87 protein-coding genes, 1 tRNA gene and 3 pseudogenes (1 of these 91 cut by a window edge) are annotated in these 90,333 nt (G+C 66.8%); 53 read left to right on the forward strand and 38 right to left on the reverse strand.

The window, feature by feature from the left end; translation table 11 throughout:
- Positions 1-224 carry the 3' portion of an MFS transporter gene (locus MFF07_RS07705; protein WP_147813751.1) on the forward strand. 1,003 nt of this gene lie to the left of the window's left edge, so only the last 224 of its 1,227 coding nucleotides appear in the window; its start codon lies off the left edge, out of view; the stop codon is at positions 222-224.
- Positions 225-354: 130 nt separating this feature from the next.
- On the opposite strand, the gene MFF07_RS07710 is transcribed toward MFF07_RS07705, so the two are convergent.
- The 6 genes from MFF07_RS07710 to tolQ all read right to left on the reverse strand — a co-directional run bounded on the left by MFF07_RS07710 (position 355) and on the right by tolQ (position 4,966).
- Positions 355-645, reverse strand: coding sequence for a type II toxin-antitoxin system RelE/ParE family toxin (locus tag MFF07_RS07710; protein WP_147813753.1), 291 nt, complete (start codon positions 643-645; stop codon positions 355-357).
- Between the two features lie 3 nt (positions 646-648).
- Complete coding sequence (locus MFF07_RS07715; RefSeq protein ID WP_147813755.1) at positions 649-888, reverse strand: type II toxin-antitoxin system ParD family antitoxin; 240 nt, start codon at positions 886-888, stop codon at positions 649-651.
- A 76-nt stretch (positions 889-964) separates the two neighbouring features.
- The gene (gene tolB / locus MFF07_RS07720; protein WP_238231437.1) at positions 965-2,290 is read right to left on the reverse strand and encodes a Tol-Pal system beta propeller repeat protein TolB; all 1,326 of its coding nucleotides are present in this window, start codon (positions 2,288-2,290) and stop codon (positions 965-967) included.
- Between the two features lie 164 nt (positions 2,291-2,454).
- Entirely contained in the window at positions 2,455-3,759 is a 1,305-nt protein-coding gene (gene tolA / locus MFF07_RS07725) for a cell envelope integrity protein TolA (RefSeq protein ID WP_238231439.1), read from the reverse strand.
- A 13-nt stretch (positions 3,760-3,772) separates the two neighbouring features.
- A complete protein-coding gene (locus MFF07_RS07730) occupies positions 3,773-4,225 on the reverse strand; it encodes an ExbD/TolR family protein (RefSeq protein ID WP_147813761.1) in 453 nt (150 codons plus the stop codon).
- A 24-nt stretch (positions 4,226-4,249) separates the two neighbouring features.
- On the reverse strand, positions 4,250-4,966 hold the full coding sequence (tolQ, locus tag MFF07_RS07735) for a protein TolQ (RefSeq protein WP_147813763.1): 717 nt from the start codon (positions 4,964-4,966) through the stop codon (positions 4,250-4,252).
- Between the two features lie 413 nt (positions 4,967-5,379).
- Here tolQ and MFF07_RS07740 point away from each other — a divergent pair, with 413 nt between their 5' ends.
- Positions 5,380-6,117 carry a class I SAM-dependent methyltransferase gene (locus tag MFF07_RS07740; protein WP_238231440.1) on the forward strand — a complete coding sequence of 246 codons (738 nt, stop codon included), beginning with the start codon at positions 5,380-5,382 and terminating at the stop codon, positions 6,115-6,117.
- Here the strand turns inward: MFF07_RS07740 and ybgC are convergent.
- The 7 genes and pseudogenes from ybgC to MFF07_RS07770 form a co-directional block, all read right to left on the reverse strand.
- On the reverse strand, positions 6,114-6,560 hold the full coding sequence (ybgC, locus tag MFF07_RS07745) for a tol-pal system-associated acyl-CoA thioesterase (protein WP_238231442.1): 447 nt from the start codon (positions 6,558-6,560) through the stop codon (positions 6,114-6,116). The two genes, MFF07_RS07740 and ybgC, sit on opposite strands and share 4 nt — an antisense overlap.
- 190 nt (positions 6,561-6,750) lie before the next feature.
- Entirely contained in the window at positions 6,751-7,293 is a 543-nt protein-coding gene (locus MFF07_RS07750) for a sigma-70 family RNA polymerase sigma factor (RefSeq protein WP_238231445.1), read from the reverse strand.
- A gap of 577 nt (positions 7,294-7,870) precedes the next feature.
- Complete coding sequence (locus MFF07_RS22495) at positions 7,871-7,996, reverse strand: hypothetical protein (RefSeq protein ID WP_283206817.1); 126 nt, start codon at positions 7,994-7,996, stop codon at positions 7,871-7,873.
- 313 nt (positions 7,997-8,309) lie between these two features.
- Positions 8,310-8,642 carry a hypothetical protein gene (locus tag MFF07_RS07755; protein WP_238231447.1) on the reverse strand — a complete coding sequence of 111 codons (333 nt, stop codon included), beginning with the start codon at positions 8,640-8,642 and terminating at the stop codon, positions 8,310-8,312.
- 50 nt (positions 8,643-8,692) lie between these two features.
- On the reverse strand, positions 8,693-9,109 hold the full coding sequence (locus MFF07_RS07760; protein ID WP_238231449.1) for a CsbD family protein: 417 nt from the start codon (positions 9,107-9,109) through the stop codon (positions 8,693-8,695).
- A 188-nt stretch (positions 9,110-9,297) separates the two neighbouring features.
- Positions 9,298-9,432, reverse strand: a pseudogene (locus MFF07_RS22775) (DUF5666 domain-containing protein); the annotation flags it as partial.
- A 90-nt stretch (positions 9,433-9,522) separates the two neighbouring features.
- Positions 9,523-10,395 carry a DUF6502 family protein gene (locus MFF07_RS07770; protein ID WP_238231516.1) on the reverse strand — a complete coding sequence of 291 codons (873 nt, stop codon included), beginning with the start codon at positions 10,393-10,395 and terminating at the stop codon, positions 9,523-9,525.
- Positions 10,396-10,730: 335 nt separating this feature from the next.
- Here MFF07_RS07770 and MFF07_RS07775 point away from each other — a divergent pair, with 335 nt between their 5' ends.
- Complete coding sequence (locus MFF07_RS07775) at positions 10,731-11,171, forward strand: phospholipase A2 family protein (RefSeq protein ID WP_238231451.1); 441 nt, start codon at positions 10,731-10,733, stop codon at positions 11,169-11,171.
- Positions 11,172-11,246: 75 nt separating this feature from the next.
- Here the strand turns inward: MFF07_RS07775 and MFF07_RS07780 are convergent, their stop codons facing one another.
- Both MFF07_RS07780 and MFF07_RS07785 read right to left on the reverse strand, forming a co-directional pair.
- Positions 11,247-11,993, reverse strand: a complete 747-nt coding sequence (locus MFF07_RS07780; RefSeq protein ID WP_238231452.1) for a glycerophosphodiester phosphodiesterase family protein — start codon at positions 11,991-11,993, stop codon at positions 11,247-11,249.
- Between the two features lie 2 nt (positions 11,994-11,995).
- Entirely contained in the window at positions 11,996-12,469 is a 474-nt protein-coding gene (locus tag MFF07_RS07785) for a RidA family protein (RefSeq protein ID WP_147813777.1), read from the reverse strand.
- Positions 12,470-12,684: 215 nt separating this feature from the next.
- Here MFF07_RS07785 and MFF07_RS07790 point away from each other — a divergent pair, with 215 nt between their 5' ends.
- From MFF07_RS07790 to MFF07_RS07800, 3 genes are all read left to right on the forward strand, one after another.
- Positions 12,685-13,887: an aspartate aminotransferase family protein gene (locus MFF07_RS07790; protein ID WP_238231454.1), complete on the forward strand. Its 1,203-nt coding sequence runs from the start codon at positions 12,685-12,687 to the stop codon at positions 13,885-13,887.
- 41 nt (positions 13,888-13,928) lie between these two features.
- Positions 13,929-14,885: an ornithine carbamoyltransferase gene (gene argF, locus MFF07_RS07795; protein WP_147813781.1), complete on the forward strand. Its 957-nt coding sequence runs from the start codon at positions 13,929-13,931 to the stop codon at positions 14,883-14,885.
- Between the two features lie 196 nt (positions 14,886-15,081).
- On the forward strand, positions 15,082-15,507 hold the full coding sequence (locus MFF07_RS07800; protein WP_238231517.1) for a CAP domain-containing protein: 426 nt from the start codon (positions 15,082-15,084) through the stop codon (positions 15,505-15,507).
- A gap of 12 nt (positions 15,508-15,519) precedes the next feature.
- On the opposite strand, the gene MFF07_RS07805 is transcribed toward MFF07_RS07800, so the two are convergent.
- Complete coding sequence (locus MFF07_RS07805) at positions 15,520-16,353, reverse strand: OmpA/MotB family protein (RefSeq protein ID WP_147813783.1); 834 nt, start codon at positions 16,351-16,353, stop codon at positions 15,520-15,522.
- Between the two features lie 19 nt (positions 16,354-16,372).
- Positions 16,373-17,146: a motility protein A gene (locus MFF07_RS07810; protein ID WP_238231456.1), complete on the reverse strand. Its 774-nt coding sequence runs from the start codon at positions 17,144-17,146 to the stop codon at positions 16,373-16,375.
- Positions 17,147-17,403: 257 nt separating this feature from the next.
- Between MFF07_RS07810 and MFF07_RS07815 the strand changes: the two genes are divergently transcribed.
- The gene (locus MFF07_RS07815; protein WP_147813787.1) at positions 17,404-19,191 is read left to right on the forward strand and encodes a glucan ABC transporter ATP-binding protein/ permease; all 1,788 of its coding nucleotides are present in this window, start codon (positions 17,404-17,406) and stop codon (positions 19,189-19,191) included.
- A 391-nt stretch (positions 19,192-19,582) separates the two neighbouring features.
- Here the strand turns inward: MFF07_RS07815 and MFF07_RS07820 are convergent, their stop codons facing one another.
- The 3 genes from MFF07_RS07820 to MFF07_RS07830 form a co-directional block, all read right to left on the reverse strand.
- Positions 19,583-19,813 carry a hypothetical protein gene (locus MFF07_RS07820; protein ID WP_238231458.1) on the reverse strand — a complete coding sequence of 77 codons (231 nt, stop codon included), beginning with the start codon at positions 19,811-19,813 and terminating at the stop codon, positions 19,583-19,585.
- Between the two features lie 225 nt (positions 19,814-20,038).
- Positions 20,039-21,616, reverse strand: a complete 1,578-nt coding sequence (locus MFF07_RS07825; protein WP_238231460.1) for a glycosyltransferase family 61 protein — start codon at positions 21,614-21,616, stop codon at positions 20,039-20,041.
- Positions 21,613-22,512 (reverse strand): YihY/virulence factor BrkB family protein, encoded by a 900-nt coding sequence (locus MFF07_RS07830; protein ID WP_238231462.1) that lies wholly within the window; start codon positions 22,510-22,512, stop codon positions 21,613-21,615. Before MFF07_RS07830 ends, MFF07_RS07825 begins: the two co-directional genes overlap by 4 nt.
- Positions 22,513-22,716: 204 nt before the next feature.
- Between MFF07_RS07830 and MFF07_RS07835 the strand changes: the two genes are divergently transcribed.
- Both MFF07_RS07835 and MFF07_RS07840 read left to right on the forward strand, forming a co-directional pair.
- Positions 22,717-23,598: a DMT family transporter gene (locus MFF07_RS07835; protein ID WP_238231464.1), complete on the forward strand. Its 882-nt coding sequence runs from the start codon at positions 22,717-22,719 to the stop codon at positions 23,596-23,598.
- A 113-nt stretch (positions 23,599-23,711) separates the two neighbouring features.
- The gene (locus MFF07_RS07840) at positions 23,712-25,403 is read left to right on the forward strand and encodes an acyl-CoA dehydrogenase family protein (RefSeq protein WP_238231466.1); all 1,692 of its coding nucleotides are present in this window, start codon (positions 23,712-23,714) and stop codon (positions 25,401-25,403) included.
- Between the two features lie 88 nt (positions 25,404-25,491).
- Here MFF07_RS07840 and MFF07_RS07845 read toward each other — a convergent pair whose 3' ends face one another.
- Together MFF07_RS07845 and MFF07_RS07850 are read right to left on the reverse strand one after the other, a co-directional pair.
- The gene (locus MFF07_RS07845) at positions 25,492-25,689 is read right to left on the reverse strand and encodes a hypothetical protein (protein ID WP_238231468.1); all 198 of its coding nucleotides are present in this window, start codon (positions 25,687-25,689) and stop codon (positions 25,492-25,494) included.
- A gap of 54 nt (positions 25,690-25,743) precedes the next feature.
- Positions 25,744-27,042 (reverse strand): glycosyltransferase family 4 protein, encoded by a 1,299-nt coding sequence (locus tag MFF07_RS07850; RefSeq protein ID WP_238231469.1) that lies wholly within the window; start codon positions 27,040-27,042, stop codon positions 25,744-25,746.
- A 116-nt stretch (positions 27,043-27,158) separates the two neighbouring features.
- On the opposite strand from MFF07_RS07850, the gene MFF07_RS07855 reads away from it, so the two are divergent.
- From MFF07_RS07855 to MFF07_RS07875, 4 genes are all read left to right on the forward strand, one after another.
- Positions 27,159-28,427 carry a glycosyltransferase gene (locus MFF07_RS07855; protein ID WP_238231471.1) on the forward strand — a complete coding sequence of 423 codons (1,269 nt, stop codon included), beginning with the start codon at positions 27,159-27,161 and terminating at the stop codon, positions 28,425-28,427.
- A 265-nt stretch (positions 28,428-28,692) separates the two neighbouring features.
- Positions 28,693-29,046 carry a phasin gene (locus MFF07_RS07860; protein ID WP_147813806.1) on the forward strand — a complete coding sequence of 118 codons (354 nt, stop codon included), beginning with the start codon at positions 28,693-28,695 and terminating at the stop codon, positions 29,044-29,046.
- Positions 29,047-29,203: 157 nt separating this feature from the next.
- Positions 29,204-30,112 (forward strand): phasin family protein, encoded by a 909-nt coding sequence (locus MFF07_RS22500; RefSeq protein WP_147813808.1) that lies wholly within the window; start codon positions 29,204-29,206, stop codon positions 30,110-30,112.
- Between the two features lie 84 nt (positions 30,113-30,196).
- Positions 30,197-31,645, forward strand: coding sequence for a Do family serine endopeptidase (locus MFF07_RS07875; RefSeq protein WP_238231473.1), 1,449 nt, complete (start codon positions 30,197-30,199; stop codon positions 31,643-31,645).
- A gap of 3 nt (positions 31,646-31,648) precedes the next feature.
- Here the strand turns inward: MFF07_RS07875 and htpX are convergent, their stop codons facing one another.
- Positions 31,649-32,569, reverse strand: a complete 921-nt coding sequence (gene htpX, locus MFF07_RS07880) for a zinc metalloprotease HtpX (RefSeq protein ID WP_147813814.1) — start codon at positions 32,567-32,569, stop codon at positions 31,649-31,651.
- A gap of 166 nt (positions 32,570-32,735) precedes the next feature.
- Here htpX and MFF07_RS07885 point away from each other — a divergent pair, with 166 nt between their 5' ends.
- Positions 32,736-34,046, forward strand: a complete 1,311-nt coding sequence (locus tag MFF07_RS07885; protein WP_147813816.1) for a replication-associated recombination protein A — start codon at positions 32,736-32,738, stop codon at positions 34,044-34,046.
- A gap of 58 nt (positions 34,047-34,104) precedes the next feature.
- Here the strand turns inward: MFF07_RS07885 and MFF07_RS07890 are convergent, their stop codons facing one another.
- Together MFF07_RS07890 and MFF07_RS07895 are read right to left on the reverse strand one after the other, a co-directional pair.
- The gene (locus MFF07_RS07890; protein WP_147813818.1) at positions 34,105-34,677 is read right to left on the reverse strand and encodes a TetR/AcrR family transcriptional regulator; all 573 of its coding nucleotides are present in this window, start codon (positions 34,675-34,677) and stop codon (positions 34,105-34,107) included.
- Between the two features lie 7 nt (positions 34,678-34,684).
- Positions 34,685-35,158 carry a nuclear transport factor 2 family protein gene (locus MFF07_RS07895; RefSeq protein ID WP_147813820.1) on the reverse strand — a complete coding sequence of 158 codons (474 nt, stop codon included), beginning with the start codon at positions 35,156-35,158 and terminating at the stop codon, positions 34,685-34,687.
- A 153-nt stretch (positions 35,159-35,311) separates the two neighbouring features.
- On the opposite strand from MFF07_RS07895, the gene MFF07_RS07900 reads away from it, so the two are divergent.
- From MFF07_RS07900 to MFF07_RS07935, 8 genes are all read left to right on the forward strand, one after another.
- Positions 35,312-36,817, forward strand: coding sequence for a carboxypeptidase M32 (locus tag MFF07_RS07900; protein ID WP_147813822.1), 1,506 nt, complete (start codon positions 35,312-35,314; stop codon positions 36,815-36,817).
- A gap of 90 nt (positions 36,818-36,907) precedes the next feature.
- Positions 36,908-38,188: an Hsp70 family protein gene (locus MFF07_RS07905; RefSeq protein WP_147813824.1), complete on the forward strand. Its 1,281-nt coding sequence runs from the start codon at positions 36,908-36,910 to the stop codon at positions 38,186-38,188.
- A gap of 273 nt (positions 38,189-38,461) precedes the next feature.
- Positions 38,462-39,922: an RluA family pseudouridine synthase gene (locus tag MFF07_RS07910; protein ID WP_147813826.1), complete on the forward strand. Its 1,461-nt coding sequence runs from the start codon at positions 38,462-38,464 to the stop codon at positions 39,920-39,922.
- Between the two features lie 365 nt (positions 39,923-40,287).
- Positions 40,288-40,563 carry a hypothetical protein gene (locus tag MFF07_RS22620; RefSeq protein ID WP_306424632.1) on the forward strand — a complete coding sequence of 92 codons (276 nt, stop codon included), beginning with the start codon at positions 40,288-40,290 and terminating at the stop codon, positions 40,561-40,563.
- A gap of 19 nt (positions 40,564-40,582) precedes the next feature.
- Positions 40,583-41,281, forward strand: a complete 699-nt coding sequence (locus MFF07_RS07920) for an HAD-IA family hydrolase (protein WP_147813828.1) — start codon at positions 40,583-40,585, stop codon at positions 41,279-41,281.
- Positions 41,282-41,424: 143 nt separating this feature from the next.
- Positions 41,425-42,246, forward strand: a complete 822-nt coding sequence (locus MFF07_RS07925) for an ATP12 family chaperone protein (RefSeq protein ID WP_147813830.1) — start codon at positions 41,425-41,427, stop codon at positions 42,244-42,246.
- Between the two features lie 301 nt (positions 42,247-42,547).
- Positions 42,548-42,748 carry a hypothetical protein gene (locus MFF07_RS07930; RefSeq protein WP_147813832.1) on the forward strand — a complete coding sequence of 67 codons (201 nt, stop codon included), beginning with the start codon at positions 42,548-42,550 and terminating at the stop codon, positions 42,746-42,748.
- A gap of 174 nt (positions 42,749-42,922) precedes the next feature.
- Positions 42,923-43,567 (forward strand): DedA family protein, encoded by a 645-nt coding sequence (locus MFF07_RS07935; RefSeq protein WP_238231475.1) that lies wholly within the window; start codon positions 42,923-42,925, stop codon positions 43,565-43,567.
- 92 nt (positions 43,568-43,659) lie between these two features.
- Here the strand turns inward: MFF07_RS07935 and MFF07_RS07940 are convergent, their stop codons facing one another.
- The 3 genes from MFF07_RS07940 to MFF07_RS07950 all read right to left on the reverse strand — a co-directional run bounded on the left by MFF07_RS07940 (position 43,660) and on the right by MFF07_RS07950 (position 44,727).
- A complete protein-coding gene (locus tag MFF07_RS07940; RefSeq protein ID WP_147813836.1) occupies positions 43,660-44,163 on the reverse strand; it encodes a CAP domain-containing protein in 504 nt (167 codons plus the stop codon).
- A 123-nt stretch (positions 44,164-44,286) separates the two neighbouring features.
- Positions 44,287-44,502 carry a hypothetical protein gene (locus MFF07_RS07945; protein WP_147813838.1) on the reverse strand — a complete coding sequence of 72 codons (216 nt, stop codon included), beginning with the start codon at positions 44,500-44,502 and terminating at the stop codon, positions 44,287-44,289.
- Positions 44,503-44,650: 148 nt separating this feature from the next.
- Positions 44,651-44,727: transfer RNA gene (locus tag MFF07_RS07950), tRNA-Asp, on the reverse strand.
- Positions 44,728-45,095: 368 nt separating this feature from the next.
- Between MFF07_RS07950 and MFF07_RS07955 the strand changes: the two genes are divergently transcribed.
- From MFF07_RS07955 to dnaE, 25 genes are all read left to right on the forward strand, one after another.
- Complete coding sequence (locus MFF07_RS07955; protein WP_147080431.1) at positions 45,096-45,461, forward strand: NADH-quinone oxidoreductase subunit A; 366 nt, start codon at positions 45,096-45,098, stop codon at positions 45,459-45,461.
- Between the two features lie 37 nt (positions 45,462-45,498).
- Positions 45,499-46,086 (forward strand): NuoB/complex I 20 kDa subunit family protein, encoded by a 588-nt coding sequence (locus MFF07_RS07960; protein WP_147813840.1) that lies wholly within the window; start codon positions 45,499-45,501, stop codon positions 46,084-46,086.
- 5 nt (positions 46,087-46,091) lie between these two features.
- Entirely contained in the window at positions 46,092-46,754 is a 663-nt protein-coding gene (locus MFF07_RS07965) for an NADH-quinone oxidoreductase subunit C (RefSeq protein WP_147814013.1), read from the forward strand.
- 9 nt (positions 46,755-46,763) lie between these two features.
- On the forward strand, positions 46,764-47,192 hold the full coding sequence (locus MFF07_RS07970) for a GFA family protein (RefSeq protein WP_147813841.1): 429 nt from the start codon (positions 46,764-46,766) through the stop codon (positions 47,190-47,192).
- Between the two features lie 4 nt (positions 47,193-47,196).
- On the forward strand, positions 47,197-48,387 hold the full coding sequence (locus tag MFF07_RS07975; protein WP_147813843.1) for an NADH-quinone oxidoreductase subunit D: 1,191 nt from the start codon (positions 47,197-47,199) through the stop codon (positions 48,385-48,387).
- A gap of 18 nt (positions 48,388-48,405) precedes the next feature.
- Positions 48,406-49,713: an NADH-quinone oxidoreductase subunit NuoE gene (gene nuoE, locus MFF07_RS07980; RefSeq protein WP_147813846.1), complete on the forward strand. Its 1,308-nt coding sequence runs from the start codon at positions 48,406-48,408 to the stop codon at positions 49,711-49,713.
- Positions 49,714-49,721: 8 nt separating this feature from the next.
- Positions 49,722-51,023 carry an NADH-quinone oxidoreductase subunit NuoF gene (nuoF, locus tag MFF07_RS07985; RefSeq protein ID WP_147813848.1) on the forward strand — a complete coding sequence of 434 codons (1,302 nt, stop codon included), beginning with the start codon at positions 49,722-49,724 and terminating at the stop codon, positions 51,021-51,023.
- Between the two features lie 35 nt (positions 51,024-51,058).
- Positions 51,059-53,140 carry an NADH-quinone oxidoreductase subunit NuoG gene (gene nuoG, locus MFF07_RS07990; protein WP_147813850.1) on the forward strand — a complete coding sequence of 694 codons (2,082 nt, stop codon included), beginning with the start codon at positions 51,059-51,061 and terminating at the stop codon, positions 53,138-53,140.
- Positions 53,141-53,147: 7 nt separating this feature from the next.
- Complete coding sequence (gene nuoH / locus MFF07_RS07995) at positions 53,148-54,170, forward strand: NADH-quinone oxidoreductase subunit NuoH (RefSeq protein ID WP_147813852.1); 1,023 nt, start codon at positions 53,148-53,150, stop codon at positions 54,168-54,170.
- A gap of 13 nt (positions 54,171-54,183) precedes the next feature.
- Entirely contained in the window at positions 54,184-54,672 is a 489-nt protein-coding gene (nuoI, locus tag MFF07_RS08000) for an NADH-quinone oxidoreductase subunit NuoI (protein WP_147813854.1), read from the forward strand.
- 120 nt (positions 54,673-54,792) lie between these two features.
- The gene (locus tag MFF07_RS08005) at positions 54,793-55,413 is read left to right on the forward strand and encodes an NADH-quinone oxidoreductase subunit J (RefSeq protein WP_147813856.1); all 621 of its coding nucleotides are present in this window, start codon (positions 54,793-54,795) and stop codon (positions 55,411-55,413) included.
- Between the two features lie 5 nt (positions 55,414-55,418).
- Positions 55,419-55,724 (forward strand): NADH-quinone oxidoreductase subunit NuoK, encoded by a 306-nt coding sequence (nuoK, locus tag MFF07_RS08010; RefSeq protein WP_147080454.1) that lies wholly within the window; start codon positions 55,419-55,421, stop codon positions 55,722-55,724.
- A 49-nt stretch (positions 55,725-55,773) separates the two neighbouring features.
- The gene (nuoL, locus tag MFF07_RS08015) at positions 55,774-57,879 is read left to right on the forward strand and encodes an NADH-quinone oxidoreductase subunit L (RefSeq protein ID WP_147813858.1); all 2,106 of its coding nucleotides are present in this window, start codon (positions 55,774-55,776) and stop codon (positions 57,877-57,879) included.
- Positions 57,879-59,414 carry an NADH-quinone oxidoreductase subunit M gene (locus tag MFF07_RS08020; RefSeq protein WP_147813860.1) on the forward strand — a complete coding sequence of 512 codons (1,536 nt, stop codon included), beginning with the start codon at positions 57,879-57,881 and terminating at the stop codon, positions 59,412-59,414. The genes nuoL and MFF07_RS08020 overlap by 1 nt, the downstream gene beginning before the upstream one ends.
- Positions 59,411-60,856, forward strand: coding sequence for an NADH-quinone oxidoreductase subunit NuoN (nuoN, locus tag MFF07_RS08025; protein WP_187272400.1), 1,446 nt, complete (start codon positions 59,411-59,413; stop codon positions 60,854-60,856). Before MFF07_RS08020 ends, nuoN begins: the two co-directional genes overlap by 4 nt.
- A 3-nt stretch (positions 60,857-60,859) precedes the next feature.
- Complete coding sequence (locus tag MFF07_RS08030) at positions 60,860-61,771, forward strand: biotin--[acetyl-CoA-carboxylase] ligase (protein WP_238231479.1); 912 nt, start codon at positions 60,860-60,862, stop codon at positions 61,769-61,771.
- 19 nt (positions 61,772-61,790) lie between these two features.
- A complete protein-coding gene (locus tag MFF07_RS08035; RefSeq protein ID WP_147813864.1) occupies positions 61,791-63,464 on the forward strand; it encodes a ribonuclease J in 1,674 nt (557 codons plus the stop codon).
- Positions 63,465-63,638: 174 nt separating this feature from the next.
- A complete protein-coding gene (gene mce, locus MFF07_RS08040; protein ID WP_147813866.1) occupies positions 63,639-64,043 on the forward strand; it encodes a methylmalonyl-CoA epimerase in 405 nt (134 codons plus the stop codon).
- Positions 64,044-64,048: 5 nt separating this feature from the next.
- Positions 64,049-64,384: a DUF1467 family protein gene (locus MFF07_RS08045; RefSeq protein ID WP_147813868.1), complete on the forward strand. Its 336-nt coding sequence runs from the start codon at positions 64,049-64,051 to the stop codon at positions 64,382-64,384.
- A 95-nt stretch (positions 64,385-64,479) separates the two neighbouring features.
- The gene (locus MFF07_RS08050; RefSeq protein ID WP_147813870.1) at positions 64,480-65,163 is read left to right on the forward strand and encodes an acyltransferase; all 684 of its coding nucleotides are present in this window, start codon (positions 64,480-64,482) and stop codon (positions 65,161-65,163) included.
- Positions 65,164-65,277: 114 nt separating this feature from the next.
- Positions 65,278-66,609 carry a sugar MFS transporter gene (locus MFF07_RS08055; protein WP_147813872.1) on the forward strand — a complete coding sequence of 444 codons (1,332 nt, stop codon included), beginning with the start codon at positions 65,278-65,280 and terminating at the stop codon, positions 66,607-66,609.
- 427 nt (positions 66,610-67,036) lie between these two features.
- Entirely contained in the window at positions 67,037-68,362 is a 1,326-nt protein-coding gene (gene proS, locus MFF07_RS08060) for a proline--tRNA ligase (RefSeq protein ID WP_238231481.1), read from the forward strand.
- A 292-nt stretch (positions 68,363-68,654) separates the two neighbouring features.
- Positions 68,655-69,959 carry a lipoprotein-releasing ABC transporter permease subunit gene (locus MFF07_RS08065; protein WP_147814017.1) on the forward strand — a complete coding sequence of 435 codons (1,305 nt, stop codon included), beginning with the start codon at positions 68,655-68,657 and terminating at the stop codon, positions 69,957-69,959.
- A 16-nt stretch (positions 69,960-69,975) separates the two neighbouring features.
- A complete protein-coding gene (locus tag MFF07_RS08070; protein WP_147813876.1) occupies positions 69,976-70,686 on the forward strand; it encodes an ABC transporter ATP-binding protein in 711 nt (236 codons plus the stop codon).
- 502 nt (positions 70,687-71,188) lie between these two features.
- A complete protein-coding gene (gene dnaE / locus MFF07_RS08075) occupies positions 71,189-74,710 on the forward strand; it encodes a DNA polymerase III subunit alpha (protein WP_147813878.1) in 3,522 nt (1,173 codons plus the stop codon).
- Between the two features lie 9 nt (positions 74,711-74,719).
- Here dnaE and MFF07_RS08080 read toward each other — a convergent pair whose 3' ends face one another.
- The 5 genes from MFF07_RS08080 to gltX all read right to left on the reverse strand — a co-directional run bounded on the left by MFF07_RS08080 (position 74,720) and on the right by gltX (position 80,999).
- Positions 74,720-76,327, reverse strand: coding sequence for a P-loop ATPase, Sll1717 family (locus tag MFF07_RS08080; protein WP_238231482.1), 1,608 nt, complete (start codon positions 76,325-76,327; stop codon positions 74,720-74,722).
- 409 nt (positions 76,328-76,736) lie between these two features.
- Positions 76,737-77,141: a VOC family protein gene (locus MFF07_RS08085; protein ID WP_147813880.1), complete on the reverse strand. Its 405-nt coding sequence runs from the start codon at positions 77,139-77,141 to the stop codon at positions 76,737-76,739.
- Between the two features lie 209 nt (positions 77,142-77,350).
- Entirely contained in the window at positions 77,351-77,710 is a 360-nt protein-coding gene (locus MFF07_RS08090) for a hypothetical protein (protein ID WP_147813882.1), read from the reverse strand.
- 400 nt (positions 77,711-78,110) lie between these two features.
- Positions 78,111-79,400: a citrate synthase gene (locus tag MFF07_RS08095; RefSeq protein WP_147813884.1), complete on the reverse strand. Its 1,290-nt coding sequence runs from the start codon at positions 79,398-79,400 to the stop codon at positions 78,111-78,113.
- Positions 79,401-79,601: 201 nt separating this feature from the next.
- Positions 79,602-80,999 (reverse strand): glutamate--tRNA ligase, encoded by a 1,398-nt coding sequence (gltX, locus tag MFF07_RS08100; RefSeq protein WP_147813886.1) that lies wholly within the window; start codon positions 80,997-80,999, stop codon positions 79,602-79,604.
- Positions 81,000-81,167: 168 nt separating this feature from the next.
- On the opposite strand from gltX, the pseudogene MFF07_RS08105 reads away from it, so the two are divergent.
- From MFF07_RS08105 to MFF07_RS08120, 3 genes and pseudogenes are all read left to right on the forward strand, one after another.
- Positions 81,168-82,052: pseudogene (locus MFF07_RS08105) on the forward strand (DUF4131 domain-containing protein); the annotation flags it as partial.
- A 488-nt stretch (positions 82,053-82,540) separates the two neighbouring features.
- Entirely contained in the window at positions 82,541-82,738 is a 198-nt protein-coding gene (locus MFF07_RS08115; protein ID WP_238231484.1) for a polyhydroxyalkanoate synthesis regulator DNA-binding domain-containing protein, read from the forward strand.
- Between the two features lie 316 nt (positions 82,739-83,054).
- Positions 83,055-83,267 carry a hypothetical protein gene (locus MFF07_RS08120; protein ID WP_238231485.1) on the forward strand — a complete coding sequence of 71 codons (213 nt, stop codon included), beginning with the start codon at positions 83,055-83,057 and terminating at the stop codon, positions 83,265-83,267.
- Between the two features lie 23 nt (positions 83,268-83,290).
- On the opposite strand, the gene MFF07_RS08125 is transcribed toward MFF07_RS08120, so the two are convergent.
- From MFF07_RS08125 to MFF07_RS08145, 5 genes are all read right to left on the reverse strand, one after another.
- Positions 83,291-83,986, reverse strand: coding sequence for a VIT1/CCC1 transporter family protein (locus tag MFF07_RS08125; RefSeq protein WP_238231486.1), 696 nt, complete (start codon positions 83,984-83,986; stop codon positions 83,291-83,293).
- 5 nt (positions 83,987-83,991) lie between these two features.
- Positions 83,992-84,546: a cytochrome b gene (locus MFF07_RS08130; RefSeq protein WP_238231487.1), complete on the reverse strand. Its 555-nt coding sequence runs from the start codon at positions 84,544-84,546 to the stop codon at positions 83,992-83,994.
- A 63-nt stretch (positions 84,547-84,609) separates the two neighbouring features.
- On the reverse strand, positions 84,610-85,413 hold the full coding sequence (locus tag MFF07_RS08135) for a Dps family protein (RefSeq protein ID WP_238231488.1): 804 nt from the start codon (positions 85,411-85,413) through the stop codon (positions 84,610-84,612).
- 613 nt (positions 85,414-86,026) lie between these two features.
- Positions 86,027-87,415: a sensor histidine kinase gene (locus MFF07_RS08140; RefSeq protein WP_238231490.1), complete on the reverse strand. Its 1,389-nt coding sequence runs from the start codon at positions 87,413-87,415 to the stop codon at positions 86,027-86,029.
- Complete coding sequence (locus tag MFF07_RS08145) at positions 87,408-88,085, reverse strand: response regulator transcription factor (RefSeq protein WP_238231492.1); 678 nt, start codon at positions 88,083-88,085, stop codon at positions 87,408-87,410. Before MFF07_RS08145 ends, MFF07_RS08140 begins: the two co-directional genes overlap by 8 nt.
- A 177-nt stretch (positions 88,086-88,262) precedes the next feature.
- On the opposite strand from MFF07_RS08145, the gene MFF07_RS22800 reads away from it, so the two are divergent.
- From MFF07_RS22800 to MFF07_RS08160, 3 genes and pseudogenes are all read left to right on the forward strand, one after another.
- The gene (locus MFF07_RS22800; protein WP_306424633.1) at positions 88,263-88,958 is read left to right on the forward strand and encodes an efflux RND transporter periplasmic adaptor subunit; all 696 of its coding nucleotides are present in this window, start codon (positions 88,263-88,265) and stop codon (positions 88,956-88,958) included.
- A pseudogene (locus MFF07_RS08155) lies at positions 88,931-89,230 on the forward strand (ATP-binding domain-containing protein); the annotation flags it as partial. The gene MFF07_RS22800 and the pseudogene MFF07_RS08155, both read left to right, overlap by 28 nt.
- A gap of 90 nt (positions 89,231-89,320) precedes the next feature.
- Positions 89,321-89,548 carry a hypothetical protein gene (locus MFF07_RS08160; protein ID WP_238231494.1) on the forward strand — a complete coding sequence of 76 codons (228 nt, stop codon included), beginning with the start codon at positions 89,321-89,323 and terminating at the stop codon, positions 89,546-89,548.
- The last annotated feature ends 785 nt before the right edge of the window (positions 89,549-90,333 follow it).

Genomic DNA, 90,333 nt, shown 5'->3' on the forward strand with positions numbered 1-90,333 from the left:
TTCAGGGCGAGACGCCGGATGCCATGCGAGGCCGGGTCTCGGCCGTGGAATCGGTGTTCATCGGCGCCTCGAACCAGCTCGGCGAATTCGAATCCGGCACGCTCGCAGCCCTCGTCGGCGCCGCGCCGGCCGTCGTTGCAGGTGGACTGGCTACGCTGCTCGTCGCGATGGTGTGGGGGCGGCTGTTTCCGGCGCTGAAGGCGCGGGATCGATTGATGGTGTAGCGGGGGACGGTTCGCCTGCTCTCGGCAATTGCTGCAGAAGCGATTATCCCTCCTTGGACTTCCGTTTCTTGCGGAAGGGATAATGGTATTTAGCTCAAGGCTTTAACCGCCCCGCGTAGTCGCGCGAGCGCTACAGATGCCGCGCGACGTCCATTCGCTGGTGCAGCACGCGGATCACGACGACGTCGCCTGCCGCGGCGTGGCGATAGAAGACGACGTGCGAACCGACCGGCACCTTAAAGTAGCCCTTTCGGATGTCGTTCGCGGCGCGGCCCGGAATTGATCCGTCAGCGATATTGCCGAAAGCCTCGGCCAATTGGCGAATGTAGCGGTCGGCCTGATCCGCGTTCCAGTGCTCGGCCGTGTAGTCCCAGATGCCGTCGAGATCAGCCCGCGCCCTGGGCGAGAGCGTGAAGCCCATGGCCTATCTCAGTGCGCGCTTGGCGAGAAGGAAGGCTTCTGTCTCGAAGGGCTCCGGCGTGCCGCTGGCCTCACCCTCGATCAGCGCGGCCCGGAGAGTTTCGAGCCGCGCCTCCTGCTCCTCCAACAGGCGCAAGCCGGCCCGTACGACGTCGCTCGCCGAACCGTAGCGCCCACCATCGATCTGCCTGTCGATGAAATGTGCGAAATGATCGCCGAGCGAGATGGACGTGTTGCGCGCCATGAAGGCTTCTCCTCACGACAGAATGTACCAAAAAATGGTACATTCAACCTTGTCGGTGCGTCGATAGAGGCTTGGTCTACCGCCCCGCCAGCAACGGCGACCACGTCGGATCCGACGCGAAGGACGGCGTCGGCACCGGGTTCTCCACCTTGCCGGTGATGTCGACCATGTAGAGCTTGCCGCCACCCTGGCCGCCCGGATCACGGAAGAACATCACGTATTGGCCGTTCGGCGCGAAGGTCGGGCCCTCGTTGTGGAAGCCTTCGGTCAGCACGCGCTCGCCGGAGCCGTCGGGCTTCATCACGCAGATGGCGAAGCCGCCCTTGCGCTGGCGGGTGAAGGCGATGAGCTCGCCCTTGGGCGACCAGGCCGGCTGCGAGGCCGAGCCTTCGCCGAACGAGATGCGATGCGGGTTTCCGCCGTCGGCGCCCATCACGTAGATCTGCTGCGAGCCGCCTCGGTCGGATTCGAACACGATCTGGCCTCCGTCCGGCGAGTAGGTCGGCGACGTGTCGATGGCGAGCCCTTGCGTCACCGGGTGCTGGGCCTTCGAGGCGATGTCCACGGTGACGATGTCGGCGTTGCCGCCCTGCTGCACGCTCATCACGAGGCGGCGGCCGTCCGGCGAGAAGCGCGGGCTCGTGCTCATCGAATCGAAGCTGCCCACCGTCTGGCGGGTGCCGCTCTCGAGGTCGATCATCTGCACCTTCGGCTGCTGGCCGGAGGCCTGCGTCATGAAGGCGATGTCCTGGCCGGCCGGGGAATAGCGCGGGGCCACCACCGAGACGTCGCCGGAGGTCAGCGCGCGGACGTTGGCGCCGTCCTGGTCCATCACCATCAGGCGCTTGCGGCGGCGCTCCTTCGGCCCGGACTCGTCGACGAAGGCGACTCGGCTGTCGAAGTAGCCGCCGATGCCGGTGATCTTGGTGTAGACCACGTCGGAGATCAGGTGGCCGGCGCGGCGGGCATTGCCCGGATCCGTGCCGTATTGCTGGCCGGTGACCTGCTGACCCGAGGTCACGTCCCAGAGCCGGAACTCGACCTTGAGCTTGCCGCCGGCGTCACGGCCGACGCGACCGGTGACGAGCGCCTGGATGCCGGTGCCGCGCCACTTTTCGAAGTTCGGCGCCGCGTCGAAGCTCGGAGCTTCGGGGAAGCGGGCCTTCTCCAACGGCGAAAAATAGCCGGAGCGGCGCAGATTGTTCGTCACCACGCTCGACATCAGCGTGCCGAGGCTCGGGTCGCCCGCGAAATCGACGACCGCGATCGGCAGCGGTTGGAACGCGCCGCCGCCGATGCGCAGCTGGAGCTGGGCCTGCGCGGGTGCCGCGGCGGCCAGGCTCAGCGCGAGCGCGGTGAAGGCGGCGGCGAGGCTGCGCCGGGTGAGGAAGTGCTGCGTCATGATCGCTTCCGGATAGGGAGAGGGTCCGGGTGTGGCTCCCCCCTCCCACTTGTGGGGAGGGGTAGGGGTGGGAGTGGTTCAGAAGGCACCGTGGCGGCTCATCCGACGCCACCCCCACATCCAACTCCTCCCCACAAGGGGGAGGAGCGCGCGTCGCGCTTGGCCTACACCCGCGAGAACTCGAACTCGGCGTTGATGGCTTTCCAGTCGTTGTAATACGGCGCGTATTGCGACGGAATCTTGTAGGGCGCGCAGCGGCGCACGGCCCGGAGCGCGGCCTGCGCGATCGACTGGTCGACCGCGTTCTGACCCGAGCGCAAGATCCGCGGCTCGGAGGTCAGCGATCCGTCCGCGTTCAGCTTGATGTCGAGCATCGGCAGGATCACGCCCTGCGCCGCGCCGGGCGGAGCCGAGTAGCAGCGCTCGATCTGCTGCTGAAGCATGCCGACGAGGGCGTCGCGCAAGGACGGCGACAGCTTCTGGGCGTTGCCCGTCGTGGTGCCGAGGGAGGCCGTCCGCTGGACCTCGCGGCCGGTCGAGCCGGTGGATTGCGACGGCGCCTTATTGGCGAGCAGTTCCTTAATGTCGCCGGCGTTGAACTTTTCGGCCATCTCGGCCTGCTTGCGGGCCTTGGCTTCGGCATCCGCCTTGGCCTTCGCCTCGGCCATGGCTTTCACCTTGGCCTTTGCCGCCGCCTCGGCCCGCGCCTTGGCGACCGCATCGGCCTTCGCCTTCGCGTCGGACTCAGCCTTGGCCTTGGCTTCTGCGAGCTTCTGTTGGGCCTCGGCCTTCGCTTCCGCCTCGGCTTCCGCCTTCGCCTCGGCCTTGGCTTTCGCGTCTGCCTTCGCTTTGGCCTCGGCTTTTGCCTTGGCTGCAGATTCCTTCGCTGCGGCTTCCTTGGCGACCGCCTCGGCCTCCTCGTGCTCGACGAGTTTCTGCAGTTCGTCGCGCTTGGCAGCCTCGGCCTTCTCGGCCTTCGCGGCGGCTTCCGCAGCCTTCGCGGCTTTCACTTCGGCAGCCTTCTCCGCCTTGGCGGCGGCGGCGCGCTCGGCTTCCGCCTTGGCTTCGGCGGCCTTGGCAGCTGCGGCCGCGGCCTCTTCCTTGACGGTCTCGGAGGGCTCGGCGCGCAGCGGGATTTCGTCGACCGAGGCGACCTTCATGTCGGCGGGACGGGTCGGGGGCGCCGGCTTGTCGACCTTGGCGTTCTCGGGCTCGCGATCTTCGACCTTCTCGGATACGCGGTCGGCCTTGTTCGGCTTCTCCTGCGGCTTCTCGGCGTTGCGCTCGCCGCGGGTCAATTCCGAAAACTGCTGTTCGGTCAGCACCTCGACCGGCACGCCTTCGTCGGCATTCGGCAAAGCGGGCGCCGCCACCGCGAACAGGGCCAGCGCTAGCAACGCGACATGCGTGCCGGCGGAGACCCAGACGCCGGGCTCGCTGCGATCGAAGGAAGGTAAGGGGAAGCGCACCTGCCGGCGTCCCTCAGTTCTGTTCCGGTTCGGTGACGAGCGCCACCTTCTTGAAGCCGCCGCCGGTGACGATCGCCATCACCTGCGCGATGCGGCCGTACTCGACGCGCTTGTCGCCGCGCACGAAGACGCGCTCCTCGGTGCCGGTGCCGGCCTTCGACGTCTCCATGAGCTGGGGCACGATGTCGTCGTCCTTCAGCTCGGTCTCACCGAGGAAAATCTGGCCCGACTGGCGCACCGAGAGCGTGATCGGCTTGACGTCGGAGTTGAGCGGGCTCGCCTTCGATTGCGGCAGGTCGAGCGGCACGCCCACGGTCATCATCGGTGCGGCGACCATGAACACGATCAGCAGCACTAGGACGACGTCGATGAACGGCGTCATGTTGATCTCGTTGATCGGGCCGGGACCGCGCTTGCCCCGCCGGCGGCGCTTGCCGCCACCACCCGCACCGTGGCTCATGCCCATCAGGCTGTTCCTACGTTTCTGGGATCAAGCGGCGAGCGAGAGGCGCTCGTCGATCTGGCGGGAGAGGATGGCCGAGAACTCGTCGGCGAAACCTTCGAGCCGCGACTGCGACTTCGCCACCGAGGCCTGGAGCTTGTTGTAGGCGAGCACCGCGGGGATCGCCGCGAACAGGCCGATGGCGGTAGCGAACAGCGCTTCGGCGATGCCCGGCGCCACGACGGCGAGCGAGGTGTTCTTCGAGGCCGCGATCGAGGTGAAGGCGGTCATGATGCCCCAGACCGTGCCGAACAGGCCGATATATGGGCCGGCCGAGCCGATCGAGGCGAGGAAGAGCAGGCGCGATTCGAGCTTCTCGACCTCGCGCTGGATGGTGACGTCGAGCTGCTTCTCGATGCGCTGGCTGAGCGACTGGACCTGACGGCCCGAACCCTCGAACGACCGCTTCCACTCGCGCATGGCGGCGACGAAGACTGCGGCGAGACCGGTGGCCGGGCGGTCGTTGTAGGAGCGGTAGAGCTCTTCCAGCGAGCGGCCGGACCAGAACGCCTCCTCGAAGGCGTCCATCTCGGCATCGGTGCGGCGGAAGAGAAGCGTCTTGTCGACGATGATCGACCAGCACCAGACCGAGGCGACGAGCAGCCCCACCATCACGAGCTTGACGACGAAGTGGGCCTGCCAGAACAGGCCGAACAGGCTCATGTCGATGGCAGGTGCGGCCTGCATGGCATCGGCTGGATTCATCGGTCGTGATCCCAAGAGTCCCCAAGGCGCGACGACGGGTGCGGCGTCCCTGCCGGGCCCCGCGCTCTCGCCGGATCCTTGAGCGATATCAAAGGAGATCGCTCGGGAATCTGTCGAAAGTAAGGGTCGAGCTTGTCCGGCCGCCGCATGGTCGTCGCGACCTTTTCGCGATCCAGTTTAGGCGCGCGTCAAGGTTAAGGAATGGTTGTCGATCCGGGCTATCTTACGGCCGCACGGTGTTCGTACGGCCGATCCGGTGAGCCGTGCGACCTTCGGCGCGGACCCGGTGGGGGCGGCCTGAAGCCCCACGGCCACGGTTTTAACCGCGTCGTCAACTTCCGGCCGCGCCCGGCTCGATTGCGCGTGCACTTCCGTCCGAAACGATGTTCAGTCGTCGGCAACAGGAGTGCATGATGTCGTCCGACGCAATCTGGCAACGCTACGGCGAGAGCGACCCGTATTACGGCGTCCTCACCCTCGACGCCTACCGGAAGGACAACATCGCCGCGAACAAGGGCGCCTTCTTCGCCTCGGGCGAGCGCTCGGTGGAGCGGGTCCTGGCGCAGGTCGAGGCCGCCGTCGGCCCGGTACGGCGCGACCATGCGGTGGATTTCGGCGCCGGCGTCGGACGCCTCAGCCTGCCTCTCGGCCGCCGCTTCGCGGACGTGACATCGATCGACGTCTCGCCCGGCATGCTGCGGGAACTCCGGAGCAATGCGACGGCTCAGGGCGTGCCCAACCTCACGCTCTGCAACCGCGTCGACGAGGTTTCGAAGCCGATCGATTTCGCGATGAGCCTGATCGTGCTCCAGCATATCGATCCGCAGCGCGGCCGCGACGTGATCCTCGGCATCGCGGACCGGCTCGCGCCGGGCGGCGTGCTCGCCCTCGACGTTCCGATCATGAGCCGCCGCTCGCGCGGCTGGCATCTCGTCCGCAGGTTGCGCGACCGGGTGCCCTTCGCGCAGACCGCCTGGAATCTGCTTCGCGGGCGCCCGCTGCACGACGGCGGCATGCAGATGAACCTCTATCCCGTGGCGGAGATCACCGAAGCGCTGTTCGCTCGCGGCATGGCGTCGGTGACGCTGCTGCCCACCGAGCCCGACCCGTATTTCGCCGGAGCGCTGATCGTCTGCCGGAAAGCCGGTTAGCCGACGACGGGGATCGAGGGGGTGAGCGAGCGCCTGAGCGAATCGGGCAGCCGGATCGCGCGGCCGTCGCGCACGCAGGCGACGACCACGTCGGCACGGGTCAGCGTCTCGCCGTTGCGACGGACCTCCTGCGACAGGTGCATCGAGGCGCCGCGCAATTCGCTCGACCAGGTCAGCACGTCGAGCAGGTCGTCCATCCTCGCGGGCCTCAGGAAGTCGAGGGTCATCTTCCGCACCACGAAGACGAGCCCGCGCGCGTCCCGGTGCAGGTCCGACTGATCTCCGGCGAGCGAACGCAGCAACTCCGTCCGCCCGCGCTCCATGAAGCGCAGGTAGCTCGCATGGTAGACGAAGCCGGAAAAGTCGGTGTCCTCGTAATAGACCCGCAGCGTCAGCCGGTGGACGCCGTCGCCGAGGGCTCCGCCGATAGGGGGTGTCGTCACACGGCCTCCGCGTTTGCGACCATTCGTGGCTGCGCGGCACCATCCCGGACGATCCGCTGCGCAGCCGAGGGCCGGGCTAACATCCGGCGGCGGCAGGCGCAAAACGCTCGGATACCTATCGTGGGAAACGGCAAGGCCGTACAAACCCGCGGCTGCGCCAGATACTCCGGCTTGCTCCGTCCGCGGAGCCTCAGGCTGCGACCGCAGCCGGCACCATTCCGATTTCGTCGTCGAGCGCCCTGCGACAGAGCGCCGTGGCGTCGCGGATCATGAAGTTCACCAGCGTCGGCGAGACGCCGTTCTCGGCGGCGATGGTCTTCTGCGGCACGTCGTCGAGGCGATGGGCGAGGATCGCCCGGCGGGTGCGGGCGGGTGCCAGGTCGAGCGCCGCGAAGACGGCCTTGAGGGCCTGGCAGGCCTCCATCCGCTCCTGCGGGCAGGCACACGGGCTGGCGGTGCCTTCGGCATGGGCGATCGGCGCGAGCAGCCGGCATTCGAAGCCGACCTGCCGTACGGCGTCGATGGCGAGGTTGCGGATCATGCGGCGCACGTAGCCCTTGGGGCTGTGCAACTCGGTCCCGGAGCCGCTCTGCCAGATCCGCAGGGCCGCCTCCTGCACGACGTCTTCCGCTCGGGCGCGACATTTGAGGACGCGTTGCGCCACCTCGACGAACCGTTTGCGGTCCGCGAGCAGGATATCGATGAGGTCCTGCCTCGCAACGGCGTCCTGCATGGTCTGTACTGGTTCGCCCGTCGGCGAGCGCCTCTACGATCGGAGCCCGGCATGCCCGAACAGGCATCGTCCGGGCCGACATGCCGGGAGCAAACCCGTATCCGGAAGCTTGGTTGCCGGACTTGGTCGATCGGCTCGGTCTAGCAGCGGAAAAATCCGTACTCAATACGATAATATCACGGGAAAAGAGCAGACTTCTTGCTGAAAGATCGAAGTTTTTATTTATTCTAACTTCGATGTGAGCGCTGGATAATCCTATCTGCTCGCCGTCGGCGCTGCCGGCTCGGGGCGTTGATCTTGCCGATTCGGCTTTTCGGTCCGTCATGCCCCATGCCGATCCGTGACGCCGAAGCGTCGCTCGACGTCAGTCCGATAGAGTGGACTCTCCTGGCAGTTCCGTAGCTCGGAGACCCGGTCCGCTGCGTGCTTGACTCCGGCAGTCGTGGGTCGACCCGGCAGGGCGTGGCACGCTCTCTCAGCCACGTTGCACGCAGATCGCCTTGGTCCCGCGACCGCCCTTCGCTCCGCGGAGCGATTCCGGGCCGATCGACTCTTGTCGCGATCCAGTCGCAAAATCTCAGAATTTATATCTGTGACCAAACACCTTTATCCCGGCAAAGGTGATGGCTGCCAAGATAATACCCGCCGAAAAGCCCAGACAGGCCGCTTCAAGACCAGGAGATATTGCATAAAAAAATGTCATCGAGCTGCAATCCTTCGATGTTTGGCCGCATTAAGGGTACGTGGTGATTTTTATTACCGATATTATAACAGAATTTGTAAATACTTCAATTTGGCGGCGATCGAAATTGTCGTGATATGAAGCTGCTGAGAAAAGCGAGCGCAAAAATCGCCGCGCTGGTCAGTGCCGGGATCAAAGCCGAGGTGAGCATGCCGTCGTCCTGCTTCCTCCGGCAGCGCTGCGGAGCGCACGCTGTTTCGCCGGGGGCACTGTCTTGTGACATCGCGCCTCCTCGCAGGGCTGACTCGACCTGTCAGGGAATTGTCAGGAGGCTTTAAACTGCCCGACTGCCGATGCGCGGCATTGTGAGCCGGGTGTGCGCCTTCCGCCTGAGGCCGGCGTCTCTGATCGGATCGGATCGGATCGGATCGGATCGGATCGGATCGGCGCGTCGTTGCCGTCGTATGACGGTTTGCCGCCGTTCAATGGCAGCGTTTCCCGACCTCACGATCGAGTGCGCGAGGATGTCCGCATCGCCGGCGACGACCGGGCGATCCTGCGCCAGGAATTTCAGAAAACGATCGATGTTCGGAATACGGGCCCAGCGGCACTGTCGCCCGCTCGCCGTTCGAGCCCGGTGCCGCGGATAGCGCAGCGCGGACTTCATGACCGTGAACCCCGCCGCCGCTTTCGGCCGGCGGGGTCTTCCGTTGGCGGCTAGCGGCGATTGCCGCTGTTCAGGAGGAGCGCGAGGCCATAGCCGACGGCGCCGGCGATGAGGAGCGCCACCATCGGGTTCTCCTCGACGCGCGCGGTCACGGCGCGGTGGCCGTCCCGGACATAGGAGCCGCCGCGGTCGTAAGCGTCGCGGGCGTAGTCGCTGCCGCGGTCATAGGCCTCCCGTGCATAGTCGCTGCCGCGCTCGTAGGCGTCGCCGACGTAATCGCCGACATTGTCCGCCACGTCGCGGGCCTTGTCCTTGGCTTGGCCGTAGGCCTCCTGGGCCTTGCCCTCCGCCTCGCGGTAGCGGCCCTCGACTGAGTCGCGCGACGTGCCGAGGGCGTCGCCAACCGCGCCCTGGACCTTGCCGCCAAGGTCCTTGGCACCGCCGATGACCCGATCCGTGTCCACCATGTCCGTACTCCTCGAAACCATGCTCCATCCGCCCGGCGCCAGGTCCCGCGCGGCGGGTGGATCGATCACAGAACGCCCGAACGCCGAATGTGTCCCGCGCTGCCGCGAATTTCTCGGACGGAGAGTGAACGGTAGGAGGGCGAGCGCAAAGCGGCGCGCTCAGCGTCCGCCGCCTCCATCGCAGACGCAGCCGCCCGGGCCGGCGCGCCGTCGATCCGCACCGCGACGTCATGCGGGTAGCCGATGCGCAGGTCGTTGACGGCGATGGAGCCGAAACGGCGGATCGTGCCGATCACGCCCGTTCCGCCGATGCCGCGGTCGCTCGGATCTGCCTGCTGCGCATGCGGCAGGCGCACCGAGGCGAGTAGGCGGCGGCGTCGCGATAGAAAAAGCGTCGCTCTCGGCGCGTCTCCTCAAGCGGTCGCGACGGGGGCCGGGGGAGTGATCGCAGGCGGGGTCTCCTCGCGAAACACGTAGATGCCGAAATTCCAGCGATGCGTCCCGCCGGGATCGTCGATGCAGGCCGCGTGCGCCTCGGCGTTGGCCTGTCTCAGGGCGTCCATGGCGATCTCGCAAGCCCGCGCCTCGAGTTGCTCCGCGAGCGTCTGCGAGAGGCCGTCGTAATGCACGGCCCGCTCAAGGAAGCGCGGCGCCTCGCCCATGATGTTCTCGACGGCCGCCGCGACGTGGTCGTGCAGGTTGCGGCTGAAACAAGAGAACTGCGGCTCGCCTCCGCCGCGTGGCAGGTAGGCGCCTTCGAGCAGCACGACGCGGCCCTGGTCGTCGAGCACGGCGAGGCCACGGTCGAGCCATTCGTCGAGGACCGCACGGGGGCGCACGTCACGCGTCACGCCGGCGACCAGCGCCTCGAAGGATGGACCGGCCTCCTCGGCGAGGCGCGGAAGCGGCAGCGGCCGACCCTGGCCGTCGGTGAATTCCGGGGCGGCAATCCAGCGGGCGATGATCCGGCTGGTGCGCGAGACCACGCCCGGCACCTCGCTCACCGGCGCCCCCGCCCCGCGCAGGCGCCGGACCTCTTTGCGGTGGATTCCCGTCAGCAGGCTCACGCGGCTGTCCGTCTGCTCCTTGCACGCCAGCGCGAAATCGTACTCGGCCACGTTCACGTAGAGCTCGCGCAGCAGGTTGGTGAGGGCCGGGAAGGTGATGCCGCGCGCCACGAACAGCCGCACCAGCGGCCGAAGCAGGCGAGCCACGGGCGCATGAAGGCTCGCTGCCTGGGGGGATGCGGCGTCGGTCGGCTCGGGCCTGTCGGTCGGGTCGGACATGGCCGCGAGCTTAGTCCGCTTCATGTGGGATACAATCCCACGACGTGTGTTTCGGCACCTTCTCTGTTGCGATCTCGGATTAAGTGGAGAAAATACCCACATACAGTGTGGGTGTCGCCACTCAATGGCTCCTGCGTCGGAAACGCCCGCGCGGGTCGGAACGATCGGTTCTGGCCGCGATCTCCCGACAGGACGGAGCGCCCGCCGCGGGGAACCCCGACGGGAACGCCACCGTTCTGATCCATCGAGACCGGACACCTTGCGCCTGTCTGCCGGCGTCTACGACGATGGGAGCTTCTCGCAAGGGGTTTATGATCGATCGAGGAGAACTGAACGTGGTCTTCTTCCCCCTCCGTAGCGCGGGCCGGCGTCTCGCCCTGGCGCTCGCCCTTTCGTCGGCCTTCGCCGGCACGGCGGCCCTCCCGGCCTTTGCCCAAAATCTGCCCGGGATCGAAATCCCGAACATCGAGACGCCCGACGTCGACGGTTCGGACGGCGATCAACCCGATACCAAGGGCGATCTCGTCTTCCACGGCAATTATTGCGGCCCCGGCAGCCGCGGCGTCGGCCGTCCGCCGGTGGATGCCCTCGACGAAGCCTGCATGCATCACGATGCCTGTTCTCCTTCGGTCGGCACGGGCTTGCCCTCTTGCGGCTGTAACGCCCGCCTCGCCCGGGAGGCCGCTCGCGTCGCCCACAGCCCCCGTGCCGATGCGGAGCAGCGCGTCGCCGCAGAGTTCGTCGCCGAAGGTGCCAAGGTCCTGGCCTGCCGCTGATTTCTCTTCGGGGGTGGCCGGCCGGCTTCGCTTGGCCGGACTGCGAGAATTGAAGCCGATCGTCTCGGCTTCACCTCACGGACGAAACCCCTCGAACACCATCTGGTCCGCATGGGCGGCGGCGGTCTTGCGCTGGTCGTCGGTGCGAACCGTCCAGGTCATGACCGGCATCCGGCCGAGCTGGCGGCAGAGATACGGCACCCCGCCCGGCAGGTCGTCCACGCGCCAGGACACGAAGTCCGGCCTGCTCTGGTGCAGATGCAGCATGTTGGCGAGGCCGAAGCGCTGGGTGCGCGTCAGCCGGGCGTAGGACGGATCCTCCTGGCTCTTCTCGGCGACGATCCCGCGCGGCACGCCCTTCGCCAGCTCGCCCAGCGCCGCGACGATGCGTGGATCGAATGACTTCAGCGCCACCGGCCCGGTATAGCCGGCGATGACCTCGGCGACGCGATGGGAGAGACGCGGATCCTCGTTGAACTGCGTCTTCACCTCGATGATCAGCGGCGTGCGGCCGGCGATCATGCCCAGGAATTCCGGTAGCGTCGGGATACGCTGCTGCGTGCCCGCGACGGCGAGCTTCGACAAGTCGGCGGCGTTGCGCGACGCCGTCGGCTCGCTCGACGTCGTCAATCGTCCGAGGCCTTCGTCGTGAAACACCATGGCCTCGCCGTCGAGGCTCGGCTGCACGTCGCACTCGATGGCGTAGCCTCCGGCGATCGCGGCCTCGGCCGCCGCGATCGTGTTTTCCGGAATGCCGGCGGCACGGTCGTGCAGCCCGCGATGGGCGATCGGCCGCGCGGTCAGCCAGTCGGGTGCGGCCACCCTCAGCGGACTTCGAACATGGCTTCGACCTCGACGGCCGCGTCGAGAGGCAATTCTGCGACGCCGACGGTGGAGCGTGCATGGCGCCCGCTGTCGCCGAGGATCTGGACCATCAGGTCCGAGGCGCCGTTCATGATCGGGGCGAGGCCGGCAAAGCTCGGCACGGCGTTGATGAAGCCGCCGAGCCGCACGCATTGCACGACGCCGTGGTCGAGATCGCCCACCGCCGCCTGGACCTGTGCCAGCACGTTGAGTGCACAGAGCCGTGCCGCCGCGATGCCCGCCTCGTTCGAGACCTCCGCGCCGAGCTTGCCCTTGTGTTCGTCGGCGAGCTTGCCGTCGGCGCCGAAACAGATCTGTCCGGAGATCACCACGAGGTTGCCGACGCGCACGAACGGCACGTAGTTCGCAACCGGCGCCGCCGCCTTCGGCAGGGTGATGCCGAGCTTTTCCAGGCGTTCCTTGACCGAACTCATGCGCGTCCCTCCGAACCGAATGGCTGATTGCCAGCGCTCTGAGCACGGGCCGAGGCCGGCGCGCAAGGCGTTGCGGTGATCCGAATCCCGTTGGCAACGCTGTCACAATTGACACGTAGAGCCCATGTCATAGTAATCGCCCGCGTGCCGCCCGTCCTCGAGGCGGCACTTTCATTTGGAACGGCCGCCCGTGCGGCCCCGTCACGGAGAGCCCCTTGGCATCCGCTTCCACCTCCGCCCTCGTGCCGACTTATGCCCGCGCGCCGATCGCCTTCGAGCGTGGCGAGGGCGCTTGGCTCGTGGCCGACAACGGTGAGCGATACCTGGATTTCGGCGCCGGCATCGCCGTGAACGCCCTCGGCCACGCGCATCCGCATCTCGTCGAGGCGCTGACCACGCAGGCCCAGAAGATCTGGCACACTTCCAACCTGTTCCAGATCCCGGACGGCGAGCGGCTCGGCCGGCGGCTGGTCGACGCCACCTTCGCCGACGTCGCCTTCTTCGCTAATTCGGGCGCCGAGGCGAACGAGGCGGCCATCAAGATGGCGCGCAAGTACCATGCGGTCGGCGGCCACCCCGAGCGCTACCGGATCGTCACCTTCGAGGGTGCCTTCCACGGCCGCACGTTGGCGACGATCGCGGCCGGCGGGCAGGCCAAGTACATCGAGGGCTTCGGACCGAAGGTCGACGGGTTCGACCAGGTGCCGGCCGGCGATTTCGAGGCGCTGGACGCCGTGATCGGCCCCGAGACCGCTGCGCTGATGATCGAGCCGATTCAGGGCGAGGGCGGCGTGCGCGCCATCGACAACGATGTGCTGCGCCGCCTGCGCGCGATCTGCGACGAACGCGGCTTGCTGCTGATCTTCGACGAGATCCAGACCGGCGTCGGCCGTACCGGAAAATTCTTCGCGCATGAATGGACCGGTGTCGCGCCCGACATCATGACCGTGGCCAAGGGCATCGGCGGCGGGTTTCCCCTCGGTGTCTGCCTCGCCACCACGGAGGCCGCGCGCGGCCTGACTGCTGGCACGCACGGCACGACGTTCGGCGGCAATCCGCTGGCGATGGCTGTCGGCAACGCCGTGATCGACGTGATCCTCGCCGACGGATTCCTGGAGCAGGTCCAGCGGACCGGGCTGCTGCTGAAGCAGCGGCTCGCGGCGCTCGTCGACCGTCACCCGCGGGTCTTCACCGAGATCCGGGGGCAGGGGCTGATGCTCGGCCTCAAGCTCAACGTACTCAATACCGATTTCGCCGCCGCCGCCCGCGCGCAGAAACTGCTCGTGATCCCGGCCGGCGACAACGTGGTGCGTCTGCTGCCTCCGCTGATCATCACGGAGGACGACGTGGCCCAGGCCGTCGAGCGCCTGGATGCCGCGGCGAGCACCCTCGAGGCGCAGGTCCGCGGAGCGGCCTGACCGACACGTACGAACACGAACGACAAGCGAAGCACGAGATTATGGCCGCGATTGCAAACGGTGCGAGACGGGACGTCCGCCACTTCCTCGACCTCAAGGATTTTTCCGGAGCCGACCTGCGCCGCATCATCGATGCGAGCGCCGCCATCAAGAGCATCCGCCGCAAGGGCCGGCCCGCCGACGAGCAGCCTCTGGCCGGGCGCCAACTCGCGATGATCTTCGACCGGCCCTCGACCCGCACCCGCGTCTCCTTCGACGTGGCCATGCGCGAGCTCGGCGGCGAGACCTTGATGCTGACCGGCAAGGAAATGCAGCTCGGCCGCGGCGAGACCGTCGCCGACACGGCGCGCGTGCTCTCGCGCTACGTCGACGCGATCATGATCCGCATCCTCGATCACGGCCTGATGGTCGAGCTGGCGCAGAACGCCGAGGTGCCCGTCATCAACGCGCTCACGAAGGTCTCGCACCCGTGCCAGATCATGGCCGACGTGCTGACCTTCGAGGAGCATCGCGGATCGATCCAGGGCCGCACCGTGGCTTGGTCGGGTGATGCCAACAACGTGCTGGCGAGCTGGGTCCACGCCGCCGCGCGCTTCGACTTCACCCTCAACGTCGCCGCGCCGCCCGAACTCGCGATGCCGCCCGCGCTCGCGGACTGGGCCAAGCGCGAGGGCGCCCGCGTCAACGCCACCACGGATGCTTATGCGGCGGTGGAGGGGGCCGACGCGGTCGTGACAGATTGCTGGGTCTCGATGGGCGACGACGACGAGCACTATCGTCACAACCTGCTCTCGCCCTACCGGGTGGACGCCAAGCTGATGAAGGCCGCACGCAAGGACGCGCTCTTCATGCATTGCCTGCCGGCCCATCGCGGCGAGGAGGTCACGGCCGAGGTGATCGACGGTCCGCAATCGGTGGTGTTCGACGAGGCCGAGAATCGCCTGCACGCGCAGAAGGGTATTCTGGCGTGGTGCCTGGAGGCGCCGGGACTGGCCTGAGCTGGCAGCGCCCTCGAGAACGACCGTCCACGGCCAAGTGCGACTCGCCACTTGAGACGGCCACGCTGGAGTCCCATTTCAGGGGCTCATCCTGTGGAGTCGAGAACCCGTGACCGAGCGCCGTCTTCTGCGCCGCCTCAGTGCCGCGTCCGGCCTCGGCCTCGCCGCCGGCATCCTCACGGGCTGTGCCGGCGACATGCAGCCGAGCACTGGGCTGCCGAGCCTCTATCTCCCGCTGACCACGTCGAACGCGCATGTCGACACTACGGCGGCGCGCGACATGATCTCGGCCTATCGCAAGGGTCGCGGCGAGCCCCCGCTCGTGGTCGATCCGGAGCTCCAGAAGCTCGCCGAGACCGAGGCCGCCGCCATGGCGGTCGCCGACAAGCCGAGCCATAGCCGCACCGTCAGCGCGGCGATCGGCCGTCTCGGCTACGCATCCCCCGGCGCCAACCTTTCGGCCGGCTACCACACCCTCGCCGAAGCCTTTTCGGGGTGGCGCGACAGTCCTCCGCACAACGCGGTGATGCTGAGCGCCGAGGCCGGGCGCATGGGCATCGCCACCGCCTACGCGCCGGGCTCGAAGTACAAGGTGTATTGGGCGCTGCTCGTCGCGAAGTAGACCGACGGATCGCTACGGCAGACCCTTGCCGGCGGGCGTCGGCGGCGCCTCCGACAGCAGCGTCACCGTCACTCGGCGGTTGGCCGCGAGGTACGGGTTGTCCGGAAACATCGGTTCGGTGTCGGCCTTGCCGGTGACGGAGGCGAAGCGGTCGTCGGGTACGCCGGACTGCGCGAGGATGTCGCGCACGCTGATGGCGCGGCCGGCCGAGAGCTCCCAGGGCGGGGCAGCGGGCCTGCGGCCGGGCTTCTCGCTGGCGGTGTAGCCGGTGACGGTGATGCGGTTCGGCATCTTGGCGAGGGCCGGGGCGAGCTTTTCCAGCAGCCGGCGCGTGAGTTCGTTCGGCCGGTTCGAGCCCTCCGGGAACATCGAGCGCCCGTCCTGATCGACGATCGATACGTCGAGGCCCTTGTTCGTCGGCGAGACGATGACGTTCTTCGACAGCTCGGAGATTTCCGGCATATCCTGCAGCGCCTGACGCAGCGAGGCGGCTGCGAGGCCGAAGCCCTCCGGGTAACCGTTCAGCGGGATGCCTTCGTCGATGCCGAGATCCACCGTCGGCGGCGCGGTGTGATCCGAGGCCTGCTCCGGCGGGATGTCGCGCTTGTTCTTGACCTTGTCGGCGATGGGCAGCCCGTTGACCTCGATGATGCCGGCGAAGCGCGAATCCTTGTTCACGCCGAAGGCGTCGCGCATCGAGCCCGCGACGAGCTGCATCTTCTTCTGGTCCTGGGTCGAGTACGCCGCGATCATCACGAAGAAGCTCATCAGGAGCGCCATGAGGTCGGCGAAGGTCACGAACCAGCCGTGACCGCCATGCGCCCCGCCGCGTTTCTTCCTGGCCACGACTCACGATCCTCCCCGCTCAGGCCACGGCCTCGGACATGTCCTCGCGGGTGTTGTGCGGCAGGTAGGCGATGAGCATCTCGCGCACGAGGGTCGCGCTCTTCTGGTCGCGGATCAGCAGGATGCCGTCGATGATGAGCGAGCGCGAGACGTCCTCCTCCTCCAGCTTGAGGTGGAGCTTATCGGCGAGCGGCAGCGCGATCATGTTCGCGATCAGCGCCCCGTACAGCGTCGCGAGTAGCGCTGTCGCCATGGCGGGGCCGAGCTTCGAGGGGTCCGACATGTGGGCGAACATCGTCACCATACCGAGGATGGTGCCGATCATGCCCCAGGCCGGGGCGCAGTCGCCGAACGCGCGGTAGATCTTCGAGCCCTCGTCGAGATGCATCAGGAAGTTGTCGCGGTCGCGCTCCATCGTGTCGCGGATGAACTCGCGATCGTAGCCGTCGGCGATGTAGCGGGCGCCCTGCGCCAGGAACGGATCGGAAATTTCCATGCTCTCCAGCGCGATCGGGCCGGACTTGCGCACGACCTCGGCGATCTTGGTGATCTCCTCGATGAGTTCGCGCGGCTTCACGGCGCGCATGGTGAAGGCGAAGCGCAGGCCCATCGGCAATCCGTGCAGGATCGTCGAGAACGGAAACCGCATCATCGTCGCCATGGTGGCGCCGCCGAAGATCACGATCATGGCGTGCTTGTCGTAATAGGCGCTGAAATCGCCGCCATCGATCATGATCAGCGTGAAGACGACGCCGAAACCGCCGAGCAAACCGACACCGGTTGCGAGATCCATGACGCGACGCTCGACCCTAGGCCCTGCGCAGATGGCGGAGCGGTGTCACAGATCTAAAAAATTACACTGAACGAACCGTAAAAGCGGACCCGGAAATGATTCCGCGGGTCATGCAGCGTTCAGCCTGGATTTGCGATAAGCCCTTCGTCACGATGCGATAAGGGCCGCCAGAGCCGTGTTCGCGATCGGACGAAGAATCGGTGCCGCGGCCTCTGCCCGGACCGTTTCTCCGGGGCGGGTTGGGAGCTGTGTCCACCATGTCGATGATTCGTCTCTATGCGCGGGTCATGGGTCTCCTCGGCGCCGACAAGCGCCTTGCGATCGGCCTCGTCTGCGCGAACGTCCTGCTCGCGGTGGCGGCCTTCGCCGAGCCGCTGATCATGGGCCGCATCATCGACGGTCTCACGCACCTCACGCGCGGCCACAACGCCTTCGCGACACTCGTGCCGTGGATTGCCGCCTGGGTCGGCTTCGGCATCTTCACCATCGGTGCCGGCGTCACCATCGCCCTGCATTCCGATCGGCTCGCCCACCGCAACCGCCTCTCGACCATGGCCGGCTATTTCGAGCACGTGCTCGACCTGCCGCTCGCCTTCCACTCGGCCAACCATTCCGGCCGCGTCCTCAAGGCGATGCTCGAGGGCACCAACGGCATGTCCTGGCTCTGGCTCGGCTTCTTCCGCGACCATTTCGTCGGGCTGGTCTCGCTCGGCGTGCTGCTGCCGATGACGCTGTTCATCAACTGGCAGCTCGGTTCGATCCTGGTCGTCCTGGTCGTCGTGTTCACGGCGCTGACCTCCTTCGTCATGCGCCGCACCGAGCAGCTGCAGGGCAAGGTCGAGCAGTTCCATTCGGGCCTCGCCGCGCACGCCTCGGATGCCATCGGCAACGTCGCCGTGATCCAGTCCTTCACCCGCGCCAAGGCAGAGAAGGAGGCCATGCACGGCATCATCTCGAACCTGCTCAAGGCGCAGATTCCGGTCCTGTCGTGGTGGGCGCTCGCCGCCGTCGCCACCAAGGCCTCGGCCACGCTGACCATGACCGCGATCTTCATAACGGGCATCGTCCTGCACCAGAACGGCGCGGCCACCGTCGGCGAGGTCGTGGCCTTCATGAGCCTCGCGACCATGCTGGTCTCGCGCCTCGACCACGTCGTTACCTTCGTCAACGGCCTGTTCCAGCAGGCTCCGAAGATGCGCGAGTTCTTCGAGATCCTCGATACGGTGCCCACCGTGCGCGACCGCCCGCACGCCGTGCAGGTCGCCCGCTTCGAGGGCGAGGTCAGCTTCGACGACGTCGCCTTCTCCTATGACGGCCGCCGCCAAGCCCTCGACGGGGTCTCGTTCAAAGCCGCGCCTGGGCAGACCATCGCGCTGGTCGGCACTACGGGCTCGGGCAAGTCGACCACGCTCGGCCTGCTGCACCGCAGCTTCGACCCGAGTGCCGGCTCGATCCGCATCGACGACACCGACATCCGCGACATCGGCCTGACGAGCCTGCGCCACAACATCGGCGTGGTCTTCCAGGAGCCGATGCTGTTCGCCCGCTCGATCCGCGAGAACCTCCAGGTCGGCCGCCCGAATGCGACCGACGAGGAGATGCTCGACGCCCTCGATCGCGCCCAGGCCAGCGAGTTCATGGCCCGCCAGATGGACGGCCTCGATACAATCATCGGCGAACGCGGCCGCTCGCTCTCCGGCGGCGAACGCCAGCGCCTCTCGATTGCCCGCGCTCTCCTGAAGAACCCGCCGGTGCTGATCCTCGACGAGGCCACGAGCGCACTCGACGCCTCCACCGAGCGCAAGCTCCAGGGCGCCCTGGAGGAGGTCATGAAGGACCGCACCACTTTCGTGATCGCGCACCGCCTCGCGACGATCCGCAACGCCGACCGCATCCTGGTCTTCCACGAAGGCCGGATCGTCGAGAGCGGTACCTTCGACGAGCTGGTGGCCGAGGGCGGCCGCTTCACGGACCTCGCCCGGGCGCAGTTTATGGCGGCCGAGGCCGACGTGATGCCCGAAGATCGGGTCGCCATCGCCGCCTGACCGCCGGGCAGAGACACGTAAGGCCGAAGCGGACCGCTTCGGCCTTTTTCGTACCTGCACCTCGGTCGCCCCTCGCATCGCGCGACACGTTCGCGAGTGACGCGACGTCCGTCGCGATCATCCGACGGTCCGGAGAGTATCGGCAAAAAAAGACCTGCCGTCCGGGAGGACTGCAGGCCGATCAGGCGAGGGATGTCACAGAGAGCGCAGGGTCAAAGCGCCGCAGAGGGTCGAAGTTCCGTCACCGACCCGACGGATCGGCTGGGTATCCCGAAATTCTTCGCGAAACGGACATCGTCAGAGAACACGTTCAGTGACGGACAGGCAAAAGCCCACCTCCGGCTGCGAAGCCGGAGATGAGCGTCGGAAGTCGATTTGGAAGGGGAAGGCGTTACTTGCCGGAAGCGCCCTTCTGCTTCTCCTTGTCGGCCGAAGCAGCGTTCTCCTGCATGTTCTTGTCGGCCGAACCACCACCCTTGCTGGACGGTTCCGCGGTGCTGCCTGCTGCAGAACCGGAGGTCTTGCCGTCGGAGGCCTTCTCCTCGGCAAATGCGCCGGAGGTCGCCAGCAGCGCGAGTGCGAGAACCGCACCGAGGCCGGCGCGCGAGATCATCTTCGTCATTGAGCGTTTCCCTTCGCTTTCAGCAAGCCGATCGGTGCGCCTTCAGGCGCACTCGTCTGCTGCTGCACAATCAACGACGCCGATCCGCATAAAGTTCACGACTGTCTTGCTCGAAGATCCCGTAAGTTCATCAATTATATGTTTTTATACAATCTGATGGTTCTCGCCGGTATCGTGGTCATGCCAGAACCACAGCCAAAAGAACTGTGTGATATCTGACGGACCTTATCCTGTCGGGCGTCGTGATCGCAGGGAGCCGATCCAGGCACGTGCTCGCGAAAGCACGCCGACGGGGCCGGCTGGGGAGATATTGCTCGAACGGCGGTCGAGGACAGCGTGCATCAGTGCGTCGGGGAGCCCGACCTCCGGCTCCAATCGCTCGCCGAACACGGCGATCTCGCCGATGTCCAGATCCGAACCCGGCATCACCTCGATCCGAACGAAGTGGCTCGGGAGGGGGTAGCCGGACCGAAACGTAAATACGGTGGCATGGGGGCCGTCCGGCCTCGCTTCGATGGCGTCCGGCCCCGAAACGGTGTTCCAGGTAACGGCGTCGCCCGAGACCTGCACCGAGAGCGCCGCTTTCCGGGCCGAGCCGGCGCGGTCCCGGACCGTGATGGCGTTGACCGAGCGCACCGCCTTCCAGCCGATCTGCCAACGGGTGATCCGGCCGTTCCGGCGCTGGGCCTTCACCGCGCCTTGCCCGGCCATATCCGCGCCGAACGGGGCGGGACCCGATGGAATCGTCCAGAGCCGTCGCGGTACGCGCGCAGACGCTTGCGGCGAGATACGTCCGTCGCGGAAGGCGTCGGCGATCCGGGCGAGTTCGGCCGCCATCCAGGCCGGATCCGCGATGACCATCGAGACGGTGAAGCCCGGCACCGTGCTCTCTTCTTCGCGCAGACCGTCGATCGCGTGCAGGAACAGGCTCCGGTTGCCGCAGACGCGATCGATCAGGGCCTGGTTGCTCGACGCGGCAAGGTTGTTCGACAGCGTGCAGAGCTGCCGCCCGCCTCGGAACGCCGTCGTGTGGAAGGCCGAACTCGAGAAACCCATGGCGAGGCGGGTGCGCGACCAGAGCCGAAGCTGGTCGGCGAAGCCGAGGCGCTCGGGATGCACGGTGGCGATGCCGTGGCGCGCGAGCGCCTCGGTCAGCTTGGCCTCGTTGACGATGGTGCGGTTGCCCGACGTGATCAGCGCCTTCGACAGCCAGAGGTCCGCCGGGGGGCCGGTCTCGGCGGCGGCCTCGCCGAGGATGCGGTCGCCGATGTCGCGCATCATCCGGCCGTAGACGGGCGAGGCGGAGAAGTTCTCGACGAAGGACGGCTCGGCGATGGTCAGCGACGGGAAGCGCATCGGCCCCTCGACCCGCACCAGCTGCTCCTGCCGGACGCCCAGGGCCTCCAGGCAGAGCCGGACGTGATCGTGTCGAAACAGCGCGTCCGGCTCGGCGGTGCCGACGTAGGCGATGCGGGTGGCGGTGTCCGCGTGCTGCGCCAGCGCCCAGAGCCGCGCCAGCGTGCCGACCAGGAAATGGCCGAAATGGACTTGGAACAGCCCGAGCCAGAACACCTCGCCCTCGGGCATGCAGGGCGGGGCGGCCGGCGGTTCGATCCGGGGCGGGCCGCCGACGCTGGCGTGGTCCGGGAAGGCGCGAAAGAAGCCGCTGTCCTCGATCATGCGGCCGGAGCGGTCGTAGATCGACCAATGGTGCAGAAACACGTCCCGGTGGCGCACCACGCGCAGCGCCTCCTCGACGACGTTGCACCGGCCCCACAGGATCGGGCACTTCGCGAGCATCATGGCGGAACGGTCCGCGCGCCGGCCGCCTCGACCTGCTTCGCCTTCATCCGGGCCTGAAGCCGCTGGCGGCGGGCGGCGATGACCGTGCCGTTGATCTCGCCGCCGAACAGGAACATCGCGGCGAGCCAGTACAGGAACACGAGGAAGACCATCGCCGTGGCGAGGCCGCCATAGGTCGAGACGTAGGCGTTCGAGAATCGGTCGAGATAGAAGCCGAATCCTAGGCCCGCGAGGAACCACAGCAGCAACGTCACGGCAATTCCCGGCAGCACCGCGATCAGCGGCCGACGCCCGGCCGCGACGAACTTATGGGCAATCACCAGCACCACCGCGATCAGCAGGGCCGTGATGCCGATGCGGGCGATGGTGACGGTGAGGCCGAGGGATTCGAGACCCGGGGCCACGAACACCGCCTGCCGCCACAACAACGGCCCCAGCACCACCAGCAGTGCGAAGGCGAGCATCGCGAACGCGCCGCAGATCACGTAGCCGATCGATTCGAGCCGGGTCAGCCACCAAGAGCGCATCTCGCGCCGGCCATAGGCGCGGTTCAGCCCGACGCGCAAGGATTCCACGCCGGAGGAGGAGAAGTAGAGGGCCAGCACCGCGCCGAGCGTCAGCACGCCGCCGCGCTGCTCGGTGAGCACCCGGTGGACTTCGCCGACGATGGGGTTTGCCACCTCGCGCGGCAGCGCGTCGAAGAGCAGCGTGCCGGCCTCGTCCGCCAGCGACTTCGAGCCGAACAGGCCGGCCAGCGCCGCGAGCAGGATCAGGAACGGAAACAGCGAGGTCAGCAGCGACAGCGCGATGTGGCTTGCGATGGCCCAGCCGTCATGGGCGACGAAGCGCTGCGCGGCGATTCCGGCGACGTCGAGGCTCTTGCGGGTGCGGTTCACGGGTACGGCGGCTTCGGTTCGGTCCGGGTGCCCGCAGGCGGGCTTGGGCCGACTTACGCGGAACCGGCGCGGGTCCGTCAACGTGGCGGCGGGCGTCGCGCCGTTTCGCGGCCGGCGGTGGCGTGCCGGTCACAGCCGGCGCATGGCAGCCCGCCGACGCCGGAGGTTGCATCGCCGCCCGTCGCATGGTGCAGGCCGCGCATCATGCCGAGGACCTCCGCCGGGCTGCAGGCCGCCCTGATCCCGAGCCTGTTCGTGGTGATCTGGGCGACCGGTTTCGTCACGGCGCGCCTCGTCGCCCCGCATGCGGAGCCGCTGGCCTTCGTCGCGGTGCGCGTCATCGCCACAACCGTGGTGCTTTTCGCGATCGCCTGCGTCCGGCACGTGCGCTGGCCATCGGGGCGCGCGGGGCGGGACGCGCTGATCGCCGGCGTGCTGATGCAGGGCGTTTACATCGCCGGCGTGTTCTGGGCCGTGCATCGCGGCCTGCCCGCCGGCATCGCCGCCCTCGTCGGCAGCCTGCAACCGCTCCTGACGGCTGCCATCGCCGGGCCGATGCTTGGCGAGCATGTCGCCGGCCGGCGCTGGGCCGGTATCGGTACGGGATTTCTCGGCGCGGCGTTGGTGCTGATGCCGAAGCTCGGCGCAGTCGACGCCTCCGGCATTCCGCCCATGGCGCTTGCCGTATGCATCGGCGCGATGGTGTCTATGACCTTTGGCACGCTGTGGCAGAAGCGCACGGGCGGCGGCGTGGATCTGCTCGCCAACGCCACCATCCAGTTCGCCGGAGCGTCGCTGCTGATGGTGCCGCTGGCAGCGTTCCTCAGTGATTGGCGTTTCGATGTCGGCTGGCCGCTGGGCCTCGGCTTCGTATGGTCGGTGCTCGGAAATTCGGTTGCCGGCATTCTCCTGCTGATGGCGCTGATCCGGCGCGGAGCGGTCGCGGGGGTCGCGTCGCTGTTCTTCCTGGTCCCGCCGGTCTCCGCCGTGATGGCCTTCGTGATGTTCGACGAGGCCCTGAGCCCGATGCAGATCGCCGGCATGGCCGTCGCTGCGGCAGGTGTCGCCTTGGCCAGCCGGGGCTGACTGCATTTTGCATTCAGCCGGGATCGCAGCGGGGTGGGGCAACAAACCTCTACTGCAGGGCCGATCCACCCTATAATGACCCTCAAGGACTTCATATCACGAGAGAGTGAGACATGGCCGCTTCCCCCGCCATCAGCCCCGCCAACGACACCCAGGACCTCGTCGGCCTGACCCGCGATGCGGCAGTATCCGCCAAGAAGCTCGTCGCCGAGGCGACTGCCCGCGTCCGCAAGCTGGTCCTGACGCCCGAGGGCAAGGTCGACGCCGCCAAGCTCGAAGCCGAGCAGCATGCCGCCCACGGCCTCGCCTGGCTCGCGACTTACGGTGAGGCGGTGCGCGAACTCGCCGGCTACGCCGAGCGCCTGCAGTCCGAGGGCAAGCTCGGCGAGACCGAGACGCTGCTCGTGAAGATCGGCGCGGGCGAATATCTCGACCAGATGTTCGGCGGCATCCCGATGAGCCAGGGCGAGATGGTCCGCCCGACCTCGTCGCTGGGCTTCCAGCAGAGCGAGCTCGCGCAGTACCGCACCGAGGCCGTCGAGGCGGCGATCGCCGACGGCAATACGGCGGCCAACCGCAAGGCCCTCGTCGTCAAGATCCGCGAAGGCGTCGGCGCCGGCTCTGCGACGATCGGCGATTCCGGCCTCGACGAGGACATGGAATCCATCCGCTCCGAGATGCGCCGCTTCGGCAAGGCCGAGGTCGTCGATCAGGCGCACGAGTGGCACCTGAAGAACGACTACATCCCGATGGAGATCGTGGAGAAGATGGCCGAGCTCGGTGTCTTCGGCCTGACGATCCCCGAGGAATACGGCGGCATGGGCCTGCCGAAGATCTCGATGTGCGTCGTCTCGGAAGAGCTGTCGCGCGCCTATATCGGCGTCGGCTCGCTCGGCACCCGCACGGAGATCGCGGCCGAGCTGATCCTCGGCGGCGGCACCGAGGAGCAGAAGCAGCGCTTCCTGCCGAAGCTCGCCTCGGGCGAGATCCTGCCCACCGCCGTCTTCACCGAGCCGAACACCGGCTCCGACCTCGCCTCGCTGCGCACCCGCGGCACGAAGGAGGGCGACGTCTGGAAGATCAACGGCAATAAGACCTGGATCACGCACCCCGTGCGCGCCGACATCATGACGGTGCTGGTGCGCACCAAGCCCGAGGAGAAGGGCCATCGCGGCCTCTCCATGCTCATCGCCGAGAAGGCCCGCGGCACCGACGCGGAGCCCTTCCCGGTCGAGGGCCTGTCGGGCGGCGAGATCCACGTGCTCGGCTATCGCGGCATGAAGGAATACGAGCTGTCCTTCGAGGACTTCTCGGTCCCCGGCAACAACCTGCTCGGCGACGTCGAGGGCAAGGGCTTCGCCCAGCTCATGCAGACCTTCGAGTCGGCCCGCATCCAGACCGCCGCCCGTGCCATCGGCGTCGCCCAGTCGGCCCTCGATGTCGGCCTGCGCTACGCTGAGGAACGGGTGCAATTCGGCAAGCCGCTGGTTGAGTTCCCCCGCGTCGCCGACAAGATCGCGATGATGGCGGTGGAGATCAACATCGCCCGCCAGCTCACCTACTTCTCGGCCCGCGAGAAGGACGAGGGCAAGCGCTGCGACCTCGAGGCCGGGATGGCCAAGCTGCTCGGTGCCCGCGTCGCCTGGGCGGCCGCCGACAACGCCCTGCAGATCCATGGCGGCAACGGCTTCGCCCTCGAATACCAGGTGAGCCGCCTGCTCTGCGACGCCCGCATCCTCTCGATCTTCGAGGGCGCGGCCGAGATCCAGGCGCAGGTGATCGCTCGCCGGCTGCTGGAGCAGTAGACCGCTCCGGTCGAAGATGCCGCGACGACAAATGAAAAACGCCGGGGCATCCACCCCGGCGTTTTTTCGTTTCGTGGCAGCTTCTCGACTACTTCGTGATCTTCACCGAGACCGGGTCGCTCGACGGAAACGTTTCTTCGAGGGCTTCGTCGAGGCGGTCTTCCATCTTGCCCTGCGTGTTGGCGGGGTTGGACGTGTCGCCGGTCGGTTTGTCGCTCGGACGCTTGCCGTGCTCGTCGGCCTTGGCGTCGCCGCCGGCCGGATTTTTGGCTGTCGTCTCGGACATGTCGGGTCACTCGCTACTTCGGGTCGGCATCCGCATCGCGGTGCGCGTGCCCGGTCAACGCAGCGCGCGCGGCGGTGTTTCCGTGCCGATCGGCGGTGGGCGACGGGTGGCCCCGGCGGCGATGCGGTGGCGCTGCCCCGCCGCCTCGCGGGCCACGCGCTCGTAGACCTGCTCGAGCCGGTCGAGATGGGCGTCGACGCTGAGCGGGCCGGACCAGTAGCGCTCGTGCGCCTGCCGGCTCAGCCTGTCGGCGAGTACGTCGTCCGTGAGCCGCGAGAGATGCGCGGCGAGCGCGGCCGGATCGCCGGAGCGGAACCAGAAGCCGTTCTCGCCGTCCTCGATCGCCTCACGTCCGGCACAGGCATCGCTGACGACGACCGGGCAGCCGACGGCCAGAGCCTCGTAGACCGTGAGCGGCTGGCCCTCGTACCAGATGCTCGGGAACACCAGCGCCCGTGCCTCGCGCATCAGCGCCTGGACCTCTCCCGCCTGCTTCCAGCCGAGCATGACGCTCTCGGGGTAGTGCGCCTTGAGCTCTGCCGCGCTCGGCCCGTCGCCGACGAAGACCGGCCGTACCCCCGCCCTGCGCGCGGCTTCCGCGAAGATCGGCGCACCTTTCTCGGTCGAGATGCGGCCGACGAACAGGAAGTCGCCGGGCGGGCCGGAGCGGGGCGGGGCCTTGGCCACCGAGATCGGGTTGTCGACGCGGTGAAACACCGTGGTTTCGGGCAGCAACGGCGCGATCACACGCTCCTGCAATGCGCTGATCGTGACAACATGGCGGAACAGGTCGGGCAGACGGGCGACGTGATCCAGGCCGACATGGCGCACGACCCGCAGGAGTTTTCGCGGGTAAGAGCGCGCATCGCAATTTGTGCCGAGGCAGGAGAGCGACATCGGCGTGCGGTGGCAGATGGCTTTCGCCGGGTAGTCGTAGAAGCCGCCGTTCGGGCAGACCAGGAAGAACTCGTGCATCGTGTAGAGGCACGGCAGGCCCGATGCCCGGATCGCCGGGCCGATTGAGGGTGAGAGCGACTTGGCGAAGGCGTGGACATGCACCAGCGTGTCGGCGGGATCGTAGTGCCGGAGTTCCCTGGCGAGTGCGGCGGCGGCCTTGCGGTTCCAGATTGCCTGGGTCGCGAAGGCGAGTTTGTTCGTCGTGGAAGCGATGTCGTCCTGCCCGAGGCAGACGACGCGGATGCCGGCGGCTCCAAGTCGCGGATCGACCGGGCCGACGGCGGCGAAGACCGTGACGGCGTGTCCCCGCGATCGCAGCCCCAACGCCGAGTCGAGCGCGACTTTCGCCTGCCCTCCATTAATGTGGGCGTGATCGAGAACCAGGACGACACGCACGACGGCAGCCGATCATTCCGGGGAAAGTCGATCATCTTTACCGGTCGGCAGTTGATCGTGCGTAAACCCGAAGACGATCCGGGCCGCGAGACGCCCGGCGACCGGGGCGTCCTGCCATGCATGTCGTGATCCTCGCCGAATTCGCCGTCGCAAGCGGCGGCGCGGAGAAGGTCGCCGTGGAATCCGCCCGCGGCCTCGCTGAGGCCGGCGTCGCCGTCAGTTTCATTCAGGCGGTCGACGGGCCGGCGGACGCGCTGCTCGACCATCCGCGCATCCGGCATATCAGTCTCGGCCTCGCCGACGTCTGGTCGCTGCCGGCCTGGAAGGGGGCGGTCACCGGGATCTGGCACGGCGAGGCCGCCCGCAGGCTCGGCGCCGCCCTCGATGCGCTGCCTGTTCGGGCCGATTGCATCCACCTGCATCAATGGACCCGCGCGCTCTCGCCGTCAGTGCTGCCCGTTCTGCTCGCCCGCGGCGTACCGGTGGCAGTGACCTTGCACGACTACTTTCTAGCCTGCCCGAACGGTCTCTATTACCGCTTCGATAGAGCCGAGCCCTGCACGCTGAAGCCGCTCTCTGCCTCCTGCATCGCGGCCTCCTGTGATCCGAAGAGCCGGCTGCACAAGCTGGTGCGCGTCGCCCGATCGGCCGCGATGCGGACAGCGATCGGCGCCGGCCATCTCGACGTCGTCCATGTCTGCGATGCCAGCGTCGGACGGGCCGACGCCCTGCTCGCCGGCTTCGACCTGCGGCATCACCGCCTCGACAATCCCGTGCGCACGCCGAAGGGGCCGGCAGCCGAGCCGGCCAGGGGCGACGCCATCGCCTATGTCGGCCGGCTGACGCCGGAGAAGGGTGCAGACCTCGTCGCCGACGCGGCGCGGCAGGCCGGGATCCCGGCTTTGTTCATCGGGGCGGGTCCGCTCGAAGAGCGGCTGCGGGCAACGCCCGGCGTCGAAGTGCTCGGCTGGCGCAGCCCAGTGGAGGTCGAGGCGGTTCTGCGCAACCGCGCGCGCGCCGTCTGCGCACCGTCGCGCTGGTACGAGACAGGGCCGCTCACCGTCTACGAAGCACTCGCTGCCGGTATCCCGGCGGTCGCCTCGACCCGCGCGGGCGCCTCCGAAAAGGTCGAGGACGGTGTGACCGGGTTCACCGTCGAGCCGGATGTTGGGGCACTCGCTGCGGTCTTCGCGAAGCTCGCCGACAGCCGGCTTGTGCAGCGCACAGGGCGAGCCGCCTATGAGCGCTATTGGGCCGCTCCGATGACGCTCGCGGTGCATGCCGCCGGCCTGATCCGGATCTACGAATCGGCGATGCGTGGCACTGCACGCAAGCTCAACGATATCAATCCGGATTCTGCATTTAGTCTCGCCATGAATCGTTAGCCAGCAGCGCGGCCTCGAGCTCTTGGCTTACAGGTTCCGCCAATTGTCACGTCTTCGGCTGGTACGTTTGACCACGGCCCATCCGGGCTGCTAGCCTCTGTTTAGCCGATTTCAGTTTTAGATCAATTACATGCCGTACAAATGTGGCGCACGGAGCGTCCTCGAAAGCCGTCTTGACTTCAATGTTGCACTGCAACATATCTCCGACGGGCTGGACGCGACGAGTCGCCGCGGCCGGACGAAAATGTCCACAGGAGAGATTGCTTTGGCTACGCAAGGTTTCGAGATCCCGACCGAATTCCGCGATTTCGCGGACAAGAGCGTCGACCAGGCCCGCAATGCTTTCGGCAGCTTCCTGAGCGGCGCCGTGAAGACCTCCGAGCAGCTGCAGAGCACCGGCGTCAACGTCCAGTCGACCGTGCATGCCGCCGTCCTCAAGGGCATCGACCACGCCCAGACGAACGCGAACGCCACCTTCGACTTCACGCAGAAGCTCGTTCGCGCCCGCGACCTCCGCGAGGCCTTCGAGATCCAGTCCGAATACGTGAAGTCCCAGTTCGCCGCCCTCCAGGCGCAGGCGAAGGACTACGGTTCGCTGGCCCAGAAAGCCGCGCACTAAAGCGTTTCGCGCCTGACGCGACGAAGCATCTCCCGGAGAACCCGCGACCGGTCCGGTCGCGGGTTCGACCCCACGGAGAGGAGGCAGCCCGGAATTCCTCGTGTGGGATCCCGGCGCAACGCCTCGCACCGATACGAAACGACGAGGAGGCGGCCTGATGGCAACGCACACTGATCCGACGCGGAAATCCGATGCGGCCGCGAAGAACGCGCCAGCCGAGGATGCGAAGCCAGTGACGAAGCCGGCCGCCGAGGCGATCGCAAAGGCCGCGCAGAAGCCGCCGGCCGCTAAGCCTGCCCCGGCTCCGGTACCGAAGGCTGCCGCGGACAAAGCCGCGAGCATCACCTCCCCACCGGCCAAGACCCAGCACAAGACCGAGCCGGCGCAGACCTTCAGGCCTCCGGCACCGAAAACCGAGACCGCTGGATTGAAGCCCGTAGCCTCCGAGAAGGCCGCTCCGGCGACGGCGAATGCGTCCGTCCCGAAGGCGGAACCTGCAAAGCCTGTTCCGGTCGAGAGCAAGGTGGCCGCGGAGGCCAAGCCTGCGTCGAAGGCGGCCGACACGGCTGCCGCCGCCAATTCCAACGCGAAAACCGCTCCGCCCACCGCCAAAGTCGAGCCCAAGGCCGAGCCGGCCCCGAAGCCCGCGCCGGACACGGTGGAGGCCCAGCCGGCCCCTGCACCGAAGCCCGTTGCCGCAAAGCCGCCGGCTCCCGAGGCCAAATCACCGGAGTTCGAAGCTCCGGCCCCGAAGGCACCGGCTGTCGAGACTGTCGTTGCGGCGGCTGCCAAGCCTGCCGCGATTGCCGCCAAGGCGTCCGCAACCTTCGGTGTTGGTGCATCCTCGGCTCAGTTCACCGAGATCAACGAGACCGTGCTCACCTTCGTCCGCAAGGAAGGCGAGGCTGCGCTCGCCCACATGCAGGCGCTCACCAGGGTGAAGTCGCCGGCCGAGTTGATCCGTCTCCAGGTCGGCGAGTTCCAGCGGGCGGCCGATTCATCTCTCAGTTGCATCAGCACCATCGTGCGCAGCGCGAGCCGGATGGGCGGCGTGCGTCTCCCCTGACGCAACGGGGCGTGTGAAGCCACGCGCACGCCCGATTCGGCGTGATAGACACCCCGAAAGCCTCATCGCCTTCGGGAGACCACCATGCCTCGTTCGCCGCTCATGCCGGCCCTCGCCGTCGCCCTGACCGCCGCGGCCTGCCTCGCGCCGCCGCCCGTCATCGCTCAGATGGCGGCGACGCCCGAGAAGGTGCCCCCGCTCTCGAAGGGTGAGATCCAGCTCTCCTTCGCGCCGATCGTGAAGCGGGCCGCGCCGTCGGTCGTCAACGTCTACGCCACGCATGTCGAGAAGCGGAACGCCCGCTCCAACGCTATGGCTGAGTTCATGCGCCGCTTCTTCGGTGAAGACGCGCCGGGCCGCGGCCCCGGCGGGACGCCCGGCGAACGGGCGCAGCGCTCGCTGGGCTCCGGTGTGATCGTCGACGCCTCGGGCCTCGTCATCACCAACAACCACGTCATCGACAACATGAACGAGGTGAAGGTCTCGCTTGCCGACCGCCGCGAGTTCGAGGCCACCATCGTGCTGCGCGATCCGCGCACCGACCTCGCCGTGCTCAAGATCAAGTCGCCGGCCGACGTCGCCCCAATGCCGATCGGCGATTCCGATCATCTCGAGGTCGGCGATTTCGTGATGGCGATCGGCAACCCCTTCGGCGTCGGCCAGACGGTGACGCAGGGCATCATTTCGGCGCTCGCGCGCACCCAGGTCGGCTCGTCCGACTACCAGTTCTTCATCCAGACGGACGCCGCGATCAATCCGGGCAATTCGGGCGGCGCACTGGTGGACCTCAAGGGCCACCTCGTCGGCGTCAACACCGCGATCTATTCGCAATCCGGCGGCAGCCACGGCATCGGCTTCGCCATTCCCGCCAGCATGATCCGCGCCGTCGTCGATACCGCCAAGGGCGGCGGTTCGACCGTGCGGCGGCCCTGGCTCGGCGCACGCCTGCAGACCGTGACGCCGGATATCGCCGAGAGCGTAGGCCTCGACCGCCCCACCGGCGTCCTGGTGGCCAGCATGCAGCCCAAGAGCCCGGCCGAGGATTCCGGTCTGAAGCGCGGCGACGTCGTTCTGGCCATCGACGGCCAGCAGGTCGACGACCCGGAGGCCTTCGGGTATCGCTTCGCCTTGAAGGGGACGACGGGCAAGACGACCCTCAGCATCCAGCGCGGCGCGAAGAAGCAGACGGTCGAGGTGAAGCTCGGCTCCGCACCGGAAACCCGGCCCCGCGACATGCTGAAGGTGAAGAGCCGCTCGCCCTTCGTCGGCGCGACGCTCGTCAACACGTCGCCGGCGGTCGCCGAGGAAATCCAGGTCGACCTGCCGGCGGACGGCGTGGCCGTCGCCGAAGTCGAGGAAGGCTCGATCGCCGGCCGCTCTGGCTTCAAGAAGGGCGACGTCATCGTCGCGATCAACGGCAGCATCGTCTCTTCGACCAAGGACCTCGAACGCATGACCCGCGACAGCCTCGGCGTCTGGGAGGTCTCGATCAACCGCGGCGGCGAGGTGATGACGACGGTGTTCCGGGGGTAGCCGTCAGCTCCAGGGTCCGCGCCGAGATGGATCCGGCGATCCGGCCCAGGGCGCGTCTCTGAATCCGCCGCCACCCACTCCCGCCGGCATCCCGCCGACGAGTTGCCGCAACGCCGCGACTCGCTCGCGCGTGGGCGGATGCGTCGAAAAGAGCGCGTCGATGCCCCCGCCCGTGAGCGGGTTGATGATGAACATCGGCGCGGTGGCCGGGTGGCTCTCGGCCGACGGGCTCGTCACCTGCCTCACGCCGGCCTCGATCCGCTCGAGCGCCGAGGCTAGCCAGAGCGGGTTGCCGCAGATGGCGGCACCCTCGCGGTCGGCCTCGTACTCGCGGGCGCGGCTGATGGCGAACTGCACGATCATCGCGGCGAACGGTGCCGCGATGGCGGCGGCGATCGAGACCAGCGGGTTCGGCCGGGCATCGCCGCGCCCGCCGAACAGGAAGCCGAACTGCGCCAGCGTCGCGATTGCTCCGGCGAGGGTTGCTGAGACCGTCATGATCAGCGTGTCGCGATTCTTGATGTGCGCCAACTCGTGCGCCATCACCGCCGCGACCTCTTCGCGGCTCAGCGTATTCAGCAGGCCGGTCGTCGCGGCGACCGCCGCGTTCTGCGGGTTGCGGCCGGTGGCGAAGGCGTTGGGCTGCGGATCGTCGACGAGATAGACCCGCGGCATCGGCAGGCCGGCCCGGCCGGCCAGATCGCGCACCATCGCAACGAGATCCGGCGCACTGTACGCATCGACTTCGCGGGCGCCGTGGGCGTTCAGCGCGAGGCTGTCGGAGCGCCAGTAGGCGTAGAGGTTCGTCAGCGCGGCCATGCCGAGCGCCAGCACCATTCCCTTGGCGCCCCCTAGCGCCAGCCCGACTGCACCGAAGAGGGCGGTAAGGCCGGCGAGCAGCACGGCGGTCTTGAGGGAGTTCATCGGTTCGCCGCCTCGCCTGTCGTCACCGGCTCGATAATGGGCGCTCGGCCGGCGCCGTTGAAGACATGGAGGTGTGACGGCAGGCACCGCGCGGTTTCGGTTCGGTCTTGTGGGCGCGGTACGGGACGGGCTTGCCGAGCCGTCCGCCTGAGGTGTTGATGCGCCGATGTCCGACCTCTTCGCCTCCGCCGGCCTCGATAATTCCGCGCCGCGCCCGCTGGCCGACCGCCTGCGCCCGCAGACGCTCGCCGAGGTGGTCGGCCAGGAGCATCTGACCGGGCCGGACGGCTCGCTGTCGCGGCTGCTGAATTCGAAAGCGCTCGGCTCGCTGATCTTCTGGGGGCCGCCCGGCACCGGCAAGACCACGGTGGCGCGGCTGCTCGCCCACGAGGTCGACCTGCATTTCGAGCAGATCTCGGCGATCTTTTCCGGTGTCGCCGACCTGCGAAAGGTGTTCGAGGCGGCGCGCGGGCGGCGCTCCACCGGTCGCGGCACGCTGCTCTTCGTCGACGAGATCCACCGCTTCAACCGGGCCCAGCTCGATGCCTTCCTGCCGGTGATGGAGGATGGCACCGTCACCCTCGTCGGCGCCACCACCGAGAACCCGTCCTTCGAGCTGAACGCGGCGCTGCTCTCCCGCGCCCGCGTCCTGCTGTTCCGGGCGCTCGACGCGGCGGCGATCGCAAAGCTGCTCGCCCGCGCAGAGGACCTGACGGGTCAGCCGCTGCCGCTCGACGAGGAGGCCCGCGCCGTCCTCGTGCGCATGGCCGACGGCGACGGCCGCGCCTCGCTGACGCTCGCGGAAGAGGTCTGGCGCTCGGCCAGGCCCGGCGAGACGCTCGATGCGAAGACGCTCCAGGATCTCGTCCAGCGCCGCGCGCCGATCTACGACAAGGCGCAGGAGGGACACTACAACCTGATCAGCGCACTCCATAAGACCGTGCGCGGCTCGGACCCGGATGCGGCGCTGTACTACCTCTGCCGGATGCTCGACGGCGGCGAGGACCGGCTGTTCATCGCGCGGCGGCTCGTGCGCATGGCGGTGGAGGATATCGGGCTGGCCGATCCGCAGGCGCTGGTGATCGCCAACGCGGCCAAGGACGCCTTCGACTTCCTCGGCTCGCCGGAGGGCGAACTCGCGCTCGCCCAGGCCACGGTCTATCTGGCCTGCGCGCCTAAATCGAACGCCGTCTACAACGCCTACAAAGCCGCGACGCGGGTCGCGAAGGATCACGGCTCGCTGCCGCCGCCCCGCGTCATCCTGAACGCGCCGACGAAGCTCATGAAGACCATCGGCTACGGCGACAGCTACCGCTACGACCACGACGAGCCGGACGCGTTTTCGGGTCAGGATTACTGGCCGGAAAAACTCGACCGCCAGCATTTCTATGTGCCGACCGACCGTGGGATGGAGACGCGCTACGGCGAGCGGCTGGCCTATTGGGAGAGATTGCGGCGGGAGCGGCGCGAGAAGTAGCCGACCCCGATGGCCGCCGTCTGCGGTCCGCGATGACGGCGTTGGATCGGTTCAGCTTTCACCGGGGATTGCTCCCGGCCAGCAGCCGCCCCTCCAGCCGATTCAGCATCCGCCCGAACAGTTCGGAGTCCTGCAAGGCCCGCGATGCGACGAGCGCGCCCTGGATCATCGCGACGGCCTCTTCGGCGAGACTCGCCGCCATTTCCTGGGCGACGCCGGTTCGAACCAGCGCCGAAGCGAGCGCATCCCGCCACGCCAGAAAATACGAATGGATGCGCTCGGCGAAGCGGTCGCGCACGTCGCCGAGCGCCAGCACGCCGACGAGGCAGACGCGCCGGCCGGAGCGGAAATAGGCGTCCGTGTCACGCAGACTCGCCCGAATCGCGGCGGCCGCATCCGGCTCCTCGCGCAGCGGCCGAAAGATCCGGGTCTCGAACCAGCCGTCGATCTCGTCGAGCACGGCGTTGGCCATCTCCTCCTTCCCGCCCGGGAAGAAGTGATAGAGGCTGCCCTTGCCGAGGCCCGTGCGCTGGCCGATCAGAGCAAGGCTCGCGCCCTCGTAGCCGTGCTCGCGAAACACCTCCGCGAGCGCCGGCAGGATATCCGCGCGCTCGGCGACGATACGCGGCATCGGCGGGTCAAAGCCCGAGTTCGGTCAGCCCCGGATGATCGGCCGGACGCGGGCCCGAGCGGTCCCAGTGGAACAGCCGCTCGCCCTCCTGGATCGGCAGATCGTTGATGCTGGCATGGCGGACCTGCATCAGGCCGTTGGCATCGAACTCCCAATTCTCGTTGCCGTAGGCGCGGAACCACTGTCCGGCTGCATCCTGGTACTCGTAGGCGAAGCGAACCGCGATGCGGTTGTCGTCCTGCGCCCAAATCTCCTTGATCAGGCGGTACTCGTGCTCACGCTGCCACTTGGCGGTGAGGAATGCGACGATCGCCTCCCGGCCCCGAAAGATGTCCGAGCGGTTCCGCCAGCGGCTGTCGGCCGTGTAGGCGAGCGAGATCTTTTCAGGGTTGCGTCCGTTCCAGCCGTCCTCTGCGGCGCGAACCTTCTTGATCGCTGTCTCCTGGGTGAAGGGCGGCAATGGCGGGCGGGTCTCGGTCATGGGGCGTCCTCCTCGGTCGTTCTTGTACCGAACGGTACAGATTGTTCCGATTGGTTAAGAGGGGCGGCCTCCGTTGTCAACGGCGCGTCGCCAGCACGGCACGGGGCATGTTAGGCCGCTCACACCTCCTCCTGCCAAGGACACCCGACATCGATGCAGGCCTACCGCTCGCTCGCGACCACCTTCTCCCGGCTCGGCGCGCTGGATGACGCCGCCGGCATTCTCGGCTGGGACACGCAGACCCTGATGCCGGACGGCGCCTCGGACACGCGGGGTGAGCAACTTGCGACGCTGAGCGTGCTCTCGCACGAATTGCTGACGGCCCCAGCGATGGGGGACCGCCTCGCGGAGGCCGAAGCGGATGCCGCCGCGCTCGGCGAATGGGAGCGGGCGAACCTGCGCGAGATGCGGCGTGTCCACACCCATGCCTCCGCCGTTCCGGGCGATCTCGTCGAGGCCAGCTCCAAGGCGTCCACCAAGTCGGAAATGGTCTGGCGCGAGGCGCGCCGGAACGCCGATTTTGCGAGTCTGAAGCCGCATCTCGCCGAAGTTCTGCGGCTGCAGCGCCTCGTCGGCGAGGCGAAGGGCGCGGTCCTCGGCCTTTCGCCCTACGATGCGCTGCTCGACGGCTACGATCCGGGCATGCGCCGCGCCCGCATCGATCCGCTGTTTTCCGAGTTGCGTTCCACCTTGCCGGGCCTCGTCCAGCAGGCGCAGGCGCGGCAGGCCTCGCAGCCCCCGGTCAGGCCGTTGCCCGGTCCGTTCCCGGTGGAGAGCCAGAAGACCCTGGGGCTCGCGCTGATGAGCGCCGCCGGCTTCGATTTTTCGCGGGGGCGGCTCGATGTCAGCCTGCACCCGTTCTGCGGCGGCGCCACCGACGACGTCCGCATCACCACCCGCTACGACGAAGCCGACGCCACCCGCGCTCTGATGGGCGTGATGCACGAGACCGGGCACGCCCTCTACGAGCAGGGCCGCCCGGCCGCCTGGCGTCACCAGCCTGTGGGGCAGGCGCGCGGCATGAGCTTGCACGAGAGCCAGTCGCTGCTGATCGAGATGCAGGCCTGCCGCACGCGCGAGTTCTCGGAGTTTTTGGCCCCGCGCCTCCGCGAAGCCTTCCGGGGGGAGGGGGCCGAGTGGAACGCCGACAACGTTCACCGGCTCTACACGCGGGTGGAGCCCGGCTTCATCCGCGTCGATGCCGACGAGGTGACGTATCCGGCCCACGTCCTGCTCCGCTACGAACTGGAGACGGCGATGATCGCCGGCGACCTCGCCGTCGCCGACCTGCCGGGCGCCTTCAACGACGGGATGAAGCGGCTCCTCGGGCTGGATGTGCCGAACGACCGCCTCGGCTGCCTGCAGGACATCCACTGGCCCGGCGGCAGTTTCGGGTATTTTCCGACTTATACGCTCGGTGCCATGGGTGCGGCTCAGCTTTTTAAAGCGGCTTGCGCGGCTTTGCCGGGCAGCCTGCCGGCGTTGGCGCAGGGCGATTTCTCGGAGTTACGCGGCTGGCTGCGCGACAATGTCCATTCCAAGGGTAGCCTGCTGCAGACCGACGATCTGCTGGTCGCGGCGACCGGCAAACCACTTGGCGCAGAGGATTTTCTGGCGCATCTCGACCGCCGCTATGTCGCCGACGCCGCCGTGTCCTGACGCCGAAAACCGCGTCCCGCGGTAGACCGGCCGGGCCGCATGCCGTAGGCAACCGCCCCTTCCCAGGAAATGGCCGGAGACCCTTCGTACATGGCGGCCTGCGGCCTCGATTTCGGCACCTCGAACACCACGCTTGGCCTTGCCACGGCTGGCCGGCCCTCATTGTCGCCCCTGGAAGGCGCGCATCGGACGATCCCCAGCGCGATCTTCTTTCGTCCGGGGCACGAAGCCGTCATCGGGCGCGCGGCGATCTCGGCCTATGTCGAGGGTGAGCCGGGCCGGCTGATGCGCAGCCTCAAATCTGTGCTGGGATCGAGCCTCATCGAGGAGAGCACCCCGGTCGGCCGTGAACGCCTGCGCTTCCGCGAGGTCATCGCCCGCTATCTCGGCGCGGTGAAGAGCCGGGCGGAGGCCGCCGGCGGCGTCGAACTCGACACGGTGGTGCATGGCCGCCCTGTCCACTTCGTCGACGGCGACGAGGCCGGCGACCGCAAGGCGGAGGACACGCTCCGCGCCATCGCCGGCGAGGTCGGTTTCCGCCATGTCCGTTTCCAGTACGAGCCGATCGCGGCGGCGCTCGACTACGAACAGTCGGTCGCGAGCGAAGAAATCGCGCTGATCGCCGATATCGGCGGCGGCACCTCGGACTTTTCCATCGTCCGGCTCTCCCCCGAGCGGCACCGCCGCGCCGACCGCGCCGAGGACATCCTGGCCAATGACGGCGTGCGAATCGGCGGCACGGATTTCGACCGCCGGCTCAGCCTCGGCACGGTGATGCCGCTGATGGGGCTCGGCAGCCCGATGAAGCGCGCCGACCTCCTCGTTCCGAACGGCTACTTCCACGACCTCGCGACGTGGTCGAGCATCAACCGGCTCTACGACCGCAAGGTGTTTCGCGAGTTGGAGGAGGTCGCGCGCGATGCGGCGCGGCCCGAGCTGATCGATCGCCTTCGGACCGTGGTCGAGGCCGAGCGCGGCCATGCGCTGGCCATGGCGGTGGAGGGCGCGAAGATTGCGGCCTCCGACAGCGACGACGGCCGCATCGACCTCGATTGGGTCGAGGCGGGCTTGGTGGTTGCGGTCGACCGCGCCGGCCTCGCCCGGCAGACCGATACGCTGGCGGAGCGGGTCGCCGAGCGGATCGGGCGCTGTCTGGCTCAGGCGGGGCTGACGGCTGCGGGAATCGATGCGATCTTCCTCACTGGCGGTTCGACCGGCCTGCCGCATGTGCGCGCGGCGCTCTGCGCCAGCGTGCCGGAGGCGCGGGTCGTCGATGGCGACACCTTCGGCTCGGTCGGCGTCGGGCTGGCGATCGAGGCGGCGCGTCAGTTCGGGCCGGTGCGCGTGCTGGCGGGTGCCGATGCAGGCTGATCCTCAACGCCGGCCGGCCTCGTGACATCCTACCAACATCCCTCATCCTGAGGTGCCGCGAAGCGGCCTCGAAGGAGGGCTCCAGGTAACGCGCGATCCCTGGAGCCCTCCTTCGAGGCCTCCGCTTCGCTTCGGCACCTCCGGATGAGGGGGAGGGTGGAACCGGTCTCTTCGCCGTCAGACGCGAATTTGGGCGTGGTCTGCGCACGCATCGTCTCAGCCCCCACGCTTGGATCGCTTTCCGCACCGACGTCGGGGTGCTAGCAGCGTGCGATGACGGGAAGACCTCCACAACGCGGCGGAGCCGGCAAGGGTGCCGGCAGGGGCGCGGGTAATCGCGGCCCGCGCCATGGCGCCTGGCCGGAACGCGCCGGTACCGGCCCACGCACGACGGCCCTCGACGCGGCCCGCCGCGCCGCGAGCAATCGCGGCGGGGACACAGCCGCGCGCTCGCCGTGGGATGCGGCCTCCGAAGGCGCGAAGCCCGTGGCGGCTAAGCCGGCGGATTCGGCGCCGAAGTCCCCATCGGGATTTGGCGCGTCCGCGGCAGGACCATCGAACTCGACACCGGCGAAGCCACGCGCGTTCGCGCCGCGGCCCCCGGCGAAAGCAGGCCCTGGCACCTTCGCCGATCCGAAGCCTCGGAAGTCCGCAGAGGCGCCGCGCCGTCCGGCCACGCCTCCCGTCGAGGGGCCGACGCGCCGCGAGCAGCGGGCTGCCGCCTCCGCGACGCTCGCATCGGGCGTGCAGACCCTCACCGTCGAGGCGGACGAGGACGGGATGCGGATCGACCGCTTCCTGACCACGCGGTTCCCGCAGCTGCCCTTCACGCGCGTCCAGAGCATCGTCCGCAAGGGCGAGCTGCGCGTCGACGGCAAGCGGGTCAAGCCGAACGACCGGCTCGAACCGGGCATGGCCATCCGGATTCCGCCGCTCAAGCTCGACCAGCCGACCGAGCGTCCGCGCAATCCGGCCCGCGAGGCGGACGACGCCGAGTTCCTGCGCTCGCTGATCCTCTACGAGGACGCGGACATGATGATCCTGAACAAGCCGTTCGGGCTCGCGGTCCAGGGCGGCTCGGGCACGGTGCGCCACATCGACGGCATGCTCGAAGCGTTGACGGACAAGCACGGTCAGAAGCCGCGCCTCGTCCACCGCCTCGACAAGGACACCGCCGGCTGCCTGATCGTCGCCAAGACGCGGCTCGCCGCGGCGACGCTCGCCAAGAGTTTTCGGTCACGCGCCGCGCGCAAGATCTATTGGGCTTTGGCCGCCGGAGTGCCGCGGACCCGACAGGGCCGCGTCTCGACGTACCTCGCCAAGGACGAGCCCACCGATGCGGATGCCCGCATGAAGGTGGTCAAGCACGGCGACGACGGCGCGACCCACGCGCTGACCTACTACGCCGTGGTCGACCAGGCGGCCCAGAAGCTCGCTTGGCTTTCACTCAAGCCCGTCACGGGGCGGACGCACCAGTTGCGCGCCCATGCCGCCCATATCGGCCACCCGATCGTCGGCGATCCGAAATATTTCGATGTCGAGAACTGGGAGCTGCCCGGCGGCATCCAGAATCGGCTGCATCTTTTGGCCCGCCGCATCGTCATCCCACATCCCCGCACCAGCGTGCCCATCGACGTCAGCGCTCCGCTGCCGCCGCATATGGCGCAGAGCTGGAACCTGCTCGGCTTCGAGACCGGGCACTACGATCCGATCGTCGAGGCGCCGGAAAGCTGAGGACGGGTCCGTGTGACGCAGCCTGGACCCGGCTTGCGCCTTGGCAAAGGCGACCCGCGGCTTATTCTTGAGCTGAGTACGACCCGTGGCGACGCGGCGGCCCAAGGGCCGCTGTCACGAGCCTACGGCGCCTGTGGTCACCGACACCGGAAGAGCCTGGATCGATGAGGGTCGTGACGTTGATCTGCTTTGCCGTCGCCGGCGTTTTCGGCATGGCAGGATCAGGTGCTGCGGTGCTGGCGCGCGGACAGAGTGCGCCGCCCGCCGCTCCGCCTCAGGCCGCGCCCGTTCAACCGGCACCGGCAACCCCTGCCCAACCCGCGACGGCGGCTCCTGCCCAGCCTGCCGCCGCAGGCCGCAGCACCGTGCCGGCCAGTATCCGGGCTGCCGAGAAGCGCCGTCGCTCCTACGCAAGCTGCAACCGGGAGTCGCACAACCGCAGCCTGCGCGGCGGTGCCCGGCGGCGCTTCCTGATCCGGTGTAAGCTCGGCTACGAGCGCCGCCGGCCCGGCCAGGGTCAGAACGTCCAGCCGCAGCCTCCGCAACAGCCCCCGGCGAAGGCCGCTCCGGCACAGGGCCAGCCCCTGCCCAAGGGCACTTCATCGCAGCCCCAGCCGCAACAGCCGGCCAAGCGGCCATGAGAGCGGGCGCCGCCCCGCCGTGGTGACGCTCGTCGTCTTCGACGTCGACGGGACGCTCGTCGACAGCCAGCACCTCATCGTCGAGGCGCAGTCCCGTGCTTTCAAGGAGCATGGGATGACGGCACCGAACCGCAAGGAGGCGCTGTCGGTGGTCGGCCTGTCCCTGCCCGAGGCGTTTCGCCGGCTGGTGGGCGAGGCGGGCCCCATCGCTGCTTTGTCGGAGAGCTATCGCCGGGCATTCCAGGCGCTGCGGATCGATCCGGCCTACGAGGAGCCGCTGTTTCCCGGCATGGGCAACCTCCTCGCGGCGCTGCATGGCCGTGAGGATCTGCGGCTCGGCATCGCTACGGGCAAATCGCGCCGCGGCGTAGACCACCTCATCGACAAGCACGGCTGGCACGGCTGGTTCACGACGACCCAGACCGCCGACGACGCGCCTTCTAAACCGGACCCGACCATGCTGCGCCTCGCCATGCAGGAGGCCGACATAAGTCCGGCACGCACCGTCATGATCGGCGACACCACCTACGACATGATGATGGCGGTGAGCGCGGGTGCGGCGGCGATTGGCGTCGGCTGGGGCTACCACCCGCCCGGCGCCCTGTTCGGCGCGGGCGCCGTCACCGTGGTCGAGAGCGCCGACACCCTGTCCGACCTGTTCGCGCGGCCGCTCGATGAGTCCGCACGCACCGTCGCCGACCAGATCGGCACGCGCTGAAGGCTTGGTGCCGAGCGTCGAGATCGCCTAGAGCCGTATCCGATCCGACTGCATCGGCTCGGCGTCTCTAAGGTTTTGTTTTGCCGCGCTTTCTTTCGACCAACCGGTATCCACTTGGTCGGAAAGCGCTCTAAGGGCCAGCCATGACCGAGCCGAAGAACGCCGCCGAACCCAAGGCCGACGATGTCACCCGCGACTGGCTCGGCGAGCCGGGCGAGACGCCGCGGCCCGATCCGCGCGCCGCCGCCCGCGGTCACGGCAAGCCCGTCCTGCCGAAGCGCTTCTACGAGCAGGCGGCTTTCGACGAGGCCGAGGGCGGATACCGCCTGACGCTCGACGGACGACCGGCCCGCACCCCGGCGCGGCACTTTCTGGTGCTTCCGACGCGTGCTCTCGCCGAGCGCGTCGCGGAGGAGTGGCAGGCGCAGGTTGGGGTGATCGATCCATCGAAGATGCCGCTCACCCGGCTCGCCAACTCGGCCATCGACGGCGTGGCCGATCGCCGGGAGGCGGTGGCCGACGATCTCGGCGCCTATGCCGGCACGGATCTCGTCGCCTACCGGGCCGGCGATCCGCCGCGGCTGGTTGCAGCACAGGGCGAGACCTGGGATCCGATCATCGCCTGGGCCTACGAGGCGTTCGGCGTGCGCCTGATCCTCTCGGAGGGCGTGATGCACGTCGAGCAGCCGGAGGACACGGTCGCGGCTCTGCGCCGCGAGATCGGTAAGGTCGACAGCCCATTCCGTCTGGCCGCGCTGCACACGATGACCACGCTCACCGGGTCTCTGCTGATCGCCCTCGCCGTCCTCCATGGCCGCCTGACGCCGCAGGAAGGATGGGCCGCCGGCCATGTCGACGAGACCTTCCAGACGAGTGTCTGGGGTGGCGATGCCGAGGCCGCGGCGCGTCTCGTGGCGCGAAAAGCGGAGTTCGAGGCGGCAGCGGAAACCGCTGCCTCGGCCTAACTGCCAAGGATCCAATAGGCCCCGATCGTCAGCAGGCCGCCTAAGATGGCGAGGCCAAGCAGCTTGATGCTGCTTACATCGCCGTCAGTATCGATGGGATGGGCATTGGGAGCCATGTGCGCCTCCTCTGAATTACCGACAACGTTCCGTGCCGGGCTCCGGTTCGATGTCTTCGGCTTCTCAGCATAGCGCAGAAAACCGTGCTCTCACGCACGTCCCGCCGCGCCGCGATGCAACCCGCGCGCACGCCGCGACTTGTCCATGGGCAGGTAAGCGTAAGCGTACGCTCCTGAGAGCCCCCATGACGATGATCGATACCCTTCACCTCCTTCCGCCGGATCTCGGCCCGCGCTCCAATCCCGTGCTCCATGGGGTTGCCGAGGCCATCGCCGAGCTGTTTCCGCCGGTCGTGCTCACGTCGCCTCCCCGCGAGGATGGCCCCCGCGCGTTCAGCGCGATCGAATCCGTGGATGCGCCGGTCGAGGCCATCGCTGCCAACTGAGCCGCGAGGAGGAGCCGCAAAGGGTCGCCGGGCAGGCGGAGCCGGTTGTACACCGAAGGTGGTTGCCATGCGACGGCACCATCAAGACGTGTGCCGGATGGCGCCCCATCGACGCCCCGGAACGGCCATGTTCATCCGGAGACTAAGGGCATCGAAACCGCAGAGTTGTCTGGCATGTCCTTCCTCAACGAGTTGCCGGTCACGGAGCTCATCGCCTCCTACGGCTATCTCGCGATCTTCGTCGTGATCATGCTCGAGAGCGCCGGCGTGCCGCTGCCGGGCGAGACCATCCTGATCACCTCCGCCGTCTATGCCGGCAGCACCGGCAACCTCAGCATCTTCGTCATCGTGGCCGCCGCCGCCGCCGCCGCGATCCTCGGCGACAACCTCGGCTACTGGGTCGGCCGGCGCTGGGGCATGCCGCTGCTTTTGAAGCACGGCCATCTCATCGCCCTCGACCACGGCCGGCTCAAGCTCGGCCAATACCTTTTTCGCGAGCACGGCGGAAAGATCGTGTTCTTCGGCCGCTTCACCGCGATGCTGCGCGCCTATGCGGCCGTATTGGCTGGGGTGAACAAGCTCGATGCGCGCCGCTTCATGATCTTCAACGGCCTCGGCGGCGTCGCCTGGGCCGCGATCATGGGCTTCGGGGCCTTCACCTGCGGACGCTCGATCGAGCACATCGTCGGTCCTGTCGGCCTGGCGCTCCTCGCTTTCGTGATCTTCGGCGGCCTCGCGCTGTGGCTGTTCATGAAGCGTCACGAGCAGCGCCTGCTGATCAAGGCCGAGGAAGCGATCCCCGGCCCGCTGACGGTCTGATCCTGCAGCTGCAGTCACCGCGAAAAGGCCCGCCGCAGGGAATGCGGCGGGCCTTTTCGTATTCGGCTCGGTCGGCGCCCATCGGTCCCGGGTCAGTCGCCCGCGAGCACCAGCGCCCAGTAGCGCTTGTACCGGCTGCCCGGCGCGTCGACCCGGGCGATGCCGATCCGCCGTGCCTGCGGCATCAGCATGTTGCTGTTGTGAGCGGGCGAGGCCTTCCAGCGTCCGAGGACCTGATCGAAGGTCTCGGAGCCCGCACTGAGATTTTCGGCCGTGTATTTCCGGCCGAACCCGGCGCTCGCCATCCGGGTCTCGAAGCTGCCGCCGTGGTCGTGGCTGAGCTGTCCGGCCTTGGCGTTGGCCCCCGCTTCGTAGGAGGCTGCCTGGATCAGTCGAGAATCGATCGCGACCGGCCCGAGCCCATGCTGAGCCCGGTAGCGCGAGATCGCGCCGGCCGCCGCCTGCTCGTCGAGGATGACGGTGCTCGTCGGGCCGACGCCGTCGAGAATCGGCGTACCCGTGCCGCAGCCCCCGAGTGCCAGGGTGGCGAGCGCCGTCGCGGCGGCGAGCGAGCGGGCGATGTAGGTTATCGACATGTTGGCTGGCACGTATCGAATGAGATCGGTGCGCAGGCTCTTCTCGGACGGTGAGGCGAAAGCGGGGCGAGTAGCCGGCGCCCATCCTCATGCGATGCCGGGTGTGACAGCCCAGTCACGCTTTCAGATGCGCGTGCCTGACCCACGCGGCGGCGAGCCGCAGCGCCAGGCCGTGATCCGATAGGTGGGATGACCCTCGACCCAGCGTGCCAGATTTGGCTGGGCGACGACGAGGCAGCTTTCAGCGTCGGCGACCTCCAGCGGCAGGCGCTGTGTCTCGCAGGTGTCGGGGGCGCTCGACACGCAAGCGGTGAAATAGAGGAAAAAAACACCGCTCATCCGCGCACCTCAGCTTCCGGCGCGAGACGGTTCTGCAAGCCGGCACCGGCATTCGCGCAAGGAAAGGAGATTGGGCGCAACCAGTCGGACGTCGACCCCAACAGGAGTACGATGACTGTCGATCGGTGCTGAGGACTGGAAAACACTCTGGCGCGGGCGACGGGACTCGAACCCGCGACCTCCGGCGTGACAGGCCGGCACTCTAACCAACTGAGCTACGCCCGCGTACTGGCCGCCGGTGCGTGTTCCGCTCGGCGACGGCCGGGGTTTAGGGGCGGGTGGCCGTTGCTGTCAAGCCGCTCAGGCATCCTGCCGTCCTGCTTTTTTGCCGGACCCTTCGCTCGCCACTGCTGCCGGCCCGTTGCGGGTGAAGAGGAGCGCCGCATCTGTGCGGATCGGCCATAGTGAACCGGTGTGGAAATGCGCCATCTACGAGGCTGTCGCCGACGTTTGTGCGACGCGCAACGCCCTTGTTTCACCGGGGGGGCTCGTCTAAGCCTCCGCCGTGCTCACACTGGCATTGGATCAATTCCAGGCGCGGCTCTCGTGCGATAGTGAGCCTGTCGGTATCCACCGGAACGCGGAGGTGTCGCATGACGGGCCTGTTGGCGGACTATCTGCCGCTCATCGTCTTCATCGGCGTCTCGCTGTTCATTGCCGCTGCGCTCCTGGTGGCCCCGTTCCTGGTGGCCTATTCGAGCCCGGACCCGGAAAAGCTTTCGGCCTACGAGTGCGGCTTCAACGCGTTCGACGACGCGCGCATGAAGTTCGACGTGCGCTTCTATCTCGTCGCTATCCTGTTCATCATCTTCGACCTCGAGGTCGCCTTCCTGTTTCCCTGGGCGATCACGTTCGGGGAACTCGGCTGGTTCGGGTTCTGGTCGATGATGATCTTCCTCGGCGTCCTCACCGTCGGCTTCGTCTACGAATGGCGCAAGGGAGCTCTCGAATGGGATTGAGCGCTCCGTTGCCCCCTCACCACGCTCAGAGGCACTGATGGCCCTGACCCCCACCTTCGATCGCGTCCCGCAGGTCGCGCCGGCGCCGAAAGGGATCATCGATCCCAATACCGGCCGGCCGGTCGGCGCGAACGACGCTACCTTCCTGTCGATCAACGACGAGTTGGCCGATCGCGGCTTCCTCGTCACCAGCGCCGACGAGCTCATCAACTGGGCCCGCACCGGCTCGCTGATGTGGATGACCTTCGGGCTCGCCTGCTGCGCCGTCGAGATGATGCAGATGTCGATGCCGCGCTACGATTGCGAGCGCTTCGGCTTCGCGCCGCGCGGCTCGCCCCGTCAGTCCGACGTGATGATCGTCGCCGGTACGCTGACCAACAAGATGGCTCCCGCGCTTCGCAAGGTCTACGACCAGATGCCGGAGCCGCGCTACGTCATCTCCATGGGCTCCTGCGCTAACGGCGGCGGCTATTATCACTATTCCTACTCGGTGGTGCGCGGCTGCGACCGGGTGGTGCCCGTCGATATCTACGTGCCGGGCTGTCCGCCCACGGCCGAGGCGCTGCTGTACGGCGTTCTTCTGCTCCAGAAGAAGATTCGCCGTCTCGGTACGATCGAGCGGTGAGCGGCATGGGCGAGGCCATCACCACCAACGGTATCACGCTGCGCGCGAACATCGCGGTCGCACAGGGCGCCGACTCGCTGACGGCCCTGGCCGAGCGCGTCACTGGCGCTCTCGGTCCGGCTATCACCGAGACGAAGATCGCTTACGGGGAGCTCACACTGACCGTGCAGGCCTCCGACATCGTCTACGCGCTGACCTACCTGCGCGACGACCCGGCCTGCGCCTTCCGCTGCTTCATCGACATCTGCGGCGCGGACTATCCGGAACGCGCCAAGCGCTTCGACGTGGTCTATCACCTGCTCAGCCTGCGCCATAACGCCCGCATCCGCCTGAAGGTGCTGACCGACGAGACCACGCCGGTGCCCTCGGTGATCTCGGTGTTTCCCGCAGCCAACTGGTTCGAGCGCGAGACCTACGATCTCTACGGCATCCTGTTCTCGGGCCATCCGGACCTGCGCCGGCTGCTGACCGATTACGGCTTCGAGGGGCATCCGCTGCGCAAGGACTTCCCGCTGACCGGCTTCGTCGAGGTCCGTTACGACCAGGACGAGGCGCGCGTGGTCTACGAGCCGGTAAAACTGGTGCAGGAGTTTCGCAACTTCGACTTCCTCTCGCCCTGGGAAGGCACGGACTACGTGCTGCCCGGCGACGAGAAGACCTCGAAGTGAGGTGACGCCATGCCGGATGCCGAGCCCCTGCCAGGACGTTGTCTGTGTGGAGCGGTGCGCTTCACGGCGCAGCCGAAGCACGACACGATGGATGTCTGCCATTGCGAGTCGTGCCGGCGCTGGTCGGGTGGGGCCTGGATGACGGTGGAATGCGAGCCCGACATGACCATCGGGGACGAGGGTGCGCTGGGTATCTACGGGTCGTCGGGTCACGCCGAGCGCGGCTTCTGCAAGACCTGCGGTACCTCGCTGTTTTGGCGGATGCGCGACGGCAGCCTGCTGACGGTGTCGGCCCAGGCGTTCGACAGGCCCGATCGCTTCCGCTTCGCCAGCGAGATCTTCGTCGATCACAAGCCGGGGAACTACGCCTTCGCGAACCCGACGCAGAAGAAGACCTCTGCGGAAGTCTATGCCGAATTTCCCGACATCGCGGGCTGACCGGATGACCGAACACAACATTCGCAACTTCGCGATCAACTTCGGTCCGCAGCATCCGGCGGCGCACGGTGTGCTGCGCCTCGTGCTCGAACTCGACGGCGAGGTCGTAGAGCGCGTCGATCCGCATATCGGTCTGCTGCATCGCGGCACCGAGAAGCTGATCGAGCACAAGACCTACCTGCAGGCGACGCCCTATTTCGACCGGCTCGACTACGTCTCGCCGATGAACCAGGAGCACGCCTTCTGCATGGCGATCGAGAAGCTCGCCGGCATCACCGTGCCGCGCCGGGCTCAGCTGATCCGCGTGCTGTTCTGCGAGATCGGCCGGCTGCTCTCGCACCTCCTCAACGTCACCACGCAGGCGATGGACGTCGGCGCACTCACGCCCCCGCTCTGGGGTTTCGAGGAACGCGAGAAGCTGATGATCTTCTACGAGCGCGCCTCCGGCGCTCGTCTGCACGCCAACTACTTCCGGCCCGGCGGCGTCCATCAGGACCTGCCGCCGGCACTGATCGACGACATCGAGGCCTTCTGCGACCCGTTCCTGAAGGTCGTTCAGGATCTCGACGACCTCGTCATGTCGAACCGTATCTTCAAGCAGCGCAACGTCGACATCGGCATCGTCACCCAGGACGAGGCCATGGCCTGGGGCTTCTCCGGTGTGATGGTGCGCGGCTCCGGCATCCCCTGGGATCTGCGCAAGTCGCAGCCCTACGAGTGCTACGAGGAGATGGAATTCGACATCCCCGTGGGGAAGAACGGCGACACCTACGACCGTCAGGTCATCCGCATGGAGGAGATGCGGGAATCGGTGAAGATCATGAAGCAGTGCGTGACGAAACTGCGCGAGCCCGCCGGCCAGGGGCCGATCGCCTCCCTCGACGGAAAGTTCGCCCCGCCGCCGCGCCGCGAGATGAAGCGCTCGATGGAAGCGCTCATCCACCACTTCAAGCTCTACACCGAGGGCTTCCACGTGCCGGCCGGCGAGGTCTACGCCGCCGTCGAGGCGCCCAAGGGCGAGTTCGGCGTCTATCTGGTCTCGGACGGCACGAACAAGCCCTACCGCTGCAAGATCCGCGCGCCGGGCTTTGCCCACCTGCAGGCCATGGATTGGATGTGCCGCGGCCACTTGCTCGCCGACGTGTCCTGCGTGCTCGGCACGCTCGATATCGTGTTCGGCGAAGTGGACCGCTGAGAGGATAGCCGGAAGACAATGGCGAACCGTAGGCTAGCGCCCGCCTCCGAGCAGCCCCGGGATTTCGCGTTCTCCGATGAGAACGCGGCCTGGGCGCAGGGCCAGATCGAAAAATATCCCGAAGGCCGGCAGGCTTCGGCCGTGATCCCGCTGCTGTGGAAGGCGCAGGAGCAAAACGGCGGCTGGCTGCCGCAGAAGGCGATCGAGGCGGTCGCCGACCAGCTCGGCATGCCGCATATCCGCGTGCTCGAAGTCGCGACCTTCTACACGATGTTCGCGCTGGAGCCGGTGGGGCGGTTCTGGATCCAGCTCTGCGGCACCGTGCCGTGCGATGCCTGCGGCGCTCGCGAACTCAAAGCCTCCCTGCAGGAGCGCCTCGGTCCCGCCGGTCACGTCTCGGCGGACGGCAATTTCTCCTGGCTCGAAGTCGAGTGCCTCGGCGCCTGCTGCAACGCGCCGATGGTCCAGATCAATCAGGACTATTACGAGGACCTGACGCCCGAGAGCCTGAACACGCTCCTCGACGACCTCGCCGCAGGGCGCCCCGTCAAGATCGGCTCGCAGACGGGCCGCACCTCCTCCGAGCCGAAGGACGCGGTGGACACGCTCACCGATCCCACACTGTTCGACGGCTCGCGCGTCGGCGCCTGGCGCAAGCGCTTCGAGCAAACGCGCGACGGCGAAGATCAGGACGACACGGCGGTCAAGAAGGACGAGGCCGCCTCGACCGAGAGCCGCGCCAAGACCGAGGCCGAGCCCGCTCACCCACAATCCGGCCGCGCCGCCGATAGCCCGGCGACCGATTCTCCGACCCAGCGTGCCACCGACGGCAAGGAGCCGATCAAGCCGGAGGAGACGGCCAAGGCCAGCGAGTCCGAGACATCGTCGGAGGTACCGCAGGTCGCCGATCAGGTCGGCGCGCCGAAGCCCGCGAATGCCTCCGAGCGGATCGCCGAGGACGAGAAGGCGGTCGAGGATGATCTGGCTTTGCGCACCGAGCCGCCGCAGCAACCGGTCGCGTCCGGCGCGGACGATGCGGTGCCCGAGGAGCAGGACCCGGAAAAGCGCGCAGACGCCGCAGGTACGCGTCCCGAAGGGCTCTCTGCCGCACGCGACGATCGGCCGGACGACCTCACGTTGATCAAGGGTATAGGTCCGGTCAACCAGCGCCGGTTGAACGACCTCGGCATCTGGCACATCGATCAGGTCGCTGGCTGGACGACCGAAGAAATCGCTTGGATCGGCGCCTACCTCGCCTTCCCGGGCCGGATCGACCGCGAGAACTGGGTCGGTCAGGCGGGTGCACTCGCCGAGAAGAAGGGCTGAGGCGCGCAATGCTCTCCGATCAGGATCGCATCTTCACCAACCTCTACGGCCTGCATTCGCCCGATCTCGACGCGGCGAAGAAGCGCGGCGCGTGGGACGGCACCAAGTTCCTGCTCCACATGGGTCGCGACTGGGTCATCGATGAGATGAAGGGCTCAGGCCTGCGCGGCCGCGGCGGCGCGGGCTTCCCGACCGGCCTGAAGTGGTCGTTCATGCCCAAGAAGTCCGACGGGCGCCCGCACTACCTCGTCGTCAACGCCGACGAATCGGAGCCGGGCACCTGCAAGGACCGGGAGATCATGCGGCACGATCCGCATCTCCTGATCGAGGGCTGCCTGATCGCCTCCTTCGCGATGGCCGCGCATGCCTGCTATATCTACATCCGTGGCGAGTACGTCGCCGAGAAGCATGCGCTGCAGCGCGCGGTCGACGAGGCCTATGCCGCGAAGCTCGTCGGCAAGGACAACGTCCACGGCTATCCGTTCGACATCTACGTCCACCACGGTGCCGGCGCCTATATCTGCGGCGAGGAGACGGCGCTTCTGGAGAGCCTCGAGGGCAAGAAGGGTATGCCGCGGCTGAAGCCGCCGTTCCCGGCCAATATGGGCCTCTACGGCTGCCCCACGACGGTGAACAACGTCGAGTCGATCGCGGTAGCCGGCACGATCCTGCGTCGCGGTGGCGCGTGGTTCGCCGGGCTTGGGGGCAAGAACAACACCGGCACGAAGCTGTTCTGCGTATCCGGACACGTCAACAAGCCCTGCAACGTCGAGGAGGTGATGGGCATCACCTTCCGCGAGCTGATCGACAAGCATTGCGGCGGCATGCGCGGCGGCTGGGACAATCTCCTGTGTTCCATCCCCGGCGGCTCCTCGGTGCCGCTGGTGCCGGCCGATCAGATCATCGACGCCAAGATGGACTTCGACACACTCAAGAACCTCGGCTCGGGCCTCGGCACGGCGGCGGTGATCGTGCTCGACAAGTCCACCGACATTGTCTCGGCCATCGCCCGCATCTCGTACTTCTACAAGCATGAATCCTGCGGCCAGTGCACGCCCTGCCGCGAGGGCACCGGCTGGATGTGGCGCGTGCTCAACCGCATGGCCCATGGCCGGGCGCAGAAGCGTGAGATCGACATGTTGCTGGAGGTCACCAAGCAGATCGAGGGGCATACGATCTGCGCGTTGGGCGATGCTGCGGCATGGCCGGTGCAGGGCCTGATCCGGCATTTCCGTCCCGAGATCGAGAAACGCATCGACCAGTACAGCCGCAACCCGCATTCCGAGGCCGTTCCGATGGCAGCGGAGTGAGTGGCGATGGCAGCGCGAATTCCTGAGATGAGCCGATGACCAAACTCCTCGTCGACGGCATCGAGGTCGATGTTCCGGCCGATTACACCCTGCTGCAGGCCTGCGAGATCGCGGGCGCGGAAATCCCGCGCTTCTGCTTCCACGAGCGGCTGTCGATTGCCGGCAATTGCCGGATGTGCCTCGTCGAGCTGAAGGGCGCGCCGAAGCCCGTGGCCTCCTGCGCCTACGCGGTGAAGGATTGCCGCCCGGGGCCGAACGGCGAGCCGCCCGAAGTCCTCACGCGGTCGGGCATTACGAAGAAGGCCCGCGAGGGGGTGATGGAGTTCCTCCTCATCAACCACCCGCTCGATTGCCCGATCTGCGACCAGGGTGGCCATTGCGACCTGCAGGATCAGGCCATGGCCTACGGCGTCGACTCGACGCGCTACAAGGAGAACAAGCGCGCGGTCGAGGAGAAGTATATCGGCCCGTTGGTGCGCACTGCGATGAACCGCTGCATCCACTGCACTCGCTGCGTGCGCTTCCTGGCGGAGGTGGCCGGCGTGCCGGATCTCGGCGCGATCGGCCGCGGCGAGGACATGGAGATCACGAGCTATCTCGAGAACGCTATGGGCTCGGAGCTGCAGGGCAACGTCGCCGACCTCTGCCCGGTCGGCGCGCTGGTGCCGAAGCCCCAGAGCTACGATTTCCGACCGTGGGAGCTGTCGAAGACCGATTCCATCGACGTGATGGATGCCGTCGGTTCGGCGATCCGGGTGGATGCGCGCGGCCGCGAGGTCATGCAGATCGGGCCGCGCGTCAACGAGGACATCAACGAGGAGTGGATCTCCGACAAGACCCGGCAGGTGGTCGACGGCCTGCGCCTACAGCGCCTCGACCGGCCGTTCCTGCGCGAGAACGGCCGCCTGCGTCCGGCCTCATGGGGCGAGGCCTTTTCGGCGATTGCCGCAAAGGTGAAGGCCGCCGATCCGAAGCGGATCGGTGCACTCGCGGGCGATCTCGCCGGTGTCGAGGAGATGTTCGCGCTCAAGCAGCTGATGGGGTCGCTCGGCACGGCGAACATCGATTGCCGGCAAGCTGGTGAGAAGATTGATCCGAGTTGGGGCCGCGCGGCTTACACGCTGAGTGCGACGATTCCCGGCATCGAGCAGGCCGACGCAATCCTGCTGATCGGTACGAATCCACGGCTTGAAGCCTCGCTGCTGAACGTCCGCATCCGCAAGCGCTGGCGCATGGCGCCCCTCGCGGTCGGGCTGATCGGCGAAGATGCCGACCTGACCTATCCGCACGTCTATCTCGGCGCCGGTACGGACACGCTGTCCGAGTTGGCCGCCGGAAACCACAGCTTCTCAGAGACGCTGGCCAACGCCGAGCGGCCGCTGGTGATCGTCGGCAGCGCCGCGCTCTCGCGTGCGGACGGTGCGGCCGTCTTGTCGGCGGCGGCTTCACTGGCGAAGACCATCGGCGCGGTGACTGCCGATTGGAACGGTTTCGCCGTGCTGCATTCGGCCGCGGCCCGGGTCGGTGCGCTGGATCTCGGCTTCGTGCCGGGGGAGGGCGGTCTCGACGTGGCCGGCATGATCGCGCCGGGCGCCCTCGACGTGCTCTTCAACCTCGGCGCGGACGAGATCGAGATCGGAGCCGGCGCCTTCGTGGTCTACCAGGGCACCCACGGGGATCGTGGCGCCATGCGCGCCGACGTGATCCTGCCGGGCGCGGCCTATACCGAGAAGTCGGCGACCTTCGTGAACACGGAGGGCCGCGTGCAGATGACCAACCGCGCCGGCTTCCCGCCGGGCGATGCCCGCGAGGATTGGGCGATCCTGCGGGCACTCTCCGACGTGCTCGGCTACACGCTGCCCTACGATTCGCTTGGGAGCCTGCGGCGTGGGCTCTACGCGGAGCATCCGCATCTCGCGGGGATCGACGCGGTGGAGGCGAGCGACGTTGCCGCGACCGTCGATACGCTGGCGGGTCTCGGCGGCAGCCTGTCGAAGGACGCCTTCGCCCCGGCCGTCGCCGACTTCTTCATGACGAACCCGATCGCCCGCGCCTCGCGCGTGATGGCGGAATGTTCGAGCGTCGCCCACGGGCGTGTGCTCCAGGCGGCCGAGTGAGGATCCCATGACCGGCCTTGAGATCCTGGGCACCGTCCTACTGCTCGTGCTGAAGAGCTTCGTGCTGCTTTCGTGCCTGCTCGTGTTCATCGCCTACGCGCTGCTGGCCGATCGCAAGATCTGGGCGGCGGTGCAGCTGCGGCGCGGCCCGAACGTCGTCGGGCCGTTCGGGCTGTTCCAGTCCTTCGCCGACCTGCTGAAGTTCGTGCTGAAGGAGCCGGTGATCCCGGCCGGCGCCAACAAGGCGATCTTCCTGCTGGCGCCGATGGTGTTCGCCACTTTGGCGCTGGCGAGCTGGGCGGTGATCCCGCTGGCCGACGGCTGGGCCATCGCCGACATCAATGTCGGCATCACCTACATTTTCGCGATTTCCAGTTTGGGCGTCTACGGCGTCATCATGGGCGGCTGGGCTTCGAACTCGAAATACGCCTTCCTTGGTGCCCTGCGCTCGGCGGCGCAAATGATCTCCTACGAGGTCTCGCTCGGCTTCGTGATCATCTGCGTGCTGCTCTGCGCCGGCTCGCTGAACCTCTCGCGCATCGTGATGGCGCAGGACACGGCCTACGGCATCCTGGGCTGGTACTGGCTCTGGCTGTTCCCGATGTTCATCGTGTTCTTCATCTCGGCGCTGGCCGAGACGAACCGCCCGCCCTTCGATTTGCCCGAGGCCGAATCGGAGCTCGTGGCCGGGTACATGGTCGAGTATTCCTCGACGCCGTACCTGCTGTTCATGCTCGGCGAGTACGTGGCGATCATGACCATGTGCGCGCTCGGAACCGTGCTGTTCCTCGGCGGCTGGCTCTCGCCGATCCCGTTCGCGCCCTTCACCTGGGTGCCGGGGCTGATCTGGTTCGCGCTGAAGGCGAGCTTCCTGTTCTTCATGATCGCGATGGTGAAATCCATCGTGCCCCGCTACCGCTACGACCAGCTCATGCGGCTCGGCTGGAAGGTCTTCCTTCCGCTCTCGCTCGTGTCGGTCGTCGTCGTCGCGTTCGTCCTGAAACTCGCCGGCCTCGCGCCGGGCGCATGAGAAGGATCGCGCCGTGAAGCTCGATCAGGTCGCCCAGAGCCTGCTGCTCAAGGAGTTCGTGTCGGGGCTGATCCTCGGCATGAAGTATTTCCTCAAGCCGAAGGCCACGATCAACTATCCCTTCGAGATGGGGCATCGCGGCCCGCGCTTCCGCGGGGAGCATGCCCTGCGCCGTTATCCCAACGGCGAGGAGCGCTGCATCGCCTGCAAGCTCTGCGAGGCGATCTGCCCGGCCCAGGCCATCACCATCGAGGCCGGCCCGCGCCGCAACGACGGCACGCGCCGCACGACCCGTTACGACATCGACATGGTGAAGTGCATCTATTGCGGCATGTGCCAGGAGGCCTGCCCGGTGGACGCCATCGTCGAGGGGCCGAACCTCGAATTCTCCGTCGAGACCCGCGAAGAGCTTCTCTACGACAAGGACAAGCTGCTCCTGAACGGCGATCGCTGGGAGCGCGAGATCGCGAAGAACCTCGCGGCGGACGCGCCGTATCGCTGACGCGGAGCGGCGCGCTGTTGTGCGCTGCAGGAGCGAGTTCTATAGACGGCCGGCTTCCCGCCGGCCCCTGGCCCCGAGGCAGAAGGAGCCGCTGATCCAGCGGCTGATGCTGATCACCGCATGACCGCAGCCGCCGCCTTCTTCTACCTGTTCGCGGGCTTCGCCATCGCCAGTGGATTCATGGTGATCGCCGCCCGTAACCCCGTCACCTCGGTGCTCTTCCTGATCCTGGCCTTCGTGAACGCCGCAGGTCTGTTCGTTCTAATGGGGGCCGAGTTCCTCGCGATGATCCTCGTGGTCGTCTATGTCGGCGCGGTGGCGGTGCTGTTCCTGTTCGTCGTGATGATGCTCGACGTGGACTTCGCCGCGCTTCGCCAGGGCTTCCAGCAATATCTCCCCATCGGCGGCCTGATCGGCGCTATCTTCGCGATCGAGCTGATCCTCGTCGTCGGCTCCTGGACGATAGACCCCGGCATCGTGCGCACGCCGATCGGCTCGACCGCCGCCAGCGAGGGGCTCACCAACACCCAGGCGCTCGGCCGCGTGCTCTACACGGACTACGCCTACTTCTTCCAGATCGCCGGCTTGGTGCTGCTCGTCGCGATGATCGGCGCCATCGTGCTGACCTTGCGCGACCGTCCCGGCGTCAAGCGCCAGAACATCTCCGTCCAGAACGCGCGGACGCAAGCGATGGCGGTCGAGAACCGCAAGGTGCCCTCCCGCCAGGGCGTGGAGGTCTAAGCGCCATGATCGGTCTCAGCCACTACCTCACGGTCGCCGCGATCCTGTTCACGCTCGGCGTGCTCGGCATCTTCATCAACCGCAAGAACGTCATCGTGATCCTGATGTCGATCGAGCTGATCCTGCTCGCCGTGAACATCAACCTCGTGGCGTTCTCGACCCATCTCGACGACATCACGGGACAGGTCTTCGCCCTGTTCGTGCTGACCGTCGCCGCGGCGGAGGCCGCGATCGGGCTCGCCATCCTGGTGGTGTTCTTCCGCAACCGCGGCTCCATCGCCGTCGAGGACGTGAGCATGATGAAGGGCTGACCGGTCCCGGCCACCCCTTCGTCCGCCTGCTGCGAGGCCGCACAGAACCATGTATCACGCCATCGTCTTCCTTCCCCTGATCGGCGCCCTGATCGCCGGCCTGTTCGGCCGCCTCATCGGCGCGCGGGTCAGCGAGTACGTGACGACGAGCTGCCTCGCCTTCGCCTGCCTGATCGCCTGGGGGGCGTTCTTCATCGTCACCGGCGAGGGCGGCCATGCCGAGCGCGTACAGGTGGCGCAGTGGTTCTCGGCCGGCGACCTGAACGTCGACTGGGCCTTCAAGATCGACACGCTGACCTGCGTGATGCTCGTCGTCGTCACCACCGTGTCGACGCTCGTGCACCTCTACTCCGTCGGCTACATGGAAGAGGATCCGCACCGGCCGCGCTTCTTCGCCTACCTGTCGCTCTTCACCTTCGCCATGCTGATGCTGGTGACGGCCGACAACCTCGTGCAGATGTTCTTCGGCTGGGAGGGCGTCGGCCTCGCGAGCTACCTGCTCATCGGCTTCTGGTACGAAAAGCCCTCGGCCAACGCCGCCGCGATGAAGGCCTTCATCGTCAACCGCGTCGGCGATTTTGGCTTCTCGCTGGGCATCTTCTTGGTGTTCGTGCTGACCGGCTCCGTGTCGTTCGATGCGATCTTCGCCAAGGCCCCTGAGCTCAAGGACGCCGCCTTCCACTTCCTTGGCTACGACTGGAACGCCCTGACGCTTGCCTGCCTGCTGCTGTTCATGGGCGCCATGGGCAAGTCGGCTCAGTTCCTGCTCCACACCTGGCTGCCGGACGCGATGGAAGGCCCGACGCCGGTCTCCGCGCTGATCCACGCCGCCACCATGGTGACGGCCGGTGTGTTCATGGTGGCGCGCCTGTCGCCGCTGTTCGAGCTGGCTCCGGTAGCACTCTCGGTGGTGACGATCATCGGCGGCATCACCGCCTTCTTTGCGGCGACGATCGGGCTGGTGCAGAACGACATCAAGCGGGTCATCGCCTATTCGACCTGCTCGCAGCTCGGCTACATGTTCGTCGGCCTCGGCGTCGGCGCCTACGCCACCGGCGTGTTCCATCTCTTCACGCACGCCTTCTTCAAGGCGCTGCTGTTCCTCGGCGCCGGCTCGGTCATCCACGCGATGCACCACGAGCAGGACATGCGGAACATGGGCAACCTGCGCCGCTACATCCCCTTCACCACGGCGATGATGACGATCGGCACCCTCGCGCTGATCGGCTTCCCCTACACCGCCGGCTACTACTCGAAGGACGCGATCATCGAGGCGGCCTACATGTCGGACCGCCCCGGACATGTTCTCGCCTTCCTGGCGACGGTAATCGCGGCCTTCATGACTTCGTTCTATTCCTGGCGCCTGTTCTTCCTCACCTTCGAGGGACCGGCCCGCTGGGGCGCGGCTGCGCATCACGACGCCCATCCGGCGGTGGCTCACGCGACGCATGCCGACGGCAAGCCCGGCCACACCGAGGGCGCGGCGCATGACGAGCACGGCTCGAACGTCGAGCCCGCGCACAAGAGCGACGTGGTGCCCGATCACGCGGGCGATCACGGCCATGGGCACGACCATACCCCGCACGAGAGCCCGCTGGTGATGACGATCCCGCTGGCGGTGCTGGCCTTCGGCGCGCTCTTCGCCGGTGTGATCTTCAAGGATCGCTTCATCGGCGAAGGCATGGACGCGTTCTGGGGCCACTCCCTGGCGCACGGCCCCGACAACCACATCATGCACCAGATCCACGAGGCGCCGGGCTGGGTCTCGGCCTCGCCGTTCATCATGCTAGTTCTCGGCTTCGTGCTCGCCTTCTGGATGTATATCCGCCGGCCCGAACTGCCGCACATCCTCGCCGAGCAGCAGCCGAGCCTGTACCGCTTCCTGCTCAACAAGTGGTACTTCGACGAACTCTACGACCGCATCTTCGTCCGGCCGGCCAAGAACTTCGGCCTCTTTCTCTGGAAGGAGGGCGACGGGCGGATCATCGACGGGATGGGGCCGGACGGCATCTCGGCGCGCGTCGTCGACGTCACCCGAGGCGTGGTCCGTCTCCAGACCGGCTACGTCTACCACTACGCCTTCGTCATGCTGGTGGGCGTCGCCGGCCTGATCACCTGGTACATGCTGACCGGCGCGGCCGGGGGAATGCACTGATGCTCGGCCTCGGCATCCTCTCCGGCCTGCTCATCGTCCCGCTCTGCGGCGCGGCCTTCATCCTGACGCTCGGTGACGAGACCGAGGCCGTGAAGCGCAACGCCCGCTGGGCTGCGCTGATCACGACCATCGTCACCTTCCTGCTCTCGCTCGCCGCCTGGGCGCGCTTCGACATCGCGTCCCCGAGCTTCCAGCTCGTCGAGACCCATTCGTGGCTCGCTGAGACAATAAAATTCAAGCTCGGCGTCGATGGGTTCTCGATGCCGTTGATCCTGCTGACCACCTTCCTGATGCCGTTCTGCATCGGCGCCTCGTGGCGCTCGATCGACGTGCGGGTGAAGGAGTATTTCGTCGCCTTCCTCGTGCTCGAAACCACGATGATCGGCGTGTTCCAGGCCCTCGACCTGGTGCTGTTCTACCTGTTCTTTGAAGCCGGCCTGATCCCGATGTTTCTCATCATCGGCATCTGGGGCGGCAAGCGGCGCATCTACGCGAGCTTCAAGTTCTTCCTCTACACGCTGCTCGGCTCGGTGCTGATGCTGCTCGCCATCATGGCGATGTACTGGGAGGCCGGCACCACCGATATCCCGACCCTGCTGACGCATCGTTTCCCGGTCGAAATGCAGACTTGGCTCTGGCTCGCCTTCTTCGCCTCCTTCGCGGTGAAGATGCCGATGTGGCCGGTCCATACCTGGCTGCCCGACGCGCACGTCGAGGCGCCCACCGCAGGCTCAGTAATCCTCGCTGGCATCCTGCTTAAGATGGGCGGTTACGGCTTCATCCGGATCTCGCTGCCGATGCTGCCGGACGCCTCGGCCTATTTCGCGAACTTCGTGTTCGCACTCTCGGTGGTGGCGATCATCTTCACCTCGCTCACCGCGATGATGCAGACCGACATCAAGAAGCTGATCGCCTACTCGTCCGTCGCCCATATGGGCTTCGTGACGCTCGGCCTGTTCACGCTGAACGAGCAGGGCATCCAGGGCGCACTGTTCCTGATGATCTCGCACGGCATCGTCTCCGGCGCGCTCTTTCTCTGCGTCGGCGTGGTCTACGACCGGATGCACACCCGCGAGATTTCCGCCTATGGCGGCCTCGTGAAGCGGATGCCGCTCTACGCCGCCGCGATGATGGTCTTCACCATGGCGAATGTCGGCCTGCCCGGCACGTCCGGCTTCGTCGGCGAGTTTCTGGCGATGATGGGGGCCTTCAAGGCGAACCCGATGGTCGCTTTCTTCTCCGTCTTCGGCATCATCCTTTCGGCCGGCTACGCGCTTTGGCTCTACGCCCGCGTGATCTACGGGAAGCTCGAGAAGCCGAACCTTCAGGGCATCCTCGACCTCGACCTGCGTGAAAAGATCATCATCGCGCCGCTCGTCGCGCTGACGATCTGGTACGGCGTGCACCCCGCGCCGATCCTAGACACCTTCGCGCCCTCCACCGAAGCGCTCATGGTCAACATGAAGACCGCCCTCTCCAACACGCAGGCCGCCGAACGCGCGGTCGCGGGCAAGGCCGAGGTCGCAGCGCGATGATCACCCATCTCCATTCCGTGATGCCGTCGATCGGCCCGCTGCTGCCGGAGATCATCCTTTCGGTCGGCGTGCTGGTGCTGATCCTCTACGGCGCCTTCCGTGGCGACCGTTCGGTCGAGGGCGTCAATGTCGGCGCGCTGATCCTGCTGATCCTGACCTTCTTCGTGGTGGTCTCCGGCCACGGCAAGGTCGTCACCCTGTCCGGCTCCTTCATCTCGGACAATTTCTCGCGGATCATGAAGGCGCTGATCCTGATCGGATCGGCCGCGACCATTCTGCTGTCGCGGGACTACTTTCAGCGCCAGCGCATCGACCGCTTCGAGTACCCGGTGCTGATCGTGCTCTGCACCATCGGCATGATGGTGATGGCCTCGGCCAACGATCTCATCGCGCTCTATCTCGGCCTCGAACTGCAGTCGCTCGCCGCCTACGTCATCGCCGCCTTCAACCGCGACGACGTGAAGTCGACCGAGGCCGGCCTGAAGTACTTCGTGCTCGGCGCGCTCTCCTCCGGCATGCTGCTCTACGGCGCATCGCTGGTCTACGGCTTCACGGGTACGGTCTCGTTCCCGGGCATCGTCACGGCACTGAACGGCGAGCCGGCCGGCTTCGGCATCGTCCTCGGCATCGTCTTCGTGGCGGCCGGCGTCTGCTTCAAGCTCGCCGCCGTGCCGTTCCACATGTGGACGCCCGACGTCTACGAGGGCTCGCCGACGCCGGTGACGGCCTTCTTCGCCTCGGCCCCGAAGATGGCGGCCATGGCGATGACAGTGCGGGTCTTCATCGGCGCCTTCCCCGACGTCACCGCGATTTGGCAACAAATTATCGTTTTCGTCGCCATCGCTTCCATGGCGCTCGGCTCCTTCGCGGCCATTGGCCAGACGAACATCAAGCGCCTGCTCGCCTATTCCTCCATCGGCAATGTCGGCTACGCCCTGATCGGCCTCGCGGCCGGCTCGGAGGAGGGCATCCGCGGCGTCGTGATCTACATGATCATCTATCTCGCGATGACCCTCGGCGCCTTCGCGGTGCTGCTGGCACTCCGCCGCAAGAACCAGATGTTCGAGACGATCGGCGATCTGTCGGGCCTCTCGCGCACGCATCCATGGCTGGCCTTCAGCCTCGCCGCGATGATGTTCTCGCTGGCCGGCATCCCGCCGCTCGCCGGCTTCTTCGCGAAGTTCTACGTCTTCGCGGCCGCCATCAAGGCGGGCCTCGTGACGCTCGCCGTGATCGGCGTTGTGACCAGCGTGGTCGGTGCGTTCTACTACCTGCGCCTCGTCAAGGTGATGTATTTTGACGAGCCTCAAGCGCCTTACGAACCGATGGCTCCGGGGTTGCGCATCGTGCTCGGCCTGTCGAGCGCCGTCGTCGTGCTGTTCTTCCTGGCGCCGGCCCCGCTGGTGGCGGCGGCGGGTGCGGCGGCGAAGTCACTCTTCTAGGACATGGGGTTTCGGCTCAGCCCGGAGGCCCGGGCCGCGGGCTATCGCCTGCACGCGCACGACGTGCTCGGCTCGACCAACACCGAGGCGCTGGAGCGGGCGCGTGCCGGCGAAGCCGGGCCACTCTGGGTAGTGGCCCATCGCCAGAGCGAGGGCAGGGGCCGGCGCGGCTTGGCCTGGGTTTCGCCCGAAGGCAACCTCGCCGCGAGCCTGCTGTTTCCGATCGCGGGCGTGGCACCGGACGACGTCGCGACACTGGGCTTTGTCGCCGGGCTGGCGCTGGTGAACGCGCTGGACGATGTCGCCTTTAGTGGATGGGACGCGGGCTCTCCTCCCTCCTGTGGGGAGGAGTTGGAGGTGGGGGTGGCTGAGCCTGCCTGCGCCGGACCAAGCGGAACCACCCCCACCCTCGATCCCTCCCCACAAGGGGGAGGGAAGGCGCCCTGCAAGGCCAACGCTACGTTCCGCCTGAAATGGCCCAACGACGTCCTCGCCAACGGCAAAAAACTCGCCGGCATCCTGCTCGAGGCGGATGGTCGGCGTGCCGTCGTCGTCGGCTTCGGCATCAACGTGCTGGCGGCGCCCGAAGGTTTGCCGTATGCGGCAACGTCCCTTGCTGCGCTGGGCTGCGCCGCGGACGCTGCGGCCGTGCTCGATGCGCTGTCGTGCCGGTTTGTGGAAGCGGCCCGGATCTGGAACAAGGGGCGCGGATTTTCGAGCGTCCGGCAGCGCTGGCTACAGCGCGCCGCCGGGATCGGGGCGCCCGTAACGGTGCGCCTGCCCGACAGGACGCTCAACGGTCTTCACGACGGAATCGACGAGAGGGGGCGGCTCATGATCCTCGCCCCGGATGGAATGACGCATACCGTGACGGCGGGCGAGGTGCACTTCGGAAGTGCCGCGACGGCGGCTTGAACGTGGACACAAGAAAAAAATGACTTCACGGCAGGACGAACTCGTCTTCGTGCCGCTCGGCGGCGTGGGCGAGATCGGCATGAACGCGGCCCTCTACGGGATCGGTCCCGAGAAGAGCCGCAAATGGATCATGGTCGATCTGGGCATGGGGTTCGCGGGCGAGGAGGGGCTGCCGGGCATCGAACTGATGTTCCCGGACCTCACCTTCATCGAGGAGCGCAAGCAGGATCTGCTCGGTATCTTCATCACGCACGCGCACGAGGACCATATCGGTGCCGTGAGCGAGCTGTGGTCGAAGCTGAAGGCGCCGGTCTACGCGACCCGCTTCGCCAAGCAGCTCCTCGAGACCCGCCGCCTCTCGGAGCCCGGCGCGCCGAAGGTGGTACTGAAGGAGATCAAGATCGGCCAACGGCTGCAGATCGGTCCGTTCGAGATCGAGTACGTGCCGGTGGCCCACTCGATCCCCGAATCGAACGCCGTCGCCATCCGCACCGAGCACGGTCTCGTGCTGCATACGGGCGATTGGAAGCTCGACGACACGCCGGTAGCCGGCGCCAGCACCTCGCCCGAGGCCTTCAAGGCGCTGGGCGACGAGGGCATCGTCGCGCTGATCTGCGACTCGACCAACATCATGCGCGAAGGCCGCAGCCACAGCGAGGCCGAGGTTTCGGCGACGCTCAAGCGCCTGATCGCCGAAGCGCCGCACCGCGTCGCGGTGACGACCTTCGCCTCGAACGTTGCCCGCATTCGCGCCGTCGCCGAGGCCGCGCAGGCCTGCGGCCGCGAGGTGCTGGCCGTCGGCCGCGCCATGGACCGGGTCATCGACGTCGCCCGCGAGTGCGGCTACCTCGACGGCCTGCCCGACTTCCGCAGCGCCGATTCCTACCACCACCTGCCGCGCGAGAAGGTGGTCTGCCTCCTCACCGGCTCCCAGGGTGAGGACCGCGCCGCCATGGCCCGCGTCTCGCGCGACGACCATCCGGCCGTCTCGCTCACCGCCGGGGACCGCGTGATCTTCTCCTCCCGCGCCATTCCCGGCAACGAGCGGGCCGTCGGCGCTATCGTCAACGACCTGATCGAGATGGGTATCGAGATCATCACCGACCGGACCGAACTGGTCCACGTCTCCGGCCATCCGCGCCGCGACGAGATGGCGGCGATGTATGCCTGGACGCGGCCGAAGGCGGCGATCCCGGTCCATGGCGAGGCGCTGCATCTCGACGAGCATGCCCGCTTCGCCCGCGCCCAGGGCGTCGAGACGGTGGTGAAGGCCCGCAACGGCACGCTGATCCGCCTCGCGCCGGGCAAGCCCGAGATCATCGAGCACGTGCGGGCGGGGCGCCTCTACAAGGACGCCAACGTCCTGATCGATGCGAAGGACCGGGCGATCCCCGAGCGCCGTAAGCTCTCCCAGGCCGGCGTCGTCTCGGTGGCCATCGCCATCGACAACCGCGGCACCGTGCTGGGCACGCCCGCCGTCGACATCATGGGTCTACCGAACAAGGGCCGGGGCGGCGAGGCGCTGATCGACACGGTGGCCGAGACGGTCTCGCGCACGCTCTCGGGCCTGTCCCCAGGCAAGCGCCGCGACTCGGAGGCGGTCGAGAACGCCGTCGACCGCGCCATCCGCTCGGCCCTCAACGACGTCTGGGGCAAGAAGCCGGCCTGCCACGTGCAGGTAGTGGAGGTCTGAGAACCAAACCCTCCCCCCTCTGCGGGGGAGGGTGCCCAAGGAGTGGGCGGGCGAGGGGAGCGACCTCTCAGAATACGTCGTTCCTCTCGCCCGACCCGCTTCGCGGGCCACCCTCTCCCGCAGAGGGGAGAGGGGACCTACGTTGAGTTTGAAGATGCGAGAGGGAGCAACACGATGATCGGCCGGCTCAACCACGTCGCCATTGCGGTGAAGGATCTCGATGCGGCGACCGCGATCTATCGCGACACGCTCGGCGCCAAAGTCACCGAGCCGCTGCCGCAGCCCGACCACGGCGTCACCGTCGTGTTCGTGGAACTGCCGAACTCGAAGGTCGAGCTCATGGCCCCCCTCGGCGAGAATTCGACCATCCAGGGCTTCGTCGACAAGAACCCGTCCGGCGGCATCCACCATGTCTGCTACGAGGTCGACGACATCATCGCAGCCCGCGACAAGATGAAGGCGGCCGGCGCCCGCGTGCTCGGCTCGGGCGAACCGAAGATCGGCGCGCACGGCAAGCCGGTGATCTTCCTGCACCCGAAGGACTTTCTCGGCACGCTGGTCGAGCTGGAGCAGGTCTGATCCCGTTGCGCCGCCTCTTCGCCAGCATCGCGATCTCGACCCCGAAGACCCTCGGGGTCCTCGTCGTCCTCATCGCGGCGATCGTCACGGTGGCGGTGAAGGGGTTCGCGCTGACGGTGTTCGGGGCGCTGGCGCTATTCTTCGTGCTGTGGTGGACCTTCCTGTTCGCGGTGCTGCCGCTCGGTAACCAGGCCGAGGCCGATCCGGGCCGGCTGGTTCCGGGGCAGGATCCGGGCGCGCCCGCCAGGCCGCGGCTGCGTGAGAAGGCCCTGCTGACGACGGTGGCCGCCGCTTTCGCGTTCTTTCTCGCGATCACCGTGTTTCCGCTCGCGCGGCTGTGACGAACGCTGCCTCTGCCGCCGGCCTTGTCGTTGCCCGGAACGGTCGTTATGCGCAGCCGGCATCCCTGGACATTCCGGCGACGCCGCCTGTCGCGATGAGCAATTCCGACGAAATCCTCGAAGAGCCCACGCCCGTGGCATCTGTCCGTCCGGGGCTCCCGCGCCCGGGGCGGCCGCGCTGGATCTATCATCCCGCCCTGATCCCGCGCCGGGGCAACCGCTTCGAGGGGCGGGGCCTGGGAGCTGCATGGCTCCGGCTGACGACGCTGTTCTACGGGCCGTCCTCCGACAATCTCGTGAAGGTCGGCCGCAAATTTCGGACGAAAGGCCTCGTGATCACGGTGGCCGGCGCCGGCAATCGCGTCGAGATCGGCGACGACGTCAGCTTCTCCGGCCGGATCGAGGTGCGCGGCTTCGGCCTGACTGTGAAGATCGGCGACCGCTGCGACGCCAAGCGGACCCGGATCATCGCCGCCGATGCCGGCGTCGGCATCGGCGACGATTGCCTGATCGCGGCCGGCGTTCACATCCGGACGAGCGACATGCACGTCATCGTGGACCGTGCCGGCGGCGAGCGGGTGAACCCGCCGCGCGCGGTGGTCGTCGGTACCGGTGTCTGGATCGCCGGCGAGGCTGCTCTCCTGAAAGGCGCCGGTGTGCCGGACGGGTGCGTGGTCGGGTTCCGCTCCGTGGTCACGCAGGTCTTCGACGAGACCGATTGCGTCCTGGCGGGTGTGCCGGCCCGTGTCGCCCGCCGGGGGATCGCCTGGACCCGCTGAACGGGCCTGGCCTCCCGAGGCGGGCGATTGACAGGATCTGTCGCGGCTTCGACAGTTTCACGCGACGGTTGTGCCCCTTCGCGGGAGAGCGCGGCCGCGCCGAGGGAGACGATCATGGCCATGATGCCGGGTGCTTCGAGCCCGCCCGCCGATGACGGGGGCGCCGGCAGCGTCGGCCACGCGTACCTGCTGCCCTGCATGCTGGCCCTGTTCTTCACCTGGGGTTTCGCGACCGTTCTCGTCGACATCGTCACGCCGAAGCTCAAGAGCCTGTTCGAGCTGAGCTACACCGAGGCGACGCTGACGCAGTTCTGCTTCTTCTTCGCCTATGCCGTGATCTCGCTACCGGCCGGCGCCCTCGTCGGGCGGATCGGCTACATGCGCGGCCTCGTCGTTGGGCTCCTCGTGATGGCCTGCGGCTGCCTGACCTTCGCGCCGGCCGCGCGGATGGGGCTGTTTCCCGTCTTCCTGCTGGCGTTGTTCGTGATGGCCTCGGGGATCGCGATCCTGCAGGTCGCGGCGAATCCCCTGGTGACGAAGCTCGGTCCGGCCGCGCAGGCGCCGAGCCGGCTGACGCTGGCGCAGACCTTCAACTCCCTCGGGACCACCGTCGGCCCGGCGGTCGGCGCCTGGGCGATCCTCTCGCACGTCTCCGAGATCAAGGACCCGGGTGCGATGGCGCCCGCGGCGCTCGCCGCCGCGCGGCAGGCCGAAGGCGCGGTGCTGCAATGGCCTTTCCTGATCATCGCCGCTGGGCTCGGGGTTCTCGCGGTCTTCTTCTGGAGCGTGCGCGCCTGGGTCACGGAGGATGCCCGCAACGGTACGCGGACGGAGACGCACGGGCTCGGCCTCGACCTGCTGAAGCGGCCGAAGCTCGCGCTCGGGGCTCTGGCGCTCTTCCTCTATGTCGGCGCCGAAGTCGCGATCGGCACGCTGATGGTGAGCTATCTGGAGCAGCCGCGCGTGCTCGGGGCGAGCGCCGAAGAGGCCGGTCATTTCCTGAGCCTCTACTGGGGCGGGGCTCTCCTCGGCCGCATCGTCGGCAGCGTCGTGCTGCGCTACGTCCGCGCCGGCTTCGTGCTCGGTTGCTGCGCCCTCGCTTCGGGCGCGCTCGCGACGATCTCGGGGCTGTCGAGCGGGATGCTCGCCGCCGTCGCGCTGATCGTGGTGGGGCTTTCCAACGCGGTCATGTTCCCGACGATCTTCGCCATGGCGATCGACGGCCTCGGCAAGCGCACGGCGCAGGGCGCCGGCATCGTCTGCGTGGCCATCGTCGGCGGCGCCGTCGTGCCGGTGGTGACGGGCTACCTCGCCGACACCGTCGGTCTCAGCCTCGCGCTGGCGGCCCCGGTCGTCTGCTATCTCTGTATTGCCGGCTATGCCTTCGCCAATCTTCGCGAAGCACGGGCAAATGAACGACGAGTTCTCGAGGCTCAGGCCGTCTGACCAAGGACCTGCGAAGTTTCGGCGGGCCGCTCCAAATAAAAAAGCAAGGCATTGAGCCTTGCTTTGAAGCGATAAGACGGTACCAGCCTATATTATCTCACGTTCTTGAGACGACGTGGCGGCTGTTTGTTCCTCCCGAGACTCGGACCGTGCGCTGCCTCTAGAGGGCTGCGACCATCACGGCGCTGCTTATAGGAAGAAGATTTCTATTTGTCACCGGTCTTGGAGCGTTGTGCTGCGTTTTTTTGCCGAGACTGCGACAGTATGCTCCCAGACCGTCCGGCGGATTGCTCGCTCGCGCCGCCGCCCTCGGTCCGAGGTGCGGATCCACCGCGAACGCTTGTCTTTTCCGGGCGCAATGTGTTGTGTGCGCTCGCGCGTATCGGGGTAGGCCCGCTGCTGCGACCAAGCATTGCCAAGGCCTTCGATGCGTCTGACCCGTTATTTCCTGCCGACGCTGCGCGAGACGCCTAAGGAAGCGGAGATCGTTTCCCACCGGCTGATGCTGCGCGCCGGCCTGATCCGCCAGGAAGCCGCCGGCATCTATGCCTGGCTGCCGCTCGGCCTGCGCGTGCTGGAACGGGTCTGCGCCATCGTGCGCGAGGAGCAGAACCGCTCGGGTGCCATCGAGATCCTGATGCCGACGATCCAGTCGGCCGACCTCTGGCGTGAATCCGGACGCTACGAGGCCTACGGCAAGGAGATGCTGCGCATCAAGGATCGGCACGATCGCGACATCCTCTACGGCCCCACCGCCGAGGAAGTCGTCACCGAGATTTTTCGCGCAAGCGCGCGGTCGTACAAGGATCTCCCAAAAAACCTCTACCAGATCTCCTGGAAGTTCCGCGACGAGGTGCGTCCGCGCTTCGGCACCATGCGCTCGCGCGAATTCCTGATGAAGGACGCCTATTCCTTCGATCTCGACCAGGCCGGCGCCCGGCACGCCTACAATAAGATGTTCGTCGCCTACCTGCGCACTTTCGCGGCGATGGGCCTGCGCGCGATCCCGATGCGCGCCGATACCGGCCCGATCGGCGGCGACCTCAGCCACGAGTTCATCATCCTGGCCCAGACCGGCGAGAGCGAGGTGTTCTGCGATCGCGCCTATCTCGATTTCGAGATCCCGGCGGTGAACGTCGACTTCGACGACGTCGCCGGCCTGCAGGGCACCGTCGACGCCTGGACCTCGCATTACGCCGCCACCGACGAGATGCACGACGCGGCCGTCTTCGCCGAGGTGCCGGAAGAATCCCAGATGTCCGCCCGCGGCATCGAGGTCGGGCACATCTTCTACTTCGGCACCAAGTATTCCGAGCCGATGAAGGCCGTCGTCACAGGGCCGGACGGCAAGGAGCAGCCGGTCCATATGGGCTCCTACGGCATCGGCCCGAGCCGGCTGGTGCCTGCGATCATCGAGGCGAGCCATGACGAGGCCGGCATCATCTGGCCGGATTCGGTGGCGCCCTTCGACGTGGCGCTGATCAACCTCAAGGTCGGCGACGCCGCGGTCGACGCCGCCTGCGCCGGGATCGAGACCGATCTCCAGGCCGCCGGGATCAGCCTGCTCTACGATGACCGCGACGACCGCCCCGGCGCCAAATTCGCCACCGCCGACCTCATCGGTCTGCCCTGGCAGGTCATTGTCGGGCCGAAGGGCCTCGCCGACGGCAAGGTCGAACTGAAGCGCCGTGCCACCGGCGAGCGCGAACTGATCGCGCCGGTCGATCTGGTCTCGCGGCTGAAGCGGGTCTGAGGGTCGCTACGATCGGCGGCACGGCTCTCTCCTGCCCCTTGTGGGGAGGAGTTGGGGTTGGTGCAGACGGCACCGTTACGCTCGATCCTGAGCCTCCCCCACCCTTGACTCCTCCTCGCAAGCGGAAGGGGAAGCGAGGCGCCGCTCACTCCGATCAGCTTGAATTGGCCTGACGCCTTAATCTTGCGAGGTTTTGTCTGTTCTGGATCGGCGCTTGCGAAGTTTCGGCGGACCCGAACGGGCAGTCTAGGAGTGCCGGTGTGAGGCGGATCATCACGTGGCGGGTTTGACGATGGCGAGCGCGACGGGCCTCGCGGGCCGGGCGAAGCGGTTCGCCGGTTCGCTCGGGGCGGGCGGCACGCTGCCGTTCTGCGGCTTCGAATGGATGATCGCGATGCGCTACCTGCGCGCGCGCCGCCGCGGCGGCGGCGTGTCGGTCGTCGCGCTGTTTTCCGTCCTCGGTATCGCCTTGGGCGTCGCCAACCTCATCATCGTGCTCTCGGTGATGAACGGCTTCCGCTCCGAATTGCTCGCCAAGATCGTCGGGCTCAACGGCCACGTCTTCGTCACGCCGATCGACCGTTCGCTCACCGACTATGCCGACCTCGCCGACCGCCTGGAGAAGGTGGCCGGCGTCAAATCCGCCATTCCCCTCGTCGAGGGTCAGGCCTTCGCCTCCTCGCCCTATGGCGGCAGCGGCGTGCTCGTGCGCGGCGTGCGCGCGGCCGATCTCGACAAGATCGCCACCGTCTCGAAGAGCCTGAAGAGCGGCACGCTGGCCGGTTTCGACGACGGTACCGGCGTCGCCGTCGGCGCGCGGCTCGCCGAGACCCTGGGTCTGCAATCGGGGGACAGCATCACCCTCTCGACGCCGAAGGGCGCGACGACCCCGTTCGGCACCGCGCCGCGCCAGAAATCCTACACGGTGAAGGCGGTGTTCGAGATCGGCATGACCGAGTTCGACCAGACCTTCGTGTTCATGCCGCTCACGGAGTCCCAGGCCTTCTTCAACCGCGAGGGCGACGTCAGCCATATCGAGATCTATCTCGACAACGCCGATGCGGTCGCCGATCTGCGCAGCGACCTCGAAATGGCTGCCGAGCGGCCGGTGCTGCTCACCGACTGGCGCCAGCGCAACAAGACCTTCTTCGGTGCGCTCGAGGTCGAGCGGAACGTGATGTTCCTGATTCTCAACCTCATCGTCATCGTCGCGACGCTGAACATCATCTCCGGCCTGATCCTGCTGGTGAAGGACAAGTCGAGCGACATCGCGATCCTGCGCACCATGGGCGCGACGCCGGGCACCATCATGCGGGTGTTTCTGCTCAACGGCGCGCTGATCGGCATCGTCGGCAGCCTCGCGGGCCTCGTGCTCGGCGTGGTGTTCACGCTGAATATCAAGCCGATCCAGCGCACGCTGTTTCCCGGCGCCTGGGACCCGACCGTGCGGTTCCTCGCCGAAATCCCGGCCGAGATGAACACGACCGAGGTCACGACGATCGTGCTGACCTCGATCGCGCTGGCGCTGGCCGCGACCCTGTATCCCTCCTGGCGTGCCGCCCGGCTCGATCCGGTGCAGGCGCTTCGCTATGGATGACCCTGGATTGACGACGATGACGACCGACAAGCCCGCCGGCACGCAGCCGGTGCCGGCCCTGTTCTTCGCGGGCGTCGAGCGACGCTACACACAGGCGAAGGGCGCGCTCGAGATTCTTCGCGGTGCCGATCTCGCGATCTGGCCCGGGGAGCTGGTTGCGCTCGTTGCGCCGTCCGGCACCGGCAAGTCGACGCTGCTGCACGTCGCCGGCCTGCTGGAGCGGCCGGACGGCGGCGAGGTCTTCATCGGCGGCCGGCCGACCTCTGCGATGTCGGATTCCGAGCGCACCCGGATCCGCCGCGAGGAGATGGGCTTCGTCTACCAGTTCCACCACCTGCTGCCGGAGTTCTCGGCGCAGGAGAACGTGGTGATGCCCCAGCTCATCCGCGGCCTCGGCAAGGCCGACGCGCGCGCGCGGGCCGCCGAACTCCTGAGTTTCCTCGGCCTCGCCGAGCGTATGACGCACCGCCCGGCCGAGCTCTCGGGCGGCGAGCAGCAGCGCGTCGCCATCGCCCGCGCCGTCGCCAACGGCCCGCGCTTGCTGCTGGCCGACGAGCCCACAGGCAACCTCGACCCGCAGACCGCCGGCACCGTCTTCGGCATCCTGCTCTCGCTGGTGCGCGCGTCGGGCCTCGCGGCGCTGATCGCGACCCACAACATGGATCTCGCCGCGCGCATGGACCGCCGGGTGACCATTCGGGATGGACTGATCGAGCAGGTGGATTGAACTGCCGCCGTCATCGCGAGATGGAGGCAAGGCAATCTCGGGCCTACGTGCCGGTTCCATATGTGGCCCCCGATCGCTTCGCCTCCCTCGCGATGACGGCGGCGCCTGAATTCACACCCCGTTAACCCCAGTCTCCGAACACCCCATCCACAGGCTTTACACAGAACAAAACAAGAACAAAGATCGCTCTAGCGGAACGGAGCGAGCGCAGCCATGATCCGAAACACGCTTTTCACGAACCTCGTCGAATTCGCGGCCTTCGGTCTCCTCTCGGGGGCGGTGGTGCTTTGGGCGGTAGCCTTGGCGCCGATCCATTGAGCGAGGCTTTCGCCCGAAGATCCGTCCACAGGCAAACGCCTGCAGCCGGCGTTGCGCGCAGGGATCGGCCCCGCGGCATGATGCGGGAGGGGGAGGGGCGGTGGATATCGGGCTTCGTGTTCCCGTGCGCCTCGACCCCCGCTGTCGACTCGCAGATGGTGTCGGCCTGCAACAAAGGTCCCCCATGGCGCGCGTGCTGAAGGAGGTCGGCTTCGTCCACCTCCACGTCCACTCCTCCTATTCGCTGCTCGAAGGCGCGCTGAAGGTCGGCGACATCGTCAAGGCGGCGGTCGCCGACCGGCAGCCGGCGCTCGCGCTCACCGACACCAACAACCTGTTCGGCGCGCTGGAATTCTCGGAGAAGGCCTCCGGCGCCGGGCTGCAGCCGATCGCGGGGATGCAGCTGACGGTCTGCTTCGAGGACCCGGACCCGAAGGTGCGGGGCTCCGTGCACGGCCTCGCCAACCTCGTCCTGCTGGCCCAGAACGCCACCGGCTACGGCAACCTGCTGCGGCTGGCGAGCCGGGCCTATTTCGACGTGCCCCTCGGCGAGCCGCCCCGCGTCACGGCCGCGGCGCTGAAGGAGTCCGGCGCCGGGTTGATCGCGTTGACCGGCGGCGCCAGCGGCCCCCTGGACGCGGCGCTGCGGGCCGGCCGGCCGGAACTGGCACTGCGCCGGATCGAGGCGCTGAAGGCGGCCTTCGGCGAGAGCAACCTCTATGTCGAGCTGCAGCGCCACGGCCTTGCCGACGAGCGCGCGGTCGAGCGCGAACTGCTCGGCCTCGCCGAGCGCAACGGCCTCGGGCTGGTGGCGGCGAATGAGCCGTTCTTTTCCAAGGCTGCCGATTACGACGCGCACGACGCGCTCCTCGCCATCGCCGAAGGCCGACTCGTCTCGGACGAGCGCCGCCGCCGGCTGACGCCGCAGCACGGCTTCCTGACGCGGGCCGAGATGGGCACGCTCTTTTCCGACTTGCCCGACGCCCTCTCGGCGACGGTCGAGATCGCCATGCGCTGCGCCGTCCGCGTGCGCACGCAGAAGCCGATCCTGCCGAACTTTGCGCGGGTGGCCGCTGGCGAAACGCCGAACATGGCCGAGGCTGTCGCCGAAGCCTCCGACGCCGTGCCGCAGGAGGTTGCGGCCGACGAGCCGACCGAGCTGCGCCGGCAGGCCGAGGCCGGGCTCGAACTGCGGCTGAAGCAGCACGGCACCGCGCCGGGTTTTTCCGAGGACGATTACCGCACGCGGCTCGCCTTCGAGCTCGACGTCATCACCGGTATGAAGTTTCCCGGCTACTTCCTGATCGTCTCCGACTTCATCAAGTGGGCCAAGGACCACGACATCCCCGTCGGACCGGGCCGCGGCTCGGGCGCGGGCTCGGTGGTGGCATGGTCGCTGCTCATCACCGACCTCGACCCGCTGCGCTTCGGCCTGCTGTTCGAGCGCTTCCTCAACCCCGAGCGCGTCTCGATGCCGGATTTCGACATCGACTTCTGCGTCGAGGGCCGCGAGCGCGTGATCCGCTACGTGCAGGAGCGCTACGGCGAGGCCCAGGTCGCGCAGATCATCACCTTCGGTACGCTGCTCGCACGCGGCGTGCTGCGCGACGTCGGCCGCGTTCTGGAGATGCCCTACGGGCAGGTCGACAAGCTGACGAAGCTGGTGCCTCAGAACCCGGCAAACCCCGTGACGCTGTCCCAGGCGATCGAGGGCGAGCCGAAGCTGCAGAGCGCCATCGAGGAGGAGCCCATCGTGGCCCGCCTCATGGACATCTCGAAGAAGCTCGAAGGCCTGCACCGCCACGCCTCGACCCATGCTGCCGGCGTAGTGATCGGCGACCGGCCGCTCGAACAGCTCGTCCCGCTCTACCGCGACCCGAAGACGGGCATGCGAGTGACCCAGTTCAACATGAAGTGGGTCGAGCAGGCCGGCCTCGTGAAGTTCGACTTTTTGGGTCTCAAGACCCTGACGATGCTCAGGTGCTGCACGGACCTCCTGAAGAAGCGCGGCATCGAGATCGACCTCGCCTCGCTGCCGCTCGACGACGAGAAGACCTACATCCCCATGGGGCGCGGCGAGACGGTCGGCGTGTTCCAGGTGGAATCCGCCGGCATGCGCAAGGCTCTTTGCGAGATGCAGGCCGACCGCTTCGAGGACATCATCGCGCTGGTGGCCCTCTACCGGCCGGGCCCGATGGCCAACATCCCGGTCTATTGCGAGCGCAAGCTCGGGCGCGACGCCGGCAACGAGGCCGCCTGGTACCCGCACGAAAAGATCGCGCCGGTGCTGAAGGAGACCTTCGGCATCATCGTCTACCAGGAACAGGTGATGGAGATCGCCAAGGTCCTGGCCGGCTACTCGCTGGGCGAGGCCGACATGCTCCGGCGCGCCATGGGCAAGAAGATCCGCTCGGAGATGGACGCCCAGCGCGACCGCTTCGTGAAGGGCTGCGTCGAGCGCGGGCTCTTGAAGCCCAAGGCCAACGAGATCTTCGACCTCCTGGCCAAGTTCGCCGATTACGGCTTCAACAAGAGCCACGCGGCGGCCTACGCCCTGCTGACCTACCAGACCGGCTACCTCAAGGCGAACCACCCCGTCGAATTCCTCGCCGCCGCGATGAACCTCGACATCGACGTCACCGACAAGCTCGCCGAATTCCGCCAGGACGCGCAGCGCCTGAAGATCGTCGTCGAGCCGCCCTCGATCAACAGCTCGGGCGTCACCTTCGAAGTGCACGAGGGCCGCATCGGCTACGCGCTGGCCGCGATCAAGGGCGTCGGCCGCGCCGCCGTCGAGTCGATCGTGGAGGCGCGCGGCAGCGAGCCGTTCAAGGACCTCGCCTGCTTCGCCCGGCGGCTCAACCCGCGCCACGTCAACAAGCGCACCCTCGAAGCCCTGATCGCCGCCGGCGCGCTCGATTGCATCGAGGCGGACCGCGCCCGCGCATGGGCCGCCGTCGAGCCGATGATGAAGATGGCGCAGGGCGCGGCCGAGGCCGAGGGCAGCGGCATCGACGACATGTTCGGCGGCGTCGCCGCCACCTCGGTCGGCCTGCGCATCCCCGGCCACGAGTGCTGGCCGATGGCCGACACGCTGAAGCGCGAATACGAGGCGATCGGCTTCTTCCTCTCGGGCCACCCGCTCGACGAATACGGCGACCTCCTCCAGAAGCTGCGCGTGCAGAGCTGGTCGGAGTTCTGCGCCACGGTGCGCGCCAACGGCGGCGGCTTCGGCAAGGTCGCGGCCTCCGTGCTCGACCGCTCCGAGCGCCGCACCAAGAGCGGCAACAAGCTCGGCATCGTCACCCTCTCCGACCGCACCGGCCATTTCGAGGCGATCGTCTTCCAGGAGGGGCTGAACCAGTACCGCGACATCCTGGAGCCCGGGAAGCCGCTGGTGCTCACCCTCCAGGCCAACCTCGAAGGCGAGGACGTCCGCGCCCGCATCACCACCGCCGAACCCCTCGACGCCGCCGTCGCCCGCCACCAAACCGGCATGCGCATCTTCATGCGCGACGAGCGCCCGATCGGCTCGGTGCAGCAGCGGCTGACCATGCGCGGCGAGGGTGAGGTGTCCTTGATTTTGATGCTCGACGGGGGCGAGCGCGAGGTCGAGGTGAAGCTGCCGGGGAAGTATCAGGCCAGCCCGCAGGTGGCCGGGGCGCTGCGGGCTGTGCCAGGGGTGGTTCAGGTGGAGGTGAATTAGATTTCGTCTCTATATCGGCGAAAATGCCAAGGCTGAATGCAGCATAGGGTGGATTCTAACTCTTGCTGCATCGGGGATTACGCTTGGCGCAATAGAAGGCTCATCCAGATGGGAATAGCTAATCCTCTCGTTAGTTCTAAGCTTTACACCAATGGCGCCAACTCGGTACAAAATAGAAAGGGCCTCTTTTACAAATACCATCGGCTCTCCGCCACCTTCAATGTAGGCAATCGCTGCTGCATGAATAGGATCAAAGTCTATTTTCGGATCGGCCGCGATTTCTAAGGCGCATTTCTCGGCAGATTTATCTTCTACCAATTTGTCAATGCTGAAACTTTCCTTCTTTGCGGACGCGACGAAATCGAGCAAGCGCTTCAATGTCGGAAAAGCACTCAGCCATTCCTGTTCAAGAGCATCGCGCCGGATGCGAGAATATTCTTTCTCTGCTTGCTTTATTTTTGCTGCAGAAATTTCATATGTTCCATCCGATACTTTGAGACATTGATTAACAAAAGCGATTATGTCGCGTGGTCTCATAAGTGTTCTATCAAGCATGTAATCCATTGGATCTACGCTTCCAACATTATAGGCAAAAACATCTGTAAACTCTAAATTAGTGCTAGGACTGTATTGTTTTCTAAAAAGAGTCCTAATTATTTTGTTTATAAGGTCTGTTAAAAGTGCTTTATTCCATTCGATTCTCAGAAAATAATCTTCATATTTTTCGCGCTGGAATGATAGATTTTTTGTCTCCTGCAGTACTCGCTCAAGAATGTCTGATCGCATGCAGACTATAAGTTTGAGATTCGATATTCTTCGAAACGCTTTGAGAGACTCGATCAGTGCGCGAATTAGCCGGAATCTTATGCTCGTATCTACCCAATGTTCATCAAGTTTATCAATGAGTATATAGTAATTTCGGCCTCCATAATAGCTTTTGCCATCGTCATTGTCACTAAGTATGTCAATTACACCTGCGAGCTCAGCAAGTTGATCTGCGCTGATAACTTTTCGGGCTCTTGAGATAAGTTCAGACTTTTTATCTGTGCTTAATTGCTTGGCATACTGACCGCGAGATTTTATTTTGTGTGTTTCTCCCCCAAGCTCAATCTCAAGTTTATTTTCCATTTTTTCAGTCAATTCTTTTATGTTTTGATCCATTGTGATCCAGAATTTCGACTCCCACTCCTTTAAATAGCTGAGACTTTTTTTCTTTCGTGGATCACCGCCAAAGCGGTCGCACAGTTTGTCAAATATACTTCTAGAAGACGATTCGTCCGTGATATCCCACCGCAGGCGTATGTATTCTATACAAAGAACGTGTTTCCATAGTGTCTGAAAAAACAGATCTAAATCTGCGCCAATAGTATGAAGAAAATTCAATATATCTGAGTTGGCGACGTAGTTCATTGCCATATTAAGAGGTTCTAATTCATGACAATGATTATTATTATTGATTATATATCGAACTATAGCCGTCTTTCCAGCGCCTGTTCGACCATCTAGTATCATCCCAGCGTGTCCGGGGTCTATGCTTCTCTGTACAGCAGGATGATGTACAAAACACTCGAACAGAAATTCATCGTCAAATTCGGCGGCATTACTTCCGATCGACATGCCATTCTTGAGAATAAGTTTGTTTGAATTCCTGGACGTACGGGACATTCGAGGGTCACCAATGGGTTGCAGGCACTGTAACAAATAAACTTGCACTACGCAGCCTAATATCAAACACCTTTGTTGGCTACCCTGCTCAGTTGCACCACGATTTCAAAGATGTCTCCGGAAGAAGCCCGTTTGCTAAAAATAAATTTTCAAGAAACAAAAATAAATATGTTTTATTTATTCTGTAGTGTTAAGAAGTAAATTTTAGAAGTCGATTTAAAGAATGAATAGTATTTAGAAAATATATATTATATCTAGGCAAGCTACTAAGTCAATAAGTGCTGTGATTGTGTTATGTTGATCGAGATGACTTGAGGAATGACGGAACGGTAAAATTTTATTCCGTGTTTGGAGAACGCCCCTACAAAAATCGCCACCCCCGCTGCAACACCTCGATCTTGTACCCATCCGGGTCTGCAATAAAAAAGAACCGCGCCTTGCCGCCGCTGGAATGCGCAAGCTCCTTGAGATTCCCCGGCGCCAGGCCCGCGTCCTTCATCCGGGCATGCGCAGCGTCGAGGTCGGCGACCGAGACGGCAAGGTGGCCGTAGCCGTTGCCGAGGTCGTAGGGCTCGCTCTGGCTCTTGTTGACGGTCAGCTCCAGCTCGAAGCCGGATTCGGGGTTCGACAGGTAGATCAGGGTGAACCCGTCGAAGTCGAGCCGGTCGGCGATCTCGAGGGCGAAGGCCGTGCGGTAGAATTCGAGGGAGCGGGCCTCTTCGCGCACGCGGACCATGGCGTGGATCAGCTTCGGCGTGTCGGTCATGCGCGGTGTCCGGCTTTGGATGGCGGCAGGTTCGATCGCGGAAGTAGGGCTGCGGCCGGGTGGCGGGTAGTGGGAGGATGGCGCCGCCGCCCACTCCACCACACTGCGCATGGTCCCCCTCGCCCACGGGGCGAGGAAACGCGCGACATCCTCCTCCGCCACTGGGGGAGGTGGCCGCGAAGCGGACGGAGGGGGTCTACGCCTCCCGATCAGGCAGGCGAATCGAGTTCCGTAAACGGCTCGGTCCGGTGCCCCTCGCAGACCTCTGCCTCGTCGCTGAGCACCTTGAGCACCCCACCCTCGTGGCGGATCACGGCCTTCGGCCGCTCCGCCTTGCCGAAGGTCCGGCCCTTCATGTGGCTCGACACGCAGTAGAGGGTGCGCCCGCTATCGTCGAACGGCCCGCTGATCCGGCTCTTCTCGAAGCGCACCGGGAGGATCGAGATCGAACCGAAATCGACCTGGCCGAGGGTCAGCGCGGCGATGCGCGCGCGCAGCGTTCCGGTCGACGGGGACGGGGCGGCGGAGGTCGCGATGCCGGTGCATCCGCCGGTCGAAAGGGCCAGCATGGCGGCGAGGCAGGCCACCTGGACCCGAGGCAGTATGAGCGCCGGTCGCACTGACGATGCCCGGCTGACCGGATCGCGCCCGCCTTCGTCATTGCGAGCCGCAGGCGAAGCAATCCAGGGCAGCCGCTCCGGCGTCGTGTCCGTGGCCCTGGATTGCTTCGCGGCGCTCGCAATGACGGCAGGGGCTTCAAACGATCGGTTGGTAGCTGAAACTCGGTAGCGCATCGTCCCACGGGCCTCCCTTCGGAAGGCTATCGCAGCTCACTGCGTGGATAGAGTGCCGCGGCGACACGATCGGCACGCGCGTCGATGGCTGTCCACAAGCGTCCGCGCTGGTCCGTCGCCGTCGTTCCGGGTCCCGCGGCGCGGCCCCGGAGCGACGTGGTGCGAAAGACGGCGGTCAGCCGCGCTGGGCGATGTTGACGTAGTCGCGCTGCTCCGGGCCGACATAGAGCTGGCGCGGGCGGCCGATCTTCTGGGCCGGGTCCTGGATCATCTCGGCCCACTGGGCGATCCAGCCGGTGGTGCGGGCGAGCGCGAACAGCACCGTGAACATCGAGGTCGGGAAGCCGAGCGCCTTGAGGGTGATGCCCGAATAGAAGTCGATGTTCGGATAGAGCTTCTTCTCGATGAAGTACTCGTCCTCGAGCGCGATCTTCTCGAGCTGCACGGCGACTTCGAGCAGGTCGTCCTTGATGTTGAGCTCCTTGAGCACTTCATGCGTGGTCTTCTGCATGATGCGCGCGCGCGGATCGTAGTTCTTGTAGACGCGGTGGCCGAAGCCCATCAGGCGGAAGGGGTCGTTCTTGTCCTTCGCCTTGGCGACGTATTTGGCGACGTTGTCGGGGGTGCCGATCTCCATCAGCATCTTCAGCGCCGCCTCGTTGGCGCCGCCATGGGCCGGACCCCACAGGCAGGCGATGCCGGCGGCGATACAGGCGAAGGGGTTGGCGCCCGAGGAGCCGGCCAGACGCACCGTCGAGGTCGAGGCGTTCTGCTCGTGGTCGGCGTGCAGGATGAAGATCTTGTCGAGCGCGCGGGCGTAGATCGGGTTGACCTGGAAATCCTCGCACGGCACTGCGAAACACATCCGCAGGAAGTTCGAGGTGTAGTCGAGGTCGTTCTTCGGATATACGAACGGCTGGCCGATCGAGTATTTGTAGGCCATCGCCGCCAGGGTCGGCATCTTGGCGATCATGCGCAGGGAGGCGACCATGCGCTGGTTCTCGTCCGAGATGTCGGTCGAGTCGTGATAGAAGGCCGAGAGCGCGCCGACGCAGGCGACCATGATCGCCATCGGATGCGCGTCGCGGCGGAAGCCCTGGAAGAAGCGGTTCATCTGGTCGTGCACCATGGTGTGGCGCGTGACCCGGTAGTCGAAATCCGCCTTCTGAGCGGGCGTCGGCAATTCGCCGAACAGCATCAGGTAGGCGGTCTCGAGGAAGTCGCCCTGTTCGGCCAACTGCTCGATCGGATAGCCGCGATAGAGCAGCACGCCCTCGTCGCCGTCGATGTAGGTGATCGCCGATTCGCACGAGGCGGTGGAGGTGAAGCCGGGGTCGAAGGTGAAGATGCCGGTCTGGCCGTGCAGCTTGCCGATATCGAGGACACTCGGCCCGATCGTGCCGGACTTGACGGGCAACTCGACGCGCTTGTCGTCGACCGTGATGGAGCTGGCGGAAACGCTCATGGACGCGCGGACCCTTTCTCGCGACGGGCAGCACCGGTCCGGAGGCCGACGGGTCGAACGCTCCGGACTGAGGCGGAACCGCAGATTTGCTGCAGTTGCTCACTCAGTCACCGGGTTAGCGGATCGCTCGACCGCCAGCAACGGGGAGGTCCCGCCTGCTGGCGTGTTGCGATGCGAAAACCGGGCCGTCCGGGCGCGATTCTAGGCGGCGATCTGGTCGCGAAGCCGAGCGAGCGATTCCTCACGGCCGAGCACCGCCATCACGTCGAACAGCGGCGGCGAGGTCGCCCGCCCCGTGAGCGCGGCCCGCAGCGGCTGGGCGACCTGTCCGAGCTTCAGGCCCTGCGCCTCCGCGAACTTTCGCACCTCGGCCTCGGTGGCGGCGGCCGACCACTCCTCCAAGGCTTCGAGCGCGGGGATCACGAGGCCGAGCCGCGCCTTCGCGTCGTCGCCGAGGAGGCCCTTGGCCTTGTCGTCGAGCGCCAGCGGCCGGGCGGCGGTGAGGTAATAGGCGCTGTCGAGAAGCTCCACGAGGGTCTTGGCGCGCTCCTTCAGCCCCGGCATCGCCGCGACGAGTTTTTCGCGCAACTCTGGTGCGATCGGCTCGGGCACGATCCGCTGGATCGCGTCGACCAAAGTCGCGTCGTCGCTGCCGCGGATGTAGAGGCCGTTGAGGTTCTCGAGCTTGGCGAAATCGAAGCGCGCCGGCGAGCGGCCGATCGCCTTGAGATCGAAGGCCGCGACCATCTCGTCCGTCGAGAATACCTCCTGGTCGCCGTGGCTCCAGCCGAGGCGGACGAGGTAGTTGCGCAGGGCCGACGGCAGGTAGCCGAGGTCGCGATAGGCCTCGACGCCGAGCGCCCCGTGGCGCTTCGAGAGCTTGGCGCCGTCGGCCCCGTGGATCAGCGGGATATGCGCCATGGCCGGCACGTCCCAGCCGAGCAGCTTGTAGATCTGCGCCTGCCGGGCGGCGTTGGTGAGGTGGTCGTCGCCGCGGATGATCTGAGTGACGCCCATGTCGTGGTCGTCCACCACCACGGCGAGCATGTAGGTCGGGTTGCCGTCCGAGCGCAGCAGCACGAGGTCGTCGAGATCCTTGTTCGCCCAGGTGACGCGGCCCTGCACGGCGTCGTCGACGACGGTCTCACCCTCGGTCGGCGCGCGGAGGCGAATGACCGACTTGGCGCCGGCCGGCGCCTCGGACGGGTCGCGGTCGCGCCAGCGGCCGTCGTAGCGCGGGGCGCGGCCTTCGGCGCGGGCGGTTTCGCGCATCTGCTGCAGCTCTTCCGCGCTGGCGAAGCAGCGATAGGCGTGGCCCGAGGCGAGCAGCGTCTCGGCCGCCTCGCGGTGGCGGTCGGCCCGGGCGAACTGGTGGACGGGCTCGCCGTCCCAGTCGAGGCCGAGCCAGGACATGCCGTCGAGAATCGCGTCGATCGCCCCCTGCGTCGAGCGCTCGCGGTCGGTGTCTTCGATCCGCAGCAGCATGCGCCCGCCGAAGCGGCGCGCGTAGAGCCAGTTGAACAGGGCGGTGCGGGCCCCGCCGATATGCAGGTAGCCCGTGGGCGAGGGCGCAAAGCGCGTGACGACGTTGGACGGCATCGGGAGGCTGACTGCTGAATGGGTGTGGAGCTGAGCGGATCTGTGGATCGACCGCCCCGTTTGGCGGAGTCCGGTACCCGATCCAAGGCGCGCCTGTAGCACGCGCCGAGGGATGCGTTAAGAAAACGTCACGGGGTCTCGCGACCGGGCTGCGACGGAACCAACCGGATGGCGGGGCAGCGCGCGGCATCGGCGGTACGGAGCCTTCCGGCTCGCGTCGCCGGCCGCCTGCCGGTGCCCTCGCTGGCCCTAGGGGATCTTCGCGATGGCCTCGTCGGCGCGCTCGCGCAGGAGGCCGGCCAGCGCCGGCTGTTTCCCTGGCTCGCGGTAGCCTTCGGGGCGGGAATCCTCGTCGAGCTGACCGCGACGGACGGGCCGCCGATGCTGGTCGCGCCGCTCTCTGCCGCAGTGCTCGCCGTCGCGACGAGCTTCGCCCTGCGCGCCAGGCCGGTGGCGCTGGCCCTGATGCTCGCCCTCGCCGCAGCGTTCCTCGGCTTTGCCGCCGCCGCCTATCGCGTCGCCAGCGTGGCGAGCCCGGTCCTCGCCCGCACGATGATCGCGCCGCTGACCGGCCTCGTCGAAGCCCTCGACGAACGCGAACAGGGCGCCCGGCTCGTCGTGAAGGTGATCGCCTTCGGCACGCTGGAGGAGGTGGGGCGCCCGACGCGGGTGCGGGTCTCCTATCGGAAGGCGCAGGCGATCAAGCCCGGTGATCGGATCAGCGCCGTCGCGCGGCTGCTGCCGCCACCCGAGGCGGCGCGGCCCGGTGGCTACGATTTCGCCCGCGATGCCTATTTTCGCGGCATCGGGGCCGTCGGCTCCCTGACCGGCCGGATCGACGTGATCGCTCCGACCGGGCCGTTGCCCTGGCGGCTCCGCCTCGCTGCCGCGATCGACGACGCTCGCAACGCGCTCACCCGACGGATCACCGACGCCAATGGCGGGCAGGCCGGCGCCGTCGCCGCAGCCCTCGTCACCGGCAAGCGCGGGCTGATCTCGCCGCAGACCAACGACGTGCTGCGCGCGGCGGGGATCTATCACGTGGTGACGATGATGCGTGTCTGCCGGCATCTCCATACCACTTGGTTGGAGTACCCTGGGCCGGGCGCGACGGCATAGCCTGGACATCGAAAACGCGAAGGGGATGCCCTTTGAAATAGAGAAGAAGGCCTCAGGGACACCGTCGCGCAGGACTTCCTCACTACCCGGTGCACCCCAGATGGCGACATTGAGAGGTCTGACGCTTGTCGTCGGGCACGGCAAGGCGCTGCGAGCCCTGGTGATGGTACTCGAAAAGCTCGGCCCGGGCGACGTCGAGTGCATTGAACTCGCGACCGGGTCGATACGTCTCCACGGCTCCGCCTGGACACCACCATCGCCCCTGGAAGGATATTCGGCCGAGGTCCCTCAGTGTCTCGCGGATGGGGCAGAGGGTCGGGCCACGAGCGCCGGTCGATCATTGCACGCCCAACTCCCAGACTATAATCGTTCCAAGGTAAGGATCCTGCCGAGCCGTCGGCGACGCCAGACCCATGGAAGCGATGCCGAAGAAGAAACCGCAACCCATCCTGCAGCTCAAGCGCTACGCCGGCTCCCGCCTGTACGATCCCGGGCGCAAGACCTACGTCTCCGCCGAGGACCTCGAATGGTTCAGGGCGGAGGGGCATCGCGTTTTCGTCCGGGACGTCGAGACCGGGCAGGACGTCACCGACGCCTGCATGGACCGCCGGATGCACTGACCCGGGAACGATCCCACGTCTCGGGCATGGTTGGAGCGGTTCCGCGCAATCCGGGGCCGACGCCGATCCGCCAGGCCGGCCATCATGGCCAACGGCATCGGATCGGTGGTGGCCGACCCGGCCCTGGAATAACCGAACCCTCCTCGCCATGTCCCCAGGAAGCGGTGACGGCGGCTCCTACCAGGGTCTCGGCGCCGTCGGCCGCCATGGGAAGCATGCGGCTCCGTTCGTCGCGGGTCGCATGGTCATGCCATCGTGGCTCGCCGCAGGGGATGCGGCCATGAGAGCGATCCGTCACCTGCCGAGCGAGGATCGGATGCCCTCGATCCGTGCCGGGGTGACGACGGCACGTCGCGACTCCCGCATCGGAATTCCCGCAAACGATAACCGCAAGGCCGTCGAACGACCCCTAACGGCAGGCGTCGGCATGGCCCTCATCGTCACCGCACGATTGCTTCTTGGGGCAAGTTGCAACGGGTTCATCGCGGCCGGAGCCTGCCTGCTCGGCATCGACCAACAGGTGCCTTGAGCGCGCGACCAAAGACCGGTCGCTCAGACGGCCTTTCCGACGAGATGGCCGATGCCGGCCGTGACGGCCATCGCCGCCGCACCCCAGAACGCCACACGCGCGGTCGCTCGCGGGATGGCGGCCCCCCCTGCCTTGGCCCCGAGCGCACCGAGTACGGCCAGGAACAGCAGGGAGGAGCCCGACACCGCGTAGACCACGACGTTCGCCGGTGAGAGCGCGGCAACGAGCAAGGGGAGGGCCGCCCCGGTGGAGAACGTCGCCGCCGACGTCAACGCCGCCTGGATCGGTCGCGCCGTGGTGAACTCGGAGATGCCGAGTTCGTCCCTGGCATGGGCGCCGAGCGCATCCTTTTCCATGAGTTGGTCAGCCACCTTGAGCGCGAGGTCATGGTCGAGCCCCCGCGCGACGTAGATCGACGCGAGCTCCTCACGCTCGGCGGCCGGGTCCTCGTCGAGTTCCCGTCGCTCCCTCGCAAGGTCCGCCTGCTCGGTGTCCGACTGGGAACTGACCGAGACGTACTCGCCGGCCGCCATCGACATCGCGCCGGCCACGAGTCCGGCCGTCCCGGCGACGAGGATCTCCCCGGACGCGGCGGAGGAGGCGGCGACGCCGACGATGAGGCTGGCCGTCGAGACGAGGCCGTCGTTGGCGCCGAGCACCGCGGCCCTCAGCCAGCCGACGCGGTCGATCAGATGGTTTTCCTTATGGACCCGTCGCATGATCGTCAGTGTCTTTCGAGAGGAGCGGCCGATGCGCGGCCCGGAAGGATGCGGCTCAGCACGGCGTCATGCCAGAGGTAATGGTGGACGAGCGCGGCCGCGGCATGGAAGGCGGCGACCGCCATCAGGATGTTGGCAGCAAGACCGTGCCACTGGGTCAGCGGCTTGCGCCATTCCGGATCGCCGAGTTGCGGCAGGGCAATCGGTCCGATCAGGGTGACGCCGCGCACGAAGGCGTTGGCGATGCCGAGCCCGGCGATGGCGAAGAGCAGCAGGTAGAGGGCGGCATGGGTCGTCTTGGCGAGGACATGGAGGGGACCCGGATCCTCGACCGGCAACTGGCGGCCCTTCGTATGCCGCCAGGCCAGCAACGCGACGATGACGCCGGTGAAGGCGAAGCCCAGGACGAAGTGGGCCGACCAGATTCCCGACCGAAGCGCGCCCTTAGGAACGAGATCTTCGAGGAAGGTGCCGACCAGCCAGAGGATCAGCACCAGCCCGGCCATCAGCCAGTGCAGGGCGATGGTGGTGCGGTCGTAGGCGGCTTGATGGATCGGCATGTCATGTCCCGTCGGAGTGGGTCACGCCCGCGCCGTGGGGGGCGCAGGCGTGACCGGAGTGCATCAGGGCTTCGACGGCGCCTGGGGCGCGAGGTCGACGGGCTTGTTGTCGTTGAGGTCCCACCCCGTGTTCGGGTCGGTCTTCGTGCGCTGAAGCTGGGCACGCATCTGCCACTGGTACTTGGCGATGCCGTGCTCGACCTCCTGCAGGAGGTTGGAGGTGGTCGGGTCGACCTGCTCCGTCGCCTTGATGGCGGCGTTCACCTCCTCGCCGACCCGCTTGTAGGCGTTGGTGAACCAGACCAGGATCTGGGCGTCGTCGAGGAAGCCCCCGGGGATCTCGGGAACGCCCGAGGTCCTCACGATGGTGTTGGCGCGCCCGTCCGCCGAGCTCCCGACCGCCAGCAGGCGCTCGGCGATGGTGTCGGCGTACTTGGACAGGCCCTCGTAGTGCTCCTGGAGGAGCAGATGCAGCGGGTAGTAGAGGGTGCCGGACGCGTTCCAGTGCGCCTGCTTGGTCTGGAGCTGCAGCTGCTGCAGCTCGGTCAGGGTCTGCTGAAGGGCCGCGACATCCTTCTTGATCGCGTCGGCGCCGCCATCGAGCCCGATGACAGGCATCCCCGACATCTCGTTGGTCGGAAAGGCGCCCACCGGTTGCGGGCTGGTGGTCTTGGTCTGCGAGGCGCCGCGGACATCGTCGGTGCTCTTGGCGGTTGGCTGGTCGGCCTGGGCGAGGTCGATCCGCGAGAGGACCTTCATCGCGCTCGGCGCAGAGGGTGCGGCGGTCGGCGTGCCGTTGGCGAGGACTGGAAGCGGCAGGGCGGTCCCGACGAGAAGCAGGGCCGAGAGGAGACGAGCGTTCTTCATGAGGTGCCGAATTGACCTTGGTGCGTGCACCGCCCGGACGGGCGATGTGAACCTTGGAAACGGCTGCAGTTTAGAAGCGTTCGAAAATGACGCCGAATTTAAGATTGCCGCAAGTTCCGGGATACGCCGAAGGAGACGGCTGACGCTCTCGGATATTGCGCATGTCGGTCACGGGTAGTGCATGCCATAACCCCTGAGCGTCAGTCATCGCCGCCGTGGCATTCCATACCCGGCGGAGCGGTCGAGCAATTGAGTTCGCAAGTCTGGTCCGCCCTGCAGTACCATTGAAGGGACCCCCTGCTGATGCACGAGCCTGCGCCGTGCTTGTGTGGAACGCCGACCGGTTCGGAGAAGGACAGCGGCGGATCATTGCGGACACGTGAGGGCCCTGCAGTCGCCGATGAGCTGATCATGGCGAAGGCGATGAGCGCGTAGGCCCACCTTTCCACCGCAAGAGCATTTCTGGGCATCATCGGGTAAGCGTCCCACCAAAGCAGACCCCGGAACAATTCTTAAAATTATATTCATTTTCGGGTCGCGGCCTTGACGGGAAGTAGTCCGGCGCCAGCCGCGTCCCGGACCCTCGTTCCATGGTCCGCGGGCGGGCAGCCGGTCATTCCGTGATGGTCGAACGCCGGTCCGCCACCGGGCATTCCATCTCGAAACGACATCCGCCTGCTCGACCGTCGCCGACGGTCAGCGAGAACCCGTGCAGCTTGGCGATTGCGGCGACGAGGCCGAGGCCAAGTCCGTTGCCTTGGGTCTGTCGAGCGCGTTCCGCGCGATAGAATCGCTTGAAGACCTGGTCACGCTCGCCGGCGACGATTCCGGGGCCCGTATCCTCCACCGATATCACGGCGTCGCCATCGCCGTCGCGTCGGTCGAGACCGAGCCTGACGCTGCCCCCAGCCGGCGTGAACTTGATCGCGTTGTCCAGGAGGTTCGAGATCGCCTCGAAAATGAGGCTTCGGTCACCCTCGATGGCCGGGACACCCGCGTCGACCGTCGCTTCGAGGTCGATCCCCTTATCCTCGGCGAGGGGCTCGAACAGTTCCGCCGCCTCGCTCACCACGAGCCCAAGGTCGACAGGACCGAAGGCGGCGCATCGGCGGCCATGCTCGATCTCGCCAATGCGGAGAACCGCCGTCACCATCTCCAGGGTCTGATCGATCCAGACCAGCCCCTGGTCCACCGCCTCGCGCAGTTCGCCGATGTCCCGTGCCTGGTCGCGGCCGCGCTCCAGGCGCAGCCGGAGCCGCGTCAGGGGTGTGCGCAGGTCGTGTGCCACTGCGTCGCCGACGCTACGTACCTCGTCCATGAGCCGCTCGATCTCGTCGAGCATCCCGTTCACGTCCCGCGCCAGGCGGTCGAACTCGTCCCCGGCATCGCCGACCGGAAGCCGCTGGCGCAGGTCCCCACGCATCACCCGGGCGACCGCCGCCTCGGTCGACGCCAGCCTGCGCTTGGCACGCCCGGCGAGCAGCACGCCGCCGAGGATGGAAAAGGCCAGGGTCGGGACAAGGGCGAGGCCGAGCGCCCGGATCACCGTGGACTTGGCGCGGTCGATCTCGTCGGTGTCGTGGGCCACCACCACGACGGTGCCATCCCCCAGGGCCACGGCCGCGGACCAGAGATCCTCGTGCAGGCGCCGTCCCGCGATGGCGACCTCGGTGCCGATCCGGCGGACCTCGCCATCCAGGGACAGGTTGGCCGGCCGCGCATCGAGGTTGCCCGCGAGCTTTTTCCCGTCGGGACCGAAAAGGCCGGCGAAGTGGACGCTGTGCAGGTCCTCGCTGATCCAGGTCTCGATGCGGTTCGCCGCCTGCCCCGGGTCACGGGCGGCATAACGGACCTCATGGCGTAGGACCTGGTTCAGCTCGTCCTGCATGAAGGCGGCGGTCTGCCAGTACACGAAGGCGAACAGCATCAACGACAGCAGGGTCGACCACAGGGCGATGCCCAGCGCCCAGCGGAAGGCGAATGAGCGGGTCAGCCTAGACATCGGGTGTCAGGGTGAAGCCCTCTCCCCGGACATTGTGGATCAGGATCGGCTCGCCATCGACCTCAAGCTTCTTGCGCAGGCGTCCGACATGGACGTCGATGAGATTGGATTTGGGTGCGAACCGGTAGTTCCAGACCTCCTCGAACATCATCGCCCGGGTCACGACCTGCCCCGGCCGTCGCATCAGGTATTCGAGCAGCTTGAGCTCGCGCGGCAGGAGGTCGAGGTCGCGCACGCCCCGGCGTCCGGTCCCGGCGAGCAGGTCGAGCTCCAGTGTCCCCACCCTGAGGACCGTCTCGCGGGAGTCCGTCGGCCGCCGCAGCAAGGCCTCGATCCGGGCGGCGAGTTCGGCAAGGACGAAGGGCTTGCCGAGATAGTCGTCGCCACCGGCGCGCAGGCCGCGGATGCGCTCGTCGACGTCACCCAGCGCGCTCAGGACCAGCGCGGGCGTCCGGTCGCCACCCCCGCGCAGGTCCCGCAACACAGTGAGCCCGTCCAGGCCCGGAAGCATCCGGTCGAGGACGATGGCGTCCCACGAGCCCGTTCGCGCGCGGGCGGCGCCCTCCGGTCCGGTCGCGGCCCAATCCACGGCGTGTCCGCGCCCACGCAGGTCGGCGAGGATCTCCTCGGCCGTCGCGGCATCGTCCTCGATCAGAAGCAGCTTCGCCAACCCGGTCCCCTCACGGGCTCACGCCCCCATCCCCGATGCGTGATGTGGTTCGGGACTGGTCTCGGGACCACGAGTGTGAACGCGAATTTAATGGCGGGTGCGGCCCCAAGCCCTATGTCTTAGAACAACTCTAATCTGGTTTGGATCGATATCTTGCTGAGGGAGGCTGAGACCGACATGCCCGGGACCGGCGATGCCGAGATCGTCGACCGTGGCGGGGTGCGGACGTCGGTGAATGCCGGTGGTTCGGGCGCGAGGGGAACCCCTATCGGCACCGCGGCGCCCGTCCCTGCGTCCGCAAGGATCGGTCTCCGCTCGTGGTGTGCGCTGGTCGTATGCCTGGCCACGCTCGGGCTGGCCGGCTGGTGGTATCGCGACGCCGTCCGGCCTTATGCCGAACCGCTTCTCCAGACGGTCGGGTTGGCGCCCGCGGCACCCGAGGCCGCGACGACGACCCCTGCCGCCTCCGAGCAGCCGACAGAGGACAACGTCGTCCGGCTCGATGCCGACGGCCAGGGCCGCCTCGGACTGGCCTTCGGGCAAGCCGAGACGCGCCGGATCATCCTGCCCGTGCGCACCCCCGGCATGGTGGCCTTCGACGAGCGCCGGGTCACCCGCCTGAAGCCCCGTACCTCGGGCCGGGTACTCAGCCTCGCTGTTCAGCCCGGCGACCCGGTGAAGGCCGGCCAGACGCTGGCCACGCTCGATGCCTCCGGCGTCCTCGACGCCCGTAACGGCCTCGCTGCGGCGCAGGCCAGCCTCGGCGAGGCGCAGGCCACGGAGAAGGTCGCCGAGACCAACCTGAAGCGCGGCAGCGACCTCGTGAAGCTCGGCGGGGTTGCGTCGTCGTCACCTTCGACGGGCGAGAAGTGATCTACCCCTACGGCGAGCTCGATACGCTGGTGCCGGCCTTCGCCACCACGATCCATAAGAGCCAGGGATCGGAATATCCCGCCGTGGTGATCCCGATCGTGACGCAGCACTTCAACATGCTGGCAAGAAACCTGCTCTACACCGGCGTCACGCGCGGCAAGCAGCTGGTCGTGCTGATCGGCCAGCGCAAGGCAATCGGCATGGCCGTTCGAGGTGGAAGCGCCAAGCGACGCTGGACGAAGCTGCGAGAGTGGTTGCTCAACCCCCGCTGATCGGCTGGCTCACTGACCAGGTTGGTGCCCGCTTCTTTTTCGACGGATCCCCGCCGCGGATCAGCCCTATTAACGCACCACTGACATCCTATGGACAACCTTGAAGGTGCACGAGTGCCGACGATCCCGACTGCCGTTATAGCTGGCCTCTGTTCGGCGATCGTCGTGGCCGCATTGAGCGTCGTCGCCTTGGATCAGGCCCCGTCGAGAGGCGATGCTCCGGTCGTGATGATGAGCGCGGCGGTCGAGCTCGCCGTCGCGGAGGCAATCACTTTCACCGACGCCACCGGCAACCACTATCGGAAGCGTCGAGATTAAGCACCCCGAGTTCGGCCGTTCTTCGATCTGCCCCACGCATGGCGTCGCCCGTTACATGATCTGCTTCCGGTGCCAGAGAAGCTGCGCCAGGCTGACCGAACACCCGCAACCGAAATCGCCAAGGGCCTGAACGTGGAGGGCATCCAGACGGTGCGTAGAGGCCCGTGGGCGGCAAGGATCATCTGAGGGCTGGCATTGCCGGCCAATGAGCTGGTGCCCGTCCACGAGGCTGTAGCGCAATTTTAGGCCTCCAGCCGCTATCCGCCTAGCGCACCTTCTGATCCCCAAAACGGCGTCCCTCACGAAGACGAATTCGCGAGATCGCTACGGAAGATGAAGTCCCAGGGCTACCGGAATGGCCCGGAGGTCTCGGACTTTGCACTCGATGCGATCCTGGTCATGTCCTTGGACATAAGCTGTCTGGCTTTCGCGAGATCGCGACCGGCGAAGATCCGAGTGCTTCTGCGCGAAGATGCCGAGGGCAATGTCGCGTTCGAGTACGACCGCCCAGCCACTACCTTCGGACAGTTTAGAAACACGGAAGTCGATCGCGTCGCGGCTAACCTTGACGCGCAACTCCGGACCACGCTGGCCACGGCTGCGGGCTGAGAGATCGTAGCGAATTCCCGAAATAGCAGCGACGGGCACCGAAATCGTTCTGCTCTTGGCTCTTCTGGGTTCACACCCTCGGGTATCAAGCCCGCTGCTCCGTGACGGCCCTGCGCAGAAAGCAGTGTGCCAGGCCATAACCCCAGGAGAACTCATGCAAATCCGGCCAGAGCACC

Origin of the sequence: Methylobacterium thuringiense (genome assembly GCF_022179645.1) — a bacterium.
In the GTDB taxonomy this organism is placed as follows: Bacteria; Pseudomonadota; Alphaproteobacteria; order Rhizobiales; family Beijerinckiaceae; genus Methylobacterium; species Methylobacterium thuringiense.

Excerpts from the sequence above, each read along its gene's own strand:
- MFF07_RS07710 (WP_147813753.1), bottom strand. The coding sequence starts at position 645 with ATGGGCTTCACGCTCTCGCCCAGGGCGCGGGCTGATCTCGACGGCATC.
- MFF07_RS07715 (WP_147813755.1), bottom strand. The coding sequence starts at position 888 with ATGGCGCGCAACACGTCCATCTCGCTCGGCGATCATTTCGCACATTTC.
- tolB (WP_238231437.1), bottom strand. The coding sequence starts at position 2,290 with ATGACGCAGCACTTCCTCACCCGGCGCAGCCTCGCCGCCGCCTTCACC.
- MFF07_RS07730 (WP_147813761.1), bottom strand. The coding sequence starts at position 4,225 with ATGGGCATGAGCCACGGTGCGGGTGGTGGCGGCAAGCGCCGCCGGCGG.
- tolQ (WP_147813763.1), bottom strand. The coding sequence starts at position 4,966 with ATGAATCCAGCCGATGCCATGCAGGCCGCACCTGCCATCGACATGAGC.
- MFF07_RS07740 (WP_238231440.1), top strand. The coding sequence starts at position 5,380 with ATGTCGTCCGACGCAATCTGGCAACGCTACGGCGAGAGCGACCCGTAT.
- MFF07_RS07750 (WP_238231445.1), bottom strand. The coding sequence starts at position 7,293 with ATGCAGGACGCCGTTGCGAGGCAGGACCTCATCGATATCCTGCTCGCG.
- MFF07_RS22495 (WP_283206817.1), bottom strand. The coding sequence starts at position 7,996 with ATGACATTTTTTTATGCAATATCTCCTGGTCTTGAAGCGGCCTGTCTG.
- MFF07_RS07755 (WP_238231447.1), bottom strand. The coding sequence starts at position 8,642 with ATGAAGTCCGCGCTGCGCTATCCGCGGCACCGGGCTCGAACGGCGAGC.
- MFF07_RS07760 (WP_238231449.1), bottom strand. The coding sequence starts at position 9,109 with ATGGTGGACACGGATCGGGTCATCGGCGGTGCCAAGGACCTTGGCGGC.
- MFF07_RS07770 (WP_238231516.1), bottom strand. The coding sequence starts at position 10,395 with ATGTCCGACCCGACCGACAGGCCCGAGCCGACCGACGCCGCATCCCCC.
- MFF07_RS07785 (WP_147813777.1), bottom strand. The coding sequence starts at position 12,469 with ATGAGTTCGGTCAAGGAACGCCTGGAAAAGCTCGGCATCACCCTGCCG.
- argF (WP_147813781.1), top strand. The coding sequence starts at position 13,929 with ATGGCCGCGATTGCAAACGGTGCGAGACGGGACGTCCGCCACTTCCTC.
- MFF07_RS07800 (WP_238231517.1), top strand. The coding sequence starts at position 15,082 with ATGCAGCCGAGCACTGGGCTGCCGAGCCTCTATCTCCCGCTGACCACG.
- MFF07_RS07810 (WP_238231456.1), bottom strand. The coding sequence starts at position 17,146 with ATGGATCTCGCAACCGGTGTCGGTTTGCTCGGCGGTTTCGGCGTCGTC.
- MFF07_RS07815 (WP_147813787.1), top strand. The coding sequence starts at position 17,404 with ATGTCGATGATTCGTCTCTATGCGCGGGTCATGGGTCTCCTCGGCGCC.
- MFF07_RS07820 (WP_238231458.1), bottom strand. The coding sequence starts at position 19,813 with ATGACGAAGATGATCTCGCGCGCCGGCCTCGGTGCGGTTCTCGCACTC.
- MFF07_RS07825 (WP_238231460.1), bottom strand. The coding sequence starts at position 21,616 with ATGATGCTCGCGAAGTGCCCGATCCTGTGGGGCCGGTGCAACGTCGTC.
- MFF07_RS07835 (WP_238231464.1), top strand. The coding sequence starts at position 22,717 with ATGCCGAGGACCTCCGCCGGGCTGCAGGCCGCCCTGATCCCGAGCCTG.
- MFF07_RS07840 (WP_238231466.1), top strand. The coding sequence starts at position 23,712 with ATGGCCGCTTCCCCCGCCATCAGCCCCGCCAACGACACCCAGGACCTC.
- MFF07_RS07845 (WP_238231468.1), bottom strand. The coding sequence starts at position 25,689 with ATGTCCGAGACGACAGCCAAAAATCCGGCCGGCGGCGACGCCAAGGCC.
- MFF07_RS07855 (WP_238231471.1), top strand. The coding sequence starts at position 27,159 with ATGCATGTCGTGATCCTCGCCGAATTCGCCGTCGCAAGCGGCGGCGCG.
- MFF07_RS22500 (WP_147813808.1), top strand. The coding sequence starts at position 29,204 with ATGGCAACGCACACTGATCCGACGCGGAAATCCGATGCGGCCGCGAAG.
- MFF07_RS07875 (WP_238231473.1), top strand. The coding sequence starts at position 30,197 with ATGCCTCGTTCGCCGCTCATGCCGGCCCTCGCCGTCGCCCTGACCGCC.
- htpX (WP_147813814.1), bottom strand. The coding sequence starts at position 32,569 with ATGAACTCCCTCAAGACCGCCGTGCTGCTCGCCGGCCTTACCGCCCTC.
- MFF07_RS07885 (WP_147813816.1), top strand. The coding sequence starts at position 32,736 with ATGTCCGACCTCTTCGCCTCCGCCGGCCTCGATAATTCCGCGCCGCGC.
- MFF07_RS07890 (WP_147813818.1), bottom strand. The coding sequence starts at position 34,677 with ATGCCGCGTATCGTCGCCGAGCGCGCGGATATCCTGCCGGCGCTCGCG.
- MFF07_RS07895 (WP_147813820.1), bottom strand. The coding sequence starts at position 35,158 with ATGACCGAGACCCGCCCGCCATTGCCGCCCTTCACCCAGGAGACAGCG.
- MFF07_RS07900 (WP_147813822.1), top strand. The coding sequence starts at position 35,312 with ATGCAGGCCTACCGCTCGCTCGCGACCACCTTCTCCCGGCTCGGCGCG.
- MFF07_RS07905 (WP_147813824.1), top strand. The coding sequence starts at position 36,908 with ATGGCGGCCTGCGGCCTCGATTTCGGCACCTCGAACACCACGCTTGGC.
- MFF07_RS07910 (WP_147813826.1), top strand. The coding sequence starts at position 38,462 with ATGACGGGAAGACCTCCACAACGCGGCGGAGCCGGCAAGGGTGCCGGC.
- MFF07_RS07925 (WP_147813830.1), top strand. The coding sequence starts at position 41,425 with ATGACCGAGCCGAAGAACGCCGCCGAACCCAAGGCCGACGATGTCACC.
- MFF07_RS07930 (WP_147813832.1), top strand. The coding sequence starts at position 42,548 with ATGACGATGATCGATACCCTTCACCTCCTTCCGCCGGATCTCGGCCCG.
- MFF07_RS07935 (WP_238231475.1), top strand. The coding sequence starts at position 42,923 with ATGTCCTTCCTCAACGAGTTGCCGGTCACGGAGCTCATCGCCTCCTAC.
- MFF07_RS07940 (WP_147813836.1), bottom strand. The coding sequence starts at position 44,163 with ATGTCGATAACCTACATCGCCCGCTCGCTCGCCGCCGCGACGGCGCTC.
- MFF07_RS07945 (WP_147813838.1), bottom strand. The coding sequence starts at position 44,502 with ATGAGCGGTGTTTTTTTCCTCTATTTCACCGCTTGCGTGTCGAGCGCC.
- MFF07_RS07955 (WP_147080431.1), top strand. The coding sequence starts at position 45,096 with ATGACGGGCCTGTTGGCGGACTATCTGCCGCTCATCGTCTTCATCGGC.
- MFF07_RS07960 (WP_147813840.1), top strand. The coding sequence starts at position 45,499 with ATGGCCCTGACCCCCACCTTCGATCGCGTCCCGCAGGTCGCGCCGGCG.
- MFF07_RS07965 (WP_147814013.1), top strand. The coding sequence starts at position 46,092 with ATGGGCGAGGCCATCACCACCAACGGTATCACGCTGCGCGCGAACATC.
- MFF07_RS07970 (WP_147813841.1), top strand. The coding sequence starts at position 46,764 with ATGCCGGATGCCGAGCCCCTGCCAGGACGTTGTCTGTGTGGAGCGGTG.
- MFF07_RS07975 (WP_147813843.1), top strand. The coding sequence starts at position 47,197 with ATGACCGAACACAACATTCGCAACTTCGCGATCAACTTCGGTCCGCAG.
- nuoE (WP_147813846.1), top strand. The coding sequence starts at position 48,406 with ATGGCGAACCGTAGGCTAGCGCCCGCCTCCGAGCAGCCCCGGGATTTC.
- nuoF (WP_147813848.1), top strand. The coding sequence starts at position 49,722 with ATGCTCTCCGATCAGGATCGCATCTTCACCAACCTCTACGGCCTGCAT.
- nuoG (WP_147813850.1), top strand. The coding sequence starts at position 51,059 with ATGACCAAACTCCTCGTCGACGGCATCGAGGTCGATGTTCCGGCCGAT.
- nuoH (WP_147813852.1), top strand. The coding sequence starts at position 53,148 with ATGACCGGCCTTGAGATCCTGGGCACCGTCCTACTGCTCGTGCTGAAG.
- MFF07_RS08005 (WP_147813856.1), top strand. The coding sequence starts at position 54,793 with ATGACCGCAGCCGCCGCCTTCTTCTACCTGTTCGCGGGCTTCGCCATC.
- nuoK (WP_147080454.1), top strand. The coding sequence starts at position 55,419 with ATGATCGGTCTCAGCCACTACCTCACGGTCGCCGCGATCCTGTTCACG.
- nuoL (WP_147813858.1), top strand. The coding sequence starts at position 55,774 with ATGTATCACGCCATCGTCTTCCTTCCCCTGATCGGCGCCCTGATCGCC.
- MFF07_RS08020 (WP_147813860.1), top strand. The coding sequence starts at position 57,879 with ATGCTCGGCCTCGGCATCCTCTCCGGCCTGCTCATCGTCCCGCTCTGC.
- nuoN (WP_187272400.1), top strand. The coding sequence starts at position 59,411 with ATGATCACCCATCTCCATTCCGTGATGCCGTCGATCGGCCCGCTGCTG.
- MFF07_RS08030 (WP_238231479.1), top strand. The coding sequence starts at position 60,860 with ATGGGGTTTCGGCTCAGCCCGGAGGCCCGGGCCGCGGGCTATCGCCTG.
- MFF07_RS08035 (WP_147813864.1), top strand. The coding sequence starts at position 61,791 with ATGACTTCACGGCAGGACGAACTCGTCTTCGTGCCGCTCGGCGGCGTG.
- mce (WP_147813866.1), top strand. The coding sequence starts at position 63,639 with ATGATCGGCCGGCTCAACCACGTCGCCATTGCGGTGAAGGATCTCGAT.
- MFF07_RS08050 (WP_147813870.1), top strand. The coding sequence starts at position 64,480 with ATGAGCAATTCCGACGAAATCCTCGAAGAGCCCACGCCCGTGGCATCT.
- MFF07_RS08055 (WP_147813872.1), top strand. The coding sequence starts at position 65,278 with ATGGCCATGATGCCGGGTGCTTCGAGCCCGCCCGCCGATGACGGGGGC.
- proS (WP_238231481.1), top strand. The coding sequence starts at position 67,037 with ATGCGTCTGACCCGTTATTTCCTGCCGACGCTGCGCGAGACGCCTAAG.
- MFF07_RS08065 (WP_147814017.1), top strand. The coding sequence starts at position 68,655 with ATGGCGAGCGCGACGGGCCTCGCGGGCCGGGCGAAGCGGTTCGCCGGT.
- MFF07_RS08070 (WP_147813876.1), top strand. The coding sequence starts at position 69,976 with ATGACGACCGACAAGCCCGCCGGCACGCAGCCGGTGCCGGCCCTGTTC.
- dnaE (WP_147813878.1), top strand. The coding sequence starts at position 71,189 with ATGGCGCGCGTGCTGAAGGAGGTCGGCTTCGTCCACCTCCACGTCCAC.
- MFF07_RS08080 (WP_238231482.1), bottom strand. The coding sequence starts at position 76,327 with ATGTCGATCGGAAGTAATGCCGCCGAATTTGACGATGAATTTCTGTTC.
- MFF07_RS08085 (WP_147813880.1), bottom strand. The coding sequence starts at position 77,141 with ATGACCGACACGCCGAAGCTGATCCACGCCATGGTCCGCGTGCGCGAA.
- MFF07_RS08090 (WP_147813882.1), bottom strand. The coding sequence starts at position 77,710 with ATGCTGGCCCTTTCGACCGGCGGATGCACCGGCATCGCGACCTCCGCC.
- MFF07_RS08095 (WP_147813884.1), bottom strand. The coding sequence starts at position 79,400 with ATGAGCGTTTCCGCCAGCTCCATCACGGTCGACGACAAGCGCGTCGAG.
- gltX (WP_147813886.1), bottom strand. The coding sequence starts at position 80,999 with ATGCCGTCCAACGTCGTCACGCGCTTTGCGCCCTCGCCCACGGGCTAC.
- MFF07_RS08115 (WP_238231484.1), top strand. The coding sequence starts at position 82,541 with ATGCCGAAGAAGAAACCGCAACCCATCCTGCAGCTCAAGCGCTACGCC.
- MFF07_RS08120 (WP_238231485.1), top strand. The coding sequence starts at position 83,055 with ATGCCCTCGATCCGTGCCGGGGTGACGACGGCACGTCGCGACTCCCGC.
- MFF07_RS08125 (WP_238231486.1), bottom strand. The coding sequence starts at position 83,986 with ATGCGACGGGTCCATAAGGAAAACCATCTGATCGACCGCGTCGGCTGG.
- MFF07_RS08130 (WP_238231487.1), bottom strand. The coding sequence starts at position 84,546 with ATGCCGATCCATCAAGCCGCCTACGACCGCACCACCATCGCCCTGCAC.
- MFF07_RS08135 (WP_238231488.1), bottom strand. The coding sequence starts at position 85,413 with ATGAAGAACGCTCGTCTCCTCTCGGCCCTGCTTCTCGTCGGGACCGCC.
- MFF07_RS08140 (WP_238231490.1), bottom strand. The coding sequence starts at position 87,415 with ATGTCTAGGCTGACCCGCTCATTCGCCTTCCGCTGGGCGCTGGGCATC.
- MFF07_RS22800 (WP_306424633.1), top strand. The coding sequence starts at position 88,263 with ATGCCCGGGACCGGCGATGCCGAGATCGTCGACCGTGGCGGGGTGCGG.
- MFF07_RS08160 (WP_238231494.1), top strand. The coding sequence starts at position 89,321 with ATGGACAACCTTGAAGGTGCACGAGTGCCGACGATCCCGACTGCCGTT.